Genomic DNA, 115,343 nt, shown 5'->3' with positions numbered 1-115,343 from the left:
TGAGCTAAGAATTACAAATAACTTTTGTAATGAATTGTGGTAGATTTTTAATAATTAAGCTTTTGATAATATTTTCGTATACCATTACCTGATTAAAAAATAATTAAAATCTCTAAGGTAAAATTGAATGAATAAGATAGCCGGAATTTTGATAGTTGCTCTTCTTTTTTGTATTTTTGCTAACTGTGAAAGTTTCAAATTATTAAAATTTGATCAAAACACAAGTGCTAAAATTAACAAAACTCTTCCTAAAAACTAATCCATCTAAGGGTAGTTTTTTTATATCTTGAACCTTTAAATTTTATTTTTAATAATAAAGGGTAATTTCACGAGAACAACATTAATTGGAGCTTTATTCTTAACATTTGGAGCCTCAGTAAGTGCCGCATCAAAAATTGAAAAAGAGGAAACAAAAAACTTTTCAACAATGAAGCAGTGCATTGAGTGGTTAGATTCTAAATATCCAAATAGTAAATGGCATGACAACAAAGGTACTTCTTGGAAATTAGAAAATAATAATTCAAATTTTTTATCTGGGTTTACTCATATTCCTAGTGAGGAAAATCAAAAACTTATACATTCGATTGCCATTTATTGCAAATTAAAAGAAACAAGCACCGAAGGCCTATTCTATGAAGGAAAGTATATCGTTATAGAAGCTATTTAAACTCAAATTTTGATTAACTTAACCCACTCATCAAGTGGGTTTCTTATTACCTACAATAAAGGTTGAAACTACGCGAAACTTGCGTATATATAGCTGCTCAAAGCTTTTAGTTATTTAAGCACCTTATATTAGTTAACTCAGCAATTACTTCAGTAAATTTTCCCAACAAAACTCATCTGTGTTATTAGCAAAGTATAGAGCCATTCCAACTACATGGAAAAACAAATAACCTAGCCAAATTGCTTGAGGAGCAACTTTTAAGCCTTCTAATAAAATAGTTGTTGAATAGATTGCTAACAAAAAGGTAAAGAGGATGATGTATGTAGCACTCGCTACAAATTTATATTTTGGTGCTGATTGAGGGATTTTATAACCAATCAAAATTTGCATACCGCAATTTATGATCAATGAAAGTATAGCTACAAGGACTTGTGGCATATTTAGATATGTTAAAGAGAGTTGCGTAATTATGAAAATAATTTGCCACAGTATAAACATCCCCAAAGGATATATTATAAATTTAATCCATATCATGTTTTGTTTTCTTATCAATATCTTACATTGTTATTCTATTGAATAATTTAAATTAAATAAATGCTATTTTTAAAAAATTTAAAGCACTGGCAGGTGGTTTTTAACTTTCTGAGCTGTTAAATTTTACACATTATTAAAATGGATAATTTCATGAAAAAGATTATTTTTTTAGGATTAGTTCTTGGTTTATTTGGGTGTTCAACAGCTCCAGTTGTTTCGAATACAGCGAAACCAATACCTAATGAGAGAGTGTACAATCAGGAATACTTAAAGAAACAGACTCCTGAACAAGCAAAAGTTACATTCTTAAGAGATAAAGGTTTTCTAGGGTCTGGCTGTACTCATGATATTTATGTAAATAACGAAAAAGCATTCTCAATTTGCTCAAACGAAATAGCTACCATTTATCTTGAGCCTAAATATTATATCTTTAGATTAGAAACTGGTGGCGGAATGTGTCCAAATATTGCAACTTCCCAAGAAACAGAAGTCAAATCAGGGGCAGAGATAGAATATCGCATTTTACTTCCATCCGACTTTAATTTAAGACTAACTCGAATGAAATAAGAAAGTAAGATCTTTTATCTAAAGCAAACAAACAATATTAGATTTTAATTAAACCCACTCGTCATTAAGTGGGTTTTTCTTACTTACTAATAGACATTAATCTAAGCCAAGAAAATATTTATCAAATTATTTTAAAAAATATATTATTTAATTATATTTATTAAATAATATGTTGGGTATCAATTTAATTTACTCAACAATTAATAAGTTTTATAAAATAATAATAGCTTTTAAATAATAAAATTTTACCAATAAACCAACTTAAATATTTGTATTATATGTATATTTTAAAATTTAAATAAATTACATTGTTTTTAAATATTTTAGTGATATTTTATTTTTAAGCTCATTTACCTATTACCACACATGGATATTGTGATTTTTATCATTATAGGTTTGGGATAACCTAAATATCTTTTGGTAATTTTATTGAACCTAATATCTATTCTTTAGGGAGAAGGAATATATGTGGGAATTATTTGTAATTCTACTTTCGCTTGGGCTGTTGATGTATACAGCTTACAAGGGTTTTTCAGTCATTCTCATGGCACCAATTTGTGCCTTACTCGCTGTTTTACTCATTAACCCAGCCAATGTCTTACCATTTTATTCGGGTGTATTTATGCCCAAAATGGTGAACTTTATTAAAGATTACTTTCTTGTATTTTTACTCGGGGCAATTTTCGGTAAAGTTGTTGAAATGTCAGGAATTGCTGAGTCTATTGCACGAACCATTGTGAGATGGATTGGAGCAAAAAAAGCAATTTTAACCGTTGTATTGTTAGGTGCAATTTTAACATATAGCGGTGTAAGTTTATTTGTTGCTGTATTTGCCATTTATCCTTTTGCAAATCAGCTTTTTAGACAAGCGAATATTCCAAAACGTTTAATTCCAGGAACCATCGCGCTCGGTGCATTTACATTTACCATGGATGCATTACCGGGTACGCCACAAATTCAAAACGTAATTCCAACTACATTCTTTGGCACCAATATTTATGCTGCACCATTTCTAGGAATTATCGGTGCTATCTTTGTTCTATGCATGGGTTTGGCTTACTTAGAATGGCGCCGCCGTGCAGCTGCAAAAGCTGGTGAGGGATACTCTGGTTTTGGTGTAGACAATACGCAGCCTCAACAAGAAATTGAAGCCGATATGAACTTAAAAAATAACGGAAGTACGGCGCGTCAGTTTTTAGCGTTTGTACCCCTTATTCTTGTTGCCGTAATGAACAAATATTTGTCTAAAGCAATCAAAGAGTGGTATCCAAATGGTTTTGATTTTGCCGCTGTCGGTCTAGCGGATTACACCGTAGATGTTGCAAAAACTGGTGCGATCTGGGCGGTTGGTCTTGCGCTGATTGTAGGGATTATTACTGCAATTTTATTTGATTATCAACGTGTAGTGACGAATTTCAAAGAGGGCATTAATGCCAGTATTGGCGGCTCACTTTTAGCAGTGATGAATACGGCTTCTGAGTATGGTTTCGGTGCAATTATTGCGTCATTACCGGGCTTTGCACTGATTAGCCATGCAATGAGTAGTACCTTCACAAATCCATTAGTCAATGGGGCTGTGACCACAACCGTTTTAGCGGGTATTACCGGTTCAGCTTCTGGTGGTATGAGTATCGCTTTAAGTGCGATGGCTGAACAATATAACGCCGCGATTTTAGCTGCGGGTATTCCACCAGAAGTCATGCACCGTGTGGTTGCGATGGCATCGGGTGGTATGGATACACTTCCGCATAATGGTGCTGTTATTACTTTACTCGCTGTTACTGGGTTAACTCATAAACAGTCGTATAAAGATATTTTTGCAGTCACGATAATTAAAACGTTAGCGGTATTTGTGGTGATTACAGTCTTTACCGTAACGGGTATTGTTTAAATCAGCGCGTTATAAGTATTAAGGAGTAAATAAATGACTAAACTTTTAGACGATAAAGTCGCTTTTATTACAGGTTCTGCAAGTGGTATCGGTCTAGAGATTGCTAAGAAATTTGCTCAAGATGGTGCCAAAGTTGTCATTTCTGATATGAATGCCGAAAAGTGCCAAGAAACAGCGAACTCACTTAAAGAGCAAGGTTTTGATGCATTATCTGCACCATGCGATGTAACTGATGAAGATGCTTATAAACAAGCCATTGAGCTCACTCAAAAGACGTTTGGTACGGTTGATATCTTAATTAATAATGCTGGTTTTCAACATGTTGCACCTATTGAAGAGTTTCCAATTGCTGTTTTTCAAAAGTTAGTTCAGGTCATGTTAACTGGGGCATTTATTGGTATTAAACATGTTCTTCCAATTATGAAAGCTCAAAAATATGGCCGTATCATTAATATGGCCTCTATTAATGGCTTGATTGGTTTCGCTGGAAAGGCAGGTTATAACAGTGCTAAACATGGCGTAATTGGTCTAACAAAAGTTGCGGCATTAGAATGTGCGCGTGATGGCATTACGGTAAATGCTTTATGTCCGGGTTATGTAGATACACCATTGGTTCGTGGTCAAATTGCAGATTTGGCTAAAACCCGTAATGTAAGTTTAGACAGCGCACTTGAAGATGTAATTTTGGCAATGGTTCCTCAAAAGCGTTTGCTCTCTGTTGAAGAAATTGCTGACTATGCGATTTTCCTTGCGAGTAGCAAAGCAGGTGGAGTAACAGGCCAAGCTGTTGTTATGGATGGTGGTTACACCGCTCAATAATTTAAGTATTTTATAAAAGCCGCTTATTTAAAATAGGCGGTTTTTTTTATTCGTTAAAAATTTATGATAGTCTGCTGTTCAAAATAATGATTTATCTCTACTCTATTTGCTTATAAAAAATCTAATAAAATAAGTTTATTAAAGTATGAAATTATACTTTAAAGGTATTTAACTTATTTCCATTTTTAAAATCTAATAGAGTATGAGAAAGTAATCTTTACTCTCTTTCTTGATTCGGTATTTTCAGGAAAATTCGTCAATTAAAGGATATTAATTGGCATACAAGTTGCTTTTTAAGCAATAAGTTATTTAGCTAGGTGAAAAGGATATGATATCACTCAGCCAACAGACGGAACTCAATCATTATTCACGCAAGGCTGAATTTGCGCAGAATCTGATGTCCACAATTTGTGGTGAACACCGTTTAGATACAATTTACAAAGACACTCTCGATTTTCACTATGACGGAATGCGTTTGCCTAATAAAAAAATGGCAATCGGTACAATCAGTTATGGTGCAAACGTTGCCATTAACATCTCAAATTTAAAAGCGTATAGCATTAGTTTGCCGATACAAGGTCGACAAGCTCTCAACATTCGTGGTGCTCATTATCAATCTGATAAAAACAGGGGCCTTATTGTTTCAAATAACGATCAGCAAGATTTGATTATCGATAAAGATTGCAGAAAATTTCAGGTGGTTATTCCTGAGCGAAGTATGCAGATTGTCCTTGCGGACCTACTGAATAAGCCCATAGAGACGCCTATCATTTTTAACCCTGAAATGCATCTGGACTCGGAGCAACTGATTGGTGCATGGTGGAAGAATATTCAAAATTTTTTACAGCTAAAATCGCAATATAGCAATTTTTATGGTTTGCAGATGTTGTCTGAAGACTATGAAAATTTTGTAATTAAAGCCTTACTATTATCTCAAGAAAACAACTACTCTGAAGCCTTAAAGTCACTGTCACATCAAGATGAGCCAGCTTATATCCGTAAGGTTCGTAATTTTATTATTGAACATGCTCATGAAGAAATCTGTGCAGAAGATTTACAGCGTCTGGCTGGGGTTTCAAAATCAAAATTGTATGATGAATTTCAACAATACTATGGCACCAGCCCGATGTCGTATTTAAAAAAATATCGCCTCCAACAAATTTATAAAATCTTGAGCACTACAGGAGCAGATAGAAAGGTTTCTATTTCAAAGCTTGCCTATGACTGGGGCTTCAACCATTTAAGTCGTTTTTCTCAAGAATATCGCGAAGAATTTGGCGAAAATCCAAGTGAGACTAAAGGCAAAATTTTCTAATATTGAATTTTTCCAAATAAAAAAACTGATTTAGTTGCCTAAATCAGTTTTTTTATTTATCGCTTAATATTTATAAACTTTCTTCGAGCTTTAACACTTGTTTGTTTTTAGATTTCTCATAAATCACTTTCAAACTAAGTGCAATAAATGAGATGAAGGTTGGTAATGCAAGAATAAAGAAAATACCGCTTAAGCTTAGGTTAAAAGTGAAAATGAGCGAGCCAAAGAAAGCACCTAAAATTGCGCCGATACGACCAATACCATGCATCCATGAAACACCAACCGCGCGACACACTGCTGGATAGAACATAGCTGCAAGTGGCAGTAATGAAGACTGTGCACCAGCGAGTAAAGCACCAATTAAGAAGATAGTCAGGCCTAATAAGAAAATATTTGAGCTTACTAGACCTGCGACAATGAATAGGGCGAAGGCAATTAGATATGAATATTTAATGACTGTGGTTGGGTTCAGTTTATCCATGTACCATCCCATAATGGTTGCACCAATTACACCACCAAAAGGGAAAATCGCAGCAATTAAACTAAACTGTTGAGTACTAAAACCTGCTGTTTTTAAAATCGTTGGCATCCAGCTTGTTAAAAGATAAAACACCAACAGACTGGTAAAGCAGCAGAGCCAAAGCATGCTTGAACCCCACAGGTATTTTCCTAAAACCAATTTAACCGGATTTTCATCTGAAGCATTTTCTGCTTGAGCTAAAACAAGTTTTACTGGCTCTTGGAAGGAATGTCCTTGAATATTTTCTAAAATACGCTGAGCTTTGTCTTGTTGATGACGTGTAATTAAGTATTGAGTTGATTCAGGTAATTTAAGCAATAAAGCAACCACTAAAATTAGGGGAATGCTTCCGCCAATAATAATCACTTTTGCCCAGCCATAGCTTTCTAATAGATAAGCTGACAACACACCGCCACAAGAAATACCCAGCATAAAACCACAGCCAGCAAGACCTGTAAGGAATGCTTTACGTTTTACAGGCATATATTCAGAGACAATGGTACTGATGTTTGGCATGGCTGCGCCTAAACCAACACCTGTAATAAAGCGATAAATCATTAAGTCTTGAGTTGAATTAGCAAAGCCACACAAAATCGTAAATATGGAAAACAAAAGGCTGGTAAAAACAATAACGCCTTTACGGCCAAATTTATCGGCTAAGGGCCCCGAAATGATTGCACCAATTGACATGCCGACTAAAGCTGCACTTAAAACTGGGGCAAGCTGAGGCTTGGTAATTCCCCAATCATCTAATAATGCTGGGGCAATAAAACCGATAATTCCTGTGTCTAGACCATCACAGAAGAAGACAAAAAAGCCTAGGATAAAAACCATCCATTGTAATGGAGACAGTTTTTCGCGATTGATAATCGTGTTTGCATCTATCGTTTTCATACGTATTCCTTATTCATTAAAATTTTTTGCTGTAATTGACGAAGAAACGGTTTTCAGAGAAATCGTTTCCATGTTTAATGTCGTAATTGATGAAGATGTATTGAAGAGCTAAACCTTTGAGGAGTGGCTGTTGAAGGGCATAATTGACAATAATGTTTGCTTCACTTTCTTTATTTTTTAAGCCATCTGCTGTCTTAAAGTGATCGCCATATACATATTTGAAAGTAGTATTTAAACCAGGCACATAATCTTTAAAGTCATAGCCATAGATGAAGTGATAAGATTTTTCATCTTGTTTGAAGAAACCAGTCGTGTTCCAGTTAATGAAATAAGTTTCAGGCAAGAAACCATCTGGTAATGGGTAAGCAGACTCACCAATAATTTGCTGATAACCCACACCAAAGCTGTGATTTTTTACTTTAAGCGTTTCTAATAACCCTACGTTTTGTGCATCAATGTCAAATAGATTTCCATTATCTTTAGCATTGAAATATTTGAATTTTGAATTAACTGAAAAATTAGCGTTTTTCCATATGTGGTCCATTCCCACATAATGTTTGTTATATAAATCCTCCATATTTCCAAAGTAATATTCACCCTTCAGCGTAGGCGTAAATTGATAGCGAAGATCTATATAGTTAAGGCCGTCGGAGTAACCAGTCACACCTTTTGAAGTAAAAGAAAATCGATGAAAGTCTTCTTCATTTCGCGGTGATACTTTTTCAATACGGCCAATTTCTGCAAAAAGCTTATCGTTTAGCTGACTTTTAAGATTAGTTCCCCAATAAGACGTTAGAAGTTGTCGGCTTGCATCTACAGTGGTTACGGGTAAATCCAGCCATAATTCACCAATGCTGAGTAGTGTCTTGTTATAGCCTAACTTTAAGGTTGCGCCATATTTTAGATAATCAGGTGCTTGGGACTGCGTCGCTTTATCAAAAGGTAATACCGTATCTGCAACATGTTTATCTTGGCTTAAACGAACTGCATATTGTGCTGAAGCATTTGCGCCAATTTGAACCGGGGTTCCACCAATTTCTAACGGCGTATCATGCATATTTGAGTTGTAAAATAGAGAAACTGATTGCGACCAGCTACCTGTATCTTTTACATCCGGATTGTCATAGTTTCTGTCTATATATGCATTTTTTAATGTATATTTCCATTCTTCATCCGCTGAATAAACCTGAGTAGAAAATGCACTACAACATAAAATATTGATGAGCATTAACGTTTTTTGTTGTCCATAAATTGGCCATGGTCGATGCATAAATAAACGCCTTAATTTAGAAAATGACTGGGCTTTTTTTATGTAATCAAACGAATTACATGACTTGATTGAACTATTTTTAGCCAATCGTCACTATCCAATAAGTCCTAATCTTCATCCATTTTTTCCAAATTAGATAAAAAGCATTCATTTCCATTTTTAATTTAAAGTTTTGAAATATAGGTGTTTCTTTGTTTTTAATTTTTTATCCAGTTTGATTGATTTTGATAATTGCGCAGAGATTGGATAGTGCTTGCAGCTTTTGGACAGTCTAAAAAAAAATTCAGATAGAAGATAAAGCCATAACAATGTCAGGAGTTGACACTATGGCTGGTCAAACCATTCAAATTAAAACTGCATCTGGAAAGCAGTTCAGTGCATATCTAGCGACACCAGAAACAGGAAAAGGACCTGGGGTGGTCCTTTGTCAGGAAATCTTTGGGGTGAATGCAGCCATGCGAGAAAAAGCAGAATTTCTTGCAGAAGAAGGCTATACCGTTTTAGTTCCTGATCTATTTTGGCGTGTAGCACCTAATATAGAACTGGGTTATACACCAGATGACTTTCAAAATGCTTTTGAACTTTATCAGCAATATGATGAAAACCTCGGTGTTGAAGATATTCAAGACAGCTTAGCTTTTTTAAAGACACGACCAGAATGTGATACCTCTACAGGTCTCGGCGTAGTGGGCTATTGTTTAGGAGGAAAGCTTGCATATCTTGCAGGCTGTCGACTTTCTGAAGTGGCATGTGCCGTAGGTTATTACGGCGTAGGCATTGAAAAAGCCTTAGATGAGTTAGCCAACGTAAAGGGGCGTTTGGTTTTACATATTGCAGAACTGGACCAATTTACACCGCCAGATGCGAGGCAAGCGATTGTCAATGCAGCCAACCAATATTCAAATGTGCAAGCGTATGTTTATGAAAGTGTTGATCATGCTTTTGCACGCCCAAAAAGCAATCATTATCACAAACCTTCAGCGCGCTTTGCCCACGAGCGTACAGTAACAGCTCTGCATGAAACGATTGGGCCGAAATATGACCTAGTTGCACTATGGGAAGAGCATATTCGGCATGAGTTCGATACGCGTGATGTCCCAGCAACCTTGGCAACGATGGTCGCAGAACCTTATGTCAACCATATTCCAACTTTAACTGGTGGTGTGGGTCAAAGCCAGCTTGCTCGTTTTTATCAATATCACTTTGTTCATCAAAACCCGAAAGATATGAAGATCACTTCGATCTCTCGTACGGTTGGCTCAACGCAAGTGGTAGACGAGTTCATTATGAGCTTTACCCACGACGCTGAAATTGACTGGTTATTACCTGGTGTAAAACCGACTGGTAAATACGTCGAAATTCCAATGTTAGGTGTAATTCAGTTTAGAGGGTCAAAGTTGTGCCATGAGCATATTTACTGGGACCAAGCATCGGTGCTCGTTCAAATTGGTTTATTAGACCCAACAGGCTTGCCAGTTACAGGTGTCGAGACAGCACGAAAACTTCTTGATGAAGATCTTCCTTCCAATACTTTGATGCCATCTTGGTCAAGTAGTGAAGGCAAGCCAGTCAATTAAGGAGTATTGCAATGCATATAGATTTAAAAGGAAAAGTCGCTGTGGTGAGTGGTGGTGCAACACTCATTGGTAAAGCTGTTGTGCAAGCTTTGGTGAGTGCGGGTGCTCATGTTGCTATTTTAGATATTGATGCCAAAGGCAAGGCGATTGCAGAAAGCTTTAACCATGATGTGATGTTTATTCAAACCGATTTAACCAGTGATGTGGCTATTCAACAAGCTGTGGCAGATATTCACCAACATTTAGGTGACGTGAGTTACTTGGTGAATTTGGCATGTACCTACTTAGATGATGGTTTTAAATCTTCACGTCAGGACTGGTTACAAGCACTCGATATTAATTTGGTCTCTACAGTTGAGCTGAGCCGTGCTTTATACCATGACCTAAAAAAGCAGCAAGGTTCAATCGTTAATTTTACTTCCATTTCGGCCAAAGTGGCACAAACAGGGCGCTGGCTATATCCGGTTTCTAAAGCCGCGATACGTCAACTCACACAAAGCATGGCAATGGATTTTGCTGGCGATGGTATTCGCGTCAACTCAGTTTCACCAGGTTGGACATGGTCTCGTGTCATTGCAGAAGTCAGCGGTAATAACCGTGAAAAAGCCGATAGCGTGGCAGCCGATTATCACTTACTAGGCCGATTGGGTCATCCCGAAGAAGTTGCCAATGTTGTTTTGTTTTTATTGTCACCTGCTGCGAGCTTTGTTACCGGAGCAGATTATGCGGTCGATGGTGGCTATTCAGTGATGGGCCCTGAAGGATCACAGGCCGCTATTCCACGTTTAGCCGAATAGCACATCATTTTAAAAACACATTTAGAAAATTATGGAGAATATTATGCGCCGTATTGCAATTGTTGGAGCAGGACAGTCTGGTTTACAGCTTGGTTTAGGCTTATTAGATACAGGCTATGACGTGACAATGATCACCAACCGAACTGCCGATGAAATCCGCCAAGGTAAAGTCATGTCAAGCCAGTGTATGTTTCATACCGCTTTACAAACTGAACGTGACTTGGGACTAAATTTTTGGGAAGAACAATGTCCAGCGGTAGAAGGTATTGGGCTAGCTTTAGTCAATCCTGAAAATGGTGGTAAAGCATTTGAATGGAGTGCTCGTCTTGAGCGTTACGCTCAATCGGTCGATCAACGCGTCAAAATGCCATATTGGATGGAAGAATTTGAACGCCGCGGCGGTCGATTAGTGATTCAAGATGTGGGTATAGAAGAGTTAGAACAACTCGCAAACGACTACGAGCTTGTATTACTCGCGGCTGGTAAAGGTGAAGTCGTTAAACAGTTTGAGCGTGATGATGTACGAAGTATTTTTGATAAGCCTCAACGCGCTTTGGCTTTGACCTACGTCAAAAACATGAAGCCAATTTCACCTTATTCACGTGTGACTTTTAACATTATTCCTGAAGTCGGCGAATACTTTTCATTTCCAGCACTTACCGTTAATGGTCCTTGCGACATCATGGTGTTTGAAGGTATTCCAAACGGTCCAATGGACTGCTGGCAAGATGTCAAAACACCCGAACAGCATCTGCAATGCAGTTTGAATTTACTCAAGAAATTTGTGCCTTGGGAATATGAACGTTGCACAAATGTTGAATTGACCGATGCTGGTGGATATTTAGCAGGGCGTTTCCCGCCGACCGTACGCAAACCCGTTTTAACCTTAGCGTCTGGCAAGAAGATTTTTGGCATGGCAGATGCCTTAGTGGTCAATGATCCGATTACCGGTCAAGGCTCAAACAATGCGGCTAAGTGTAGCAAGATCTATTTCGATGCCATTTTAGCCAATGATAATCAAAGCTTTAGCGAACAATGGATGGTTCAAACTTTTGAACGCTATTGGGCTTATGCAGAAAAAGTCGTGGCTTGGACCAATAGCTTGTTGTTACCACCAGAGCCTCATGTTGTTGATCTATTAGCAGCTGCAAGCCAAAACCAGAGCATTGCTTCAATTATGGCCAATAACTTTGATGACCCGCGCGCTTTTGCTCCTTGGTGGTTTGATGCAGATCAAGCTCAAGCATTCTTGGCTTCAAAAACTGCAGCAAAAGTAGCCTAGGTCATAGTCAAAGGGAGATATGAAAAATGGACACAATTGAAACTTTAGCTTTACAAGCGATTAATGCTGAAAACCCAAGAGAAATCCGTAATTTACTTGGACAGTTTGCAACTGGCGTTACCGTGATTACAACTTGTGGTAAAGATGGTCGGAAAATAGGAATGACAGCCAATTCATTTTCATCACTGTCTTTAGATCCGCCATTAATTTTGTGGAGTCTTTCAAAGACGGCGCCAAGTTTGCCTGATTTTGTAGAAGCTGAATATTTTGCCATTCACATGTTGGCACAGGAGCATCATCAACTTTCTGGACATTTTGCTCGGGGTGCTGAAGATAAATTTGCAGGTATTGCCCATCAACAATGCGATGCAGGCGTTCCAATTTTATCCGATGCACTCGCAACCTTGGTTTGCCGTAATGTAAATCAGTATGAGGGTGGAGATCACCTGATTTTTATTGGTCAGATTGAACAATACCAACAACGCCAAGGTGAACCATTGGTATTCCACGCAGGAAAGTATTGGATTGCCGCTGAGCATCCAGAATTAACACATTAATTCACCACAATCACGATCAATCCGGTCGTGATTTTTTTATAGGAAATAAGAAGATGAAAAGCACTTTAATTAAACATGGCTTTTTAGCTGGGACATTGTTGGGTTTGCCATTAGTTTCTCATGCCTATGATTTACCGACCGTAAATTTAGGTATGACCAGCTTTCTCGATGGCGGTTTACCCGCAGGGCCTGGCTGGTATGCTCAAACTTACTTTCAAAATTACGATAGTAATAAACTGGTCGATGCCAATGGACAAAAATTAGGTTTACCTAAAACAGATTTAAATTATCAGGTACTGGTTGAACAGATTAGTTATTTATCGAATGTCCGAGTAAAAGATAAAGCCAGTCTAGGCATGAATTTTTTAATTCCTTTTGTCAGTAAAATGGACATGGATGATGGCTTGAATAATGCTGCTATTAAAGCCCAAAGCGGCTTTGGAGACATTATGATCGGACCTTTTATTCAGTTCGATCCAGTCATGGGCGCGCAAGGGCCGAAGTTTGTACATCGTTTTGAGTTTCAGGTGAATTTACCTACTGGCGAATACGATCGGCAAAAAGATATTAACCCCAGTAATAACGCTGTTTCATTTGACCCTTATTGGGCTGCAACGTATTGGTTTAATCCTAAATGGACTGCATCCACACGTATCCATTATCTCTATAACTTTAAGAATAATGACCCAAGCTATGCTTTTGTTGGAGCAAATGATATGCAGGCAGGGCAAGCAATTCATGCAAACTTTGCAACGGACTATGCCATTACTGAACAGTTTCGCTTAGGACTCAATGGCTATTGGCTAAAACAAGTCACTGATACCGAAGTCGATGGTGAAAAAGTCAAAGGTAGACGTGAGCAAGTCTGGGCGATTGGTCCGGGTGCGATGTATAGTTTTTCTAAAAATGATCACTTGGTTGCAAATGCATATTTTGAGCAAGATGCTGAAAACCGTCCAGAGGGAACACGACTACAAGTTCGTTATGTCCATCATTTTTAAATTATAAGAAAAGCCTTTTATATCAATCAATATAAAAGGCTTTTGTCTATTTTAAGCTTAAGAAAAAATTGAAGTAATTAAGCCTTCACTATGACCAGAGCGGCGAGTAGAAGAAGGTAACTCGCCATAACGGCGTTTGTACTCTTGTGAAAAACGGCCTAAGTGAGTAAATCCCCATTTAAATGCAACGTCAGTGACAGATAGATTTTCATTGTGCATCAGCTCTAAATGGGCTTGCTCAAAGCGTAACTCTTTTAAATAAGACATTGGGGTTGTCCCCAAATAATTTTTAAAACCGGTAAATAGCGTTCTCACACTCACGCCTGCATGTTCAGCCAAAATTTCGACATTAAGCGGCTCATGTAAATGTTCTTTAATATAGGCTTCTGTGCGCTTTACGAAATAAGGAGAGACTGTTTTTTCTTTATGCTGGTCTATTTTATGCAACGCATTATTGGGTTGACCATAAATAAGTGCATTAAACAAATTTGACTCAAATTGTTTAAAGGCTAAAGGATGATGGAGTGGATGTTGCTCACATGCTAAAGCATCCATTAATGTTCTAACGAGCTGTAAAAAGTAGGCTCCACTTTGTGTAGAAAAGTCTAATTTTGGATCAAAAACGAGTAAGTTGTTTTCTGAATCGGCAATGTGCTGACGGCAATGGTAAGTAAAATCATTCTTTGACACTTTTAGAATGAGCTGCGGTGAGTTCGCATGCCAGCGCATACGTAAAGATTGCTGAGGTGAAATAAGAGATGCAACTTGAGAATAAGAAATAAACTTTTGTGAACCAAACTCGATTTCTGCGTAGCCTTGAGTTGGAATTTGAATTAAGTAAAAGTTATCCAGATGATCTGGTTCAATAATGACATCCGCGCCATATTCCAAGCGACTAATAGACAATGCGCCTGTTTTAACATGGTGCATGGTTGCACTGAAATCTCGCTTCTGATGAGAGATTTTAAGATCATGCGGTTTAAAAATTTGCCCCACATTTCGGCAGGTTTCACTTAAATCTTGGTGATCAAACACCAAATTATGATCAGTAAAGATAGACTCATTTTGAAAATGACGTCCACTGAGTTCGGGGGAGTTGGCTTGGTTCATATTTATCCCTTTTGGCTCACTCCTGTATTTACTTGCGTTATAAAAGCTTTAAAAATTCGATGCACAGCAAGTAAATACGGCACTTAAAAAATTAAGTTACTCGCAAATTACAATGAGATATAAGCAAAATACAGACCAATTTATCCGTTAATTAATGTGATTTTCTCAAATTTTTAAGTCGGATTTTATCCTTCAATTTAATACATTCGAGAAATAGAATAAGGGGATATAAAAGGTGCTATAAGTTAATCTCATCATGACCTTATTCCTTAAGATCTATCAAAATTTATAGCAAATCCGAGTGAGCTGGTCAATTTATTTTGTCGGAATTAATTATTTTATATTATTGATATATAAAAGCTTTTAATTTAAATGCAAAAATTCAATATACCCCTTGCAGAGTATATTGAATCATTTCAGGTTTAGTAGTTTTTAAGCTATTTATACTTTTAACGTGAGGTATTGCTTTGTAAAAACTTCTCGCTGTAAATACGATAATTTTGCAGAGCTTGCTCATCTAACCAATTTTTAACGGCTTCAATCATTGGTGGTGGGCCACATAAATACATATCAAAAGCTTGTTCAGCCAGTTGATCTTTATTTAAGTGCTCATGAATATAGCCTGCTTTGCCTTGCCAAGTTTCGGTTGCTTTAGTCACAATCGGGTGATAACTAAAGTTTGGTAGTTGTTCCGCATAGGCATGTAAACGCTGTTGTTCACACAAGTCAGTTTCATTATTTACGCCGTAATACAACTGAACTGAAGGTGAGTTCGGTTGCTCGACCAAGTTATCAAGCATTCCCAAGAAAGCTGATAATCCTGTTCCACCAGCTACAAAAACCAGTGGTCGCTGTACTTCACGTAAATAGAAACTACCAAGCGGCGCTTCAATGAGTAGGGTTTGTCCGACCTGACAACGATCACGCAAGTAATTACTCATCACACCGTCTGGCAAGAGACGAATTAAAAATTGCAATTGATTGGTTGCATTTGGTCTATTTGCAAAAGAATAAGAACGCCAATCTTCAGTATCTGGAATTTGCAAACGAGCATATTGACCCGGTAAAAACTGAAGTTGTTCAGTATGACTGCTTGCATCAAGATATAAGATTGCTGTCGTTTCAGAAACCAGCTCAACCGCAGTCACTTGGGTTTCAATTTTTAAAGTATCACCAGCATTGCAAATAGCAGAATCATGATCGAAATAAAAAGCTGCATCAGATTTCACACGAGTCTGGCAAGCTAACATTTTACGCTCAGCCAAATCACGTTCACTTAATGCATCTTCATCAACATATTCTTGTTCATAAATACCAGTTTCACACTGACCCTGACAGGTACCACAAACACCTTCGCGGCAGTCTAACGGCAGGTTAATTCCTTGGCGAACTGCTGCATCAAGCAATAATTCGTCGTTATTTACCGAAATGAAAAAGGTTTTGCCATCGGCAAAGTTAAGTGCAACTGAATGTCCCATTTTCATTCCCCTTAAACGTGATAGAAGTCTAAAACGGAATCAATTTTGTCATTCAGCAAAATGCTGTGCTGACGACGAATACGGAAACTATCTGCTGTTTGGCGTAAAAGATAAGTAGCGTGTCCGTAAAAACAGCCTTCTAAACCTTGACGGTTATAAAGCGTTTGCCATGCAACTTTTGCTTCAATTAATCCATCATCCAGTGTTTTAACTCGGATGTTGTTTATGCTGTGCAAAGTACGTGGTAACGGAGTTGCAGATGCTGCTTTTCCGGTACGAATACGGAATACACGGTCTTCAAGTCCTGTACGGTCTGCATAATAGATATAAGACAAACCCTGATTTGGATCTTGAACATAGTTATGGTCATCAATCCACTGTGGAATATGATATTCACTATCTTCATCGTAAAGTTCTAGGTAGGCATCCCAGTCATAAGCATCACAAAGTTCTGCTTTTTTGTACAAAAACTGAGATACAGCAAAATGTAGTTCTTGTGACATGGTTACACCTCATCCATTAGGGCATTGTTTTCAAAAGTAATATCCTGCATTTTTAATGCTTTCTTGTTTAATCCGTCGAGCATTAGACGTTGCCAGTGCCCATGCTGGTTTACATAGAGTCCTTCATGGGTAAACTCACGGCCAGTAATGACGGGTTGGATGCCTAAATCTTGTGAGTTTTTGGTTGCACCATATTCCCAAGACTGACAGCCACGAGAAATATCGCTCCAACGTTCAAGTCGTGCCTGAAAACCTTTTTGCTGTTCACGGAATTCAACTAAATCGTCGGGTGTACCAAGACCTGATACGTTAAAGAAATCTTCAAACTGGCGAATACGGTTACGGCGTGCTTCTGCAGATTCACCTTTAACGCCAATACATTGGCTGATGACTTCAGTTTTATTCCATGCCACAGGGCGAACAATACGAAGCTGAGAGCTAATTTGATCCATAAAAAATAGGCTAGGGTACAAGTTTAAGTTTCTTAAACGATGCATTGCCCATTCAGCATATTTTTCGCCATATTTTTCGACCATATACGGCATAACTGTGCTGTAGCCCGGACGAACTGTCGGATTTGGCATGTCACTGAATAAAACACTGTGGCCATTCTTAAAACTAAACCAGCCATCGTCAGTTTCTGAGTCACCCGCACCCAACTTGCTATAGTCAAGTGTGTCGAGTTCAGCACCTTTTGATGCATTGACTTGCTGGCGGTGTTGAACTGTAGAGACATAGTTATAGTGAACAGTGCTGACATGGTAGCCATCTAGACCATTTTCATTTTGTAGCTTCCAGTTACCTGCAAAGGTATAAGATGACTTGCCTTGTAATACTTCGAGTTCACCTGTTGGCGACTGATTAACCATTAAATCAAGGAACAGTTTTGCATCGCCCAAAAAGTCTTCTAGTGAATCTGTTGCTTTAGTATCAAGACTTACAAATACGAAACCACGGTAGCTGGCAATACGGCCTTGTTTTAAGCCTCGGCTTGATTTATCAAAATCTTCACAATATTCACCAGGTGCTTTTACTTTAACTAAACGGCCATCTGACTTATAGCACCAAGCATGGAACGGACAAGTAAATGTAGATTGGTTGCCTTTTGCAACACGTGTTAAGGTCGCACCGCGGTGTTCACAAGCATTGACCATGGCATGTAGTTCGCCTTTACCATCACGGCTCACAATAATCGGCTGACGGCCAATTTGAACGGTTAGGAAATCATGATTGTTTGGAATCTCACTTTCGTGACATGCATAAATCCAAACCTTTTCAAAAATAAGTTCCATTTCCAAGTCAAATAGTTCAGGCTCAGTAAACATATTGCGTGCAATACGAAACACGCCATCATTAGGACGGAAGTCGATACATCCATCTATAAAATCATTCCATTGTTTTAAATTAGATGAGGTCATTGCTCAATCCTCCAATCAATCAGCTTTTAACTGATTGAACCGCGATTAAGCCTTTGCCTCTATCCGTTTTTTCCAGATCTTTATCCACTTTGTGCAGTTTTGATTTTTTGATCGAACTCTTTTTAGGAAAGAGTATAGATTTAAAAATTCTATGTGTTTTAACCTATCAAAGTTCCTTATAATGTTAAGGAGCATAAAATGAAATTTTGTGAACTAAGTCTATGAAAGAACAAAACTTAAAATTACAAATTAGAATTCTTTTAGAGCAGAATATTGCATTTGGTCCGGGTAAGGCAGACTTACTTGAAGCGATTGAGAAAACTGGTTCGATCTCACAAGCCGCAAAATCTATGAATATGAGCTACCGCCGTGCATGGCAATTGGTCGATACGATGAACCAGTGCTTTGAAACAGCTTTAGTGGAAACTCAAACGGGCGGAACACATGGTGGTGGGGCAGCCGTTACAGCTTTGGGCCAGAAAGTCTTAGAGCATTACCGCCAAATGGAAATCAATGCCCGACAAGCTTTAGAGCGTGATTATCAAATCATGAGTAGCTATTTAAAAGGTTAAGATAAAAGATTGCTTAGGGATGAAATCTTTTAATTTGGTATAGCTTTTGCTTAATCCAAAGTACATGCTAAAAAGCGCTGCTGCATTCCAGTCATCTATATTTAACGAATTATGCTTTTCATAATCTTCGTGTAGCGCTATATTCTTAGATATATATCGCTGTAAAACGATAAAAAGGTAAAAATAATGGTAAGTGATACGAAGATAAAAAAATTGGCTTTAGCCTGTTCAGTCCTCAGCATAGGATTTGTCTTTAATATCTCAGCCAAGGCTGAATCAGTTACTGTTTATGCAGCAGCGAGCTTAACGAATGCAATTAACGATTTAGAAAAAATTTACGAAAAACAGAATAAAGTAGAAGTTAAAACTTCATATGCGGGTTCATCAACCTTAGCGAAACAAATTGAAGCTGGGGCACCCGCAGATATTTTTATTTCAGCAGATACCCAGTGGATGGATTATCTGCAAAACAAAAAACGAGTTGCCGCAAATGACCGCATAAATTTACTAGGCAATCGTTTGGTGCTAATTACCCCTAAAGGGCAGTCACTAAATGTAAAACTAGATAAAACCACCGATCCAAATAAACTGTTTAAAGGCAAGATTTGTACAGGTGATACCAAAAGTGTGCCTGTAGGCAAATATGCTAAACAAGCTTTTACCAATTTAGGCTGGTGGAGCCGTATTGAGCCAAAGTTAGTTGAAACAGAAGATGTTCGAGCTGCATTAAATTTTGTTGTGCGTGGTGAATGTCAGGTAGGGATTGTCTATGCAACTGATGCAGCGATTAGTAAAGACGTAAAAGTAGTTAGTGTATTTCCAGAAAATACACATTCGCCAATTATTTATCCAGTAGGGATGATTAAAAAAAGTCCGAATTCAGCAAAGTTCTATCAATTTCTACAAAGCAATCAAGCCAAAGCAGTCTTTAAAAAATATGGCTTTAGTGTGTTGGCTTCAGTTAAACCATGATGCTTTCTTTAACCCCAGAAGAGCTCAGCGTTCTGCAACTTTCTTGTAAGGTGGCAGCAAGTTGTCTTGTGGTCAGTATTATTCCTGCAATTTGTGTGGGATGGTTTCTGGCACGTAAAGAGTTCTGGGGTAAGTCGTTTATTGAAACATTGATGTTTTTACCTTTAGTGTTACCGCCAGTGGTTCCTGGTTATTTACTTTTACAAGTTTTTGGCAGTCGCGGCATTATTGGACAATATTTGGCACCGCTCGGAATTGATTTTGCATTTAACTGGAAAGGCGCCGTTCTTGCTTCGGCAGTGATGGGTTTTCCGCTTTTGGTGCAATCTATTCGACTAGCAATTGAATTGGTCGATCAGCGTTTAGAAATGGCAGCAAAGACATTAGGAGCTTCATCTTTAGGGGCATTTTTTCATGTCACTTTACCTCTTGCCAGCAGTGGCATTTTAGTTGGTGCTATTTTATGTTTTTGCCGTAGTTTAGGTGAGTTTGGTGCGACCATTACCTTCGTGGGTAATATTTCAAATGAAACACGGACTTTGCCTTTAGCTATGTATAGCTTAATGCAACAACCAGATACAGAGGCCGCTATTCAACGGCTTATTGTTTTATCGTTAAGCGTGGCTTTTTTAGCGCTATGGTTTGCGCAGTGGTTTCATCGTTATCAAAAGAAGCGTTTAGGGCGGTAAAATTATGTTGATTGATTGCCGTTTCCAGCTACAAATGGGTCAATTTCATATTGAACCTAGTTTCCAGTCAGATGCTTCTGTTATTGGCTTATTCGGTGCATCGGGTTCAGGTAAAACATCGATTTTACATGCCATTGCTGGCCTGAACACTCCGCGTAGTGGGCTCATTAAAATACAGGACCAAACATGGTTTGATTCAGATCAAAAAATTAACTTGAGTACCCAAAAGCGGCATGTTGGGTTGGTTTTTCAAGATGCTCAGCTTTTTCCGCATAAAACGGTAAAGCAAAACTTATTATTTGGTCTTAAGCATCTTTCCCAACAAGAACGTCACTTTGACGCAGATTACATTATTGAATTATTAAAGCTAGGGCATTTATTACAACGTATGCCTATCAAACTTTCAGGTGGGGAAAAGCAGCGCGTGGCACTAGGTCGAGCATTGTTATATTCACCTAAGCTGTTACTGCTTGATGAGCCTTTATCAGCATTAGATGCGAATCATAAAGCTGAAATTATTCCTTTTTTTCAGAAAGTAAAAGAGGAAATAAAAATTCCAATGATTTATGTGAGTCATGATATTCAAGAGATTGAACAACTGACCGAAACTATGTGGATTTTATAATTTTTCATTTTTTATACGCATTTCCAAACTTACGAGAGTCGGAGTTATAGAGAACTCATTCTTAGCCTGCTGGAGATTGAACCCTAAAAAGTTACTAGGTTTGATAAACCATAAACCTGATTTTAGCCGAATAAATCAAAACCTGCTTTATTGAAAATGATTATTAACAATAAAATATTTCTGACCTTCTAATTTAATAAAACTAATATAAAACAACAATTTAATTTAAAATTTTAAGCTAAAGCTCATTTACCTGAGATCATAAATTAATCTTTTATCTTAATTTGCTCTTGATAAGAATGATAATTATTTGCAATTATATTTATAGATTTCTTTATAATATAAATTGGAGTATCCACATGCGCTCTACCATCGTGGTCACAGGTGCTGCAAGAGGGATAGGAGCGGCTATTGCCAAGCAACTACTAGATCAGGGCTATCACGTTATTGGTATTGACCGACAAGAAAATCCTAAACAATGGGATATCAGCAAAACAATAACGCCAGATCAAACTTCACAATGGCAAGGCATCTCACAAGACATTACCCATCAACAAGAAACACAAACTTTAATTTCAGAGCTTTTAGAAAGATACGAAATTACGGGGTTAGTAAATGCAGCAGGCGTATTAATTATGCGCTCCATGCTTGAAGCCAAAACGGAAGATTGGGAAACACTTTTTGCGGTCAATGTCATGGCGCCTATCGCGATCAGCCAACAAGTAGCTAAACATTTTTGTGCAAAAAAGCAGGGCAGTATTGTCACTATTAGTTCAAATAGTGCACGAATGCCGCGTATGCAACTTGGTATGTATGCCACCACTAAGGCTGCACTGAGTCATTTTTGTCGCAATCTGGCACTTGAAATCGCGCCTTATCAAGTCAGGCTGAATATTGTTTCACCAGGATCTACTCTCACTCAAATGCAGCAACAACTTTGGACTGATAATGCACCTCCACCTGCAGTAATTGATGGTGATTTGAGCCAGTACCGAACAGGTATTCCCTTAAGAAAACTCGCGCAACCAGATGATATTGCCAATACCGTGAGCTTTTTACTTTCGGACCGAGCGGCCCAAATTACGATGCAAGAAATAGTGGTAGATGGGGGAGCGACACTTGGGGTCTAAAGATTACTTCAGCACAACAACCATCTGAAATTAAAAATATTTTGAAAGATAGAAAAGGAAAATACTAATGAGTATTCCAAAGATTGCAAGTTACAGTATGCCCCAAGCCCATGAATTTACTCCCAACAAAACAAATTGGTTATTGAATACCAATCGAGCTGTTTTATTGGTTCATGATATGCAGCAATACTTTTTAGATTTCTATGACTTAACTCAAGAACCTATTCCAGAACTCATTAAAAACACCAAAGCATTAATTGACGCCGCTCATCAATCTAATATTCCCGTTGTTTATACAGCACAACCCGGCAATCAATCACCTGAACATCGACAATTATTAACTGATTTTTGGGGACCTGGTTTAAAGAACGAGCCGAGCTTTACGCAGATTTTGCCAAAAATTTCACCTCAAAAAAATGATACGGTTCTTACCAAGTGGAGATATAGTGTTTTTAAATTTTCACCTCTCGAACAACTCATGCGGGAGTCTGGTCGCGATCAACTCATTATCTGTGGTGTATATGCACATATTGGTTGTTTAATGAGTGCTGCGGAAGCATTTATGCTAAACATACAGCCATTCTTATGTGGTGATGCACTAGCTGACTTTAGCCGAGAAGAGCACGATATGGCGTTAAAATATGCTAGTACACGATGCGCTCAAGTCATGACAACACAACAAGTGATTCATGCATGGATGCAAGAACAAGATGCACTATCCTTAGCATAATAGTCATTTAACTTATTCTATTTAAAATATAAAAAGCAGATCATCGATCTGCTTTTTATATGGCTGGAAATGAATACTTATAATAGAGAATGAAGGCAACTCATCATCATTTAATCAGTAATGTATAATGTTTATCATTATGTATTTGATAATTACTTAATATTGAATATTAAAACTTATATGTATATGATACACCGCTAAACACAAATGATAATATTTATCATGTGTTAATCATTATATAGAATAAGCTCGAAAAATGACTTAACGAAGAGGGTCGCAATATGGTTCAGCTCAAGAATGCTTTTATTCGCCAAGGGCGTACATGTAGATAGTGAGGTAGGAATAATATTAAATTATTCAGAATCTTATAATCAGATCAAAGCTTATTTATAGGGTAATAAGCTCTGTATACATCAAATCATTTCCATAATTTTCAAGTAAGTATAGACAAAATAATTTTAAAAAATTTCTATTTTTTTTCAACATTAAGGTTAATTAATCATGACAGCAACTTCAAAATCATTATTAAATGGACTACCCATAAAAAAATCGAGAATACAGGTTTTTGAAATTTTAAATCAAAATCCACAAGGCTTAAGTGCTGTGAGTATTTATACGCAAATTAAAAATGAACATAAAATAACGCTAGGAACGATTTATCGAATCTTGTCGGAATTTGAAAACCGTAAACTCATCAAAAGGGTGTTTTTAGGAAAAAGCAAAAGTATTTATAAGCTTAGAAAAGACAAGATGAGTTGTAACCTCATTTCGCTCAAAACCTCTGAAGCCTTGAACTTTGAACATGACAAAGTTAAAGAATTACTTCATGAGGTTACTGATATTATTTTTGCAAATACCGGAGTCGATATCAGTAGTGTTGAGCTCAATCTATATACCGAATAAAAATCTTTTAAACTGCCATAAAAATAAAGGACAGCATCATACTGTCCTTTATTGTCATTAAATCAGTTACTTGATAACTTTAATTCGAGTCGTAGCTGGAATAGTTAAAGGTGAATCTTTAGAGTTTTCAGCAACATAGTTTTCAAGCGCATCAATATCTTGACCACCACCGACACGGTTTTGGCCTTCTTTTAATACCGTAAAGTTGTCACCACCATCTGCCAAGAAGCTATTTACCGTCACGCGATACACTTTAGTGTCAACCAACGGCGAACCTGCAATCATAATATTACTTACTCGTGGTGAAACAGATGTATTTGCTGCATATTGGTAACTCAACTCTTTAGATGGCTGTAAAATTCTAGGTGAATTTGCATTTGCACCAGACCATTGCTGTTCAAGCACATCTCTAATCTGTTTGCCAGTTAAGCTCAACGTCACAATAGAGTTACCAAATGGTTGAACTGCAAAAACATCGCCAAAGGTAATCTGGTTACTACTATTAATGAGTAGATCCGCACGCACACCACCTGGATTCATTAACGTAAAGTCTGAGCCTTGATTACTTGCTTTTAAGGCAGCCGCTTGTTGAGCATCGGCAATCATAATACCTAGCGGACTTTCACCACTTTCGACTTGAGTACGGCTCACAACGGCAGTAGATGTACCAACCACACGACTTGAAATGGTGGTCACAGCTTGGCGGTATTTATCTAAGATTGCTTCAATGCTTGGGGTTTTACTAAATTTTTGATAGAGATCGGTAAGGCTTACCGTGGTTGTACCGGATGTATATGCTTCACTTTGTACAGGAACCTGTTTCGCATCTTTTTTAATGACATCACCAGTTTTACCATCTAATTCAATCTTGATGTCAGTAATGAGCGTGCCATATTGTCCAGCTGAAGTAAGTAAGAATGGTTTTGCCGGGTTTTTTGTAGAATAGTCACAAATATAAGATTGATGTGTGTGACCTGAAACAACAATATCAACTGCTGGATTAAGCTTATCCAAAATTCCTAAAATCGGACCACTCAAACCATCACATGTTTTTTGATTGAGCTTCGTACTTGGCGCCGCACCTTCATGGACAACGACTACAATCGCTTCAATTCCTTGTTTTTTTAATTCAGGAATTAACGCATTTACCGTATCTGCTTCATCACGGAACTCAACATCTTTAATACCTGCCGCAGAAACAATACTTGGCGTCGCTTTAAGAGTTAAACCAATAAATGCGACTGGAATTCCGCCATAAGTTTTGACTTTATAGGCTGGGAAGATCGTTTTACTGGTGTCATTTTTCATTGCGACGTTAGCAGCAAGGAAATCAAATTTTGCACCACTAAAATTTTTATTAATTTGACAAGGTGCAGTGCTGGTATATTGCTGACATCCACCATTTTTTAAACGGCGTAATTCGTCTGTACCCCGATCAAATTCATGGTTACCCACAGCATTAAAGTCAATTTGAATATCATTCATGACTTCAATGGTTGGTTCATCTAAAAATAAAGAAGAGGTGAGAGGAGAGGCGCTAATTAAATCGCCTGCCGAAACCACAGCATTATTTGGATTTTCTGCTTTAAGTTTTTTAATTGCATCGGCAAAGTAACTCACTCCTCCCACAGGAATACGAACAGATTGAGCAGCATCATTTGGATTTGGTGCCTCGACATAACGCTTAGGTGGCTCAAGATTTCCATGAAAGTCATTAAAAGCTAAAATATTTACGGTTTGATTGCTTCTTTGGGCAGGTGGTGCTGTCTCATTATCATCATCGTCATTACATCCCGCCAATAATGCTAAAGCCAGAGAAAGTGTTGTTACTTTAAAAAGTATTGTTAAATTTTTCATTTTTTTATCATTTGATCAATTAAGACGGATAAAAAAATACGCTTTTAGTATGAATGTTTGATGAAACACTCAATAAGCAAATATGTTCGAAATATTAAAATTTGGACAAAAAACACAATTATCGAACAATATCTTAGCTAGGGGTGGTCTACAAACCCAATTTTTTTATTTAGAATAAATTTTTAATTGCCTTATAAATCTTAATCAAGTGATTCATTTCATAAGATTAATATGAACCGGAGATAATTTATGCAATGGACTAAACCAGCTTTTACTGATTTACGCATTGGTTTTGAAGTTACAATGTACTTTGAAGCACGTTAATCAGTTTCATCAAATATGTCATAAGCCCTAGTCTTGTTCTAGGGCTTATCTCTTTCTAATAAGATATTAATTTTATGTATATTTATGTTTTAGGTTCAGCTGCCGGAGGCGGGTTTCCGCAGTGGAATTGTAATTGCCCGAATTGTCATGGTGTGCGCACAGGTACAATCCAAGCCAAAGCCCGTACTCAATCATCGATTGCTGTTTCTGAAAATGGAACAGACTGGGTTTTATTAAACGCGTCACCTGATATCCGCCAGCAACTCTTCGAATTTAAAGCAGCGCAACCAGCGCGTAAATTGCGTGATACAGGAATAACAAGCGTTATTTTAATGGACAGTCAGTTAGACCATACCACTGGGCTTTTAACCTTACGTGAAGGTTGTCCAATGAATGTATGGTGTACAGAAATGGTCCATCAAGATTTAACTAGCGGCTTTCCAGTTTTTAATATGCTCAAACACTGGAATGGCGGTCTTCAATATCATGAGATTAACCCTAAACAAGCTTTTAAAATTAATGATTTCGAAAATTTAGAATTTTTACCCTTAATTATTAAAAGTGCAGCTCCACCATATTCTCCGCATCGAAATGACCCACATGATGGCGATAATATTGCTTTAATTATCAAAGATCATAAGACACAAAAACAGTTGTTCTATGCGCCGGGTCTTGGAAAAATTGACGATCAAATCATGCAGATTATGCAGGGTTCAGACTGCGTCATGATTGATGGTACGCTTTGGACAGACGATGAAATGCAACAAACAGGGGTTGGAACTAAAACTGGCCGTGAAATGGGGCATTTATATATTAGTGGCGAAGGTGGGTCACTGTCTTATTTAAACCAGCTGAGTACACCTAAAAAAGTGCTGATTCATATTAACAATACCAATCCAATTTTAAATGAAAACTCTAGTCAGTTTGCTGAGCTTAAAGCAAATGGTGTAGAAGTTGCCTATGATGGCATGCAGATTGAACTCTAAGGTGAAACATGACTCAAACACCTGAAGCTTTAACGACTGAACAATTCAAACAAGCCATTATCGATAAAGGCCAGTATTATCATATCTATCATCCATTTCACGTGATGATGTATGAAGGTAAAGCCACCCAGCAACAAATTCAGGCTTGGGTTGCAAACCGATATTACTATCAAATTAATATTCCGCTTAAAGATGCGGCGATTATGGCAAATTGCCCTGATCAAAGAGTCCGTCAAGAATGGATTCAACGCATGATCGATCAAGATGGTGAATATCCAGATGGCGGTGGCCGAGAAGCATGGTTACGGTTAGCTGAAGCTGTGGGCTTGAGTCGTGAACAAGTTATTTCGGAAGAATTAGTTTTGCCGGGTGTACGTTTCGCAGTAGATGCATATGTGAACTTTGCACGTCGTGCTTCATGGCGTGAAGCAGCAAGCAGCTCTTTAACTGAACTTTTTGCTCCACAAATTCATCAGTCACGACTTGATTCATGGCCGCAGCATTATCCATGGATTGATGATAAAGGCTATGAGTATTTTCGTTCTCGTTTGAGTCAGGCACGCCGTGACGTTGAACATGGTCTAACGATTACGCTTGATTCATTTACAACTTTTGAGCAACAAGAACGAATGCTTGAAATATTGCAGTTTAAGCTAGATATTTTATGGAGCATTTTAGATGCTTTAACACTTGCACATGTTCACAATGAAGCACCGTATCACAGCGTGACAAGCAAACGAGTTTGGCACAAAGGACTATTTAAATGAATAAAGAGCAGTTTGATTTAAACCTTGTGCCAACATGGCGACAAGGTTACCGTTTTCAGTTCGAGCCAGCTCAAAATGGTTTTGTGATTTTATATCCTGAAGGCATGATCAAATTAAATGAAAGTGCAGGGGCAATTGGACAATATATTGATGGGCAGCAAAATGTTTCTGCAATTATTGCTCAGTTAAAGCAAAAATTTGGTGATATTGCTGAGATAGATCAAGATGTAGTGGATTACATGCTGGTCGCACAGCAGCAACACTGGATTGATTTAGTATGACAGAAGGTGTTGGCCTGCCTTTATGGTTATTAGCGGAGTTAACTTATCGTTGTCCGCTACAATGCCCATATTGCTCAAACCCATTAGACTACGCTCAGCATAAAAATGAGCTAACCACCCAAGAGTGGTCTGACGTTTTTGATCAGGCACGTCAAATGGGTGCTGTTCAACTCGGCTTTTCTGGCGGTGAACCACTGGTACGTCAAGATTTAGAACAACTCGTTGCACATGCTCATCAGCGAGGGTTTTATACCAACCTCATTACCTCAGGCATGGGTCTTACCGAACAACGTATTGCTGATCTAAAACAAGCGGGTTTAGACCACATTCAAGTGAGCTTCCAAGCTAGCGATCCTGTGGTAAACGATGCCTTGGCAGGTTCAAAGCATGCTTTTGAACAAAAGTATGAAATGTGCCGATTGGTTAAGAAATACGATTATCCGATGGTCCTTAACTTTGTTATTCATCGACATAACATTGACCAGATTGAACAAATCATTGAACTTTGCCTTGAACTCAATGCAGATACAGTCGAGTTGGCAATTTGTCAGTTTTATGGCTGGGCTTTTTTAAACCGCCAAGGTTTATTACCAACACAAGAGCAACTGACACGTGCAGAACGGATTACCAATGAATATCGAGAAAAATTAAAAGCGCAAAATCACCCTTGCAAACTCATTTTTGTAGTGCCTGATTATTATGAAGAACGACCAAAAGCCTGTATGAATGGCTGGGGTAAAATCTTCTTTACGGTTGCTCCAGATGGTATGGCGCTACCTTGCCATGCAGCACGACAACTGCCCATTTCGTTTCCAAACGTCCGCGAACATAAATTGTCAGATATTTGGTACAAATCAACTGGATTTAATCATTTCCGTGGCGATGCATGGATGCCAGAAGGGTGCCGTAGCTGTCCCGATAAAGATCGTGACTATGGCGGATGTCGTTGTCAGGCCTATATGTTGACTGGAGATGCGGCTAATGCCGATCCTGTATGTGGGAAATCGCCGTATCATCAAATGATTGAACAAGCGCGAGCAGAAAGTCAATTGACTGCACCTTTGCAAAATTTAGTATTCCGTAATAGTAGAAACTCTAAATCCTTAAGCACCACACAAAATATTCCAGTCCACACAATTACAGACATATAGCAATTAACAGGAATACTCATGAAGCCTTGCCATATTCCAGTTTTTGATGGACATAATGATGCATTAACACGCTTATGGCTAAGTGATCATCCAGATCCTGTACATGCTTTTATTCATGAATGCCTATCAGGCCATCTTGATTTAAAACGCTGTCAAGAAGCTGATTTTATTGGTGGAATGTTTGCGATTTTTTTACCGCCATATAGCTATGTGCAACAGCATCATTCCAATAAATTATTTGATCCGAATGCTTCTGATTTTACGCAACAGCAAATTGAACAAATTTGCTTGGAACAACTCGATTTAGCTCACCAACTTGCTCAGTATTCTAAAATTATTAAAATCTGCACCTCGGCTCAAAATATTCAGGATTGTTTAGCAAAGAAAAAGCTAGCAATTGTATTGCATATGGAAGGTGCTGAAGCTTTACAACAAAATCCTGATTTACTCGATGTATTTTATGAAAGAGGCTTGCGTAGTATTGGCCCCCTGTGGAATAGACCTAGCCGCTTTGGACATGGTTTAAATGCTAAGTTTCCGCACTCACCTGACACGGGAGCAGGTCTCACGAGTGATGGCAAACATTTTATAAGACGCTGTGCAAATAAAAAAATGGTGATTGATGTTTCACACATGAATGAGAAAGCTTTTTGGAATACTGTAGATATATTGCAGCAGCCAATTGTAGCAACACACTCTAATTCACATGCTTTATGCCCTCAAGCTCGCAACTTAACTGACCCACAGCTTAAAGCAATACGGGAAAGTAAAGGGATGGTGGGGGTAAATTTCGATGTCGCTTTTTTACGGTCGGATGGACAACGAAATGCAGATACATCGATTGATGTAATTTTGGAACATTTAGAATATTTAATGGATCATTTGGGCGAAGAATATGTGGGCTTTGGTTCGGACTTCGATGGTGCACTTATAGGTACTGAACTTGAAGATGTGACAGGCCTACATCGCTTAATTGAACGTATGCAACAGCGTGGTTATTCTAAAACACTGATTGAAAATATATGTCTTAATAATTGGGTGAGGGTGCTTTATAGAATTTTTGGTCAATAATGAATGACTAAACAGAGTTAATCTACAGAATCATAACTATTTTTTTATTGGCCGAAATGACTAAAAAAAATACAAATAGTTTAATTGTCAACCATTCGGTATATTCACTACACTCAACCTTACTGAATGTAAGAACATTTGGTATTTCAGGTCTTTTGTGGTTTTCACATCACCCATTTCTTTATGAGAAGTAGAAATGGGTTTTTTCTTATCCTAATTATATAAACGTGACAGTCATCACAATAATCGCTAATTATTGGTAAAAACCCTCAATCCCATCTTGACTAAAAGTTCAGCATTAAATACATTTGTAATGTATTTTTAAAGATAATAAGATTGCATAAAGCGATTCATAATACTGCTTAATCCTGAAATACAGTGAAAAGCCTATTCTTTTTTAGAATAGGCTTTTTGCTTTGTATCAAAATTTATTTTTCGGGATTATTTTACTCTTCAATTAACATAAAAAATAAACACCTTACAAAAGCGGAGCAAATGAAAGCCGTTAAATAACAAATTTTATGCTATTAATTTAAGCTAATTTCTCAAAAGTTACTCCGTTAATCGAAGAGGTGCAAAATGTTAAAGTCAATTATAGTATTGGGAACAGGTATCGCGATTGGGATGTGTATGTACAAGAAAAAGCAAAAAAATAGCAAAAGCTTTACCACAGATAGTGATACAGACTCATTGATTAGTAAAGACACTGCTAAAAATAAAGATGATGGTTCGCTGGATAACGCAGTACAAGTTTAGAATTAAATAAAAAGGGTTCAGTTAATGAACCCTTTAATTTTGATTAAAAGTAAATTTTTTAATAAGTAATATTTACATTGAATAGATTAACTTAAAAATAATATTTAAATTAAATAATCACTCAACTATTCATTTAATTATTGCAAAAATATGATTAAAACAAAGAAAACACTTTCATTATTAAAATTTACATATTGTATCAGTGGAGTCTTTATTATTGTCGATGCGGATAATAAAAAAATGGAGACTAGTATGTCAAAACGCCATATCTTAAAAGAAGTGAATGCTAAAAGTATGTGTGGTATGGAAATCGTTGTCGAACAAATTTATGAAAATATCAATGAAAAAAACTTTATAGACGTTGAACTGGAACAGAGCTGGTTACCACTTTCTAAAATTGTGATTTCGGATAAAGTCATCAATTTAGATCCAGATAATAGCTTTGCTCATCCTAGAACAGGTAAAGTCTTTAAAGTCCTTAATTCTTAATCGTTTTTCTGTAAGTACATTTTTCATATTTCTAAGTCATTGAGGCGAAACATAGATACGTTTCGCCTCAATGTATTTAACTAAGAATTAATTTTCTTTTTGGAAAATAGTTTCTCTGCGGCTCCCAACACAAAAATAAAGAACACGGGAACAAAAAAGATGGCCAAGATGGTGGCAGATATCATGCCTCCAAATACTCCTGTACCTAATGCATGCTGAGTTTCCGAACTTGCTCCAGTTGCAATGACCAATGGGATAACACCACAAGTAAAGGCAAGGGAAGTCATCAAAATTGGGCGTAGGCGTAACTTTGCTGCTGCAACGGCTGCTTCAATTAAAGTCATGCCTTCTTCTTTGAGCATCTTTGCGAACTCAACAATTAAAATCGCATTTTTGGCAGATAAACCAATAATAGTGATAAGACCAATTTTGAAGAAAATATCGTTTGGCATTCCTCTTAACATAATGGCCATTACCGCACCAAAGATGCCTAAAGGAACAACAAGCATGACAGATAACGGAATTGACCAACTTTCATAAAGTGCAGCTAAAACTAAAAACACGACTAACATTGATAAAGCAATAAGGAATATCATTTGAGATTCAGATTGCTTTTCTTGCAGTGAAATACCTGTCCACTCATAACCAATACCTTGAGGAAGTTTGGCAATCAGCTTTTCCATTTCTCGCATCGCATCACCTGAAGATACCCCTATGTTAGGCACTCCAGCGATACTTAATGATGGTCGGCCATTGTAGCGATTATATTGCTGCGGCAACTTATTCCACTGAGGAATCACGACCTCAGATAAAGACACCAGTTGTCCGTTTGCGCCTGCAACCTTCAAACTCAAGATATCTTTTAAATGCATTCGTGATTTTGCATTGGCTTGAACAATAACTTGCTGCATTCTGCCTTGATTTGGAAAATCATTGATATACATCGATCCCATTGAGGTCGAAATAATATCTGAAACAGAAGCAAAGCTTACTCCTAGAGTGTTTAGTTTTTCGCGGTCGATCTTCAAGCTAATATTGTCACCTTGAGGTAGACCTTCTGGGTAAACCATGTAAAATTTTTTGTTTTGGGCCGCCATTTCCATAAGCTTTTCTTGCGCCGAAATTAAAGCAGGCATTCCTAAGTTTGCTTTGTCTTGTAAACGTAAACTAAAGCCTGAAGATGTACCCAATTCATCAATTGCTGGAGGAAGTACAGACATAGTTGTACCTTCTTTACTGTTTGCCATTTCAGCATTTATGAAGTTGGTATAGTCAGTAGTAGATTTATCACGCTCACCAAAATCTTTTAAGGTTGTAAAAGCGAGTGCAACGTTTTGGCCAGCGCCACTAAATCCCCAACCCATAATTGAAATATTGCTTTTAACATCCGACTGCTCATTTAAATGGCCTTCAAAATCTTTCACAATTTTTGTTGTACGTTCAGCAGTCGCATCTGAAGGTAATTGGAACGACGTTAAAAACCAGCCTTGATCTTCCTCTGGCATAAAAGCAGTTGGCCAATATTTCATGCCTGCAAAAGTTAAACCTGTAATCACCACAAAAATAATTAGAGTCGGAATAGTATGTTTAACGACTTTAAGTAAAATCGCTTCATATTTTTTTGTGACTTTATCAAAGCTACGATCAAACCATGCATAAAAACCTTTCTTTTGATGATTTGCATCAACTGGTTTTAATAAGGTTGCACAAAGTGCAGGGGTGAGCGTTAAAGCTAAAAATGCCGAGAATAAAATTGAGACTGACATCGTAATGGTAAATTGGCGGTAAATAATACCGACTGAGCCACTTGCTAAAGCCATTGGTAAAAATACGGCTGCTAGTACCAAAGTAATACCAATAATCGGGCTGGTAATCTCTGTCATGGCTTTGGAAGTCGCTTCTTTAGGCGATAGACCTTCGGTTGCCATAATTCGTTCTACATTCTCAACAACTACAATAGCATCATCGACAATAATCCCGATCGCAAGCACCATACCGAACATAGTTAACACATTAATTGAGTAACCAGTTAAAAGCATGATGGTAAAGGTGCCAAGCAGGGCAATTGGAGCGACAATCGCAGGAATTAAGGTATAGCGAACATTATGAAGAAATATATACATCACAATAAAGACCAAAACCATGGCTTCAATTAATGTATGAACTACCTTTTCTATCGAAATTTTAACAAAAGGCGCAGTATCGTAAGGAATGCTAAATTGCATGCCTTCAGGTAAATTGACTTTTAGCTCTTCGAGTTTCTGTTTTACCGCATCTGCTGTTTTTACTGCATTTGCACCAGGGCTCAACTGAATAGCTGCAGCTGTTGCAGGTTTACCATTTTCTAAAATCGCAAAATTATATGACTGAGCACCCATTTCTACATCGGCTACATCCGACAACTTAATAGTGGCACCACTAATATTGCTCTTTAGACTAATATTTTTGAACTGCTCTACATTTTCAAGCTGTCCTTGAGCGGATAAAGGTATGGTAATTAATTGACCATTAACTAGAGGGCGATCACCAAGTCGTCCTGGTGCAATATCGATATTATTGTTACGAATCGCATTATTTACATCACTAATCGATAGACCATAAGAAACTAATTTATTTGGATCTACCCAAATTCGCATCGCTTTTTCGGCACCAAAAGACTGAATTTTTCCGACACCTTCAACACGTTTAAGCTCTTCGACCACATTACGAACCAGATAATCGCTCAAATCAACTTCTGAATAACGATGGTTGGGTGAATTTAACCCCACAAGCATTAAAAAACCTGAGGAAGATGCCTCTACAGCTAAGCCTTGTTGGCGGACGACTTGGGGTAAGCGTGCTTCAACCGCTTTAATTTTGTTTTGTACGTCGACTTGTGCCATATCCACATCGGTACCGGGTTTAAACGTCGCGGTAATTTCAGCGGTTCCTGACGAATCCGTTGTAGCACTATAGTAGAGTAAGTTTTTTACTCCTGACATTTCCCGTTCAATGAGAGTAATCACACTATCATTAATCGTTTTGGGAGTAGCGCCAGGATAACTTGCTGTAATGTTCACTTCGGGTGGAGCGACACTCGGAAAGCGTGCAATGGGTAACTTTGGAATACTCAGTACACCAAATAGAATAATAAAAATTGCAATTACCCATGCAAAAACAGGACGGCGAATAAAGAATTGAGACATCATTTAGCATCTCCTTGCTTCACCGTATTTTCTGTTGAGGCCGCTTTCCATGCTGAAATTGCTAGTTTTTGGTTGGGCTGGATACGCTCTATACCTTCAACGACAACTTTTTCGCCTGCTTTCAGCCCTCTATTGATGAGATAAAACTGCTCATATTGTTGCCCTAATTCTACTGAGCGAACATCTGCGCCACCTTTGGCATTCACTACATAAACTTGAGGATCGCCATTCATATTGCGCTGAATAGCTTGTTCTGGCACGAGTAAGGCCTGAGGAACCGAAGCACGCTCAATATTAACGCGGACATACATACCCGGCAGTAATTTTCTTTCAGGATTGGTCACTTCAATACGGATGGTGACATCCCCAGTTTCAGGGTCTACATTAATATCTTCAAACAGCATTTTTGCTGTAACGTTATAGGGCTGTCCCAAACTATTCAAAATCTGTACAGCTTTTTGATTGTTGGCAGATAACTCACCACTTTGAAGGGCCGCCTGTAGGCGCTCATATTCTCCAATAGACTGCTTTACATCGACATAAACGCGGTCAATTTGTTGAATGGTCGCCATAGTATTGCTATCAGCCTGACTAACCAAAGCGCCTTCGGTTATGAATGATTTACCAATACGCCCGGAAATCGGTGCTCGCACTGTCGCATACTGTAAATTAAGATTTTGACGAGCCAATAACGCTTTCATTTGAGCAACATCTGCAATCGCTTGTCGATATTGCGCTTCGACATTACTTACTTCTTGCTTACTAATCGCATTACTTGGTAAAAGTTGCTGGTAGCGCTCCAGTTGTATTTTTAGGCGGTTTACTTCTGCTTCAGCTTTATTTAAACCCGCTCGATTACTATTTACATCAGCCTCAAATGTTTCTGAGTTTATTTTGTATAGAGGTTGTCCAGCTTTAACTTCACTACCTTGAGCGAATAAAACTTTTTCGATAATACCGCCAACTTGAGGACGAATTTCGGCAGTTCTGAAAGCTTGAACACGCGCCGGTAGATTTTCACTAAAGTTAATAGACTGCGGTTGAATTGAAATAACGGTAACCTTAGCCGTAGATACTTGTGTTTGATCACTTACTTGTTCATTGCCACAGCCATGTAATACAAGACCGAAAGATAAAACGAATGGAACTAAAAAATGCTTTTGCACTTTTATAACACCTAATGGACTTCTAGATGCTGGCATTATTTTTGATGTGTGTGTAACCAAAATCACGAATATGTGGAAAAAGTGTGGAGATCTATCAAAAAATACGCGTATGATAAATCAAATTTTTCCCGCGTCTTATTGCTATGTTCGAGTCAACCTTTACGTTTAATTGTCAGGATAAGCTTATTCTTGTGGTAGAAGATGAGTATGATATTGGCGATATTATTGAACATTATCTTAAGCGTGAAGGTATGCGTGTTGTACGGGCCATGAATGGTAAGCAGGCAATTGAAATACACGCAGCACAACCTATTGATCTGATGATTCTCGATATAAAAATGCCGGAACTGAGCGGGTGGGAAGTACTGAATAAAATTCGGCAAAAAGCAGCGACACCAGTCATTATGCTTACGGCTTTAGATCAAGAAATTGATAAAGTCATGGCTTTAAGAATTGGAGCAGACGACTTTGTCGTAAAACCCTTTAACCCAAATGAAGTGGTCGCACGTGTACAAGCAGTACTAAGACGTACTCAACAAAACCAGCAAACTCCTAACCGAAATCTGATTTATAAAAATATTGAGGTGAATACCGAAATTCATACTGCTTACATCCATTCGGGCGATCAAAAACAAACACTCAATTTAACTCTAACTGAGTACAAAATTTTATTACTGATGTTACCGCATCCTCATAAAGTCTTTACTCGTTCAGAGCTCATGAATCAGTGTCTACCAGATCGAGATGCATTAGAACGTACGGTCGATAGTCATGTCAGTAAGCTACGAAAGAAAATAGAAGATCTGGGTTTACGAAATATGCTCATCAATGTTCGTGGTGTAGGCTACAGGTTGGATCATCCACATGAAAAATAAAACGGGCATTAGTAAACAACTAATTATTGCACTGAGTTTTACCAGCCTAAGTGTTACGCTGAGTTCGCTAATTTTAGGTTATGGCACCTACTATGTTGCAATTGAAGTAGGGCTTATATCTCTCGAAAAGCTGAAAGAAAGTGATGAGTTCTTCCACTATCTAGATGGTATATGGTTATTCGCCGTGCTTCTATTTGGCACAGCATTATCAATTATTTTAGGCATTAAGCTTGCTCAACGTTTTATTGTGCCTATTAATCTATTAGCCGATGCAGCTAAGAAAATTAGTCATGGGGATTTAAGCGCACGAGTTGAAAAACCGACGCATCATTCTTCTGAAATTGGTGAGCTTATGGATAATTTTAATGATATGGCTCAAAAACTAGAGACCTCAGTTGAAAATGCTCATGTCTGGAATGCCGCAATTGCACATGAGTTAAGAACGCCAGTCACCATTTTGCAAGGTAGGTTGCAGGGAATTATTGATGGTGTTTTTGAAGCTGACCCTATTTTATTTAAAAACTTACTGAATCAAGTAGAAGGTCTTTCAAACCTAGTCGAAGATTTACGTACATTGAGTCTTTTTGAAAACCAACAGCTTAGACTTAACCTCGAAACGATTTGTTTTAATGAAACTGCTCACAAAGTCGTGCACATGTTTGAAGAAAAATTAGAAAAAGCTCAGCTTAAAGTCATTTTCGATATTGAAGCGCCAAAAGTTGAGTGTGATCAACGGCGAATCGAACAGATTTTAATTGCTTTACTAGATAACGCTACACGTTATGCAAATCCGGGAAAGCTAATTGTTTCAACGAGACAAGAACAAACTAACTGGATTCTTGAAATAGAAGATGAAGGACCTGGCATTTCAGCTGAGCATCGCAAAGATTTATTTAACCCTTTTTTCAGGTTAGAACAATCAAGAAATAAAGAGTTAGGTGGCACTGGGTTAGGTCTTTCGGTTGTACAAGCTCTTGTCATTGCCCATAAAGGTCAAGTCGATTATTTAAATCAATATTCACATAGTATTTTTAAAATAAGCATTCCTCAATAATGATCGCTTCTGTACAACCTTTAACGCTTTAATTAAGAGAAATTGCATTTCATGACTCGTGATTAACTCAAAAATAGGTTAATTTGTTTATAAAATTTTTAAGTAAATACTGATTTTTTATGATAATTGAGATAGAAACTCATCCACTTGAGCCATTTTTACCTGAGAATGCCCGTTTATTAATGTTAGGCAGTTTTCCACCGCCACGTAATAAATGGAAGATGGATTTTTACTATCCTAATTTCCAAAATGATATGTGGCGTATTTTCGGTTTAATTTTTTTCCAAGACAAAACTTATTTTTTAAGTGAAAGCCAAAAAAATTTTAATGAAGAACGTATTCGAAACTTCTTGATTGACACTGGTATTGCAATCTTTGATACCGCTTATCAAATTAAGCGGTTGAAAGGGAATGCCGCAGATAAATTTCTTGAAATAGTAACACCAACAGATCTTGCAGTTTTACTTCAGCAGATTCCTCTATGTCAAACCATTATGACCACAGGCGATAAAGCGACTGATACTTTAATTTCAGTTTTACCAGAGCACACCGAAAAACCGCTTATAGGAATGTCTACCTCGACTTACTTTGCTGGACGAAATATTAATTTATATCGTCTACCATCTTCTTCTAGAGCATATCCATTAGCGCTAGAGAAGAAAGCAGAGGCTTATCAAAAATTCTTTAAAGAGATAGGCATTTTATAAGTAAACTTGAAATGCTGTTACATCATCCATTCAACTGGTAAATATGAAACAGCTTTAATCATGGTACGTTGGAAAAGGCTCGTATCTGGGTCTTTTTCATATTCAACAATCTTTCCATCCGACTGATAATCTAACCAAACAATTTTGCCTTCACTATTTAACTTAAGCTGGTAAGCAACTTGAGGTAAGTGCTGATCGAGCATGACCGAAATTTGCGCTTGTAATTGACTCGACTCAATAACCAGACCGACCTCAGTATTTAAGTAAGTCGAACGAGGATCAAAGTTAAACGAACCAATAAATACTTTACCGTCTACATCAAAAAACTTGGCATGTAAGCTCGATTTATTTTTACCTTTAGCAGGGATCACACTTCCAGTCACCACTTCATACCAAGTTCTGCGTCTGCGTTCTAAAAAGGGCTTAAACTCAAATAGTTCTACACCACTTTTGAGCATCTCAACTCGATATTGACTATAAAAGGCATGCACAATTGCTACGTCATTTGCAGCAAATGAGTTGGTTAAAACCCTGACTTTAACACCTTGTACCTTGAGTTGTTTTAAATAGTAAGTGCCTTGTTGGGTAGGAACAAAATAAGCAGAAGCTAATTCAATATGCTGCTTTGGTTCACCCATAATCTTTAGGACTTGCCCATAAAGCATTTCTTCTTTAGCGGCCAGTCCTAAGATTTTTTTAGGTGAATCAGCAACAAAATATGCTTTTGACCACTGGATTGGATAGTGCTCTAAAAGTTCTTTTAAATAGCTTTGAGCATCGTAAAGCTTATCTTCGGTTTGAGTATGATTTTCACTTTCATGAATTAAATCATGGTAGTGCTGCCTTAGTGTTTGCAAATGGTGAACAGCACATGTTCCCACCAGCTCAGTAGCATTTTGACTTAAATCACTTTGCCAAAAATCATTAAAGACAGACTGTGCATGTTGTACGGTATGTCCATAAAATAAAATATCTAGATCTGTAAACTGAAATTTACTACTTGCATCAAAATACTCACTACTAATATTTCGACCGCCTGTTACCGCAATCACGCCATCTGCAATAATTAACTTATTATGCATGCGATGGTTTACTTTTTTGAACCGAAAAATATAGTCTAAAATTCTTAAATATCTAAACTTATATGGATTAAACAATCGAATTTCAAAATTGGGGTGGTGGAGAAGGCTTCTAAGAACTCCATCCAGCTTTATTCCATTTTGATCATCAATAAGTAAGCGGATTTTTACACCACGATCTGCCGCCGTTAGTAACTCGTGCAGCATTAAGTTTCCAACAAAATCATTTGTCCAAATATAATATTGTAAATCGATTTTTTCTTTTGCATTTCTAATCAGATACATACGAGAAGCGATACTGATAAAGGCATCATCTAATGCCACAAAAGCAGTCAGTCCTTGTTCTGTTTTTTTTGTAGCTTGCTCATCATTCAACCAATTAAAGCTATTCGTCACTATATCATTCTCATCAGGGTCGTATGTACCGTTATACGAAGGTGTATGTGTAAAGCCCCAAGCATTTAATGCCATACTACTATACTGCTGATAAATTTGATTAATCATGTAAGCTTTTAAAGTCGCATCCAAGATAAGCACATCACAGCATTTTTATATTCAATTTATATGTCAAAATTCATATTAAACGTTATAAATACATTCTGCCAAGCCTCAACGCTAGCAATTCCTTATATTTATTGGCACTTCTTAGAAAACATATCCATTAAAAAATATAAAGTAAAATTTAACCCTTTTATGCCTAATGCTATATTCAATATTATTTTTAAGGATGCTTGAGATGAGTCACGTGGGTTCTTGTCTATGCAATGAAGTCAAATTTTCAGTTACTAATGAAATAAACACGGTCTATCATTGCCACTGTAGTCTCTGCCGTAAACAAACTGGAACGGGAGCAAATGCAGCAACATTAGTAAATAAGGATAAATTTGAGTGGTTATCAGGTTTAGAACTTGTCCGTACCTATAAAAAAGAAACAGGTTTCACATCTTCATTTTGCAATCAATGTGGGTCACCAGTACCTAACTTAGTAGGCACTACTGATTTTATGTGGATTCCATTAGGTTTATTAGACAAAGATATTGTTGTGCTAAAAAAGCTTAATTTTTGTATCGTTTCAAAGTCAAATTGGGTAAACACAGTAGATGCAGATGAATCTTACGATGAACTTCCAACTTTAAATGAACTAAACATATTGTTTGATTAAAGAATTTTTTAAAAATGGGACTTAGTCTGCATTAAATTTAATTTTTTTCGGATGATCATGCTTGCAGGTTTCACAAAAACACATTAATTACAATTGGCAGTACAACAATTACATTAGAAAACATGATATCTATCATACTTCTTTAAAGGGCTGAGTGAGTAGCTTAATAATAAAAGGGAGAAAATAGAGATGCCACAATATTTAATCATCGCTGAGAATGTATATAAAAAGATTGAGGACAAAAATTTATTTTCAGAAAGCTCGGCAGAACACTTAAATCAATTAGTTGGTGTAATTCGTAATGAAATTAAAGGCACCAAATTTAAACTTAAATACAATTTTATAGATTTTGAGGAATGCCTAACTAAGCCCTTAGAGGAGTGTGCCATTAAGTTAGACATGAGCCTTATGCCTAACTATAAAAATAAAGATGAATATATACTCTGGCTTGCAGGTTTTATTGAAAGAATTACAACAGGAGGTGAGGCAAAGCTTCCACCAATCTCAAAATTTATTCCTCCAGACTATAAGTTTAATTATGAGGAACCACCCAAAGTATCATCTTCTACACAAGATGGTGGAGAGATGATCATTAATTATTTCAAATCAGATGCCTTTAATAAAATTATAAGCCAAGAAAAATAAGTACATAAAAAATATAGAAGTGATCGTCCACTACACTTCTATAACTCGCTGTAAATTCAGCAACCGCCTACTGGGGCGGTTTTTTAATTTTATCCACCTTATTCATAAAAAATATATTGTTATAACTTTTCACAAAAGTTTGCATAACGCACAGAATCAGTCTCATTGGCCTAAAAACAGATACAACCTTCAATGTTAATTTTAAATTTACTTAATTATCGTTTGGAGATAAGTATGTTCAAGGCTATGTTTTTCTTTAGTGCTGGTGCTGTTTTCGGATACTGCTGTAAACACAAGGAGGATAAAGCTAAAGAGGAAAACTCATCAAAATAAGCGAAGTGCATTCATAAAGAACTTACTAATGAGTTGGTTTTTTATAAGGAGGTGTCTATGCTCCACAACCTTAGACAAGTTTTTTGTATTCATGTCTGGGAATATGACTTTGATATTACTCATGACGAAATTAAAGAATGCAGAAAATGTGGGAAAATTCATAAAATCAAGAGTTTCCCCAAATTGACTTAAGATATAAATTTTTACTTTTAGTCTTAAGTGAATATTAAAAATTAAATAGGCTCAAAATTTTAAATATTGAGCCTATTTAATATAAAACTTAATTAATTACCCTCAAATAAGATTAAAGAATACCTACCAATTTAATCAGAAAAAAATCCCAAATAAATCACATTTTAAATCAATAAAACAGTTATATTACACACAACTTATCAATTAAAATTAAAAATACAGAAACAATTTAATAAAAATTAAAAACTTATTTTTATAGCTTTCAACTTATACTTATATTTTACAAATAATTAATAAGGAGATAGAAATGCCAAAATACTTACTATTAGCAGAAAAAATTAATAAAAATATTAAAAGTTCTTATTCAAATAATCATTTTATAAATTTAAATAATCTTATTGTAGAAATAAAAAAAGCTATTGCAGGCACTGAACTAAAGTTTTTATATAACTTTGTGAACTTCGAAGGTGTTGTTGTTAGTGTAAAAAATGAACTCCCTATTAAGCTAGATATGAGTTTGATTCCAAAGCATAAAAGCGAAGATGATTTTATTTTATGGTTGGCAGATTTCATTGATCGAATCACTATCGATACAAGCAAAAATCTCCCTTAAAAAGAAGCAATTGCAAACGCTCATCTTTAGAAAAATTTTTACACCAAACTACAATGGCTAAAGTATTTAAGGTTCTTGTCTAGGAGCTGAATTCATATCATGTCGAACTCTGCTGATGTTTTCATAAATGACTTTACGCATTCGGTTTACTGCGCCTAATGGTTTATGCTCAGGTAGGGCATGCCACGGTGTAAAAGACAGATTCTCACAAAACTTATTTTGCTCGGGTGTGTCAAAGTCCTGCTTGGGAATATGAATAGTTGCTACTTGATAGAAAGGAGCTGCTTTTTCATCCCATTCTGTCATTGAGTCCTCTACCAACATTTGATTTGAAGTTCGTGGTTGAATAAGAAATTCCATACAAGCATCTGTACTTTGCAAAGTTTTCTTTAAAGCTTCTCTTAAAAAATCATGACTAGGATTCTTGGGTAGATTGTTTGGCTGCATTGAACAAGCACGTACTGAATATTTAACTGCTTGTCGATCATTGCCAAGTCCTAACTGATAGGGAACCATAGACCAATAACGTGCGTATAATGGATTTGCAATTTGTGAATTACGTGCTCCAAGAGCATTCATTGTTCCCTTAAAACCTAACGCAAATGGAATGTGAAGTTTTCTGACCATATTATGGCTATTCACGTCATTCATAAAAGAAAGATACCGTTTAGCATCATTCGCAAAAAAGACTGGATGATTAATCATAATAAAATCTTGAGTAGTTGCTTGCTTTTCACTTTCTAAAATTTTCTGTCCAGACACACCTAAAATTTTTATTGCTATGCCACGTGCATCTTTTTTAATGTCGGCATTAGAAGCATCATTTGAAGCATTAGAAAAACGAATCCATGCTTGATAACTTCGATCTGGAATAAACATTCCTTTAGCAAACTGGGCAGGTATATTTTTTGAGACATGAAAATCGGCATGAACACAACCATGCGCCTTAGGATGTGCATCACGTAAAGCATTTCCAGCCGTATACTGTTCCCGAATTGACTTTTCAATGACTTGAGCTATGTTTTGAGCGAGCAACTCTTCGTTAGGCTGTAACTTTTCTCCTAATACTGTGTCGATCTCTGGATAAGCGTTACTTTCCGAAGATATCTTTGTGGTCGACGTTGTGTTGGAATATAAAGTTTCAGTACAACCTAATAATGCAAATAGAAGAGGAGTAAATAAAAACAAACCCTTAAAATTTATAGGCTGTATAAAAGTTTCCATTTATTAATTCCTCAGTGTAAAAATATTTTAGAATAATAATAAGATTTCATGTTTAATTTTATTTTGAACTTTATGAAAAATATAAACTGTAAATAATTTAAACGTCATTGTTACTTATCTGAACAATAAAATAGGAATTATTATTTAATATAAAACCTCTTAATACATTAAGAGAATGTAGACATGATAACCAACTCACAAAATGTACAAAATAATACTAATACATCACCTCGCCCAATCACTCAGAATACACTTATTGATCGGTTTAGCCCTATTTATTGGAGAATAGACGGCCCGCAAACGATGTCTTTCGCCATTACTAACTATGGAAATGGTTTTGAAGCATCTTTTAGATCACGTATGACAAATGATTTGGTAGGAATTACTTGGGATTCTTATGACACTAAAGATCATAAATTTTTAGCGTATCAAACCAAATATAGCTATGCAGGGGTGGTTTGGGATTTTGATATTGAATTATCGGCTTCTATGCCAGTGCTGAATAATCCAAGTTTAACGCCCACTTTAACGGTGTACTATAATGAAAATGGCGTAAATAAAATTGCATATATTGTTCTATTTAATTACGCAAATAATCCTTCCTCGCGAACGGCGCATATTCGTATTAATTGGGATACAGTAAAAGCAGGCTTCTCTGCTACAGATAGCTTTCCGGTAACCAATATTCAGCGAATCTCATTTTCGGGCTTTACCAGTGACTATAATGGTCAAACCGCTATACCTCTAAGTCAACCAAAAGATGGCTACATTCGCCTCACTAACTCCGTTGTAACTGGAACAAATGCAAAGTTAAATTTGAGCCGTGTAGTTGTGCCACAGCACAATTATGGTATCTGCACCAGCTATGACGACCATTATGACTTAAACCCGCAGCGCCTAGTCAACAATATGGTCGCTTTGGGATACCAGGGTTTCGTTAACCACTATTGTGGAATGTCGCATTATCCGGAAATGACATGGAAAAGCGATATTAATAAATGGCAGATACCTGATACGTTGGTGACAGGCGAGGCGGTCGTTAATTCCTGTACCCGTAAATGGCATGAGAAATATGCCCAGGCTTTACATAACGCCAGTTTGCAACCCATCTTTGGGGTCAGCTTTGAAATGTATTCCTTGGGGGCCAATGAATATTGGGCACAGCGTGACTGGAACAGTAATTTAGGTAAAACAGGCTACCAACCACCGAGCTATTTTTTTAGTTTAAGTCATCAGAATGCTTTGGCATATCTACATAAAGTCTTTATTGAGTTTGCAGATACAATGGTAGTGGGTGGATGCGATGTAAATATGCAGATTGGTGAACCTTGGTGGTGGTATAACACTGACACCAATCTACCTTGTGTGTATGACTACCCAACAAAATTGGCTTTTAATGCAGATACAGGATTATATGCACCAGATTTAGGTACTATTTATGAGGCAATGAATAAAACAGGAACGCCATATGATGAGTTTAAAACATGGCTTAGAAATAAATTAGGTCAAACCTGTCAAAATATTCGTACCGTGATCAAAGCAAAATATTCCAGTGCCAAAGTTAGCCCGCTCATTTTCTTTCCTTCCATTCAATCTCCAATTCAGACTTTAGCCACTTATATTAACTATCCAAGCCAACACTACTCATATCCTAATTTTGATTACATGATGACAGAAGCTTATGACTGGTTGCTAGAAGCTCGCTTAGACTTGGCACATCAGGCAGTTTCCCAAATATCTATACAAGGGTTAGGCTATCCTGCCAATAAAGTCATTTATTTATCTGGTTTTGTTCCCGATGCCTCTATTGCTTATATCTATGGTTTTGATAAAAGCAAGCCATATCGAACACCTATTTGGCAACGAATTTTTGGTGACATGAAAAACAATGTTTCTTTAGGGTTAATGAAGCAATTTATCTGGGCATATCCACAAGTTATGTATGATTCAATTACGATTGATACCACTCAAGCCCCAAATGGCTTCTTTGTTGAAAATACACTTTACTCACCAATTAGTGATAACACACCATATCCACCAGATATTTACCTCTAAGTAAAAACAAGCTGCTTATAAGCTAATGATTTGATAAGAAACCTCTTCAACTAAGAGGTTTTCTTCTTTTTTAAATGTAGGCTTGCTTAGATGTATTTGACTGGCTATGCTGTGATGGATTGTCATGAAAGCCAATTTTAATTTAAGCAAAATTAAGCTCTTGTATTATCAATATATAATCTATTTTGCTCGACTATAAATACCGAATGATTTAAAGGAAACCCAAAGATGAAATCTCGTGCAGCTGTCGCCTTTGCCCCAGGAAGACCTTTAGAAATTGTTGAAGTTGATGTTGCACCACCTCAAGCGGGTGAAGTTTTAATAAAAATTACCCATACAGGGGTATGTCATACCGATGCTTTTACATTATCTGGCGATGACCCAGAGGGTGTTTTTCCTGCCATCTTAGGTCATGAAGGAGCAGGTGTTGTGGTTGAAGTGGGTGAGGGCGTAACAAGCGTTCAACCAGGTGATCACGTGATTCCACTTTATACAGCTGAATGTAAAGAATGCTTATTCTGTAAATCTGGAAAAACTAACTTATGTGTTGCGGTACGTGCTACTCAAGGTAAAGGTGTAATGCCGGATGGAACCACACGTTTTTCATATAACGGCGAACCAATTTATCACTATATGGGTTGTTCAACCTTTAGTGAATATACGGTAGTTGCAGAGGTATCATTAGCAAAAATCAATCCTGAAGCGAATCACGAACAAGTTTGTTTACTGGGATGTGGAGTGACTACTGGTATTGGCGCCGTGCATAACACAGCAAAAGTACAAGAAGGTGATTCGGTTGCCGTATTTGGTTTAGGCGGTATTGGTTTAGCTGTTGTACAAGGTGCGCGTCAAGCGAAAGCTGGACGCATCATTGTCGTAGATACAAACCCAGATAAATTTGAACTTGCTAAGCAGTTTGGTGCTACCGATTTCTTAAATCCAAAAGATTATGACCAACCTATTCAGCAAGTGATTGTAGAAATGACAGGCTGGGGTGTAGATCATTCATTTGAATGTATTGGTAACGTCAATGTTATGCGCTCAGCTTTAGAGTGTGCACATCGTGGGTGGGGACAATCCGTTATTATTGGTGTTGCTGGTGCAGGTCAAGAAATCTCGACTCGTCCATTCCAGTTAGTTACAGGCCGTAAATGGTTAGGTACTGCTTTTGGTGGGGTAAAAGGTCGTACACAACTTCCTAAAATGGTCGAAGATGCTATGAAAGGTGAGATTCAACTTGAACCTTTTGTAACGCATACAATGCCTCTACAAGACATTAATACCGCTTTTGATTTAATGCACGAAGGTAAATCAATTCGCACAGTCATTCATTTCTAAATGAAATAAAAAAAGGGCTGTGATTCAGCCCTTTTTTACGACTTATAGTTTTATATCTTAAATGGCATTACCGCACATGTCTGTTGTGCCCTGAGGGTAACTAAACTGTAGCGCATTACGGTCAGTAATCAGTTCGTTCGACAACTCTTGTCCAAATAATTGTTCGGCATCTATTGATATATCACTTGAAACAAAAAAGCGTATATTCTCAAGTGGCGCAGGCAAAGTAGATTTATATCCTTGATCAACACCATTTATAATAAAGCCAACTTGCTTAGTGTTCTGATTAATATAAATACCTAATCTTTGGTATCCATTTGCATTATTTGTCATGTTTTGACCTTTAGAATATCGACTGTCAGGGCCAGTCTCATCACTAAGTCGGTAAGCTACAGAATAGCTTAATCTAGCAGGATTCTCACCAAAATCTGGATCATAAGTACCCATATTAAACCTAAAATTGGATCTGACTGTATAGCCATTATTTGTTACACCATTAAAACCAATGCCAGAGGAGTAATAAGCAGAATTACCAAGTGATGAGCTCCCAAGAGCTGAGGTTGGGATCTTAAGCTCTATTTCAAATGCAATAATACCTGTATGAGGTATTATTAAATCACCAATGTCATTAGTTGAATTAAGACTAGCTTTACTTCTAGCTACATACTCTACAGTACCATACTCATTTTCTGGCATAGGCTCTACTTTAAGACTAAATTTTTGGCCAATTATTAATGGGAATATTTTAATTGGCCAATAGTCAGTATGTTCGTTGTTCCAGAGATCATAATCTTCTTGAGTCGCATCAAAATTATATTTACAAACTGGGGCAGAGGAATTAAGGGAGGTAGTTTGAGCCAAGAGAGTTTGAGACGCTAACTTTTCATTCTTTGTAGTGGATGAAATGCTTTTAGATGTGACTTTTTGGCTAGATTCGTTACGTGGTGCTGTATTCGTATTATCAGAAGATACCTCATACATAGCCCAACATAATGTCACTGCACTAACAGCAACTATACCTATTTTTTTCATAAATATTCCTATCGAGTTAAGTGTTAAATTTTTAGAAAGTAGTGTTAAAGTAAAATTTATTATTAATATTTATGTATTTGAAATTATTGTGTTTATAAACTATTGAATATGATTAATCATATTCAATAGTTACAGTAGCCATTGCACGAACTTTACCAGCAGTCACATTTGTTGCTGTTTGATAGTAGCGGGCAGTCATCGGTACGTTATATTGAAGTATCTGATTAGAAGACAATGAACCTAAAGCTAATTTATCGCCTTTTTTGATGACTTGATTTTTATTTTGATAATTCCAGAGTAACTGCACACCGACACCATTGGCTTTTTCAGACGTAGCAGCCGTATTTGCCAATACCTGGCTATTTGTGCCGTCTTGGGTAAAGTCATAACTTAAACTAATAGTGTTTTTCTGTTCATAACCCGCAGGGCTTGTACCACCATTACATAAGAGGTTCATATCAAAGGTTTGTTCACCTTGAGTAGAACCAACGCCTTTGAAACCAGCCTTTGTAACGGTCGGGAGCTGTACAACTTTATTAATATTACCTTGAATTTCACATGAAGAAGAAGCAATCGTAATTGCATTAGCATTAACAGTACTTGTTAAGAAGGGTTTATCTGGATAGCCACGGATATAATAACTACTATATCTGCCTGGCACTAAAGTCCCAGAACCTGTTTGTGGAGCAATTTTAATGATTTCCACAACAAAGTAACCTGGTGCTAAAAAACGTCTACCGGATATTCCACCACGTACATAAGGATAATAACCAGAAAAATTAGTGTTATTTTCTGCTTCACGATATAGGCGAATACCAATGCCGGGAATATTAGTAGTATAAATGCTATTGCCTAAAGAGCTTAAAGGGTAAGCTTGAGTTAATTCAGCAATCGCCCTATCATAACTATCACAAGATATCGCTAGAGTGCCTTTATCACTAATAGGAAAAGTTGCTTTTCTTAATATTGTACCCACTGGATCAGTGGGTCTTACAACTACACGCCCCACACTCATAAGGACATCATTTGCTTGATAATTAGTTATAATGCACGAAGCATTAGCTCCGCCATATATACCAAGACCAGCCGTAAATAAGAAACCTGTTAATAATATTCTTTTCATTTGCAGACAGCCTCAGTCATTACCATGCTTTGTTGCTTATTTTGCAACTGATTACTAATGTTGTACTCAACTGAACAACGTTCATTGCTTTCGTCACCCCATTTCACATAGAGACGATCTTGAGCAAGTGGGGTACGTAAGTAAATCATACTACCTTGAGCAACAATACCTACAGCTTCATCTTTCTGATTAAAGACTTGAGCAGCAAACGGTAAACTGTTGCCATCAGCAGTTTTACTATTAATGTAAACTGCATAACCTGTTTTGGTCGCAAAATCTACTTTAGCAATTGCACCAGCAAAAGGCGCAATACGTTGACTAGTTTCTTCTAGCTCTACTTGGCTCGACATTTCTTGTGGGTCAAGGGTAATGTCATTAAGACGGTACGGAGTAACATAAGGAACTACTGCATAACCCGCCTTATTTACGCTTAAACCAACAGCATTATTAACTTTTGCTCCAGCGGCTTCTGGTGCATGCACAAGTACCATTGTTTGACCTTGTTCAGGTCCAAATAAAACACCTTCTGAATGTGCAACTACACTACCAGTTAAGCTAACCATCGCTTGTTGGTAAGAATCAGCCACACTATATGATCCGCCAACAGTTGTATAGTTAGTACGATAACGTCCATTTACGTTAAATGATGGATTTGAATAGTCTTGATGTGACATTGAAGCGCCGTAGCTAAAGCGATCTCCAACCATGCCACTTGCACCAACAGTACGACTGTCTTCAGAAGCAGTAACGTTAACGTTGACTGAATTCTTCTTGAAATCAATCGGGAACGATAATGTCATTAAATATTCAGTATCGTGTGTTTGATTGGTTGAGCCATATTCAACTTTACGGTTAATTGCAGATAAACCATAAGTTAAACCATGGAAGTTATTACTGTACCCAACCTGATATTGTTTAGTACTTTCACTACGGTTCCAATAATCTACCCACGAACCTACTACATAAAAGTTACCCCAGCCTTCAGGTAATCCTTGGTTTAAGGTAATTTGGAATTCACTACGTTGACGACCAGCAGAGTAGGTATTAATGCCTTTTTCTTCAAAATCACGAATCTGTAGAGCATCACGTAATTTATAGAAGTTTTCTGTTGAGTAACGATAAGCTGCTAGTGTTAAGTTTGTGTTGGTTGGAGTAATTAACTTGCTATAACTTAAACGGAAACTTTGTCCTGACTGTGAAGACTGTTTTTCAAATTCAGCTTCAGAGTGGGTAATATCTAATGCCACGGCACCAATTGGTGTAGCAAAAGCGGCACCCAACAGTATAGCGGCATAATTTTCAGTTGCTTGTATGCCTGTATAACCTGTTAGGTAATTATTAATCCCTTGTTGATATTTACCTTGAACAACCCAAGGATCAATATCAATATCTGAATCACGGAACTGACCAATAGTTAAAGCATAACGGTTCATGCCAGGGCGTAGCATCTGCACAACAGATGCATAAGGCACAGCAAATTTCTGTATTTCCCCATTCGCTTCGATAACAGAAACTTCAATTTCTCCACCAAAACCAGTAGGGTAAAGGTCATTAATTTCAAAGTTACCTGGTGCTACTGTTGTTTGATAGATAAGTTGACCTTGTTGGCGAACTTCAACCTTTGCATTGGTTTTAGCATTACCACGAATACGTGGAGCATAACCCACCATACTATTTGGCAACATTCGATCATCACTTGAAAAATCAATACCGCGATAACCATATGAATCAAATATTTCGCCATTTGTAAAACTATCACCTAGTGTTAAGACACCGCGATATTTAGGGAAAGCTCTTTGTAAATATGTACTCGTTTCTTCGTAGCTTGATTTAGATTGATTTTCGGGAGGGGTATCTTGCCATTGCCACTGGCCATTATGACGTAATTGCCATCCAGCTAAATTTAGCCCAGCAGTCACTCCCATAAACGCATTTGAAGTTTCGCGTATATCGCCAGATTGATTAAAAGTCTTATATGCACTACCGTTATAAGATAAAAATCCAGCATTAATACCACGATCCCATACACTTGGGTCGACATAGCCTTGCGCATTTTTTTGCAAAGCAACTTGTGGAATGGAAATATCTACACGTAAACGAGAGGTATCAAACTCATAAAATGCATTTTCAACCCATTCTTCAATTTTATAACAACTACTATTTTCTTTTTGGAGGGTAGTGTGCTGCGATAGAACTTCTTGTTTTACACCATATTCAAGAAGATTATTTCCAGTAAAACACGTTACAGCATTTTTATTTGGATCTAATGCTTTAAAAAACATGCGACGTTTGCCAAACCATTGGCCATTTACATAAACGTCAACGTTATATTCGCCCGGTAAAACAGGATTACCATATTTAAACCGAGAAATATCAACTTTTTGTGCATCACCAATTAAAAAAGCAGAATCAAATTCAGCTTCCACTGGTGCACTCGCGGCTGTTTCTTCAGCATGCACGAATACAGGCATTGTCATTGTGACAACACCAGAAGCCAAGTAATAACAAATATGGCGTTTTAATAATTTATAAGATTCTTGCCTTTTTTTTGGCATAACTAAGTCCGCCTACTCACATAATAGGTGCTTAAATTTATTAAAAAGATAAATCTGATTACTGAAGTTTTATTTGGTGTTCGACTCGACCACCGTAGTCATTGACATTCATAAAACTCATATCTTGAAGATTGCCATTCTTAAGCTGAACAGACTCTTCAGAAAAAGGTTTAATCATTAACCCTTGAGGTAACAAATCAACTTTTTTATCACCAACCTTCTGATAAACAGAAGTCATTGTGATATGAAAAGGCGTTGGATTTTTTACCTTTAAATTTTGACCAGATTTAACCCATTGAAGCTTATCAGCTGCTAAATTCGCATCTTCTTTAATTGAAGCTGGGCGATAGAAGAATTTAATTCGTGAACGAATTGCTAATTGCAGAAAATTATCAGGAGTCGCATTTTCGCCTTTTGATGTTGGTCTTGGAGGAATATCCAAAACATTCAACCACAAAACTGTTTCTTGCTTTTGATTTAGCTGAGAAGCCGTTGGCAAAGCAGTAATACGAAGCGTCTGACTTTTTGTTGCTTCAACACGAGAAATAGGAGGAGCAATCATAAAAGGAACTTTTGATTGATCCGGTGTGCTTTTTGAGTCGCCTTCATCAAGCCATGCCTGGACAAGTGCTGGTTTTGAACCGTTATTACTAACTTGTAGTGTAACTTCGCGAGCATCCGAAGGATAAATCACACGAGTACCATGAATTACAATTTCTGCTTGAGTAGCAGGTGCAACAACTGCTGAAGCAAATGCCAGACCTAACAAAAAATTATAACTGTTCAATTTCATTTCAGAATTCACAACCAAGAAAGATTCGGGAAAGCGCCACAAAACAAGGGCTTCTATGCGAACACAGAAACCCCACCATCAATTAATTATTGATAGATAATTGTGTATTGAACAGAAGTATTTACTTTACCAGCAGTAGAAGCGCCAGTTGCATAGTATTCAGCATAGTAGTTAAGGTCTGCGCTACCAGCTGCAGCTACGTCAACCCATTGAGAGTTAGCTTGAGCACCGTTTGCACCAGCAGCAAGAACTGGGATGAAGTTGTTGTTGCTACCTAAAAGTTGAACGTTAACGTTTTTAGCACCAGTAGCATCTTTGTTAAGTAAACGACCAGTATTAAAGTCAACGTTAGCACCTGGTTCGAAGTAAGTAGCTACTTTACCTTCAGAACAGTTAGCTAATTTAATTTGGAAAGGAGTACGACCAGCAACATCACCAGCAACAGCTAAAGTTTGTTTAGAAACAGTTGGAAGAGTAACTGTGAAGTCTTTACCAGCAGGGGTAACGATGTCACAAGTTTTATCTGTAACTAAACCATTAATTGTAATTGTACCATCAGCAGCTTGAGCATTCGCAATCCCTACAACCGAAAGAGCAGCGATTAAAGCAAGTTTTTTCATAGTGTTTCTCAAAAGTCTGGATATAAAGTTTAATTCCTTACTTTTCCAGTGTGTGACATCTTGAAAAGTAATGTAACAATGCTAACACTTTCCAAACAAAATGCAAACTAGATCACATTATTTTTTCATAATTTTAATTGAATCACATGATTTAATTGGATTATATGAGGTCCTACAAATGGCCATATTATTGTTTATAAAAGTTTTTTTGTTTTATAGAAAGGCTTTGTGACTGTTATAGGCAATTTACATAAGAACACAATGTAAATAGAAAAAGAATTAAAAAAATTAAGTGAAAAATAATCTTAAATTCTTAGAATACAATTATATAGAATAAATTCTGTATATGTATATAGGAAAAACATATAAATAGTCATTTTTTATGAAAAAAGAGTGGCTCATCAATCAATTCATCAAAACATGCGATGAATTCGACAAATCACTCTTTCATCAAACTTATTACAGAAATAAGTTGGGATATTAATGGTAGTTAATAAGCACGACTTTGTGATTAGAACTTATGCTCTCAATACTTGTGTCCATTTTCTCAGTATGTTGAGCTAATTTAAAAAGACTATCTTTATTTAAATATTCACTATCAAGCTTAATATTTAAATTATTTACCTCAACACATTCTATCTCACTATGTTCTCTTGAACATGTATCTTCAACAACATTTCCTCTTATCATTATCGTGTTACTTGCATAACAAAATAGTGGGGAAGTGGAAAGCACCATCAAAACAAGAAGCTTAAATATATTATTTTTCATTTTATATATACCTATTTATTAAATAGTTAATATAAGAGATACAATATTTTTTATTTAAAAACAATATAAAGATTTACTTTAATAATAAATAAATAAATAACATGTGACCTGTATCTCACTAATTATTTCATTTATATAAATAGTTATTGCTTTACAGGTCTTTAATTAAAAATGATAATTAAATCACACTTTTATACCAATAATGAATCTTGGTTGATATAAAATTAAATTACTGATAATAAATACATTAATTGAAATATCTTTAATTTTTAAAAAACAATTAGGAAGGTTGCAATAATTTAACAATTAATATTATTTAATATAACAATATATGATTGTTAAAAGTTAATTATATAATTACAATTCCAGCATCAATATTTATGATAATTATATAAATTAAAATAAAAGGCTTTAATTAATTAAAACAACTTTGAATGCATTTTAAACAACAAATAAAAATATTTAGCATTATTAAATAAATTGTCATCATATAGTGTTAAGCTATAATACTGCCTGAAGTCACAATTTGATTCTTAAATAAGTAACTTAAGTGAAATTAAGACCTGATTAGTGCAATGATACTCAAAAAAATAAAGATTATTCAGTTGTCAATAATTTTTTTATTTAATTGTGTTATAGTAAAACTCTATACACTTTACAAGAACTTATAAATGAAACGAATAATAATTAGCTTGATTGGTCTATCATTATTTAACTTGGCTCAAGCGCAGGATTATCCAAATTATGAGGATGAAAAGAAATATCTGCAAATGTTAGAAAAAGTTTATCCATGATTATCTGTGATCGTACATGGAAAACTGATACTAAATAGTGTAGAAAACGACATAAAAAGCCTTTCAGAAAAAGACAAAAAATATGTTTGTGATATGGCAAATGCAGCTATAACTATTGATAGAATAGTTATGAATACGCCAGTTCATGAATATTATTTTGAATCAACAAACTATCTGCAAAATTTCATTACAACTGATTCAGCAAAAATTCTTAAAGCAGAATTACAACTAACGGGATATAACTGTGTTTAAATTAAAATCATTGCATGATTAGATGTAAATCTAATCATGCAATGATTTTACATGGTTACTTCAGGGCAAAGGCGTTAAATACATTGTTGTAGATGTAAAGCCACCGCAACCAAACAAAATTGTTTAAATAAAAAAGCTTTGCGTATGTTTAACTCAACTTATTACTTTTTAGTCTTATAAAATTCAATAGCTTAACTTTATGAGGTAATAAGTACAGTTAAACGTACGGCAACAGAATCAAGGACTTAATAATGAATTATATAACTGTTCGTATAATGTATATTATGTTAAATAGAATATCTAAAGACTGTAGCCTACACAACACTGTATGTAGCTACAGCTCAGCAACGTGAATCCCTATGATCATAATTCACGTTGCTGAGTATCCTAAGTAACATAAGATAAGTTATGCGCAAATCCGACCACTACTCGATTTGCGTGCAAGCAAGCTTACACAAATCTGCGTGGCTTATTTACCAACTTTTTAACTTTAAAAATTCCCTTCCGATTGATTTGCCTATTCGAAATATGATCTCGATTTAATCTTTTAACAAAAACTGACTTACCATCTGGAGTTATACTCAAAAGCATGTCCTTCTCAACATAAAGTACAGTTTCAGTAAGCGCTGTTTTAACAAATGCTTCTCTCAGTATATAACCTGCAATTTTTGCAATATCACGCTCATTTGACATATCTAAAATCTCAAATTAATTTCAATGTAATAGAGCTTTGATTAGCGATAAGACGCCTCAGAACGCTTCACCTTTACATCCTTTAACCCCATTGTACTCATAGCAAGTACAACTCCCATGGGATGAGCATTGTTTTTAGGTCCAAGTATTACTTCTTTAATTGGGTTAATCTCATTGTGGAAAAAATCAAAGTCTATATAGGCTGTAGGTACACTTGTATTCATTCTATAATTAATACAATAAGTAACTGGTTCTCCATCTACAAAGCCATTATCAAACCTATACTTAGGATTATTTTCATCAGAAATATCTAACAAAGCAACGTGAACTAATCTAGTTTCAAGTTCTTCTTTGAAAGCAGGATTTTTAAAACGTGCCAAGTTTACTGACAATTCATGACTTAATTCAGTAAATGCTTCATTTTCCTTTTTGTCGGTTGATTTAAACAATTTATTAAGAGTCAAAAGAATTGTTGAAAGATTCTCATTTTGTTTCTCTAAATCATAAATAACATCCAAGATTCTAATCGGCATTTTGAGTAAATCTTTTGCAGAGAAGCCTAAGCAATAACCAGTTGCATCATTTGTATATGCTCGCCATTGGCTCAATACATCACCATCTTTAGATAAACAACATATTAGTTTTAGATATTGGAAACTTGAAAAATGTAATATTTCATCAAGTCGTTCTAAAAATTCTATTGAGATCTTTTCTTCGGAGATTAGTTTATTTCCAACTTGAATAAGTAAATCATATCCCCAACTCCCTTCTAAAGAATCATTCATACTATTCATGTCTGAAAATCTTAATTTTTTTCCAGTGCAAATCGCTAAAAATGTGTCTGAAGAACAGTAGTGATAAAAAATCAAATCATCTGGGCAGTTATCAATAACTCCCATTAATTCACTATAAGTTGAACTATGCATATGAACTCTTTTTAAATATAACGATTTTAATTAAACATAATAAAATTATTTCTTTACAACCTTTCTAGCTTAATAATTACACTTGTACCAACCAGATTTGTTGTCCCATATCACACGGCCAGACTCAAGTGGTGTCTGCTTGTAAAGAACATTATTTCCTGAGCCGATTCCACCGTTATCACTCAACCAACCTTTGATATTAATTTTAATATTCTGATTTTCATTTCCTAAACTTTCTAAACTTGCGATAACCTTTGCCCCAGGAACTGGTCTAAATTGTGGTCGACCATAAACGAGCATACCAGTATATTCAGAAACATCAGTATCTTTACAAATTGTAGCTCCAATATCCTTCGATGTTGGAGCTTTAGCAAGTATATTCTTTTGATATTCAATAGCTTTTTGTTTTTCTTTTATAATCTGTTGAGACTTATAATTTTCTAATCTTTGAAGTTCTTGATCACGAATTCTTTTTTGTTGATTAACGAAGCTTTGATCTACCTGCATAGTTTTAATATAGACATCATTTCTAATGGCTCTAACTTTTTGAATATTAACGAACCAACTTTTATTATTATTGCTAAATGAGCAACCGTATGTACCATAGATAGAATACGCATCTATTTTATAAAAACTACCTTGTTGTGATTTACATAGTGAACTCATATATGTATATGGTATTTGTTCCTGATTCAATGAAATTTGATATATACCCCCTTCTCCATTTTCTCCATTGAGCTTTTTAGCATTAATAAGCTCAACTGGTGTTTTATAGTTTTTAACATAGTCGGGTGTAATTGATCTGGCTAATGGCATGCCAAGAATCATTGTATCTATAGTTGTACATCCAGAAATTAAGCAACAAAAAATCGTTGTAAAAGACAATGTATGTTTCATAAATGAACTCATAATTTATAATGTAAGTCCAGAATATAAGAAATACTGAATAAAAAATAAAGTTAAATTAGTAGAAAGTATTAATCAATAAAAGGCTAATATTTACCAATATTTATAAACAGAAAAATCTCTCCTTACTGGCACAGATAAATGATGTTGTATTTTCTGTATCATCAACTTTATTTCATTAATTTCTTCATTTGTTGAACTAGCATTTGACTGAATGCAATTTAAATGTTGTTCAAGTAAGCAAATAATATATTCATAATCTTGCTCACGTAATTTACCGATTGATCGTGAATAACGCATATTTTTTCCAAAAAAAAGTGCATCACGAAGATGCACTTACCTACCAATTAACTCTTCCTTTTTAAGGAATCACTAATGTAGCGACCTCATTGAGGTCGCTGTTGAAATGGTGGTTTCAACAATAAAATAATACCAGAAAATCATAATAAATATATAGAATTTTTTAATAAAAAACATTAAATAATTTTATATAAAACAATTAATTAATACTTTTTAGCTTTTGTAAACCCTTCTAAATATTTGTACTATTTATTATACCTACTTCTCGATTTTCAACTTGATTAAGAGGTTGATTATCTAATAGATGTGGTTTCTTTATCTTCGAAAATTGTATGCGAACATTCTTTGTAGATAATTTTCTACACTCATCAACTGAGATATCAATAAACTCACCATTCGAATTTTTCGCATAGCAATCATTCGATGATTCAATAATCATTGCAATACGTTGCTGTTCTTCTTGCTCTACGCTTATTAATTGTTTCGTAGTTTCATTTTTTTCATCGTTAATTAATGTTTTTTTAGTCGGCGTGGGAGTTGATTGAATTAAATGAGCTTCTTCTTTTTTTGAACTACCAAATAATGAAAAAGAAGAATTATTTTCTCTTATAACTAAGAAATAAACAGAGAAACAAATTGCAGCAACAATTAAAAATGAAAAAGAAAGTAATTGCTTAGGAATTCTTGGTTTATGTGTATTGATACTTGTTGACTTATATAGTTTAAAAATTCGAGCCTGCGGTTTAAAACGAAATGAAGTTTCACAATTCAATTTGTTTACAAGAGTATTTGGATAAGCTCGGCAAGAACCAAATTGATATATTTTTGTTTTTCCACCATACGGTTTTGTTAAATGTCGATGACAGCCGATCAACTCTTTCACAGTCGGATGTAACAAGCTTGGGGCTTGTGTAATGAAATAAAAGTCAAAACCGCGATGTCGATGAATCGTCAGATGCTGAACAATTTCATGTTTCAGCTTTAAATCTGAGTAAGGTTCTACAAGTTGAACTTCATCAATTACAACAATCGAACCATCAGGGCAATCACGCCAGTCGTATGTTAATGCACGTACATAGTCAATTTTTAAAGATTTGATGTTTGTATAAATTGTTCTAACGGGTTCAAATATTTTAAAATCTTGTTCTCCATCCCGCTCATGAATACGTTCAATAATTTCGTTATAACGCGTTGAACGTAGAAAATAAAAGTCAGGTCTAAGATCATCATAATCTTCATTAAGAAAATCAAAATAATCATCTGAAAGTAATTCTAGATCTGTTTTTAACTCATGCCCAGATCCACTCTCAACTTCAAAATAACTAAAATCATTACGATACTTTTCAAAAATTGGGCGATTGTGTAGATAAATTGACTTATTTTTCTGTAAGTTGAGTTTGTTTTCTCGTTCAACTTTATCAAGCTGGGTTACTACATAGGCTGTTTTACAAGTACCAGGTACTCCAGTGATCAAATTAAGCATATTTAACCATTCCTAATTTCTTGATAGCACTCTCTTCCCTCCTTCGTCTGGATTCTCAGTCGGTAGAGAGTGCTATCAAGAACCTAATTTTTTAAGAGTCAATTTAGATGATGTTTGTACGTAACGCGTAACGATAGCGCCTAGAATGATTGAAAATGAATAATCAAAACCTGCGAGACCTGCCAAATTTAAAATCGTGGTTGGTACTGCGCCAAGTGAAGTTTTAAATGCGGTTACAGCGGTATCTAATACGATTAGAACAGTTGCAGATGAAGCGAGCGTAAGACCCGCGCCTTGCAAAACATTTTTTAAAAATCCTTTTTGCAAACTTGCAAAAATTGTTGCCAAACTACTCATTTGTACGGACTCCAGAAACAATCAAAACAGCAGCAAAAGAAGAAATGGCAATCACAATAGGTTTCATAATGTCGCTGAGCATTGAACAAAAAGGAGAAAAATCAGTTATGCCAAATTTTTGTGATTGGCCGCCATAATTAAAGTCATATGTGAGTGGTGCTGGACACTGACCATTAAATTTAATATCTGTATCAATAGTGATTGGTGGTGAGGTTTCAATATTTACGTTTGTTTGATCAGTTGGCTGCTCATTAAAATAATTTGAAGCCGCATCAACTTTACTTTTCATATAATCAAAAAAATCACAGGCAGGTTTTGCTACAGTACAAAATGCAGGATATGTCCCCGCTATACCGCTTGAATCAGAACCAGTTGAATTTGTTGAATCATTAAGATCAGGATATGTAGAAATATCTTCTTGTGTTGCTGAATCTGGGTAAGTTACATCACTTGGAATTGTCTTTCCACTTGCCGTTGTTGAAACGGGATAAGCTGAATCAACACTTCTTTGAATTGATATTGAATTACAGCTAGTCAAATAACAAAGTGTAGCTGTATCAGCTACTTGTTGATCAGTAGACGGTGTCTCAACATCTTTCGCAATATCCTTTTGTGTAACTATGGGGCGTACTTCAGTATCCGAATTTGGAATAACTGGAGCAGCAGTTTTATAGAAGATAAATTCTATGTTATTCGTTGAAGTAACTTGTCCGTTGCAAACAGCACCGCCTGTTTTTGAAATGCACGTTCTTTGAACACCGAATTTGCCATTTGTCGATGTCGTATTTAAAAAATCTACTGAAGAAAGTGAATAAGTATAAGAATAATCAGCTGTGCCAAGACTCAATTGTGAAGTAATTTGACCAACAGAGTCAGCACATAAATTAATTCGACAGAAAGTTACACCATCGAATTTTGAATCAAGATAATTTGCTGATGCAGTTGTATCAACACATTCACCATTTTTACATGAATATTTGTTTGAAAGATTTTGAAATTGTTGACCAAGCCATCCTCCTGCTTTTTGACCAGTTGCATACATCTCGGCAATGCCAGTTTTAATTGATTCAATTGATGAGTCAAACTCGCCATTTTGATAACGCGTAACTACTTCATCACCAACATATGCAACTGTTGTTGCCAAAATAAGCCCATGAACACTTGATTTAAATTTGGGATTTTTAATAACAGTACGAACTGTTTTATACGCATTACCAACTTTTACTTTTGTATCGTAGCTTGTCCAGGTGCCATCAGCGACAGATGCATAAGCTGAATTAAACATTGCAATATGAAATACATATGCAATGAATATTAAAAATATTTTATGACGAGTGCGCATGCAGCAAGAATGATAAAAATGGGTATCCAATTCAAAATGCTCGCTTCTTCCATTTAGACCTCAGAAGCCCCTAACAAGGGGCTGTATAGTTAAATTTAAGCTGAATTTGCACCGCGTTTTAAATAACGCCAGCCAGCGAAAACGCCCAAAACAATAAGTGCAACACCGAAAAGACCGAGGACGGTATCCTTGGCGCCTTCAATCTCGCCAGTGAGGCCGGTCGCATCAATTGAACTCGCAGCGCTAGCATGTAAAGCAAGAGCTGATCCAGCAGCAATAATTAATGATTGTTTAAAACGAGTCGAAAAGGTAGGTTTAAGCGATAATTCGCAAGCACCATTTTTTTCAATTACAGTTACTTTTTGCATGTGATATGCTCCAGTTGTTAAAGTTGATTTACTGCTTTTGCGATCACTGCAAAAGCAATGAAGCAAGCAGCGACAGCAATGAGTGAGGCACCAATTTGCACCATTTGAACTTTTGTTATCGCAAGCGATTGAAAAAGATCAATAAATTCAAAAGTTGTCCACTCTGAACACGTTTGTAAGCCGTTTTCGATTGGCGTTGAGAGTGTCTTGCAAACGTGCATTTCTTAAATTCCGCTTCGTTTTGGGAAGAAGATTAAACAAGTTATAAAACCCAAAAAAAATGAAATAACTAAATGCATTTCAGTAAAAAATTGAGGTATATAGTGAATCGAAGCTGCATCTATCATTTTCAATCTCCACATGTTTTTTTGTGTTTTAAATACACATTTTCATAAAAGAAAAAACATCCACAATTTTCACAACAATAAGTTAAATAGCTCATTTTCATTACTTTTTTAAATGATTAATATCTTTTAAATCACCAAGGTAAACGACATCTACAACACTTTTTTTCTGCTTCAGTTGCTCAATTAAAAAATCAATTTTCTGAATATTTAATTTGAGATCACGTGCAACTGATTGCTCACAATTTCTAGAAACTTCAAATAAATTTGAACGAATAGATGCTAGTTCAGCAATTTCATTATTTACATTAATTCCCATTTTGATTACTCGTTCACTGAGAATTGATCAGAATCAAGTGCGTAACCAGAAAATTTGTCATTAAAGACACGTTCACGAACCGCAACGATGATTTCTTTGCCAATATATTTTTTTAACTCAGCAGATAACCAACTAAATTTTTGCGGAATTGAAATCGAAACGACATCTTCAATTTCACGATTTAACTTGCTTGAAAACTTCTTCTGTGTCGTTACAAGTGAATGATAAACAATGTTTTTTTGTTCATCTTTATAATCACTGACATTTTCTAGTAAAAAAGTTGCATGTAATCTCATAATGATCTCTCTAAAAATTAAGAAGCTTTTGAAAAATTTGGAATTAAATGTTTGTAAATATGAGAATGAGGAGAAGTTGGCTCAACATAATCAGAAGGCAATTGATTTGAAAAATCGATTTCGATCAATTTTAAAAAAGGCACAATATTTTTCTCATCAATACTTTTCAGATTCTGAAGCTCAAATTTCGAGCAAAAATCACAATCAAGAATATCTTTCAAATTCTCGTAAAATTTAGAATTTGAAGTAATTTCTTTCACTTTGTCATAACCGAGACTTCTAATTGAAATGTAAAAGTTAAATAAATTGATTGATTTAACTTTTGACAAACGCCCAGTTCGAGTAATTTTGTCGTGAACAATACTGATCTTGTTTAGAATTTCATCATCGTTATAAATTTTCATACTCATATTTTCAAATCCTTCAAAAAGAGGAGAAAAAGCTTTTTGCCACAGTTCAATGCCCAAATTTGGGTTATCTCTTTCGAACGCAAAAAAATGCCACAAATTCAATGGAATACCGTTTTCATATAGCCACTGTTTTTTCAAGCGTGCTTCAAAACGGAGAAGATATTTAGAAAACTCGATGACAGATTCACAGTCTAAAAATTTTAATGAATCAATTGCTTGTAGATCGCCACGGCCAGCTTTCTTCTTTAAATCATTAATCTCATTCAGTAATTCTTCATGTTTGTCATAACACTTACGATTTAGACGTATTGAATTGTCTGAACCCCAATAAATTGTGGAATCAAAACTAGCTGATTTATTTGATTTTCTTAGCGATTTATTTGCTACGTTACGGAGAAAATTTTGCACTTGTTTCAGCTCTGTTTTACTTTTCATACGAGCTGATGCTGTGTAATCAATAGCAAGAATTTCAGCATTTGAAATATCTAAATATTGAATTAGTTTCGGATAGAGAAGATGAAGACTTGTGAGCACATCACAAACTGCGTGAAAGCCTGATTTTGGACCAAAAACATTATGTTTCTGCAGAATTTTTGATGGCGAAAATTTTATCTCTATCCGAGGTTTAAATTTGCAATTATTAAATACTTTGAGAGAAAAGCCGCTCAGATTTGATGCTACCGATTCGAACGGATGAAATAACTCTGTATGTTGTAAACAATCATTCTCATCAGCATAAACAACTCGTGCTGCTGTTTTAATACCGATAGCAACAAGATTAATATTTACAATGTGATATTCATTATCACTTGAAGATATTATTACGTGATCATAGAAATTAATTAATATATGTAACCAATCGTTTTGAATATGCATGATTCCACCAAATCAAACTTATCTAATGCGACAATAATTAAACATAACCAATAAAAAGTAAATAAAATAAAAAATCGCTCAATTTAATATTAATTTAAACAACACAAAAATAAAAACAAATTAAAAAACATATATTTAGAAAAACCATATACCGCAAATATAATATAAAAAACAGTAACTTATAAAAATTCATTTTGTAATTTTTTGTAAAATTAAATTGATTTAATTCATAATAAACCATATACCACAGTATTATATTTTTGCGGTATATGGTTAATATGACCTTCACCTATTAAATATTATTTTAAAATTTGCGGTATATACTCTATTAATTAAAATATATATAAACAGTTAATTTAAAAATCAGCAGATCAAAAAATGATCTAAAAATCCGAATATTCGGACTTAAGTTGCCATTAAAAGAAGGCAACTTTGCACGTTAAAATATTTTAAATTAATATTTATAATAATTTTGAAAATAAAATTTCATTTTCAAAATGTTCAAAAAAGCTAAAATTAGGAAACACGATGGCTACAAGAGAAGAAATCGGAAAAAGAATTCAACAAGCTCGAAAAGCAAAAAACTACACTCAAAAAAAACTATCAGAACTAACGAGAATTAATAAAACAACAATTTCCAAAATGGAAAACGGATGGTTTACAGGCTCTTTTGATATATTTGAGCGCATACTGAACGAAGTTGATCTACAATTTGAGATAGTACCTAGGAAGCATAAACTGCCTGATTGGGATGAAATTGAAGAGATGTTTCGAGATGACTAACACTAGTATGATGAATAAAATAAAAAAACATCTTCAAATAATTGATTTAGAATTTGAAGATGATCGTTTAACTAATTTTTTGAATAAAAATGAAATAAACATTAGCGAATTAAAAAAATTTATTTATGAAATAAAAACATCAACAATGCTTTCTGAAGAATATATGTCTATTGAATTCACTGATTCAGTAAATAGACTTTATGAAATTTTAAACAATCAAGCTGAATGAATTAAGATTAAAAAATAACGTAAATATCTGATTTCGCATAACTTTTTATTATGTTAAATAAGATACGTAGAAACCTACCTATATATGATGCTGGCTACTCTGCATTGCTACTAAGCCGTTTATTCTTTACTACGGTAAATTCGCCATCTGTTACTCAGGCAACTTATAGCCCTTAGCGCGCTTAACCACTTAAACTAACTAACCCTATTTCTATTTTTAGCCAGATTAATTCTCTAGGCAGCCTTCTACAAAGTGTAATTACATTTTTAATTTGCCCTAGCGAGCTGAGCGATTCACTATATTCTAAATTGACGATCTGTATTCTGGTTACTAGCTACCATAAAAATTTCTTTTGCTAGATCGCCTTTTGGTTCCTAAAGTTGTTAATTTGCTTAGGCTAAATTGCAATACATAGAATATTTTCTATCATATTGAAATTTATATAAATATTTTTAAAACCTTCTTTACATGCTCTAAAAAACTGATATAGTACGTGTATGTAGCTGTTCTTTAAATTTAGCTCACTGGTAGATCTCAAATTATTTAAACAATAGCTAAATCACAAAAAAATAAAATCCAACTCAAAGCTATCTTTTGACTTTTTTTCTTTAAATTTTAGCCAAAGATTACGCACTTGAAGCTAAAAACTGGGGTGCTGATCTATCTTTAAAAGCATATGTAGATAAACGCATTGCGGCTGAAGATTTAAAAGTCGGTAAGTGTGATGGCGCTATTATTAGTGGTTTACGTGGCCGTCAGTTTAATAAGTATACAGGATCTTTAGATGCGGTCGGCGCATTAACAAATATGAAAACGGCAATTAATGCCTATAAGCTGTTGTCTTCACCAATGGCCGCAAAAAACATGGTGGTCGGTCCTTATGAAATTGCAGGTTTAGGCACAATTGGTCCTGCATATTTATTTGTAAATGATAGAAGTATAAATACTCTCGCGAAGGCTGCCGGTAAAAAAATTGGGGTATTTAAATATGATGAAGCCCAACCAAAGCTTGTGCAACATGTCGGAGGTCAGGCTGTATCGGTAGACGTCACCAATGCCGGTGCGAAGTTTAATAATCATGAAATTGATATTGTGCCCGCTCCTATTGTGGCATTTAAACCTTTTGAACTACACAAAGGTTTAGGTGAGAAAGGAGCAATCGTTCGTTTTCCTTTAACTCAAATTTCAGCAAACTTCATTATTCGTAAAGACCAGTTTCCAGCAGGTTTTGGGCAAAAGTCGCGGACTTGGGTAGCCAGCCAACTCAATAGAACATTTGGCATTATTGCTAAATATGAAAGTGATATTCCATCAAAGTATTGGATGGATATTCCTAAAAATGAACAAGTAAATTATATGAAAATGATGCGTGAGGCTCGTATACAGCTAACCAAGGCAGGTATCTACGACCCTAAAATGATGAATTTTCTTAAAAAAGTAAGATGTAAAGAAAACCCAAGTAATTTTGAATGTGCATTAAACGATGAATGAACACTCAAAACATCTGCTTATCTTTTTAAAGCATTTGTATAGAGCTAAAAGGTAGAATCTATAGTATAAAAGTTCTACCTTAACTCATTCATTTCTTCTCTAGCTTGTTGTGGCGTTTTACCCGACCACTCTTTATAAGCCCGTGTAAATGGGCTGTGCTCGGCATAACCTAACAGTAAAGCTATTTCTACAATTTGTAGTCTTGGATCTTTTAAATACGATTTTGCCAATTCGTAACGGACAATATTTAATTCTTTCCGAAAATTCGTACCTGCCTCGGTTAAACGGCGTTGTAAGGTTCTACGTGAATAATTTAATCCCTCTGCAAGCTGTTCAATAGTGGGTTCGCCTTGATGAAGTAAGTAAGCAATCTGTTTACGAACTAGATCTGTAATTTCATCAATATGTGGCAGACTTGCCAGTAACTTGTCGGCATGTTTTTCTAGTATGGCAACTAAGACGGCGTCGGAGTTTTTAAGCGGTAGACTTAAGACTTCCTTATCAAAACGCATAAGTGCCACGGGTTGCTCAAAAAGTACAGGACAGCCGAAATATTCTTCATAAGGCTTAATATTTTCAGGCTGCTCATGAATAAAATGTATTTCTTTGAGTCTTACTTTTCCTCTAATGAGGCTACGGCAAAACTGAACTATAACAGTACGGCCAGTTTCATCCGATAAAGGGCCGACTTGCTCACCTTTTGTATCCCATGAAAGTTCTACATATTCAGTATAAATGTGAACAGTAGCAGGATAAACATCATAGACAAGCCTCTGATATCGTTCAAACCTATCTAAAACTGCCCCTAGATTTTCACAGGCAAGAAATACAGATCCTAAAACACCTAAATGCTGAGCTGTAATGGTTTGACCCACATGTAAACCAATGAAAGGGTCATTTAAATAATCTTTGGCAATAATGAGAAGATTTTCCCAATGGTTGATATCTACGCCTTCTAAATGATTTGAATCTGCTTTAGGCCACGGTTCACCCAGCACCTTTTCTGGGTCATGACCTAGTTTTTCGAGATATTCAAATAATAACTGAACATAGATTTCAGAAATCCTTCTTCTATACAACGGTTTATTCAATCCATTCATTCCGTATAGTTCTAATTTGGCGCCAATTATCAATTAGTGTACTTAAAGCTTTTAAACAAAAGCAAATGACTAAAAATACCTGCTCAATCCAAATTTTGGCGCAAAGTGTCAAGCAATATGGCAGCTTTCATCAAGCCCTATCTCATTATTTTTTAGAAGATAGCGTTATAGCCAATATTGAGAAAAATACGATGGGTAAAAGTCTAAATAATGTGACCCAAGCGCCACTGGATGTTCAGTTTAATTCAAATGGCATGAAATGCAGTGCCTATTTATATCATCCGGTGACTGAGGCCACCACACCAATTATTGTGATGGCGCACGGTCTGGGTGGTACTCGAAGAATGCGTTTAACAGCTTTTGCAGAACGTTTTGTGGCAGAGGGTTATGCTTGTTTAGTGTTTGATTATCGCTATTTTGGTGATAGCGAAGGACAACCTCGACAATTACTAGATATAAAAAGTCAGCTTGAAGACTGGAAAGCCGCTATTGCCTATGCACGTAGCCTAGAAGAAATTGACCCAAACCGCGTAGTTATATGGGGGACTTCTTTCGGTGGAGGCCATGTATTGGCAACAGCTGCTAGTGATAATCGGCTTGCTGCTGTTATATCACAATGCCCCTTCACTGATGGTTTCTCATCTAGCATGGCAATGAACCCAATAACGACCCTTAAGCTCACGGGACTCGCATTAAAAGACAAGATTGGATCAATGCTCGGCAAAAAGCCAGTCATGGTGCCTCTTGCAGCGCCATCAGGACATACAGCCTTAATGAATGCACCTGACGCTTATTCAGGCTATCTCGCACTTATGCCTTCTGGATCAAATATTCCAAACTATGTCGCTGCACGTTTTGTACTCGACATCATACGCTATTACCCGGGCCGTAAGACATCACGTATTCAAGCGCCCGTGTTGTTTTGTGTCTGTGATACCGACTCGGTGGCGCCCTCAAAAACAACATTGCGTCATGCAAGCCATACACCCAATCATGAAATTAAGCACTACGCCGATGGTCATTTTGAAATTTACGTTGGAGAGGCTTTTGAGCGTGTTGTTCGTGATCAGATTGACTTTCTTAAACGCATCGTTCCAATCAACTAACAGTAAATTTAAAACATTTGGAGAAAGACCATGAAATATGACCTTAACAAAAAAGTTGTTTTAATTACAGGAGCCGCTGGAGGAATTGGTGCAGCAACAGCCCGTGAATTTTATGCATTAGGTGCAAACTTGGTACTCACCGATATGCAACAAGAAGCTGTAGATAAACTTGCATCTGAATTTGAGGCATCTCGGGTTTTACCATTAGCGCTAGACGTTACTGATGCAGTAGCCACAAAAGAGGTAGTCCAGAAAACAATAAAACACTTTGGACACCTAGATATAGCTTTCGCCAATGCAGGTATCTCATGGCGTGATGGTGCTTCGACAATTGCTAGCTGTGATGAAGCTGAGTTCGATAAGATTGTTGAGGTTGATTTACTTGGAGTCTGGCGCACAGTCCGTGCTGCCTTACCAGAGGTGACTCGCAACAAAGGACAAATCCTCATAACCTCTTCTGTTTATTGCTTTGTCAATGGAATGGCAAACGCTCCATATGCAGCTTCAAAGGCGGCAGTAGAAATGCTTGGACGCTGTCTCCGTACAGAGATTGCATATACCGGTGCAACAGCTAGTGTTGTCTATCCGGGCTGGACAGCAACACCGATCGCCAAGGTTGCCTTTGGGGGTAACCCTACTGTAACGAAGATGATTGAAGCAGCATTTCCGGCATGGTTACGCAAGCCTATTTCTCCGGAATATATGGCGCAAACAATTGTAAAAGGTGTGCAGCGTCGCCAGCCACGCATTTTTGCTCCAGTGCGCTGGGTTCCGTTCTCGATATTACGCGGACTGTTTAATGCAGCTAGTGATGCAATGGTTGTACGCCATAAGAAATTGCAGGGATTACTTCAACAACTTGAAAGTGAATCTAAACCTATCCAGAAATAATCCATTGTCTTAAAGCCCATTTATAAAAATGTCTGGAAATCTGATATGTCTAAATACAAATTAAAAGATAAAGTTGTGGTCATCACAGGTTCAACAGGTGGTCTTGGTCTTGCGATTGCTCAGGCATTACAAGCCAAAGGTGCAAAACTAGCACTCCTAGATTTAGACCTTAACAAAGTTGAAAGTCAGGCAAAACAGCTAGGTGGGCAAAGCATTGCCGCAGGTTGGGTAGCCAATGTCCGCTCTTTGGAAAGCCTAGAAACGGCTATGACAAATGCAGCTCAACACTTCGGTAAAATTGATGTGGTAATTGCAAATGCTGGCATAGCTTCAACCGAAGCACTAGAACATATGGCCCCTGAAACCTTTGAGCGAACCATCGATATTAATCTTACAGGGGTATTTCGTACTTTCCGCGCAGCTATACCCTATGTAAAACAAACTCAGGGATATTTACTTGCAGTGTCTTCAATGGCGGCTTTCGTCCACTCCCCGTTAAACACGCACTACACTTCGAGTAAAGCAGGCGTCTGGGCTTTATGCGATAGCCTTCGCTTAGAATTAAAATATTTAAATATAGATGTTGGTAGCCTTCATCCGACCTTCTTTAAAACACCATTAATGGACACTATTCAAAATGACCCAGCAGGTAAAGCTGTATGGAAAGGTAACTCGGGTATTTGGAAATATATCTCTATTGAAGAAGTTGTCTCGGGTGTAGTTGAAAGCATAGAACGGCGTAAAGATATGACCGTCGTACCTAAAATAAATACTCCGATTGCCAAAGCACCCGCATTGTTTAGAAATGTGATTGAGTTTCTAGGTTTTAACCGTAAACAGCTTAAACAGACCATGCTATTGGCAGAGAAAAACCATAATTCATTTTAGGTCTTTTCGGACACGGATGTTTTGAGATATCCGTGTTTATTTAAGTAGTAGCAAAATTCTAATCATTGACTCAGACCATAATCTTATGCGCAGCTATTTTTATTAAAATTTTCTTTTTCAGATGCAAAAAATGTTCACCAACAACTTCTAATAATTCAGCAACAGCAGTCATAGCTTCTTTTTGAAGACATAATTCTTTCTTGTTAGGTCATTCTGAAGTCGAATAACTTCATTGTATGTTAAACACAATATCTATCTATTGTGATATATCTCTACAACAATAATTGCTCACCTGTAGATCCATTGAATGAAAGAACTCATAACTCTTTTGCTAAAATATGATGAAAAGTGTTGTGCTCTTAATACCTAATTTCTAATAGAGAAAGCGTTTTATGAATGTTTCGCCAATCATTGTACTTGATTTCGAGACCACAGGAGTCAGCCCTGAGGCTGGCGATCGCATTACAGAGGTCGCGGCTTTACGTATTGTAGAAGGTGAAATCACAGAGCGTTTTGTTTCATTAATAAACTGTGGTGTAAAGGTTCCATACTACATCACAAAGTTGACAGGTATTACTCAAGATATGGTTAATCATGCTCCTTTAGTGGAAGAAGTCATTCCTTCTCTATTGGACTTTATTGGAACAGATCCTTTACTTGCTCATAATGCAGGATTTGATGAGAAATTCCTAAAAGCAGAAAGTATTCGACAGGAGTTAAATCCATTACACAATGGACTCATTTGTTCTTTAAAACTTGCTCGCCGTATTTTACCTCATCAACCCAGTTATCGACTTGGCGCAATGGCAGACTTATTTAATATTAAGTTTAATGGCACAGCTCATCGCGCAGAAGCAGATGCTGAAGTTACGGCTCAATTATTCCACTATCTTTGTACGAATATTTGTCACACATATGGCTTCAATAGCATTGATCAAGATTTATTGTTAGCCATTAATAAACATTGATTTTAAATTTCAATAGTTAGAGAATCACGCATACTTATAAATAACTACAATAGAGTTTTATATGCTTCCGAAGAAGAAAAAGAATATAGCCCTTTCCTACATTCTTCCTTTAATTTTAGTTATTGGCTTCTATGCCCTTTTTCGTGTATCGATTCTTCCTTATATTTATATCAAACAAGCACAGCATCAACTTTTAACAGCAAATAATCAAACAACTGAGATTTATTGGAAAGATCCAGACCTCTTAGCCGATAAAAAGTATCCAGCAATTATCTTCTTACATGGTATTCAGAAAGACAAACAAGGTGCTAAAGCCTTTGTACGGTCAGGCTTGTTAAATGAATATAGTAAAAAGAACTTTTTCAGTTTTGCTGTATCTATGAGTGGATATGGTGAGTCCTCTGGAAAATCAGATTTTTGTGGTAAAGCTTCACAAAATAATCTTGTTCAAGCCATTAATTTTGCTCGATCACAACCTCATATTGATCCAAACAAAGTTGCAGTAGTTGGTATTAGTTGTGGTGCTTCCATAGCAAATGTTGTGGCAAATTCTGGAAAGATAAACGCTTTGATTTTGGTATCTGGATTTTATGACTTTAAAGGTATGTATGCCGAGTGGAGTTCTCACACTAGAACACTACCGTTAAATGTTATGAATGAGATAAATGAATCGATTGCTGCTGAAAAGAATATGGAAAAGGCGTCTGCTGCTAGATCATCGCTACCGATTTCGTCTCAATATCCACCTACTCTTATATTGGTTAGCGCCAAAGACCCTATTGTTGACCCAAAGCAAAGTAGTCAGCTACATCAATTACTTGATAGTAAAGGTATTCCAAACACCTTAGAACTTATACAAGATGCCAAACATCCTGTGCCTGCTAATGTGTGGAAAACTAAAAGTGATTCATTTTTGGAAAAGACTTTGAATATGAAAATTAAGCAATAAATGAGATACATTTTTTAATCTACTCATCTAATGCATCTTAAACATTTAATTAATGAGAATTTGTATATATCATAATCCCTTCAATAATTTGGTCCGAATATTCTTCTGAATAAGCGGTCCTATAATTTGTTGATATTTCTGCAGGAATAATTTCACCAAACATATCACTATCTTGTTTATATTCTAAATAGTGCGCATCACATGAAAAATAGAAATTAAAATTATCTTTAACTAAATCTAACCGATCACCTATCCCTAAAAGACCTAATAGTTTTCCGTTATATCCTTTACCAAGAAAAATTCGTATTAATTTCTTTGAATTTCCATCAAATGTTAACGTAACGATACTTTCCCATGAACAATAAATTTCGTTAATCCACTCCTGCCACGGCAATAATTCATATCTATGAAGAACTAACCAAATATTTTTCTCTTGAGCAGATTCGTATTCCTCCATTCTCACATCTCGAAATAGTGCCAAATTTCGGAACTCATCAAAATCCATTCCTAAAGAAATTCCTGCTGCTTCTTTTGACGGAAATATATCTTTATTCAAATCAGGCACTAATTGATTCATTCTTTTCTCAATTTATAATGAACTTATATTTTATATCTACATTATTATCTATTAAAACAAGTTTGATTTAAGAAATAATATTTCTTTAAAATTTCTACTGATCTTTATACAGCTATCCTTAAACTAATAAATTCACTAAAATATAATTAACTCAAATATTTATCTAAAACAATGAACGAAAAAGCAATTAGCCAATATTTAAGCTTTATCCTTAGACACAAACCAGAAGAAATTGGTCTGACATTAGATCTCGAAGGTTGGGCAAATATTGAAGAGTTAATTTCAAAATCACAACCAGTCAAGAATGTAGCTTTAGATGAAGAGATCATTAAAACCATCGTAAGCAATAGCGATAAAAAACGCTTCCAAATTTCTGATGATGGAAAACTTATTCGTGCTGTACAGGGTCATTCAACTACAAGTGTAGATATCACTCTTAACAAACTTAAACCGCCAACTTATCTTTATCATGGTACGGCTCAAAGGTTTATAGATTCCATAAAAGAGCAAGGTTTAATTTCGAAAGATCGTCAATATGTCCATCTAACTGAAAATAGAGATACGGCTCTAACCGTTGGTGCTCGCTACGGTAAGCCTGAAATTCTTGTTATTGATGCCTTAAAAATGCACGATAGTGGATTCGAATTTTTCCAAGCTGAAAATGGTGTTTGGTTGAGTAAACATGTACCAATAGAATTTATTGCTTTTCAATAGTAAGAAAACTCACTTATTTTCTATTCAATCTTTTGCCAAGTGCATATGCGGGGCAAAAATAAAGTGTCTAGGTTCTTGGTATTGCATAATTAATGAACGCAATTCGGTAATGAATGCCTCTGCTTCTTCTTTGTTAAGATTAATACCAAATGAACAACCATCTTCATATCCAATTAAGTGAATAGTACCTTGGCTACAATCTGGTAAAAACGGCGGATTTGAGTTACCACCCCAAGGTCTGTAGACAATTTCAATAATCTTTTGAGTATTAATATCCTTTGTTAACAATGTTTCCCCAAGACATTCTTTGGAAATGTGAAGATTGTTTTTAGAAATAAAAAATATTTCCTCTGCATTTTTAGCCCATCGTTTATTTTTTCTATATTCATAATGTAAGTAGAAAATAAATGGTAATACTAGAAATATTAAAACAAGTGTTAGGACACCATCATTTTCTGCATACACTTCATAAACACCATATACAAATACAATGTCAAACAAAGTTATCGCTATACAGTCCAAAGCTATTAGATTTTCTATAAGCTCACCATTCATTTTTAAATGAATAGTAGTTCCCGAATCTGAAGTATGCGTTTCAAGTTGATTTGGCATCCAATACTCAATTTTCTATGTTTATTATTTAATAAAACCACTGTACTTATTGAATCTTACTTATTAGTACGGCGCTTAAAATTCGTTATTGCTGTGTATTATAAAATTACCTAACTAAATTTTATAGCGGTTTAAGACGACATATCTGCATATTAAGAACTTTCCTATCTTTCACCCCATCCCCCCAAAAAAACCTCCAACACTCTCTCATCAACCTCACCCAAACTTAAACGCTGAATAATTGTGCCTTCGATCATATATAAAAAGAGTTTGGCATCGGTAAAAGAAACATCGGCGTTAAGCGCTCTAAGCAGGCTATATATTTCGTTGGTGAGCCATGTTCTATATCGCACGGCAGTTATGTAAGCTTTTGGATGGGTCAGTTTTGTTTCAAAAATGGCTTTAAATAATAAGTAATACAGTCCGTCTAGATCTGCATGTAAAAGATAGAGCTTTTTGAGTTTATCTATTGCGTTTGTGTCGCGGTCATATTCAACCATTGAAACCACTTTCTCTTTTAAACGCTCTTTTTGCACAATCAGGCAGATTTCTATCAACCGTTCTTTAGAGTGAAAGTAGTTATAAAAAGTCGCTTTGGTCACTTCACACTCTTTCACAAGTCTGTCGATGCCGACCAGATGAAACCCGTTGTAGTGAAATAACTCAATTGATTTATTTACGACTTGTACTGCACGTGTTGGGAGAACTATTTTTGGCATATTTTTACCGTTATAAAATTATAGTTGTATATAAATGAGATATAAAAACCGCTGCCTTTTGGGAGAAAAAAGGCATAGCAAAGCCGTAAAGACTGTGCGCAGCACATCTCAAGGTTTAATTGTCTAAGTAAGTTTTAAGTAGTAACGAGCTAAAGCCTGAAAAAGCCTTATGGCGATCAAGCTGCTTTAATGATTTTAAGCTGTGTCGTTATAGCTTTTGGCAATGGCTGCCAAGAAATAATGGATGTGCAAAGCCAACTCCTTATATATGGAGTTCTGCCAAGACATTAGAATTATGGTGGCAGAACGAAAGAGGGTTCGCAGACTGGTTTGGACTCCAGCACACCCGAGGGTGTCCCTCTCCCGTCCTACCGCTACGGGAGGGAACGAGATTTACATGCAAAACTATTCCTCAGAAGAAATAGCTCTGATGTAGTCCAAAAAAACGGTCTGCGAGAACCGACTGGCAATGTAGGCCAGCCCGCAAATGGTAATCTCCAATATTTGAAGTGTCAATGTAAAATTGGCTAGAAAATATTTAATTAGTTATTGTTTTTCATTTAATTACATAATTAAGGAAACTCTTAAGTAATATTTACAATCAAGTTTTATATCATTAAGTTAAAGTTTAAAATTTCAAAAACTTAAGGGCTGGATTGGTCGATATCAACTAAGAATGAATAAATAAAATGAGTAATTACTCTTATGCCTAATTTGAATATTCAGTATAAACTTGTTATTTAAGCGACCCATCTCACAAATTAGGCCGTGTCATATACTTAAAGTGATAAGAGCAAAAAATGACTCAAAATGAAGTTGAATTAGCAGAGAAATTGTCAAAAGAATCTCATCAAGGTCAAAAGTATGGTCCTCATGATTACTTTGAGTACCATATTAAAGGTGTGGTCAATTCATTAATTGAGCATCGATTTTCAGAAGTCTATATTATTACAGCCCTTCTCCACGATAGTGTTGAAGACACACCTCTTACCCTAGCCAAAATCGAAAGTTTATTTGGAAAAAAAGTCCGTGATGCCGTTGATGCATTAACTAAACGGGAAAGTGAAACACGCGAAGAATATTTAATTCGTTGTAGTTCGAATCCGATCGCTCGAGTTGTGAAACTTCATGATGCAGCCTTTAATGCACATAACTCACATAAGGACAATAATCACTCACGTGTAGATTATTACCTTCAAACCATGTTAATTGTTTCAACGGCGCAAGATAGGTTGGAATGAAAAGACAACGAAATGCATCCGTTGCCTTTTATTTTTAAGATTGTGCAAATGCCCAAATATCTTTTGAGGCAACTGTGTCAGATACGAGTCTAAAACTCATAGGTTCTAAATCTTCATCTACCACAACATAGCCTTTCGAGTTATTTTTTAGCGCATTACACTTGTTATCGGTCAGTTGATAGCTTGCTGTATTGGCTAATGCACTTTCAGTAATAACACCTGTAAACACACAATTTAGATCTTTCGAGACAATCTTACCTTGTGCATTCACCTCGGCATTGACCGTTGTTCCATCTGGAAAAGATAAATCGTAGGTACCGACCAATTGATTCAGCGTAATTTTCTGATCATCAATTTTTTCATAATGCGCCAATTCAACGGTCATCGCTTGATTAGACTGGTTGCTCTGCCAAGCTTTGGTTTTTGCGTCATAGCTCATCACAATTTTGGCACGGTTTTCGTCATCATCTAAAACCAATAATTTAGAACCATCTGCGCCAGAATAGTATTTACCCGCCATTGGTAACTCTTCATTAGTTTCAGTACTAATAATATAAGTACCGACGTCTAAGCTCGGAGCTAAGGCAGGTTTTTCAGTCGAGACTTGGTCATCATGATCATTGTCATTACAAGCCGCCAAGCCAAGCCCAAGGAGTAAAACCAACAAACAACGTTTCATGGTCTTTCTCCTTACTTGTTAAATAGGCTTTTTAAACGAATTTTGAGCCATTCTTGAGCTGCTGGTCGTTGGTCATAAGCAACTTGCATGGCAGTCACAGCAATTTTGCTTTGCATGACGGCGCTTTCATCCGACATTTGCGCAGCGGTTGGAGCCGATGGTGCCGCATCAATTCCTAAGCCAAACTGGTTATTGCCTTTATTGTCTTTGGTCACTTGGAACTTCAATTTATATAAGTCATACGTCCCAATTTTTGAAAAAGCAAAAGGTGTGCTGGTTGTTAAATTTTTAGGAAAATTAACATTAAGCGTGATGCCTTTTGGCAACAATTGGCCCTTACCTGCCTTAGCTTGTAATTCTTTTAATAAAACTACGGTTTGTTTTGCCACAATCGCAGAGTTAGGGTTGTTTAAAGTCTTATCATCTACCGTGTTGGTATCGGCGCTTAAGGCAATAGACGGAATCCCGCGTCCTGCCGAAAACTGTACATTGCCAATCGTGCCAGAGTGTACAACGACTTTTCCGACATTTTGTCCTTCATTCGGGCCAGATAAAACTAAGTCTGGCGCTTTACCCCAGCGTTTTGGTGCAACCACGTCTAGTCCATAAATTGTTGCCATGACTGGTGTGCCATGTGTGTAGTTCCAGTCGCCATTGGTATAACCCGCTTTGGTAAAGGTTCCAGCAGCAGGTGCGCCAATGGGTGCTGCACCATTGTGACAACCGTTTTCAGCCGCAATTTGCTTATCATTATCTGCGGTAATCGTCGTTGAGCTGTACATCACGATTGCGCCACCACGACCACTTTGTGGTGAGCAAGGCACAGACACAAGCACATTATGACCATTTGCTTTTAATTCATCATAGAGTGCTTTGACATTGCTGGTTAGACCGTCATCGTTAACCAATAAAATATTTAATGCAAAAGCTGGAGTTGTACACAAAGACAGAATAAGGCCGCCCAATAAACTTTTTTTCATCACTTAACTACCATGTTCTTAAATTTCGATTTGTATAGTAGTTGCGCTATATGTACGTTTAGTGACTACGCATCAATAAAAATTAAAATACTTTTCCATTAAAAATTAAATAATTATATTATAAATTCTTGCTAAGTTTTCTTTTATAAACTGATCTTCAACTTACACATTCAAATTCAAAATGACAAAACCCACATTCGTGGGCTTGATTCAAAGGATCACTTCAACCTTTAAATTAAATACGCCCAACTTCTAAATATGGAATCAAGTTTTTATCAAAATGTGGGCGTGGGTCGCCTTCATAACTAATAAAACCATGCATTCCAGTTAAGCGTTCACCTTTATAAAACTGGTTTAACTGATAGCGCGGGTCTTTATGTGAAAGCGTAAAGCTCACCACCCCCACGCCCTGCTGTTTTGATTTGTTATAGGCATCTTCGAGCATTTTATGATGCAAAGCCAAATCTTCTGGATGGCACATAAGCGTATGTAGCACATGGTACTTGATAGAGTCGCCAAGTTTAGGCAAACGCATACCTTTGGTAATTGGAGTCAGCAAGTTATAAACGGGTCTAAAAATTCCAATGACTGAACTGTAATGCAAAATTTTGGTTTGTTTAATACTGTGCTGATCCCACAAGCCAAACATGCCCACCAGCTTTTCACCCTTAAAATAAAGTGAAAAGTCCGAGAGTTTTATCCCTGAAAAATACTGATGACCTTGGGCAAGTTCTTCAAAGTTATAGGCTGGAATAAAGTTATAAAACTCTGCCATGTTGGCAATAAATTGGTTCATGGCTTCCACGTGCTTAGCTTCGGCGACACAACTACGGATCTCTTGAATGTCACTCTGCGGAGAAGTCTGCTTTAAAAAAGACGTGATTTTTCGTTTTGCGCCAGTATCGGTCAGACTTAATGTCTCAATAAGCCCTTCATCATAATAATCAGGCATTCCTGTTTTGCCCGTTTGGATGGCAGCGCGTGCGGCATGGTTATCATCAAAAATAATCATTTGGCTATAGTTCGGTTCATGCATGGTTTGTTTTACATGCTTTGCCAAAACCTTCACCAGTGATTTACCCCGATAGTTATGATCTACCCGTAAATCACCCGCGTACCGTAAGTTTTGAATGTTACGATCAACATAACATGGGCGGTAACCGTTGCTATAACAAGCGACATTCTTTTGGCTTTCGGTATCTTCAATCACAACATGCAGTTTATGACGATAGACAATGTCAGAAGCCCTAAAATAACTCGGTTCACGCTGAAAGCTAATTTGTATTCCTTTGGTGGTCATGGGTACGGCGATTAAGTCTCGTAAAGCTTCGTCATCTGCCAAAGTTGCTTCACGGGTAATAAGAGTACTGTCAGCAAGTGGTGGATTTGTTTTATTCATTATTCACCTTTTGTGCGGTCTGTGCAGGAACCAAACTGTTTAAACGTCCCATTTGGTCGAGTAGCTGATAGACAAACACCACTTCGTCTTGGTCATTCACGGTTTTTTGGGTTTCTGCATCGAGTAACTTTTGCTCAGTATTGAGCAAATCAAATGTGGTTTTGGTTCCGACATCAAACTCTTTACGTGTGTAGACAAAGGCGATAGACGCTGCCTCTATGGCATTTGCCAGGGCTTCTTTATTTTGTCGAATAGTTTGAAGCTGTGCATAGGTGGTACGGGTGCGCTTGTTCAAGTCCAGTTCAATACTTCGCGTTTTTTGGTTAGCCAAATCGATATCGGCCTGTGCTTTTTTAACGTTGGCACGATTTAAGCCATCGTCATAGAGCGGTACATTAAGCTGCACCCCAACCATATAGTTATTACTTTCCGAACCAATATAGCTTGCCTCATCTTGCTTTCCGGCACGGCTGGTGAGCATGACCGTTGGCCATAGTTCCCGTTTGGTTAGAGCATATTGTTTCTCTGCGGCTTGCTTTTCGTATTTACTACGCATTAAAGCTGGATGGTTTTTGGTTTGCGCCAAAATTTCATCTAAGTTAGCCGGAATAACTGGCAGTTGTTTAATGGCGACAAGGTTTTCAGGCGTTACACCTGTCACTTGGTAAAACTGTGCTTCGCTTACGGTTAGGTTAGATTGGGCCTGTGTAATATCGGCTTGGCCTTGTGCAACTTGTGCCAAAACCTGAGCCAAGTCTGCACGGGTAATCATACCCACATCAAAACGGCGCTTTGACTCATATAAAGACCGTTGCAGATTTGCCATGGTCTTTTGTCTAAGCTCTAAAATGGCTTTCTTCTTTAATACATCGGTATAGACCATCACGGTATTTAAAATGGTTTCCGATCTTTGATCTGACAAACCTTGGTTTTGGGCAGAAAGCTGACTTTCAGCAACATCAATTCCTAAACGATGTCGACCAGAGGTATAAATCGGATAATCTGCCTGCAATTGCAAACTTCGGCCTTTACGGTTTCCTTCGGTTGGAAACAGTACGTGTGAAGGCGTATCTATTCTTTCATAGTCCAGTTGTCCAACTAAATTGACTTTGAGTCCATCACGCTGTTTGGCTTGCTCGAGCATAGCGGTGGACTGGTTCACGCTTAAACGGCTGACCTCAAGCTGACTTTCATGTCTTAAACTGGCTGACAAAGCGTCATCTAAAGTCATGGCTTGTACATTCGACACAACCAACACGCCTAGATACAAGGCGTGTCGAAGTGTTAAAAACCGAGTATTAAATGGCTTCATCCCTTTCATAGTTGTTCCAAACTATTCAGGGTGACTTTTTTGAGTGGCTCAGGCTTGATATTGCCTTCGATAATGCCATCAAACATGACCAATTTTTTGTAGGCATTCCAGCCATTATTGGCTTGGCGAATTTGAGGCTGGTCGAGCTGTCCTAAGTTTCGAGCAAGTTCGTAATGGAAATTTTGACGCAAAATACTGTCGATATATTCATTGCTAATGCTGTGATGGATGTCACCCTCAAAAAGCACGCAATAAAATGGTTTAACCTGTTGCTGGGTATCAATCGCCAGTAAAGAAATCGCTTTCGATTCGGTTTCATTTAACTGCGACAATAACTGATGAGCTGTTTCAGGCGCGAGTTTTTCACCGACCAGATCTACCCCAAAACGACGACCTTGGAACTCAAAACACGGAATTTGCTCTATAAAGCCTGTTACCCGTAAGCAATCATCCAGACAATAACGAAGTAAACCATTACCCGAGGTAATCAGCGGACTCACCACATCACCTTGTTTAAGTTGCCACGACGGAATGATTTGTCCTTGTTTATCGCCTTCTAAATATTCAAATTCGTAGAAGTGACTTTGGTAGGCCAATGGGTATTGGTCGTTGTAGGGAATAGTCACTACACCTTCCGTCGCCCATAAACCTTTTCCTTCAAACTGAACACTGGGTAATTTCTCTTGTAATTTTTCAGCCCAAGCTTTTGAACCTGCGGTATCCCAACTCGACACTAAACTTAACTTTGGCCAGAGCTTTTTAAAGTCAATCTGTTTGCCGTTTGAACTTGCAATTAAGGCTTCAGCACTTTCAGGGCTATGCGGTGCAGTGACTTCTTTTAATGAAGCCTGACGGTTGCCCCATGAACCACTTTGTAAAACCTCAATCACATCTTGTTGCAGCAACTCCAAACGTTCAAGCAATTGCAGCGCAAAAGTTGGACTCCACACCGAGATCATCGCTAAGTTACGGTTTGCCACCAAATAGCAAATCGTGGCAAACAGTGCATCATCGGCATTGGCGGCAAAGGCAACATTGCTTGGAACCGCTTGAGTAAACTTCGACAAAATTCGCTTACCTACACCAAGTAGCGCACTATCATCATTTAGATTTTTATCTTTTAAAACTTCACGCTGGCTTTCAGGCAACCACGACACTGACCAATAATGTGTACCCGAACTAAGCTGTGGACATTTGCGATATAAACTCGCCATCCACGGCGCAATCGCATGGTCAAGTTCATCTAAAAAAAGTTTGGTATATGGAATAAACTTGATTTGCTCACTCGAACCACTGGTTGGCTGAAAACGAACTAGCTTACTGCTCGACAGTGAAAGCTTTTGTTCACGGTAACGTTGAATGTCTTCTCGCCATGCGCCATAACGTGTCGCAGGAAATGCTTTTACAAACTGCTCATAGTTTTGAACTTTTTTATCTTTCGCAAATGTAGAGGTCTGTAAAATCGAATGCAAGATTTGACGTTGTGTCGCTTCTAAAGCTTTAAACTGTTTTTGGAAATTACGGTCAGAAGCATCACACCATTTTTTTAAAACTAGATGCGAACCCAAAGTTAGCCATTCATTAGATTTCATTGGATGGCCTCTCTACGTTTTGTTTTAGACGTTACACAAGCTTCAAATTTTCCCTTGCTTGTAGGCTTAGTGATGAGCTTCACTGGGAACCGAGCAATATCTTTCCAGCCTAATCGACCAATACATGGTAGTTCTGTGCCTGCTTTCCATGTCGGATTCAACTGCTCAAAGAAATGAATATTTGGGTTCTTTTCTCTCATTTCGGCAGTAATTGGTGCGACCTCACCTTTTAATGGTTGATAGTCATCTCCAAAATTTAACAGGCCTGCATCTTTGTCATAATATTCGCCAAAGAATTTTTCACAGTAGTGCTCAACCACTTCCGAGAGATGCTGGTTTTCATCTTTAATATTTGGGTAATACACATAGTAGTTATTGGCAAGTAGCAGGTAAGTTTTATAGCCTTTAGAAATGAGTAACCAATAGAGTTCGTTAAATGGATATTTGATTCGAAGCTTGATCATGAGTTTAAGCATGGTACTTTGTAGACTACGCGTACCCCAAAACTTCCTCAAAATGACCGTATCACCACTAAATAATACGGTGTAGTCCTTACCATTTAAGTAGAAATGCTGCACCACAACGGTAGAGAAGCCCACAATCTCATCTGTTCCCGAGTCAAAAATTAAGATCGCACCACTTTTATTTTGGAAATCATCTACGAAAATAGAAAATCTCGTATTTTCATAATACTGTTCGTAAATGGAATACATCACTTTTAATCGCTCAGTATCGATTTGCTCTTTTTCAAAATATTGACCATAAGTCGTGTTTTTCAGGTTCAATTTTGAAATTAGTTTATACGTTGTATTAATCATAATCCTTTAACCTTCCACCTCTAATTTGCGAGTTCCCCGATCTCATCAACCGATTTTAGAAAACTCAGATCAATGTTCTTTTTCTATGAAGGGATACGTTTTGATATGCCCTATTGTTTTTCATTCTTTGAAAGCTGCCTTTATTTTTTAATATCTACATATTCATTTTCTTCCCCCGATCCATAAAGATGGTTAAAAATGCGGTCACAAACATAATGATTGCGAGCATGCGTAATAAATCGTTAAAGCTAGAGGTCAGTGCTTGAAAATGAATGTCGCGATAAATCACACTGAGTGCGATTTGCTGAGCATTTGCACCGACTTCTTGATATTGCGCCGTGAGTTGATCGAGTCTTTCTGTGAAAATCCAGTTTTGCGGTGTCATCGACTGATTAATCTGGGTGACATGAAGCGTAGTTAACCAATCTAAGGATGAGTTAATCAGTGCCAGTCCAACCGCGCCGCCAATATTACGCATCAGGTTATAAATACCGCTGGCATCGGCCACTTTACTCAGCGGCAAAGTGCTCATGGCTAAATGCGACACCACAATCAGGCAGATCATGAGACCAATACCACGGTAAATTTGCGGCCAAAACATAAAGTCGTAATCACTATGAATGCTGAGGTGCGAATTGAGCCAAACACCAAAGCCAGCCAAAATCATTCCGACAAATACAGTTTTTCGGGTATCAAAATTGGGAATAAGCCACGCAAGAAATGGCGCAAAGCAGAACATGACAATGCCTGTCACCATCATGACGTGACCAATTTGGCTACTGTTCATTTCACGGACTTGCCCAAGAAACACAGGAATCATGTAACCCAAGCCATAGAGCGCCATGCCAATCACAAAAGTCGTGATGGCACTTAAGGTAAAGTTTTTGTTTTTAAATACGGACAAATCGAGCAAAGGCTTAGGCTGGGTAAAACTTCTAGAGAAGAAAATCATGCCGCCCACAATGCAGATCATAAACGCAATACGAACGCCTGTGTCTGCAAGCCAGTCATGTCGGGCGCCTTCATCAAGGAAATATTCAAGGCCACCCAAAAACATCGCCATACCAACGAGGCTGAACCAGTCCATACTTTTGATGAGTGAATAGTTCGCACGGTCGATATTTGGACTCGAGTAAATGACCGTAGCAATGATAATGCCCGGAATAATATTAATCAGGAACATCCAGTGCCATGAGAAGTTATTGGTTAACCAGCCGCCAATGGTTGGGCCAATGGCTGGACCTAAAGTACTGATCATTCCAAACATGACTAACGGCAATGAGCGTTTTGCTTCAGGGAAAAGTAAGTACAATGCGGTCATGGAGGTCGGAATCATGCCGCCGCCCATAAAACCTTGAATACCACGAAAAACCAATAAACTTTCTAAGTTCCATGCCAAGGCACAAAGTAACGAACTGATCGTAAAACCAATTGCACAGATGGTGTAATACACTCGTGTTGAAAGCACCCGCGACACAATACTCGACATTGGAATTGCAATAATCTCGGCAATTAAATAAACCGTTTGCACCCAAGTGACTTCGTAACGACTTGCACTCATTCCAGCTTGAACTTCGTTTAAAGAACTCGCCACAATCTGAATATCAAGAATCGCCATAAAGTTGCCAAAAATCATGGCAGCAAAAATTGCCCATGCCGTCTTTGCGGGAAACATCCTCTCGGCGTCAACGTGCTTATTCATGTCTTATTACCTAAAATTTTATTATTAAGTTCTTAGGTCAACGGTGGCACTGACCGACATACCAGGTTTTATCAAATCGATATGCGGGCTTGAATCTATGGCAATACGTACAGGAATACGCTGAACAACTTTGTTAAAGTTTCCTGTGGCATTGTCTGGTGGCATGAGTGAGAAAGTTGCGCCTGAAGCTGGTGAAAAACTCTCAATTTTCCCGCTATAGGTTAGGCTTGGATAGGCATCAAGTTTGAGTTCAACTTTCTGACCAATATGCATTTTTTCAATTTGGGTTTCTTTGAAATTCGCTTGTACATACAAACTGTTTTCAGGAATGATCGCCATTAAGCGAGTTTGCGGAGAAACACGTGAGCCTTTTTGAATTGCAAGACTACCGATTTTGCCGTCTACTGGACTGACCACTTTTGATGAAGCCAGATCGACCTGATATAAATTTAAGTTTGCATGAGCACTTTGAATATCTGCTAAAAGCTGCGCTCGACTGGCTTGTAAACTCCCCAACTGAGCTTCTGCTGCATTTACTGCTGCTTGAGCCTTGCTGAGTTGCGCTTGGGCTGTTAAATATTGAGACTGAACCCCTTCAAAGTTTTGACGAGTAATCACGCCATCTTTTAGTAAATCTTGATAACGTTCAAAATCTTTTCTTAAACGAGTTAAGTCTGCTTGCGCTGCCACTACACCACTATTTGCTTCGGTAATTGACGACTTAGCAGACTTTTCATTTTGTTGTTGTACACCAAGCGCAGCTTCTTTTAAGCTGACGACAGAACTCGCCTGATCATAACGAGCTTGGTAATCGCGGTGGTCTAATACCGCCAAAGTTTCCCCTTTCTTTACAAACTGATTATCGTTAATTAATAACTCAATCACTTCGCCTGAAATCTTTGGCATGACCCAAGTAACATCTGCCTGAACATAAGCATTATCAGTAGATTGATAAAATCGGTATACAAAAAAATAATATATAATGCCTGCGACTAAAAATAACAGCAGGACACTAAAAACACCCCAAGTTATTTTCTTTCGACTTTGGAAATTAGTGTCAGTTTCTAGCTGAGCTACGTTATCCATATTCATTCCGTTTATTTGTAATATTCGATTTTTTATTTACACCAATAAACTATTAGCGTCTTTTTTACGTAACTTTTCACTTGGTTTATTCAATGAATCGTGACAGCGTAAAATTTGGTGCAAATTATGGTTCTTAAATCGATTAAATATCATTGACCGTTTTGACATATATTTTTTCTATTTACGCCAATACACGGCATGCTATAAAAAATATGTTTAAAAATTATGTAATTTTATATTTTTTAAAAAATGCAATTATAAAACCTTTCTTTGAAAATTAATTTAAACAAATAAAATCAGCAACTTGTAAATATAATTATTTATGTAAAAGTGATTAATTGGTAGAAAAATTTATTGCATTAATATTAAAAATTAGCTTTTACTTTGTATAACTTATGTTGATTTACTTAGGGCAATATGTAATTTAAATAAATTCTTCGAGAATTTTTATAATATTTATAGAAGCATAGTAAAGCACAGCTTATTAAAGATGTATTTATGATTAACAATATTAAATAAAATAATATAAAAACTTTCCGACCAAATCCAACTTATTTTTAAGAAGCCGAGCATTATTCAAAAACAAAATTAATCTAAAAAAGAGTTACTTTTAACTCTTTTTTATTTAAAAAATAGAGAATTATCGGTTTATTTTTTTACTTATTTAAAACCTTAAATATTTCTTCTAAAGTCATCCCAATCGCAAGTATTTCACTATCCTGATGAGGTAAACCATCAATTTCTAATCCAACGGGTAGTTTCGATTTCACTCCCTTTCCAATGGGTAAACTCAGCCCTGGTAATCCGATATTACTGCCGGGGTCCGTATTTCGAATGAGTGTCTGGAAATTTTCAATTGAATTGGATTGTTCATTTGCGAGTGGTGCAACAATCGGTGAGGTCGGCAATAATAAAGCATGTAAGTTATGCGCTTTAAATGTGTTTTGGTAGAGTTCAAGCAATTGAGGACGCGCTTCACTAATAGCCTTTTCATAGAAAGGTAAAACAGGAACAAGTTGCCCCGTGTGATCTTGAATTAATTGGGGAAGAATATTCTGTTTAAAAATTGCCTGTACATCTGGGCTTGAGATTTGATCAATTACATCCTCTAAAGTCAGATTTACATGATGATGTTTTAGATATTGAATAAGGTCATATTTGCCTTCATAGACGACTATAGGAAAAGAAATAGCGTGATTAAGTTGTTCTAAATTCGGCATATCGACATTAATAATTTCGACTCCTGCCTCTTTTAAAAGCCCAAGTGCAATATGCGCCTGCTCATGAACATCTTCATCTAAATGATTCCAAAAGTATGAATTGATACCGAGCCTAATTTGATGAGGTTGTAATGGTTCTTTTTTTGGCTCTTGGGTAATAAGCTGATCAATTAAAATAATGTCAGATACTGTGTGTGCAATCGGGCCAGCGGTATCTCGAGTATGTGAAATTGGGGTAATACTGTCTTGTGAGTATCTTCCTACCGTTGGACGAAAGCCGACACAACCATTTAATGCACTTGGCAAACGAATCGAAGCACCCGTATCTGTACCAATCGCAATTGGAACCATGCCCGCTGCAACAGCCACAGCACTACCAGAAGAAGACCCACCAGCGATATGCAATGGGTTTACAGCATTTCGTGTACCCACGACACCTTCAATGTGCATGGCAGTATTATAGCCTGTGACTCCAAAGGCCAATTCATGCATATTGGTTTTACCAACAATGATCGCGCCTTGATCAATAAGTTTTTGAATAATCGGTGCAGAGCTTTGAGGTTTAAAATCAGCTAAAGCTGGTGTGCCTGCACTATTAGGGAAACCTACAACATGAATATTATCTTTAACCGCAATTAAAATACCCATTAAAGCTGGACATGGTTTTCCACTCAGTAAGTATTTATCCCAATATTGAGCTTGTTGAATTGCTGAAGCTTTATCTGTGCTAATAAAAGCATTTAAAGACTGTTGTTTTTCAATAGCGGCAAAGTAGTGATGCACGAGTTCTTCACAAGATACTTTTCTCTCATGAATGAGTTTAGTAATGATATCTACTGAAGCGTTTGATAAACCCTGTGATTCAATCCAATTATTTTTTTTAACTGCATTTGACATGATGACTTAAAATCCATTTAAGTTGTGATCTTAAGAACTTAGTACAACTTGCTCATTCATTCGCATCCTCAAAATTGAGGATTGTTTTTGTTTTAATGTTGAATGAGTAAAACCATTTCAGTGCGATTATTACAGCCTATTTTTCTCATAGAGTTATTCAGATGGGTTCTTAAAGTGGTAAAACCAATACCAAGTAAACTTGCCACTTCTTTATCACTTAAACCTTTAGAGACTAAATGAACCACTTCTTGTTCTCTTGGAGTCAGACCATATTGTGTTGACAAATCTAGTGGTAAGGCTTGAGTAAAATAAGGTTCAAGTAGATTTAATATTCTTTTTTCACGTTCACCAAACATGTCAGCATCTTTCGCACGCCAAATACGTAAATCACCAATATCCATACCATTTCGGACAAAATAAATATTTATGCCGTGATACAAACCATAGGTTCTCAAAAACTCATTGTAATAGCTGGTTTTTTTAAGATCTGCGAGAGGCATGACTTCATTTACAAATGTTGGTTTTTGACATTTACGAAGCTGTGCCGTAATGGGATCATTAAATTGCCAAATGCTTTCATAGTCCTCCATCGCTTTGGGATCGATTTTCCATATCACACCTTCTTTCGATAAGTTATGCGTTGAATCCCAAATATAAGACTCGGCAAAATCAGCCCGCAACAAGATGGCAATATCTGCAATGATATTTTCACGTAAGTTGTATTGCCCTTTCCCTGAACCAAGTTTCCATAATATTTCAGAAAACAATCTAAACTCAGAGGGGCTGAAATCCCTTTCTAAAAGTGCGGTCATCTTCTACCTATATAACGAAATCTATCGAATTTTGAGAGGATCGGCTAAGTGCTTCCTTTGAACTTAATACCCATCCTTTTCTATAACATATCTATTTTTTGATTTGGTAAGTATGAGATAATGACGCTTGTTTAAGGTCGTTATCAGCCTTGTAGATCATATTTAAATTAGAAGCGCTCAGAGTTATCCTAGCTTTTAATATGTTTTTATCTAATGACTTTACTTATAAAGTCATACCATTTTTGACATAAATAGTATTATTGAAATACTTAATTCTGTTCAATAACACATGGCCACCAGTATCTTCGCAGAATATTCCAGAACCATCTCTATCAAGTTTTATTGTTGATAATCCAAGACCGAATGAGGGCTTTAATAACCTGAGCAAGCTAAATAGTGTTTAGCAGTGAATTCATTCACCTGATCTTTTTTAATTGATGGAGCAGTATAAGTTGGCTGGGCATAAGCATCTCTTACTATATCTTTTATTAGGTCTTTATCCTCTTTTTCTTTAAATGCTTTATCAACAATTTCCAGTGCTTCAAGAATTGGGGCTCCATTTTGTCTCGTTGTCATGAAAAGCTGAGCCAATTGGGCAATTTGGATGCATTTTTTTTCATGCTCTTCCTCAGTTATTCTTGGAACTGTTCCAGCAAATACGGATTTTGTCATTCCAATTATTAATAGAAATATAGTTACTTTATTCATTTAATTGCCCATCATTATTAATGAGTAAAATTTACCAGTTCAGAAGGTTAAAAACCACCTTAGAAGTAGTAATTTTTATTAATAAAGACTATTAGTTAACTCATTTGAAAGCATGAAATGTACTATTTGCATTTTTCATTATTCAATAAAATAAGCTTTTCTTTTTGCCCAAGTTTATTTATATAAAATAGTTCATATTGATGATTATTCACTTTCATATATTTAGGATAAAATACTTTATCGCACCAAATCTGAATACCTTCATCAGTTTTAATAAAAATAAAGAATGTAAATAAAAATGAAACCCACTCATTGAGTGGGCTTTTTTATTACTAACCGTTTTGCCTGAGGTGATCTTGGAACTCTTGGTCGTGTATTTTGTTGTAATTAACAGGGTCGTAAACGCATCCAGTTAAAACAACAATTACAGTAAGTACAGCAACCAACTTTTTCATTGAGACAGCCTTTCCTTTAACGCAAAAGATTTGCTTTAAGTATACTCCTCGATAGCCATTTTGATTGGACATAATTAAGGCAAACAATTGTTATTTTTAAATTATCGCCGTGCCTTAGCATATCATTTGATTTTTTTAGCAAGACAAATCAACGGTTAATATAAAACTTAAGCCTCAGTCGCTAAATACCAATTTTTCCAAGAACTGGTTCCTCTCGTTTCAAGTGGTACCGTTGGAATCAGTTTTTCTTTTAATATTTCGGTTTGTTCAACAGCTTTAGCAAGTCTTGCTTTGACTGAGTGAATGCATTCACGGTCACCAAATTCACAGCGGTCTAAAGTTGTACCGCCACAAGGCCCGTTGGCTAAACCTTTTGGACACGTTTCAGGGCAAATATATAAAGTATCGCTTAGGCGACACTGACCACAGCTTTCACAGCCCACTAAGCTATGTTTACTGAGCACTTCGGTTTTAATTAATACCTTAGCGACTAAAGCATTTTCCCAAAAAGATGCTTTAAAAATAAAGCGTCCAAGCCCCTTGGCAATTTTTGATCCAAACATTGCTTCATGCATAACATGTAGCTGACGATATTTAATTAATTGTTTAGATGTTGGCTGACGTGAAAAATGTGTAATTTCAGGTGAAAACTCTTTGCCTGACGTGACTTGCCAAAGTGAATTCCAAAGCTCTTCTAAAACTTTAAGCTCCAGATGTCTGTATTGCTCAATGTAGCTTTCAAGCAGCATTTGCTCTTCTGGCTTATGGCAAGCAGATAAATGAATTCCTGCAAATCCTAAGTGTTTACACATCAAAATCTGTAAAGCACAGCGTAAATAAACGCGGTCTGTATGTCCTGCCTGTTTTTCCTCTGCCAAAACTTTTAGCATATGCGGAGTAATTACAATACCAGCGACTTTATGCTTCACCATAAAATTGGCACGGCCCAAAGTCAGTGGCATGACACAAGCCAGTATTTGCTGCGAATAATTGTTCTTAGTTAAAAATGATTTGGCTTGTTTTAAGGCTTCAATGTCATAACCCAATTGGGTAATGATAAAGTCAGCACCTGCTTTAATCTTCTTATGCAGTTTTAAATACTGTGCATCACGCTCAGCTTCGACATATTTAAACGGATTAAAAGCAACGCCAATACAAAAACCACCATGTTGCTTAGCTGCCATTACGGCGTTTACCGACTCTAGGTATCGGCTACGAGGCTGTCCATCTCGACCATTATGGTGTTCTTTGAGTTTATCGCCTGTAAGCAATAACAAGTTTTGAATATTGGCTGCTTGAGCTTGTTCTAAAAAGTGCTCAAAGTCTTGTATGTCTCGGGCCTTACCTGAAAAGTGTAAGACTTTATCAATTGAGTCAGGATAACTTTTGCTGGCTTCAAGTGGCGCAATATCATGATCTGAATGTACGCGATCTGCCAATGTCATTGCAGCCGGATACCCTGCAAACTCATGTCTTACAGGATAAATTTCATGCAGTGAAGTGAGATATTCCACCAACACAAAAAACTGGTTTTGCTGGAAGCAGGGAGAAACGTGTGACATAGGCAAAGTGCTTATCAAAACATGACATCAATCATAAGCGCGGCATTATAAATCAAAAGCGCATAAATATGCGCTAGTCAGAAAGCTCATTGTTTTGCTTATCTTCACCCTCTTTATTTCTGGGTAATTCGAGTGAGCGAGGAAATATAAAATCGAAGGAATCGAGTGCATAACGGTAAAGCTGAGCTGGTCGTTTACCCACAATTTTACTGTGGTTGGTTTCTTCAACTGCGCCTGCTTCTATCATACGGCGCCTGAATGCTTTTTTATCTAAGGATTGCCCAAGAATAATTTCATAAATAGTCTGCAGCTCGGTCAGTGTAAATAACTCGGGCATTAGACTAGCTGGCAATGCGGTATAGCGAGTTTTACTAGTTAAACGCTCTAAAGCCAAGCTGAGCAATTCATTATGATCAAACGCCAATGCTAAATCTTTTGCTTTTGCTACAGGCACCCATTCACTGTATTCAGCCAATGCTTGGTGTTGATAGGCATTAAAATCGATTAATGCAAAATACAAAATCGTCACAGCCCAGCCACGCGGGTCACGTTTGGCATTGCCGACAGAGGCAACTTGTTCCAAATAAGGTGAAGCAATTCCTGTTTTTTCGACTAGCTTACGATAAGCCGTTGCCATCAAGTCTTGATCATGGGTTAAATCGGCGAAACCGCCGGGTAAAGCCCATTGGTTTTTAGCTGGAAAGTTGGGTCGCTTAATGAGTAGTACCTGCAACTGACCATTAAATACCGAGAAAATAGCCATATCGACCGTGAGTAAAGGTGCGTCATAATCTCGGCGATCATAACTGGCAAGGAATTCTTGTTCAGTTTGAATAGTCACGTTCAGCCTCTCAATAAAAATGATGAGCCGATACTCATGCAACGGCTCATCTAAACTCAGTTATGCGATGGATAAACGCTCACGAATTTGATCCAAAGTACACTCATATTGAAGTTTACCATTTTCAAAGACGGTTTTTAGTGCTCCGCCTTGTTCTTGCTCGGCTGTTTGCTCATCAAACAAGGTAAAGCCATTTTCACTTTCTTCGATGCGTAATAGACCTTTCGCAGATTTTTTCACACCTGAGTCTGTAATTGGGTCTTTAAACAACTCACGGCCTACACCATTCACTTGTCCCCAAGTCGCTTTCACAGCAAATCCAAAAGTATCGCGAGTTAAGTAGTTATAGGTAAAGCTGCCGATCCCAAACACCAAGTTGTTTGAAGCAAAGCCTTTAGCTTCAAGGCCTTCTAAAATACGCTGTGCACGGTCTAGGGTAATCGAGTCACCGTAAATTAAACCGACACGTTCATTGAGTACTTTATAGCCTTGGTCAGTTGTTGTACCGCCAAACACGTCCCATAAACATTCAACTGCACCTTTGTAAGCTGGGTTGCCGACTTCGGCATCTGGGTCACCACAAATAATTTTAACTGGGTCACCAGAGTCTGGTCGGAAAACCAATTTAGCCAAGCCTAAAGCATTGGGTTGTCTTGCCAAAATTTCAGGTTTTAAAGCCACCGTAAATTCTGTAATGACTCGCCAAAAATCCCATGTATCAGACACAATACTGACAACACCCGACGGATAAAGTTCGCAAATTAAACGCTTAAATGTTTCTAGCTCACTGTTTTCCGTACCCATACACATCACACTGTGTTCGGTCGCTGGTACAGATACCCCAATCACCCCTGTAGCATTGTAATATTCTTCTGCGTAGTCAATTGAAGCAACCGAGTCTGTTCCAATAAAACTAGTTAAGTGTCCCACACCAGACTGAGCAGCATCATAAACTCCACTCATGCCACGGCTACTAAAATCGTGTCCTTGCACAGGCACAAAATCGAGTGGTGCACCAGTTTTTACGGCGTATTGAGTTAATAAACGTTTGTACTCATAAGCAATAGTGGCGGTTGTACAGCTTTTCCAAAGCTCAGCACTTAACACGGTTTCAATATAGTTAGTTAACCAAAAGAAACGCGGGTCAGTGTTAATCACGGTGAGCACAGGTACACGCATATTGACGCGGCTACCTTCTGGCAATGCTTTAATGCGTAATGGTAAATAGCCCAAGTCGTGTAACGCTTCAATGTGATCAACTGGCACAGCACCTTCACCTAATGAACTATCCATACGGCGTTTATAAGCAGCCACTACTTTTTGTTTAGGTTGTTTAAAAAAGCCTTCATTCCATGTATCGATTAAAAAGTGTTTGATAAAACCCTGAAGTCCAAAGAACACAACTTTATCGTCGAAGTCAGGTAACATCTTGGCGAGTCGAGATGAACGCGGTGTAAAGTTTGCGTACACGTACTCTGTACATGCTGGATACTGACGTCTGTGATCCGCTTTATAAAAATCGATAGCGTTTAATGGATTAAGTTTAATCGTCATCTTTGTTCTCTTTATTTTGCTGCAAAAGCAATTACTGAAATTTTGTCTGATGGTTGTTGTGGAAAGCTGTCTGAGGTGAATAGTTGATCTAACAGTCCATCAAAAACCTCTATTCCTTTACTGAAAATACCGTGGGTCACATATAGAACGACCTTATGGCAATTGAGGCGACGCAGTTCTTTGGCAATACCAATAAAGGTTGCACCGCCGTCGCAAATGTCATCGGTAATGACCGCTGTGAGGCCTGATAAATCAGTTGCATGTACATGTGTACCCAAAATTTTGCCAGACACTGGGTCACGTTTTTTATCACACTGAACAATAGTGATTGGCTGTTTGCGCTCGCCATTAAAAGCACTTGCAACCATTTGTGTACGTGCTTTTGCCCCTTTGTCTGGGCAAATCAGTACTGTTTTTTCATCTTTTAACAATGTGCTTAGCGCTTCACTCTTTTCGATGATGTCGACTGAACTCACATTCACAACTTCACTAAAAGAAGTATTGGCAGCAAGCAAGGCTGTTGTTACTTCACTATGACAGTCCCAAACAGTGATTTTGCCTTGTTTGCCCGCTTTTTTGTCGGCATTGATGTTAAGTAACTTGGTCATCACATCAAGTGAAAATGCTTGGCCTACTGCACAAATACGATCCTGACGTGCATATGGAAAATACGGAATTTCTAGGTCAACGGTTAAGCCTTGAGTCAGCAATATATTTTCAAGTAGTAAATAGTCCATCACATCGTGACTTGAGGCCATCTTTGCACGGACCAATACCTTGCCAGATAGTGAACCTAAGGTTGTCTCATCAATTTGAACATGACGCTCGCCACCAGAAAACTGCGTAAATTTCACTGGAATTTCATTTCTTGCCGCATCTAAAAGCTGGATAGCCATATCATCCTCTTTTTGTCTGATGACCTTCGATGAATATATAGTGGCATAAAGCCACTATATATTTCAAGTCTATTTTTCAAACTTTTTTTAAAGCCATTTAAGACATAAAATTTACAGTTTTAGAGCATTTAGAGATTTGTTATTTAAGAAAAATTATTCTTCAAACAATTGAAATAAAAAATTAATTTACTAAAAGCATGACAAGTAGAACTATTATTAAAAGTAGCGGATACAACTTTGCCCGCCATAAATCAGGTAGTTTTGAAATAAATTTTTCTGAAAAATATAGCCCAATCCATGTTCCAGCAACCAAGAATAAAGTAGCTTCAAACCAGATTAGACCGATAAATCCGTTGGGTGTAGATTGCCAAATTGACAATACACAATAGGTCAGCGTTGCAGTTAAAGACAAAGGCAGCGTGAGAATGTTTGCAATAGCCGCGGCCTCTGCCATAGAACTACCCCGACGCCGTAATAAAGGAACTGTCATTACGCTTCCTCCAACCCCTAAAAGTGCTGCAACCCAGCCAATAACTCCGCCTTTAATAAGTTCGCTGTTTTGACCATCATGTTGCCTTTGCACTGATGTCACCATAAACCCTGGTCGGTAATAACAATCAATAATGGTTATGAACACATAACCCATAAATATCCAGCGAAGCCAATTTCCATTAAACAATGAGGCCATTAACGCACCGACAATTCCACCAAGTGCGATACCACCGCCTAAAAAGCGGATCTTTTGCCAATCTATATGTCCAGACCGATGGTGCCGAAAGGTTGCAAAACTTGCCGAGCAGAGCATGACAAAAGCTGATGTAGCTACGGCAATTTGCATGGCATGTATGCTGACACTGCTTTCATTGCCCCACTTTTGAAGAATGACTGTATAAAGCAAAGGCACAGCAACAAAACCGCCCCCAAAGCCAAATAACCAAGTGGTTATGCCTGAAAGTAGTCCAAATAAAAATAGCTCATATAGCATGATTATCTTCCTCATATTTATAGAGGCATGATATAAAATAGCCTTATGGCAAACTAACGTAGAAAAGCCATATTTTTATTTATTTCAGCCAAAAATATATGCGTAATATTCCAATTAATGATGTAGACCATCTACCGCAAGCGGTTCTAGCGTTAGGGTCAGATTATCCTGCTGATACTTTGTTACATACGCATAGCCATCGCCGTGCTCAGTTCTTATATGCACCCGAAGGACTCATGAAAGTTGAAACTGAAGATGGACAATGGCTTGTGTTGCCTTATAGCGGTGTATGGATACCCGCAGGCAAACCACATCAGGTATGGCTATCTAAGGTCAGTACTTATAGTTTGTATATAGAAGCAGACCATGCACCAAGACAGGCATCATATTGCGAGGTTATACAAGTCTCACCTTTGCTACATCAGCTACTCATTCAGGCAAATCAGCTACCTGTTGACTACCAACGTGCAGGCCGTGACGGCGCTCTTATCGATTTGTTGTTATATGAGTTAGAAGCTGCACCAGCCCTACCTCTGTTTATTCCTCTGCCTCACAACACATTATTATCTAAACAGTGTGCTGAGTTTATGCAGCATCCCGATATTCATAGCAGCCCTAAGGATTGGGCACATGACCACAATAAAAGTGAGCGGACTTTTTACCGCTGGTTTAAGTCAGAAACGGGCATGTCCTTTCAGACTTGGCGTAATCGGGTCTGCATCATCTATGCTTTAAATGCCTTAAAAGCGAATATCTCAATTACTGAAATTGCTTTTAGCTTGGGCTATGAACACTCGGCAGCTTTTACTGCAATGTTCAGTAAAATTATGGGTTATCCGCCTACCCATTTTCAAAAAAGATTTCATGCGCATGATAAAGCGCTATAAAGATTTACTCATGTGAATGGTGTCATACGTATCAATCCATTCTCGTTTAATAACGTCAAAGCCTTGGAGCCGCCAAAACTTTTCAGCCGCTGGCAAAAATGGATGAGTATGCAAATAGAAACTAGTAATAGCATGGTTTTTGGCATGGCTAAACAACATTTTACATAGCATGGTTGCGATACCCTTACGGCGGTATTCAGGCAATACAAACAACTTAACGACTTCTACCGTATTAGACGGCAAATTTAAATCAAAACGATGGTCATAAGCTCGATATGCAATGGTGCCAATAATGCGGTTTTGATCTTTTACCGTAATAAAGCAGCCCAATGGATCATGAACATAATATTGCTCAAAATTTTGTAAATCTTTGGGAACTTGCCCATGATAAATTTCTGGGAATAAAAGCTGTCTAGTATAAAGCACAAACTCTACCGCTGACTCATAATCAGTTTTTCCCACTAGCTGATAATTCAACATATTCATAGCCAAGAATGATCAGGTATCACAATCGTTTTGTCTTGAATCATGGCTTCATGGAACTCAACATCGTAGACACTTTTTAAAAACTTCGGATCGGTGATTCGTGTTTTAGACTCAGGCTTAACGACTTCGTGTTGGCGCATAAAAAACAAATGATCGGCAAATAAAAAAGCTAAATTGGGATCATGCATAATCGCAATCACCGTAAAATTTTGCCGCGACAACTGACGCAATTTTTTCATTAAATAAGACTGATAATAAACATCGAGATGGTTGGTTGGTTCATCAAGCAAAATGACTTTCGGGGCTTGCACTAAAATACGGGCAATCATGACCAATTGTCTTTCGCCACCCGATAGCTCGGTATAAGGTCGGTCACGTAAATGCTCAATGTCTAAATCAAGCAAAGCTTGGTCTACACGTTCCCAGTCTGATTTTGAAGGACGATATCGGCTAAAAGCAGCACGTCCGGTAATCACTACATCTTTAACCAAAAATGGGAATACAGTTTTATGAAACTGCGGTAAAAAGCCGAGCAATGCAGCCCGATCTTTCCCTTTAAAGTCCGATAGTAGTTTTCCAGAGTAACGAATCAAGCCATCTTTTACAGGTTCTAGGCCAGCCATCAATTTAAAAAGTGTCGATTTTCCGCAACCATTACGCCCTAAAATGACGGAAAACTGATTTTCAGGAAACTCCAGATGAATGTTTTTGAGAACCTGTTTGTGCCCATAGGCATAATTTAACTGATCAATTTGAATCATGCCCAATGAGTCCTCTGTGTTTTCATTAATAATAAGAAAAATGGTGCGCCAAGTAGCATGGTAAAAATACCAATCGGTATTTCAAACGTCAGTAAAACCCGAGAAAAGTTATCAATCATGAGTAGGAAACTACCGCCCAACACCATATTGGCAGGAATGCTGTAGCGATGATCTGGCCCAACCAACATTCTCACAATATGCGGCATAAACAGCCCATATAGACTAATAATACCTGCCGCAGCCACAGAAGTTGAGGTACATACAGTCACTAGCGCAATTAAAAGAAGTTGTTCCCACCTTGGGTTAACACCCACGGCCTGCGCTTCTTCAGCACCGAGTGCCATTAGGTTTAGGCGCCAACGCATCGCAAATAATCCAGCAAGACCAATACAAATAGGCAGCACGGCATATTGAACCTTTTGCCAAGAAGCTTGATGTAAATTGCCCATGGTCCATTGCACAATCGCTTGTAATTTAAATGGATCACTTAAATATTGAATAATCGTGAGACCTGCTAAAAACAGCCCCGAAACAATCATGCCCGATAAAATTACCATGACTAAAGACGTCTGGCTTTCATGTTTTTGATGTGCAAATAAATATGTTAAGGCAACAGCACACACACCAAAAATAAAGGCTGATAGATTTGGCGAAAGCCAACTTAAAGAAAGTGCTAAAGCTGCACCAAACGCCGCACCAGATGAAATACCGAGTACATATGAGTCAACTAAAGGATTACGAAACAATGCCTGTAAACCATTTCCCGCAGTTGCTAACGCAGCTCCCACCATAAAGGTCAGTAAAATTCTGGGTAATCTCACATTTACGAGAATGTTTTGCATCAGTCTAAATTGCTCAGCATCAAAATATGGCGTACCAAAAACCGCTTGCACACCCCACCGCAAATAATCCCATGCACTCAATGTTTGAGTTGGCCCAATAAGCAGCGAGATAAAAATCATGAGGAAAGGTAAAGGGTAAAACCAATAATATTTCATTTTTTCCATTTTTATTGCACCAACGCTTTGGCAAGGTGCTCACCATACAACTTGGTTAAAATACGCTGTTGTAAAGCACTTACAGGTAAATCGGACTGTTCGGGATAAATACTGTGATTCAAATAAATCGCCGTAATAATAATTTTGATGGTGTGTGGGTTATATATAAATGCAGGACTCAAATTAAATACCTTTCGGTTTTGCACAGCACTTAAACCCTGTAATTCTTTTCGTTCATAAATCAATTTTGGGTTGGTATTCCAAAGCACAATATTGTCAGGGTTCCATTCAATGAGGGTTTCGGGGTTTACGTTGGGTTGGTTAGCAGCGGTCTGAACAATATTGCAAGCACCTGCGAGTTCAATAAAGTCATTGGTAATCGACTGACGTCCCGAGGTAGAAAAAATTCGGCCACCAGACCAAGCATAGTAAATCGATTGTTTATTTGGCTGACGAGCCGTTTTGGCTGCGACTTCTGCCACAATTTCATCAGAGAAATTTAAAATTTCCTGAGCTCGCTTTTGGGCTCCGCTCAGAATAGCAATTCCAGAAAGTTCTTCTTTCACTTGTTTGTAGGTGCCTGACTCCATGACATATACGGCAATGCCAAACTGCCGTAACAGTTCAATTGTTTGGGTCTGCCCGCTTCCTACAATTACCAGGTCAGGTTTTAACAGCACCAGACTTTCAATATTGGTTGCATTTGCCCCTTGTGAAGGCGTAGCAAGCTGTTTATTGGCAATACGTTGATCTATTTTTGAGTAGGCATTAAATAATAAAGGTTGGATGTATACTTCGGCTGGTATGCCAATCACTTTATGACCTTGCCCTAGCATATATAAGCCATCTAAACCTGACTCAAACAGAGAAACAATTCTTTGAGCGGGTTTGGCTACACAGACTTTTGTATTTGTACTATCAAAGACACATATCGAATGGGCCGCTAACTTTTCTTGCGCTTTACCACTTTGTTCAGATGAAGAACATCCATATAAGATGAATAAAGTGAGTAATGAAGCTAATAACTTCATTACGGCATGCCTTGCACAAATACAGTGCAAAATAAAAAGACGTGCCTATTTGGTGCATTTTTCATATGAAAAAAACACCATAAGTGAGCAAGACGGTTTGAATCATCATTTATAAGTTAGTAAATCAAATGTTGTACTAAAGATAAGAGTAATTAAGCAATAAAAATGCCAAAATTACAAAATAAACTTAATAATCATGTAATTGTAATTTTTATTTTAAAACTCAAAATATAGATAGCCCTATACAAAACCTTTAGAGCATGCATGCTAACCATTCAAATAAAATAATTTTTAATATTTAACTTGAATCAAAAAGTTTCATATCTAACATTTCATTTAACAATGAGGCTTCAAACCCATAAATTTAAAAAAAACAAAATACATTAAGAAAAAATATAATTATTTTTATTTTAAAAATCTTTTAATTATTAATAAAAGCACATTAAAAACAATATACTAAATAATTAAGTTTTTCTAAAAAATTACAGGATTTAAAATTAAATTTTTTCATTATTAATATTAAATATAAACCTTTAATAAAAACTTCTTTATATGCTAGATTAGATTAAGAATTACCCAAACCAAGGGTAAATTCATACATTACTAATAATCACATATAAGAATATTAAACATGACAAGGATTTAAAATCATGAAGAGAAATTATTATATTTTAGGAACTCTATTGTGTGGTATGAGCTTAACGACTCATGCTGACTCACTACGAATAAGTGCCACGGAGTTTGCAAAAGATCCAGCCAAAGTAAGCTCATTACAAAAGGGTCTGGAAAAAATGCGAGCAAATAATAATGCTCCCCCTTTATCACCGGAGTTTCGTACAAGCTTTAATTACTGGGCCAATACACATGGCTATTTTGGTACAGGTAAACATGCAACAGACAAAGATTATTATGTTAATCAATACCGTATGCCACAGTGTTTAGAGATATATAGTAAAGCAGTATGTGACAGTTACTATAAGCATATTCAAAATTCACCAGTCCCAAATGATGGTTTTACCGATGACGTTTGGGGTACATGCCAACATGGCAATCTAAATTTCTTACCTTGGCACCGTATGATGCTTTATTTTTATGAGCGAACAGTACGTAAATATGTTGGGCAAGATTACTCTCTTCCTTATTGGGATTATTACCAAGAAAAAGCTGCTAATGGTAAAGGCTTAGCACTCCCTCAATTGGTCCGAGGTAAACAAGCAGGTACCTTATATGATCAGTTCCGTACACCGGGTTTAAATGCAAATATCAGCGCCATAGATCCAGATAATGCCAGCGCTGCTCAAGCATTTAAATGGGATAACTTCACAGACTTCTCTAACCAATTACAGTCTCAACCCCATGGTGTAATGCACTGTGCAGTCGGTAAAAACTGTGTGCTACCAGATATGGGATTTGTACCTATTGCAGGCTTAGACCCTGTATTTTATATGCACCATGCAAATATCGACCGCTTATGGCAATGCTGGTTAAATAAAAAAGCAAATGGGCAACCAATTACGCTTGAATGGGCCAAGAAAAATTTAGGTATGCCAGATAGTTGGTATGACACCCGATATACCTTTGCAGATGAAAACGGCAACAAAGTCACCATGACCATTGCTGATGTATTCACCCCCGGTAAAATCCCAGTGCGATATACCAATGAAAATGCTTGTAAAGTTGAAGCTACTGTCATGAGTAGTAAAGGTGCTGAAAAAGCAAACCTATTTAAAATGAATCATAAACCAGTTAGCAGTAATAAAAGCATTAAGCTTATGGGGGTAACTCAAAAAGTAGCTTTAGCCCCTCAAACTGCAAGTTTCCTAGAGAACTCAAGTCAACTTACTCAAACAAAGCTCTCATCAGGACAAACCTATTTAATATTAGATAATGTCCAAATGATTGGTAATCCAAATCTGACCTATAAGATCTATCTATCTCCCAAAAACAAACCTGACCAAAAAATTTACGTTGCCACAATTAACTACTTCGGTGTGTTAGATCATGACCACGGCGGACATCCGGGTCATATTGGTCAATTGGTGTATCAAGTCAGTGATCAAGTTAAGCAATTAGGCCTGGCGGCTGAAGACTTAGAAGTTCAGTTTGTTGCTACTGATTTAACGCTTGATCAAGTGAAGGAAAAAGTAAGCTCTCAAGGCTTGAGTATTTCTCAGGTTCGCTTAGAAACTACAAAATAATAATTAAGGGAGAGGCCTGATTTTTTCAGGCCTATATTCATTATGAAAATAGCCCATTTAATATTATGCACGCCTCTAACTTTAGTAAGTTGGTGTGTATCAGCAAATGATTCTTCTGAACGTGTATTAGAAGACCCACCCGATATGACTGTTGCACGTAAACATGTTGCATTACTTGCTGCACCCAACCCGACAGTGTCATCAACAAATACGCCGCAAATGCAATCTTCAAATGAAGCATTATTTACATGGGAGGTTAAAAAAACGAGGAACAAACTATGGAACCCAGCGACAAATCGTTATGACGAAGTTGTTTTACGTAGTTATCAAGGTACAGATACACAGCCCAATACACCTTATATTGCTCCGACGATTGAAGTATTTCCGGGAGAAACTGTACGAGCAAACTTAGATAATCAACTTGATATAGACCCGATTACTCACAAAAAATTTCCTAAAGACCCAAGTTGTACTGGCGATCATTTTGATGTGAATAAACCCCATTGTTTTGATGGCACTAACATGCACACTCACGGTTTATGGATTAACCCAGCAGGAAATAGTGATAACGTTTTAATTTCGATTAATCCAGGTGTTAATTTCCAATATGAATACAACATTCCACCCGATCATCCAGCAGGAACATTTTGGTATCACCCACATCGACATGGTTCAACCGCTATTCAAGTTGCAAGTGGTATGGCGGGAGCTTTAATTATTCGTGGATATCGTCAGCCTACCCCAAATAAGACAGGTGATTTAGATTTACTCACTTATGGTTTCAAAGAAAGAACGTTAGTTTTTCAGCAAATCCAATATGCTTGCTATGATGCTAACGGAAATATCGAAACCGATAGTAATGGCAACTATATTTGCCAAAACAATCAAATTGGTGAAATTAGAGATTATCAGGGGTTTGGCCCTGGTGATTGGGGGAAATCAGGCCGATATACGAGTATTAATGGCGAAATACAACCTTTCATTACTCAAGCGGTTGCAGGACAAGTTGAGCGTTGGCGAATGGTACATGCAGGTGTCCGCGACAGTATCAACTTAAGCGTTCGTCAAATGCAAAATATTCCTTCCAAACTCGATTTGACCCCAATGGGTGAAAAGAAATTATTAAGTGAGAGCTGTACAGGGCCTATTGTAAACCAACACCTGATTGCAGCAGATGGTCTAACCTTTAAACAGGTTATGGATAAAACAGTTACCGTTTTTCAACCGGGTTACCGTTATGATGCATTAATGCAATTTCCTGAAGAAGGCCGTTATTGTTTAGTTAATGAAGCGGCGTCAGCTTCGGCTAACGTAGACCGTACATTTTCACAAAGACGCTTGCTGGGTATCATTCAAGTTAATAAAGCCACTTCAACACCTCAGTCTTTAACAACGGCGTTAAGCAATAATGCAGTACGCAATATTGCCCCAGATATGCGTCCTGCTGTGCTTCAAGATTTACAACAAAATCTAAAGCTTAGTCATTTTGTTCCTCATCAGGACTTACCAGCAACAGCAAATAAACAATTTTTAGAATTTAATATTGATACAAATGCTGATCCAGTTCAGTTTCAGGTGAATGGAAAACCGTATCAACCAGATCGAATTGACCGTACGCTCGAGTTAGGCAAAACCGATGAATGGATACTCACCTCTAAATTAGCCAGCCACCCTTTTCATATTCATGTAAACCCATTTCAAGTCGTGGCAGTGTATGACCCTAACGGTAAAGATGTCAGTGATATAAATGCCGTGGATGACTATGACAAAACGGCTGCCCCTGATCCACAATATCGCGGTCTAAAAGGGACATGGAAAGATACAATCTGGGTTAAAAACGTACAAGGAGCCAGTTATAAAGTCATTGTTAGAACCAAGTACGAACGCTACATCGGTGACTTTGTATTGCACTGCCATATTTTAGATCATGAAGATCAAGGCATGATGCAAAATATTCGAATTAGTCTTTCAGATGGAAATGGTGGTATTTCCCAAGGCCATCATTAATTTGGGACTGTATACAATTTTATTCTAATAAAACCGCTTATCCTAAAATAAGCGGTTTTTAACATTTTAATTCTGATATTTATGTCATCTGTTCTTATAGCGAAAGGTATGCTAAAGAATCAAGATTATTTTAAATAATAAGTTGTTTCATTATTAAATATGTCATGTAAATAAGATGTTAAGGCGTAAGTAAAAAATATATAATTTACCAAGTAATAAAAACCATTTAATTATCAAACCAGACAATATGCCTAAGAGCTACTCAAATAATTTAATACTGGTTACAGCTCAATCAGCATCAAGATAAATAAGTCGTTATAATCCGTCCAACACCTGACAAACATTCTCTTCTGATGCTGACCCAATCATCCTTCTGGCATAGTCTTTACCGTTTAATTCATATTTATGCTGGTATTTTTATTGCGCCATTTATCTTGTTCGCAGCAATCACTGGTTTACTCTATGCAATTACGCCTCAAATAGAGCAAGCGATTTATAAAGATGTTCTATATGTTGAGCCACTGAAGCAACCGCCACATATGCTGAGCCAGCAAATTGAAGCCGCAAAGCAAGTAATGCCTAAGTCTGCACAGGTGATTGAAGTTAGACCAGCCCCAAGTGCTGACCAAACAACTCGTGTAATTTTCTCAGATCCTATACATGATTTTACGAGTGAAGCCGTTTTTATTGATCCTTTTACGCTTCAAGCCAAAGGCCATCTAGCGGTTTATGGTACCAGTGGGGTTCTGCCGTTTCGGACTACACTCGACCAACTACATAGCAATTTATTACTAGGAAAATGGGGTCGCTTTTATAGTGAACTGGCAGCAAGCTGGTTAGCTATTTTGACTTTAACTGGACTATATAATTGGTTGAAACGTCGTCAAAATCTTAAAATTAGACAAACAGAAAAAAATAGATTACTGAAATGGCATAGCACGTTGGGTTTAGCGTTATTCCCTCTCTTATTAATAATCGCCATTACGGGTCTTACATGGTCCGAGTGGGCTGGAGATAATATTCGAGTTGCTCGTCAATGGCTCAGCTGGCAAACCCCAACATTGGCAACTTCGCTTCAAGAAGATAATTTACCTACAGTGATGCACCCTGAGCATCACGACATGCCGCACAGTGAAAACCTTAACCTAAATATTATTCCAAGTGAATATGATGCTGCTCTTGAAATCGCCAGAGTACATGGCATTGACGCAGCACAAATACAAATCAAACCACCTACCAGTGGTAATCAAGCTTGGGAAGTCGCCGAAATTCAGCGTAAATGGCCAACTCAAGCAGACAGTATCGCAATTGATATGGAACACCATAAAGTCATCGATCAACTTGCTTTTAAAGACTATTCACTGGTGGCAAAGCTCACTCGTTGGGGAGTTGATGCGCATATTGGGGTTTTATTTGGCTGGATAAATCAATTGGTACTGGCAATTTATGCTTTCGCACTCTGTATTATGATTATTTACGGATATAAAGCTGCGTTTAAAAACTCAAATCTAAAACTCATGACAACTCACTTTGTTGGTCAAAGCTTATCAGTTTGGAACCGTGCAACTGGCTCACAAAAAACAGGGTTAATCTTGGTGGGACTGGTGTTAGGGCTAAGCTTACCTATTTTTGGTTTTAGTATTTTATTTACGCTGTTTATCTTTACTATGCGTAAATATATTCCGTCTAAATCGTAAATCTTGCTAAAAAGGAGTTCGTTTTCAATTCAACTCCTTTTTTAACTAAAAATTTCAAAGCAACGATTTTACTAAGCTTTAAATCACTCGAGAATAAAATAATTTTAAAGTATTCATTTTTAAATCATTTAATAAAGAAACTAACTCTGACAATACTTAATATTTTTTAAAAATAAATCAATAGCGTATTCAACCCAAGTACTAATTTCATTCTCTGATATTAAATAATCAGGATGTGTCAAACATTTTAGATGAGCATCACTTCTTAATAACGATAAAAATATATTCGCAGCAACTTCTGAAGAAGAGCTTAATTCAATTTCGCCCTGTCTAACGGATTTTTCTAGATATCCTGCAATGATATTTGCCAGACGCTTTGGACCCAATTCAAAGAATTTTTCAGATAACTCAGGGAATCTTACAGCTTCTGCAATACAAACCCTAAAAAAAGCCAAACCTGAATGCGATAATATAAAACACAGATAGGTCTTCCCAATTTCAGTTAGAGCTGAGCGTAAATTGTCAGCTTTTGTCTCAACTAAAATAATTTGTTTTTGCATGTTGGTACATTGACGTTCAATCACCGCTGCAAACATCGCTTCTTTATTCTTATAGCAACCATACATTGTTGCTTTTGAAACCCCCGCTTCCTTTTGAATCATGTCTGTCGTTGTGCCACTAAAGCCGTGGATCAAAAAAAACTTTGTTGCTGCATCCAGAATTTTTTGATCTTTTTCATTGGTTTTAGTTGTAACAGACATATTAACCTTATAAAAATTTTAGCGATTTCATTCTAAGTGTAACTCATCGAAAACGTCAAAATCGAGAATTGACGGAAATTTAATTAAAGAGTAGAGTACCGATCGGTACAGTTCAGTAAATATCTGCTCCGTGCAATGAATGGATGTTTAAGATTTAAGGTAAAAAATGAATACAAAACCACTCATCGGTTTAGCAGGTGCAATATTTGCTGCAATGACTGTTGAATTTAATAACCGAATTACCAGCATTACTTTAGTCGACATTCGAGGTGCTATGGGCATTAGTGTCGACTCGGGTTATTGGGTTAACAGTATTTACGCAAGTGCGATGATTATTGGCATGATCCTGTCTACGAGTTGGGCAGTCATTTTTTCTATGCGCAGAGTTCTTCTTTTTGCTATAGGACTTTGCCTTTTTTCTAGCGTTTTAATTCCTTTTAGTCCAAATATCGAAATCTTTTATCTATTACGTGGTTTACAAGGGCTCGCCAATGGTTTAACGATTCCTTTGCTCATGGCCTGTGCGCTTAGATTTTTAGGACCTGATATTCGACTATGGGGATTAGCCTGCTATGCATTAACTGCGACATTCTTTCCCAACTTAAGTGCTGCACTCTCAGCTTTTTATTTAGATGTAATTGGATGGAAAATGATATTTTTCCAAACCATTCCTTTTTGTGCGCTAAGCGCTGCGCTGGTGTATTTTGGTATTCCCCAAGATCCTCTTAATTATTCAAGAATAAAAAATTACGATTGGATGGGTGCCATTTTAGCGATTATTAGCTTAGCGAGCCTGAGCACAATGTTGTTGCATGGCAATCATTTAGATTGGTTCCATTCCCAATTAATTTGTGTATTAGCCTTAATTAGTGCGATTACTTTACCTTGGTTTTTCATACATGAGTGGCGTTATCCGTCACCACTCATTAAACCGCAAATGCTCGAAATCAGAAATTTTGCTTATGCTGTTTTCGCACTCTTTTGCTTTGTCATTATTGGTATGTCCACCAGCACATTACCACTCAATTACTTAAGTGCAGTGCATGGCTATAAACCCACTCAGACCATGTGGATTGGCTTACAAATTGCGGCATTGCAATTTATCTATATTCCTATTGTTGTGAAGCTTTTAAATCAAGCTTGGGTGGATAGCCGATATGTACACGGGTTTGGTTTACTTCTGGTCATTGCGGGTTGCCTAGGTGCAAGTCAACTTGATACCACATGGAATCAAGACCAATTTTATTTTTGGCATGCAATCTCATGTCTGGGGCAAACCTGTGTCGTGCTCTCGCTCTTAATGATGGGGACAAACAGTGTTCACCCAACTATGGCAATTTATGCATCCCCTATGATTAATACCCCGCGTGCGATTAGCGGTGTACTGGGTGTCTGTATTTTGGATTGGATCAATAGAGTGCGCGGTGAATACCATTCAACACGGCTGATTGAAAATACCGCCCAACATGTTTTCCAAAATATTCAAGGCCCTCTCATTAATCCACTTACTCCCCCTGTACTCACTGCAAATGGTGCAGATCGTGTTTCAGGTGGTTTATCTGCTCTCAACTCTGCGATTCAAGCGCAACAATCAGTTTTAGTTATTAGCGATCAATATCTCATCTTAGCTGGCCTTACCGCTATTTTGTTCATCGTGATGTTGATTTTGCCAGTTCGAACTTATCCGCCACGTATTGCTCTCATTAAGTTAATGAATAGTCATAACTCAGGAAAATCTTTATGAGTACTCTCGAAGCCCAAGACCCCCCCCATACCGAACCGCCCAAGTTAACCAAGGTGCAATTTCTCAAAAAGCATTGGGTTATGGCTATTGCGTTTATTATTGTCTTAGCATCTATTCTGTGGGTTTTAAAAGTTATATTTTTACCTTCTTCCGTTGTTAAAACTGACGATGCACGGGTAGATGTAGAGTACTCAACGATTGCCCCTAAGGTATCTGGCAATATTGAGGAAATTTACATTAAAGATCACCAGACCGTAAAAAAAGGCCAACTTTTAGCAAGAATTGATGCACGTGACTATCAAGCTGCTTTAGCTGAAGCTGAATCTAATTATGCAAAAGCACAAGCTGACGTGAGTGAAGCGATGCTGGCTGTTGAGAGACAACCGACTGTTATTCGAGAAACAGAAGCACAGCTAAGAAAAGTAGAAGCTGGAATTAAACTCACAAAAGACAATACGGCGCGTTATGAGCAACTACAGGCACTTGGGGCCGAGTCTAGATTAATTACACAGCAATCTAAAACTACTTTGACTGAACAATATGCTGACTTAGACAGTAGTAAAGAAAAAGTGATTGATGCACAGTATCAGCTCAACCAATACAAGATTCAGGTACAAGCCAAACAAGCTGCTCTTAAACAAGCACAAGCCGCACTTGATAAAGCAAAACTGAATTTGAGCTATACAGAGGTTCGTGCGCCTATTGATGGCATGATTGGTCAAAAGTCAGCTAACGTAGGTAACTTTGTGAGTGCTGGTAATCCATTAATGGTCGTTGTGCCTTTAGACCAAGTCTATGTAGAAGCAAACTTCCGTGAAATTGAGTTAAAAAAAATCAAGATCGGACAACCTGTTAATGTCTATGTAGATGCTTATAACGTTGAGCTAAAAGGTGTGGTAGACAGCTTCTCTCCTTCTACTGGCGCATTTTTCTCTCCGATCTCTGCAACCAATGCGACTGGTAACTTTACCAAGATCGTTCAACGCCTTCCTGTACGCATCAAGCTCATTGAAAATCAAAAAGATGTTAAATTATTACGTCCTGGTTTATCTGTTTTAGTATCAATAGATACGACTAAATAGTTAGTCTAAATCTTGGAACATGAGAGAAAAAAGAGACCTTTTATGGTCTCTTTTTTAATTAATCTAAATTCATGGCAACCGCTCTGGTTGCTTTACGCTTTCGCGTGACGAACAACCCACAACCCACCACAAGCGAAGTTACCCCTAAAGATAAAGTGGTTTCATAACTATATGCTGGCGATAAGAACATATAAGCCAACACACTTAAAATAATGATGATGACAAACCAAGTCAGCCATGGGAATAACCACATTTTAAATGGTATTTCCGCTCCAGCTGCTTCTAACTTATGTCTTAAACGCAATTGGGAGAAAGCAATAACCAAGTACACCAGTAAAGCAATTGACCCTGTGCTTGAAAGCAATAAGCCAAATACTTTTCCAGGGAATACATAGTTAATGACACAACACACTAAACCAATAAAAGTTGAAGAAAACACAGCTATTGCAGGTACACCCGCATAATTGATTTTAGTTACGGCTTGTGGCGCTTCACTACGAGTGCCCAAACGGAATAACATACGAGAAGACGTATAAATTGCCGCATTCATACAGCTCGCTACGGCAATAAACACGACCGTATCAATGATGAGTTTAGTGCCCGGTACGTTTAAGCTCATTAAAACGTATTGGAATGTCCCGTACTTTTGTAAGTCCGGTGAACGCCAATCGACAAGTGAAACAGCAATAAACATTGAGACCACAAAGAAAAGAATAATACGGTACAGCACCAAATTGGTGGCACGTCTAATTTTCTGTTTAGGGTTAGATGACTCGGCTGCGGCAATCGAGACAATTTCTACTCCAAAGAATGAAAATGCCGTAATTAAAATAGCAGATAAAATTCCGCCCATACCGTGCGGCATAAACCCAGCGTTGTTATATAAATTGGCAACTCCACTAACATTTTTAGCTAAAGGCCAAATACCTGAAATTGCCAAAATACCAATAATAATGAAACCAATAATGGCCACTACTTTGACTAGAGAAAACCAGAACTCAAACTCACCAAAACTTTTAGTACTAAAAAAGTTGGCCAAGCTTAAAAACACAATAAAACAGAACGCATAGATAGAAACTGAAACGTTCGGAAACCACGAATGTAAAATTTCAGCGCCTGCAATGGCTTCAACCGGAATCGCAAGCACCCAAAACCACCAATATAACCAACCAATGGTAAAGCCTGCCCAAGGACCAATCGCTTTACGGGCATATGTAGAAAATGAACCAGTGTCCGGCTCTAAAACGGCCATTTCACCTAACATTCGCATCACCAGAAATACCATAATGCTGGTAATGAGGTATGCAAGAATTACTGCTGGGCCCGCCTTGGCAATTGCAGAGGATGAACCGACAAATAAACCTGCACCAATAACACCGCCAATACTAATCATTGTGATATGGCGATTTGAAAGTCCTTCGCCTAATTTTTTTGTTGTATCATTATTCATATTTCAATCCTTAAAAATATATTTATAAAAACAATCTATTACATGTTTAAAATCCTACGATAATGAAAAAGGGAAAACTTATTGTTTTCCCCTTGTTGCAATAATTAATTTAAAGTTGGCATTGAAAATTGTTTTGCTTCACGGACCTGAGCAGATGGCCAACGTTGCGTAATGGTTTTACGGCGTGTGTAAAAACGGACACCATCTGGACCATAAGCATGTAAATCACCGAATAATGAACGCTTCCAACCACCAAAGCTATGGTAAGCAACAGGTACCGGTAAAGGCACATTAATACCAACCATACCAACTTGAATATGACTGCTAAAATAACGTGCTGCTTCCCCATCACGGGTATAGATACAAGTACCGTTGCCATATTCATGGTCGTTAATGAGTTGCATGGCTTCTTGCATAGTATTCACACGCATAACTTGCAACACAGGACCAAAAATTTCTTGTTGGTAGCTGGTCATGTTCGGCGTGACTTGATCAATTAAAGTTGGTCCAACAAAGAAACCTTTTTCGTAACCTGTCGGTTTTGCATCACGACCATCTACCACAATTTTTGCGCCTTGTTGTTCTGCACTTTGAATATAGGCTTGTACCTTGTCTTTATGTGCTTGGGTAATAAGTGGCCCAAAGTCGTTGCTTGTATCTGCATAGTTGCCGAACTTCAATTTTTTCATTTCTTGAGTCAGCTTATCAATGACTACATCGGCAACTTCATCACCAATGGCTACTGCTACCGAGAGTGCCATACAACGTTCACCTGAAGAACCAAAAGCTGCGCCTAACAATGAAGTTACTACGTTATCAATATCGGCATCAGGCATGATAATCGCGTGGTTTTTTGCCCCACCTAATGCTTGGCAACGTTTGCCCGTGGATGTTGCAGTACGGTAAATATATTCGGCAATTGGTGTTGAACCCACAAAGCTAACCGCCTGAATACGAGGATGATGCAATAAGGCATCTACCGCTTCTTTGTCACCATTCACCACATTAAACACGCCGTCAGGTAAACCCGCCTGCTTTAATAATTCTGCAAGGTATAAAACCACAGAAGGCGCTTTTTCCGAAGGTTTTAAAATAAAACAATTACCGCAAACCAGCGCCATTGGGAACATCCACAAAGCCACCATAGCTGGGAAGTTAAACGGTGTGATCCCAGCGACAACACCTAACGGTTGGAACTCGCTCCATGAGTCGATATCTGGACCGACATTTTTTGAATATTCCCCTTTTAAAAGCTCTGGTGCGCCGCAAGCATATTCAACATTTTCAATACCACGTTGTAATTCGCCTTGAGCATCATGGGAAATTTTACCGTGCTCTTGCCCAATCAAAGCACAAATCTTTTCGGCATTTTGCTCTAATAATTGTTTGAACTTAAACATGACACGTGCACGTTTAATGACTGGTGTATCTCGCCATGCAGGAAATGCTTGTTCGGCTACCTGAACTGCTTCATTTACCGTTTGAGCATCTGCAATTTCGACTTCTTTACTAATTTCACCCGTCGCAGGATTGTAAACTGGCTGTTTTCTTGCCGTTTTAGATACAATTCTTCCTTGAATGAAATGCCCTAGCACTTTTTTGGCTTGTTCACTATGCGTACTATTTTCAGTTGAAACTTCTTCATAGCTAAAATTTTCTAGGCCATTTGTCATTATTGTTACTCCTTACTACAATTAGTTTTCAGATCAAACTGTATTTTTCATTTAGTTTTTAAAGAGCATCTATAGACTTTACCGATGCTCTTAAAATGTTTATAAGCCTTAATTCACTTGATAAAGTGCATCGCCAACAGCATTCAATAAGCGGTCAATATCTGCTTCTGTACTGTTAAACATTGGACCGAACTGAAGCGTGTCTCCTCCAAAGCGGACATAGAACCCTTCTTTCCAGAGTTTCATACCAAGCTCGAAGCCTCGGATTGTGGCATCGCCATCACGTGGTGCTAACTGCAAAGCACCAATCAAACCACAATTACGAATATCTAAAATGTGCGGTGCGCCTTTTAAGCCATGCAACTTTTTTTCAAAGGTTGGTGCTAACGCCGCAGATTGAGCTAACAAGTTTTTCTTCTCTAAAACTTCAAGCGCAGCTAAAGCAGCCGCACAAGCAACCGGATGTGCCGAATAGGTATAGCCATGGGTAAATTCAATGGCATGCTCTGGTAAGTCTTGTTGCATAAAGGCTGAGTAAATTTCATGGCTTGCCACCACACCACCTAAAGGAATGGCACCATTGGTCACTTGTTTCGCAAAATTCAAAATATCTGGTGTAACCCCAAAATATTCTGCTCCCGTCCATGTTCCTAAGCGGCCAAAACCTGTAATCACCTCATCAAAAATTAACAAGATGTCATGCTGATCACAGATCTCTCTTAAACGTTGTAAATAACCCGTTGGCGGTACAATACAACCCGCCGAACCGGAAATAGGTTCAACAATTACGGCTGCAATATTTGAAGCGTCATGTAATTCAATTAACTTAAGCATTTCATTGGCAAGTTCTATCCCACCTGTTTCTGCACAGCCTTTGGTAAAAGTTAAATTCGGCTGCAAGGTATGCGGTAAATGGTCTACATCCATAAGCTGACCAAACATTTTACGGTTGCCACCAATACCGCCTAAGCTTGTTCCAGCAACGTTTACACCATGATAGCCACGGGCACGACCAATCAATTTTGTTTTGCTCGGTTTACCTTTAATACGCCAATATGCACGCGCCATTTTAATAGCGGTATCTGCCGACTCTGAACCTGAGTTGGTAAAGAAAACATGTTGTAATTTTTCAGGCATATGCTGAACAATTTTATCTGCCAACTTAAAAGACAACGGATGACCAAACTGAAAAGCTGGCGAGTAGTCGAGCTGACCTAATTGAGCACTCACCGCTTGTTGAATTTCAGGAAGCGTATGACCAGCACCACAAGTCCATAAGCCTGAAAGTGAGTCATAAATTTCACGGCCCGAATCATCAATTAAGTACGACCCTTTTGCACCCACAATCATACGCGGATCTTTAGCAAAGTTTCGATTTGCAGAGAAAGGCATCCAGTGTGCTTGATAATTTATATGCATATTGTTATTAGTTTGAACCGCATCCAAAGTATGCTCTGAGTCGCTGAATTTATCCGTATCAAACATAACCATTCCTGTTTATTTTCAAATTATGGTTTGAGTGTACATAGCGTGATAAGTTTGATAAATTCAAATTATCTTGAGTTTAGATTTAAAAAAACAAAACTAAATGAAACCTAAAAAATTAAATCAAGTCACTGATTTTGATATTAAATTACTTAAAATATTTAAAACGGTTTGCGACTGTCACAGCTTTACATCTGCCGAAAGTATTTTAGGTATTAGTCGTTCTGCAATTAGTTTGCATATGAGTGATTTAGAAAATCGTTTAGGCATTCGACTATGTCAGCGAGGCCGTGCTGGGTTTGCCTTGACCGATGAAGGACGGGAAATTTTAGAATATATCGAAGTACTCACAGCGGCGATTGAAGACTTTCGTTCTAAAGTCAATCAAATGCATAACCGCCTTAAGGGTGAGTTTAATATCGGGATTATTAACAATCTTGTGACTATGCCTAGAGGCTATATCACCAATACGTTGACCCAACTTGCAGAGGAACATGCCGAGGTTATTATTAACATTAGTATGAGTACTTTGTCAGATATTGAATGCCGTGTACTCGATAACCGTTTGCACGCAGGCGTTATTCCACTTGTTACACCTTTGTCTGGTCTAGACTATTTCGACTTATATAGTGAAAGTTCATTTTTGTACTGTGGCAAAAACCATCCGTTGTTTAGCCAGTGCAGCAATATGAATCTAGATGAGTTAAAAACATGGCAAGCGGTCCTTCCTAATTATGCGATCACACCAGAAGCAGCAAGGTTGCATCAGCTTTTAGACTGTAAGGCGACAGCAAGTGACCGTGAAGGCATCGCATTTCTGATTTTAACTGGAAAATTCTTGGGTTTTTTACCCGACCACTATGCAAAAAAATGGGTTGAAGATGGTTTTATGCAAGCTGTTTCAAAGGAGAAAATGCATTACAGCACACCCATTTGTTTAATTACTCACAAGGGCAAAAACCACAATATTATTTTAAAAACTTTTATGGAGATGCTTGAGAAGCGGATCGTTGGGAGTTAAAAAAAAGAGACCATTAACTGGTCTCTTTTTTAGTCTATTATTAAACAACTTAGTGAATAAAGGTATTTGAAGCTATTAAGTTCTCTAAAGTATCATGCTTACCAGTAAGCAAAATTAGTTCTTGCGAATGATACGTAGATTGACTAGACCCATCTCTATCAACTGAAATAATTAGCCCCACCTCAGTATCTTTTACAGAAATATAATCTTGAAGATTTCCATTTTCATTTATAAGCAATTGAGACAAATCAATTTTATCATTCTCTACGAGATTAAAATCCGTCCACTCACTCTTAGCATTTCCGCCTAAATTATCTGTATTATCAAGAACATTAAAAATTAACGTGTCTGTGCCCGCATTTAAAGTATATGAATAAGTTTGATCTGCTGTAATTGCCTCAAATACATCATTACCAGTTGTACCCAGTACAGTTTTGGCAATATGTTGCTCAATTTGTGCCTTATCCCAGACTGTTCCATCATCAAATACAATAGATGATAATTGTCCCTCACCAAAATGAATGGTGGCAGTTGAATCATTGAACGTAATAACTCTATCCGCGCTAGCCTGTTTTAAAATAATTTCATCAGCTGAAACTGATTTT

Annotated in this window: 111 protein-coding genes and 2 pseudogenes; 52 read left to right on the top strand and 61 right to left on the bottom strand. The window is 37.1% G+C overall.

Going from position 1 to position 115,343, the window contains the following annotated elements:
• The first annotated feature begins 427 nt into the window (after positions 1–427).
• Entirely contained in the window at positions 428–667 is a 240-nt protein-coding gene (locus AW165_RS09445; RefSeq protein ID WP_228138748.1) for a hypothetical protein, read from the top strand.
• A 144-nt stretch (positions 668–811) separates the two neighbouring features.
• Here AW165_RS09445 and AW165_RS19935 read toward each other — a convergent pair whose 3' ends face one another.
• Positions 812–1,201 carry a hypothetical protein gene (locus AW165_RS19935; protein WP_060465662.1) on the bottom strand — a complete coding sequence of 130 codons (390 nt, stop codon included), beginning with the start codon at positions 1,199–1,201 and terminating at the stop codon, positions 812–814.
• 150 nt (positions 1,202–1,351) lie between these two features.
• Here AW165_RS19935 and AW165_RS09435 point away from each other — a divergent pair, with 150 nt between their 5' ends.
• From AW165_RS09435 to AW165_RS09420, 4 genes are all read left to right on the top strand, one after another.
• Positions 1,352–1,768 (top strand): hypothetical protein, encoded by a 417-nt coding sequence (locus AW165_RS09435; protein WP_060465661.1) that lies wholly within the window; start codon positions 1,352–1,354, stop codon positions 1,766–1,768.
• A 466-nt stretch (positions 1,769–2,234) separates the two neighbouring features.
• Entirely contained in the window at positions 2,235–3,659 is a 1,425-nt protein-coding gene (locus tag AW165_RS09430) for a GntP family permease (protein ID WP_060465660.1), read from the top strand.
• Between the two features lie 33 nt (positions 3,660–3,692).
• Positions 3,693–4,478: a 3-hydroxybutyrate dehydrogenase gene (locus tag AW165_RS09425; protein WP_060465659.1), complete on the top strand. Its 786-nt coding sequence runs from the start codon at positions 3,693–3,695 to the stop codon at positions 4,476–4,478.
• 328 nt (positions 4,479–4,806) lie between these two features.
• Positions 4,807–5,793 (top strand): AraC family transcriptional regulator, encoded by a 987-nt coding sequence (locus tag AW165_RS09420; protein ID WP_060465658.1) that lies wholly within the window; start codon positions 4,807–4,809, stop codon positions 5,791–5,793.
• Positions 5,794–5,863: 70 nt separating this feature from the next.
• Here the strand turns inward: AW165_RS09420 and AW165_RS09415 are convergent, their stop codons facing one another.
• Both AW165_RS09415 and AW165_RS09410 read right to left on the bottom strand, forming a co-directional pair.
• Positions 5,864–7,207 carry an MFS transporter gene (locus AW165_RS09415; protein WP_060465657.1) on the bottom strand — a complete coding sequence of 448 codons (1,344 nt, stop codon included), beginning with the start codon at positions 7,205–7,207 and terminating at the stop codon, positions 5,864–5,866.
• Between the two features lie 16 nt (positions 7,208–7,223).
• Positions 7,224–8,435, bottom strand: a complete 1,212-nt coding sequence (locus tag AW165_RS09410; protein ID WP_416202407.1) for an OprD family outer membrane porin — start codon at positions 8,433–8,435, stop codon at positions 7,224–7,226.
• Between the two features lie 368 nt (positions 8,436–8,803).
• Between AW165_RS09410 and AW165_RS09405 the strand changes: the two genes are divergently transcribed.
• The 5 genes from AW165_RS09405 to AW165_RS09385 are packed head-to-tail and all read left to right on the top strand — an operon-like array spanning position 8,804 to position 13,691.
• Positions 8,804–10,054 carry a dienelactone hydrolase family protein gene (locus tag AW165_RS09405; protein WP_060465655.1) on the top strand — a complete coding sequence of 417 codons (1,251 nt, stop codon included), beginning with the start codon at positions 8,804–8,806 and terminating at the stop codon, positions 10,052–10,054.
• Positions 10,055–10,065: 11 nt separating this feature from the next.
• Positions 10,066–10,851, top strand: coding sequence for an SDR family oxidoreductase (locus tag AW165_RS09400; protein WP_060465654.1), 786 nt, complete (start codon positions 10,066–10,068; stop codon positions 10,849–10,851).
• A gap of 43 nt (positions 10,852–10,894) precedes the next feature.
• Complete coding sequence (locus AW165_RS09395; protein ID WP_060465653.1) at positions 10,895–12,133, top strand: styrene monooxygenase/indole monooxygenase family protein; 1,239 nt, start codon at positions 10,895–10,897, stop codon at positions 12,131–12,133.
• A gap of 26 nt (positions 12,134–12,159) precedes the next feature.
• Positions 12,160–12,690, top strand: a complete 531-nt coding sequence (locus AW165_RS09390) for a flavin reductase family protein (protein WP_060465652.1) — start codon at positions 12,160–12,162, stop codon at positions 12,688–12,690.
• A gap of 53 nt (positions 12,691–12,743) precedes the next feature.
• Complete coding sequence (locus AW165_RS09385; protein ID WP_060465651.1) at positions 12,744–13,691, top strand: SphA family protein; 948 nt, start codon at positions 12,744–12,746, stop codon at positions 13,689–13,691.
• Between the two features lie 57 nt (positions 13,692–13,748).
• Here the strand turns inward: AW165_RS09385 and AW165_RS09380 are convergent, their stop codons facing one another.
• The 4 genes from AW165_RS09380 to antA form a co-directional block, all read right to left on the bottom strand.
• The gene (locus tag AW165_RS09380) at positions 13,749–14,801 is read right to left on the bottom strand and encodes an AraC family transcriptional regulator (RefSeq protein WP_060465650.1); all 1,053 of its coding nucleotides are present in this window, start codon (positions 14,799–14,801) and stop codon (positions 13,749–13,751) included.
• A gap of 449 nt (positions 14,802–15,250) precedes the next feature.
• Positions 15,251–16,285: an anthranilate 1,2-dioxygenase electron transfer component AntC gene (antC, locus tag AW165_RS09375; protein ID WP_081410597.1), complete on the bottom strand. Its 1,035-nt coding sequence runs from the start codon at positions 16,283–16,285 to the stop codon at positions 15,251–15,253.
• Between the two features lie 5 nt (positions 16,286–16,290).
• Complete coding sequence (gene antB, locus AW165_RS09370; protein ID WP_000076811.1) at positions 16,291–16,782, bottom strand: anthranilate 1,2-dioxygenase small subunit; 492 nt, start codon at positions 16,780–16,782, stop codon at positions 16,291–16,293.
• 2 nt (positions 16,783–16,784) lie between these two features.
• Positions 16,785–18,200 (bottom strand): anthranilate 1,2-dioxygenase large subunit, encoded by a 1,416-nt coding sequence (gene antA / locus AW165_RS09365; protein WP_060465648.1) that lies wholly within the window; start codon positions 18,198–18,200, stop codon positions 16,785–16,787.
• Between the two features lie 221 nt (positions 18,201–18,421).
• On the opposite strand from antA, the gene AW165_RS09360 reads away from it, so the two are divergent.
• The 7 genes from AW165_RS09360 to AW165_RS09330 all read left to right on the top strand — a co-directional run bounded on the left by AW165_RS09360 (position 18,422) and on the right by AW165_RS09330 (position 23,821).
• Complete coding sequence (locus AW165_RS09360) at positions 18,422–18,772, top strand: winged helix-turn-helix domain-containing protein (protein ID WP_060465647.1); 351 nt, start codon at positions 18,422–18,424, stop codon at positions 18,770–18,772.
• Between the two features lie 186 nt (positions 18,773–18,958).
• Positions 18,959–19,744: a molybdate ABC transporter substrate-binding protein gene (gene modA, locus AW165_RS09355; protein WP_060465646.1), complete on the top strand. Its 786-nt coding sequence runs from the start codon at positions 18,959–18,961 to the stop codon at positions 19,742–19,744.
• Positions 19,741–20,433 (top strand): molybdate ABC transporter permease subunit, encoded by a 693-nt coding sequence (modB, locus tag AW165_RS09350; RefSeq protein WP_025468404.1) that lies wholly within the window; start codon positions 19,741–19,743, stop codon positions 20,431–20,433. Before modA ends, modB begins: the two co-directional genes overlap by 4 nt.
• A gap of 4 nt (positions 20,434–20,437) precedes the next feature.
• Positions 20,438–21,058: an ATP-binding cassette domain-containing protein gene (locus AW165_RS09345; RefSeq protein ID WP_060465645.1), complete on the top strand. Its 621-nt coding sequence runs from the start codon at positions 20,438–20,440 to the stop codon at positions 21,056–21,058.
• 359 nt (positions 21,059–21,417) lie between these two features.
• Positions 21,418–22,188, top strand: a complete 771-nt coding sequence (locus AW165_RS09340; protein WP_060465644.1) for an SDR family oxidoreductase — start codon at positions 21,418–21,420, stop codon at positions 22,186–22,188.
• Positions 22,189–22,255: 67 nt separating this feature from the next.
• The gene (locus tag AW165_RS09335; protein ID WP_017481154.1) at positions 22,256–22,918 is read left to right on the top strand and encodes an isochorismatase family protein; all 663 of its coding nucleotides are present in this window, start codon (positions 22,256–22,258) and stop codon (positions 22,916–22,918) included.
• Positions 22,919–23,419: 501 nt separating this feature from the next.
• Positions 23,420–23,821, top strand: a complete 402-nt coding sequence (locus AW165_RS09330) for a transcriptional repressor (protein WP_005069251.1) — start codon at positions 23,420–23,422, stop codon at positions 23,819–23,821.
• Positions 23,822–23,887: 66 nt separating this feature from the next.
• Here the strand turns inward: AW165_RS09330 and AW165_RS09325 are convergent, their stop codons facing one another.
• A complete protein-coding gene (locus AW165_RS09325) occupies positions 23,888–25,678 on the bottom strand; it encodes a bifunctional metallophosphatase/5'-nucleotidase (protein ID WP_060465643.1) in 1,791 nt (596 codons plus the stop codon).
• Positions 25,679–25,927: 249 nt separating this feature from the next.
• Here AW165_RS09325 and pqqA point away from each other — a divergent pair, with 249 nt between their 5' ends.
• The 8 genes from pqqA (at position 25,928) to AW165_RS09295 (ending at position 31,503) form a co-directional block, all read left to right on the top strand.
• The gene (gene pqqA, locus AW165_RS19175; RefSeq protein ID WP_001982218.1) at positions 25,928–26,002 is read left to right on the top strand and encodes a pyrroloquinoline quinone precursor peptide PqqA; all 75 of its coding nucleotides are present in this window, start codon (positions 25,928–25,930) and stop codon (positions 26,000–26,002) included.
• Between the two features lie 74 nt (positions 26,003–26,076).
• The gene (pqqB, locus tag AW165_RS09320; protein ID WP_060465642.1) at positions 26,077–26,988 is read left to right on the top strand and encodes a pyrroloquinoline quinone biosynthesis protein PqqB; all 912 of its coding nucleotides are present in this window, start codon (positions 26,077–26,079) and stop codon (positions 26,986–26,988) included.
• 8 nt (positions 26,989–26,996) lie between these two features.
• Entirely contained in the window at positions 26,997–27,755 is a 759-nt protein-coding gene (pqqC, locus tag AW165_RS09315; protein WP_060465641.1) for a pyrroloquinoline-quinone synthase PqqC, read from the top strand.
• Positions 27,752–28,036 carry a pyrroloquinoline quinone biosynthesis peptide chaperone PqqD gene (gene pqqD / locus AW165_RS09310; protein WP_005069244.1) on the top strand — a complete coding sequence of 95 codons (285 nt, stop codon included), beginning with the start codon at positions 27,752–27,754 and terminating at the stop codon, positions 28,034–28,036. The genes pqqC and pqqD overlap by 4 nt, the downstream gene beginning before the upstream one ends.
• The gene (pqqE, locus tag AW165_RS09305) at positions 28,033–29,187 is read left to right on the top strand and encodes a pyrroloquinoline quinone biosynthesis protein PqqE (RefSeq protein ID WP_060465640.1); all 1,155 of its coding nucleotides are present in this window, start codon (positions 28,033–28,035) and stop codon (positions 29,185–29,187) included. The genes pqqD and pqqE overlap by 4 nt, the downstream gene beginning before the upstream one ends.
• Before the next feature lie 18 nt (positions 29,188–29,205).
• Complete coding sequence (locus tag AW165_RS09300) at positions 29,206–30,258, top strand: dipeptidase (RefSeq protein WP_060465639.1); 1,053 nt, start codon at positions 29,206–29,208, stop codon at positions 30,256–30,258.
• 579 nt (positions 30,259–30,837) lie between these two features.
• Positions 30,838–31,014, top strand: a complete 177-nt coding sequence (locus AW165_RS19170) for a hypothetical protein (protein WP_002113575.1) — start codon at positions 30,838–30,840, stop codon at positions 31,012–31,014.
• Between the two features lie 252 nt (positions 31,015–31,266).
• Positions 31,267–31,503, top strand: a complete 237-nt coding sequence (locus AW165_RS09295; protein WP_016806236.1) for a hypothetical protein — start codon at positions 31,267–31,269, stop codon at positions 31,501–31,503.
• An 80-nt stretch (positions 31,504–31,583) separates the two neighbouring features.
• On the opposite strand, the gene AW165_RS09290 is transcribed toward AW165_RS09295, so the two are convergent.
• Together AW165_RS09290 and AW165_RS09285 are read right to left on the bottom strand one after the other, a co-directional pair.
• A complete protein-coding gene (locus tag AW165_RS09290) occupies positions 31,584–34,691 on the bottom strand; it encodes an efflux RND transporter permease subunit (protein WP_060465638.1) in 3,108 nt (1,035 codons plus the stop codon).
• Positions 34,688–35,854 carry an efflux RND transporter periplasmic adaptor subunit gene (locus AW165_RS09285; protein WP_060465795.1) on the bottom strand — a complete coding sequence of 389 codons (1,167 nt, stop codon included), beginning with the start codon at positions 35,852–35,854 and terminating at the stop codon, positions 34,688–34,690. Before AW165_RS09285 ends, AW165_RS09290 begins: the two co-directional genes overlap by 4 nt.
• A 143-nt stretch (positions 35,855–35,997) precedes the next feature.
• Here AW165_RS09285 and adeR point away from each other — a divergent pair, with 143 nt between their 5' ends.
• From adeR to AW165_RS09270, 3 genes are all read left to right on the top strand, one after another.
• Entirely contained in the window at positions 35,998–36,729 is a 732-nt protein-coding gene (gene adeR, locus AW165_RS09280) for an efflux system response regulator transcription factor AdeR (protein WP_060465637.1), read from the top strand.
• On the top strand, positions 36,719–37,783 hold the full coding sequence (adeS, locus tag AW165_RS09275) for a two-component sensor histidine kinase AdeS (protein ID WP_060465636.1): 1,065 nt from the start codon (positions 36,719–36,721) through the stop codon (positions 37,781–37,783). The genes adeR and adeS overlap by 11 nt, the downstream gene beginning before the upstream one ends.
• Positions 37,784–37,902: 119 nt before the next feature.
• Positions 37,903–38,490, top strand: coding sequence for a uracil-DNA glycosylase family protein (locus tag AW165_RS09270; RefSeq protein ID WP_060465635.1), 588 nt, complete (start codon positions 37,903–37,905; stop codon positions 38,488–38,490).
• A gap of 17 nt (positions 38,491–38,507) precedes the next feature.
• On the opposite strand, the gene AW165_RS09265 is transcribed toward AW165_RS09270, so the two are convergent.
• Positions 38,508–40,097, bottom strand: coding sequence for a phospholipase D family protein (locus tag AW165_RS09265; RefSeq protein ID WP_081410596.1), 1,590 nt, complete (start codon positions 40,095–40,097; stop codon positions 38,508–38,510).
• 199 nt (positions 40,098–40,296) lie between these two features.
• Here AW165_RS09265 and AW165_RS09260 point away from each other — a divergent pair, with 199 nt between their 5' ends.
• From AW165_RS09260 to AW165_RS09250, 3 genes are all read left to right on the top strand, one after another.
• Positions 40,297–40,731: a GFA family protein gene (locus tag AW165_RS09260; protein WP_081410595.1), complete on the top strand. Its 435-nt coding sequence runs from the start codon at positions 40,297–40,299 to the stop codon at positions 40,729–40,731.
• A 189-nt stretch (positions 40,732–40,920) separates the two neighbouring features.
• Positions 40,921–41,376, top strand: coding sequence for a hypothetical protein (locus tag AW165_RS09255; RefSeq protein WP_032063031.1), 456 nt, complete (start codon positions 40,921–40,923; stop codon positions 41,374–41,376).
• An 832-nt stretch (positions 41,377–42,208) separates the two neighbouring features.
• Positions 42,209–42,514 (top strand): hypothetical protein, encoded by a 306-nt coding sequence (locus AW165_RS09250; protein WP_060465633.1) that lies wholly within the window; start codon positions 42,209–42,211, stop codon positions 42,512–42,514.
• Between the two features lie 66 nt (positions 42,515–42,580).
• Here AW165_RS09250 and AW165_RS09245 read toward each other — a convergent pair whose 3' ends face one another.
• On the bottom strand, positions 42,581–43,738 hold the full coding sequence (locus tag AW165_RS09245) for a catalase family protein (protein ID WP_060465632.1): 1,158 nt from the start codon (positions 43,736–43,738) through the stop codon (positions 42,581–42,583).
• Between the two features lie 183 nt (positions 43,739–43,921).
• Here AW165_RS09245 and AW165_RS09240 point away from each other — a divergent pair, with 183 nt between their 5' ends.
• On the top strand, positions 43,922–45,793 hold the full coding sequence (locus AW165_RS09240) for a hypothetical protein (RefSeq protein ID WP_060465631.1): 1,872 nt from the start codon (positions 43,922–43,924) through the stop codon (positions 45,791–45,793).
• A 228-nt stretch (positions 45,794–46,021) separates the two neighbouring features.
• Positions 46,022–47,131, top strand: coding sequence for an S-(hydroxymethyl)glutathione dehydrogenase/class III alcohol dehydrogenase (locus AW165_RS09235; RefSeq protein WP_060465630.1), 1,110 nt, complete (start codon positions 46,022–46,024; stop codon positions 47,129–47,131).
• 57 nt (positions 47,132–47,188) lie between these two features.
• Here the strand turns inward: AW165_RS09235 and AW165_RS09230 are convergent, their stop codons facing one another.
• The 6 genes from AW165_RS09230 to AW165_RS09205 form a co-directional block, all read right to left on the bottom strand.
• Complete coding sequence (locus AW165_RS09230; protein WP_060465629.1) at positions 47,189–48,163, bottom strand: DUF4882 family protein; 975 nt, start codon at positions 48,161–48,163, stop codon at positions 47,189–47,191.
• Positions 48,164–48,275: 112 nt separating this feature from the next.
• Positions 48,276–49,286 (bottom strand): fimbrial protein, encoded by a 1,011-nt coding sequence (locus AW165_RS09225; RefSeq protein WP_060465628.1) that lies wholly within the window; start codon positions 49,284–49,286, stop codon positions 48,276–48,278.
• Positions 49,283–51,841 carry a fimbria/pilus outer membrane usher protein gene (locus tag AW165_RS09220; protein ID WP_060465627.1) on the bottom strand — a complete coding sequence of 853 codons (2,559 nt, stop codon included), beginning with the start codon at positions 51,839–51,841 and terminating at the stop codon, positions 49,283–49,285. Before AW165_RS09220 ends, AW165_RS09225 begins: the two co-directional genes overlap by 4 nt.
• A gap of 58 nt (positions 51,842–51,899) precedes the next feature.
• Positions 51,900–52,634, bottom strand: coding sequence for a molecular chaperone (locus tag AW165_RS09215; RefSeq protein ID WP_000774083.1), 735 nt, complete (start codon positions 52,632–52,634; stop codon positions 51,900–51,902).
• An 86-nt stretch (positions 52,635–52,720) separates the two neighbouring features.
• On the bottom strand, positions 52,721–53,254 hold the full coding sequence (locus AW165_RS09210) for a fimbrial protein (RefSeq protein WP_000731817.1): 534 nt from the start codon (positions 53,252–53,254) through the stop codon (positions 52,721–52,723).
• A 480-nt stretch (positions 53,255–53,734) separates the two neighbouring features.
• The gene (locus AW165_RS09205; RefSeq protein ID WP_060465626.1) at positions 53,735–54,025 is read right to left on the bottom strand and encodes a hypothetical protein; all 291 of its coding nucleotides are present in this window, start codon (positions 54,023–54,025) and stop codon (positions 53,735–53,737) included.
• Between the two features lie 671 nt (positions 54,026–54,696).
• On the opposite strand from AW165_RS09205, the gene AW165_RS20230 reads away from it, so the two are divergent.
• On the top strand, positions 54,697–54,819 hold the full coding sequence (locus AW165_RS20230; protein ID WP_265733003.1) for a hypothetical protein: 123 nt from the start codon (positions 54,697–54,699) through the stop codon (positions 54,817–54,819).
• A gap of 6 nt (positions 54,820–54,825) precedes the next feature.
• Positions 54,826–55,071, top strand: coding sequence for a hypothetical protein (locus AW165_RS09200; protein ID WP_228138747.1), 246 nt, complete (start codon positions 54,826–54,828; stop codon positions 55,069–55,071).
• 450 nt (positions 55,072–55,521) lie between these two features.
• On the opposite strand, the gene AW165_RS09195 is transcribed toward AW165_RS09200, so the two are convergent.
• From AW165_RS09195 to AW165_RS09140, 12 genes are all read right to left on the bottom strand, one after another.
• Positions 55,522–55,764 (bottom strand): hypothetical protein, encoded by a 243-nt coding sequence (locus tag AW165_RS09195; protein ID WP_060465625.1) that lies wholly within the window; start codon positions 55,762–55,764, stop codon positions 55,522–55,524.
• 41 nt (positions 55,765–55,805) lie between these two features.
• Entirely contained in the window at positions 55,806–56,690 is an 885-nt protein-coding gene (locus AW165_RS09190; RefSeq protein WP_081410593.1) for a DUF2971 domain-containing protein, read from the bottom strand.
• 69 nt (positions 56,691–56,759) lie between these two features.
• Positions 56,760–57,587, bottom strand: coding sequence for a hypothetical protein (locus AW165_RS09185; protein ID WP_155859638.1), 828 nt, complete (start codon positions 57,585–57,587; stop codon positions 56,760–56,762).
• A gap of 102 nt (positions 57,588–57,689) precedes the next feature.
• Positions 57,690–57,932 (bottom strand): hypothetical protein, encoded by a 243-nt coding sequence (locus AW165_RS09180; RefSeq protein ID WP_060465622.1) that lies wholly within the window; start codon positions 57,930–57,932, stop codon positions 57,690–57,692.
• A gap of 196 nt (positions 57,933–58,128) precedes the next feature.
• Entirely contained in the window at positions 58,129–59,379 is a 1,251-nt protein-coding gene (locus AW165_RS09175) for a zonular occludens toxin domain-containing protein (protein ID WP_060465621.1), read from the bottom strand.
• A gap of 75 nt (positions 59,380–59,454) precedes the next feature.
• Positions 59,455–59,736, bottom strand: a complete 282-nt coding sequence (locus tag AW165_RS09170; protein ID WP_060465620.1) for a DUF2523 family protein — start codon at positions 59,734–59,736, stop codon at positions 59,455–59,457.
• Positions 59,729–61,078, bottom strand: coding sequence for a virulence factor TspB C-terminal domain-related protein (locus tag AW165_RS09165; RefSeq protein ID WP_060465619.1), 1,350 nt, complete (start codon positions 61,076–61,078; stop codon positions 59,729–59,731). The genes AW165_RS09170 and AW165_RS09165 overlap by 8 nt, the downstream gene beginning before the upstream one ends.
• A gap of 95 nt (positions 61,079–61,173) precedes the next feature.
• Positions 61,174–61,446: a major capsid protein gene (locus tag AW165_RS09160; RefSeq protein ID WP_060465618.1), complete on the bottom strand. Its 273-nt coding sequence runs from the start codon at positions 61,444–61,446 to the stop codon at positions 61,174–61,176.
• 17 nt (positions 61,447–61,463) lie between these two features.
• Positions 61,464–61,667 carry a hypothetical protein gene (locus AW165_RS09155; protein WP_060465617.1) on the bottom strand — a complete coding sequence of 68 codons (204 nt, stop codon included), beginning with the start codon at positions 61,665–61,667 and terminating at the stop codon, positions 61,464–61,466.
• A gap of 226 nt (positions 61,668–61,893) precedes the next feature.
• Positions 61,894–62,109 (bottom strand): hypothetical protein, encoded by a 216-nt coding sequence (locus AW165_RS09150; RefSeq protein ID WP_060465616.1) that lies wholly within the window; start codon positions 62,107–62,109, stop codon positions 61,894–61,896.
• A 5-nt stretch (positions 62,110–62,114) separates the two neighbouring features.
• Positions 62,115–62,405, bottom strand: coding sequence for a hypothetical protein (locus tag AW165_RS09145; protein ID WP_060465615.1), 291 nt, complete (start codon positions 62,403–62,405; stop codon positions 62,115–62,117).
• Positions 62,406–62,422: 17 nt separating this feature from the next.
• The gene (locus AW165_RS09140; RefSeq protein WP_060465614.1) at positions 62,423–63,691 is read right to left on the bottom strand and encodes a phage/plasmid replication protein, II/X family; all 1,269 of its coding nucleotides are present in this window, start codon (positions 63,689–63,691) and stop codon (positions 62,423–62,425) included.
• A 528-nt stretch (positions 63,692–64,219) separates the two neighbouring features.
• On the opposite strand from AW165_RS09140, the gene AW165_RS09135 reads away from it, so the two are divergent.
• The 3 genes and pseudogenes from AW165_RS09135 to adeT1 form a co-directional block, all read left to right on the top strand.
• Positions 64,220–64,474, top strand: coding sequence for a helix-turn-helix domain-containing protein (locus AW165_RS09135; RefSeq protein ID WP_060465613.1), 255 nt, complete (start codon positions 64,220–64,222; stop codon positions 64,472–64,474).
• The gene (locus tag AW165_RS09130) at positions 64,467–64,703 is read left to right on the top strand and encodes a hypothetical protein (protein WP_060465612.1); all 237 of its coding nucleotides are present in this window, start codon (positions 64,467–64,469) and stop codon (positions 64,701–64,703) included. The genes AW165_RS09135 and AW165_RS09130 overlap by 8 nt, the downstream gene beginning before the upstream one ends.
• A 615-nt stretch (positions 64,704–65,318) precedes the next feature.
• Positions 65,319–66,194 (top strand): annotated as a pseudogene (gene adeT1, locus AW165_RS09125) (putative multidrug efflux protein AdeT1); the annotation flags it as partial.
• 74 nt (positions 66,195–66,268) lie between these two features.
• Here adeT1 and AW165_RS09120 read toward each other — a convergent pair.
• Positions 66,269–67,294, bottom strand: coding sequence for an AraC family transcriptional regulator (locus AW165_RS09120; RefSeq protein WP_060465610.1), 1,026 nt, complete (start codon positions 67,292–67,294; stop codon positions 66,269–66,271).
• Between the two features lie 191 nt (positions 67,295–67,485).
• Here AW165_RS09120 and AW165_RS09115 point away from each other — a divergent pair, with 191 nt between their 5' ends.
• The 5 genes from AW165_RS09115 to AW165_RS09095 all read left to right on the top strand — a co-directional run bounded on the left by AW165_RS09115 (position 67,486) and on the right by AW165_RS09095 (position 72,096).
• Positions 67,486–68,400, top strand: coding sequence for an alpha/beta hydrolase (locus tag AW165_RS09115; RefSeq protein ID WP_060465793.1), 915 nt, complete (start codon positions 67,486–67,488; stop codon positions 68,398–68,400).
• 30 nt (positions 68,401–68,430) lie between these two features.
• The gene (locus tag AW165_RS09110; RefSeq protein ID WP_060465609.1) at positions 68,431–69,291 is read left to right on the top strand and encodes an SDR family NAD(P)-dependent oxidoreductase; all 861 of its coding nucleotides are present in this window, start codon (positions 68,431–68,433) and stop codon (positions 69,289–69,291) included.
• Between the two features lie 45 nt (positions 69,292–69,336).
• Positions 69,337–70,179, top strand: a complete 843-nt coding sequence (locus tag AW165_RS09105) for an SDR family NAD(P)-dependent oxidoreductase (protein WP_060465608.1) — start codon at positions 69,337–69,339, stop codon at positions 70,177–70,179.
• A 392-nt stretch (positions 70,180–70,571) separates the two neighbouring features.
• A complete protein-coding gene (locus AW165_RS09100; RefSeq protein WP_060465607.1) occupies positions 70,572–71,147 on the top strand; it encodes a PolC-type DNA polymerase III in 576 nt (191 codons plus the stop codon).
• Between the two features lie 61 nt (positions 71,148–71,208).
• Positions 71,209–72,096: an alpha/beta hydrolase family protein gene (locus tag AW165_RS09095; protein WP_060465606.1), complete on the top strand. Its 888-nt coding sequence runs from the start codon at positions 71,209–71,211 to the stop codon at positions 72,094–72,096.
• A gap of 49 nt (positions 72,097–72,145) precedes the next feature.
• Here the strand turns inward: AW165_RS09095 and AW165_RS09090 are convergent, their stop codons facing one another.
• Positions 72,146–72,673: a hypothetical protein gene (locus AW165_RS09090; RefSeq protein WP_060465605.1), complete on the bottom strand. Its 528-nt coding sequence runs from the start codon at positions 72,671–72,673 to the stop codon at positions 72,146–72,148.
• 171 nt (positions 72,674–72,844) lie between these two features.
• On the opposite strand from AW165_RS09090, the gene AW165_RS09085 reads away from it, so the two are divergent.
• On the top strand, positions 72,845–73,387 hold the full coding sequence (locus tag AW165_RS09085; RefSeq protein ID WP_060465604.1) for an RNA 2'-phosphotransferase: 543 nt from the start codon (positions 72,845–72,847) through the stop codon (positions 73,385–73,387).
• Positions 73,388–73,411: 24 nt separating this feature from the next.
• Here the strand turns inward: AW165_RS09085 and AW165_RS09080 are convergent, their stop codons facing one another.
• Both AW165_RS09080 and AW165_RS09075 read right to left on the bottom strand, forming a co-directional pair.
• Positions 73,412–73,999 carry a hypothetical protein gene (locus AW165_RS09080; RefSeq protein ID WP_060465603.1) on the bottom strand — a complete coding sequence of 196 codons (588 nt, stop codon included), beginning with the start codon at positions 73,997–73,999 and terminating at the stop codon, positions 73,412–73,414.
• Positions 74,000–74,163: 164 nt separating this feature from the next.
• Complete coding sequence (locus AW165_RS09075) at positions 74,164–74,718, bottom strand: TetR/AcrR family transcriptional regulator (RefSeq protein WP_060465602.1); 555 nt, start codon at positions 74,716–74,718, stop codon at positions 74,164–74,166.
• An 800-nt stretch (positions 74,719–75,518) separates the two neighbouring features.
• Between AW165_RS09075 and AW165_RS09070 the strand changes: the two genes are divergently transcribed.
• On the top strand, positions 75,519–75,959 hold the full coding sequence (locus AW165_RS09070; RefSeq protein WP_060465601.1) for an HD domain-containing protein: 441 nt from the start codon (positions 75,519–75,521) through the stop codon (positions 75,957–75,959).
• Between the two features lie 34 nt (positions 75,960–75,993).
• Here the strand turns inward: AW165_RS09070 and AW165_RS09065 are convergent, their stop codons facing one another.
• From AW165_RS09065 to AW165_RS08985, 18 genes and pseudogenes are all read right to left on the bottom strand, one after another.
• Positions 75,994–76,638, bottom strand: a complete 645-nt coding sequence (locus AW165_RS09065) for a hypothetical protein (RefSeq protein WP_060465600.1) — start codon at positions 76,636–76,638, stop codon at positions 75,994–75,996.
• An 11-nt stretch (positions 76,639–76,649) separates the two neighbouring features.
• On the bottom strand, positions 76,650–77,621 hold the full coding sequence (surE, locus tag AW165_RS09060; protein WP_078220837.1) for a 5'/3'-nucleotidase SurE: 972 nt from the start codon (positions 77,619–77,621) through the stop codon (positions 76,650–76,652).
• Between the two features lie 232 nt (positions 77,622–77,853).
• Positions 77,854–79,017, bottom strand: coding sequence for a hypothetical protein (locus AW165_RS09055; protein WP_060465598.1), 1,164 nt, complete (start codon positions 79,015–79,017; stop codon positions 77,854–77,856).
• The gene (locus AW165_RS09050; RefSeq protein WP_060465597.1) at positions 79,010–80,338 is read right to left on the bottom strand and encodes a TolC family protein; all 1,329 of its coding nucleotides are present in this window, start codon (positions 80,336–80,338) and stop codon (positions 79,010–79,012) included. Before AW165_RS09050 ends, AW165_RS09055 begins: the two co-directional genes overlap by 8 nt.
• On the bottom strand, positions 80,335–81,921 hold the full coding sequence (locus AW165_RS09045; protein WP_060465596.1) for a GH3 family domain-containing protein: 1,587 nt from the start codon (positions 81,919–81,921) through the stop codon (positions 80,335–80,337). The genes AW165_RS09050 and AW165_RS09045 overlap by 4 nt, the downstream gene beginning before the upstream one ends.
• Positions 81,918–82,706 (bottom strand): hypothetical protein, encoded by a 789-nt coding sequence (locus AW165_RS09040; protein ID WP_171254248.1) that lies wholly within the window; start codon positions 82,704–82,706, stop codon positions 81,918–81,920. Before AW165_RS09040 ends, AW165_RS09045 begins: the two co-directional genes overlap by 4 nt.
• Positions 82,707–82,893: 187 nt before the next feature.
• Positions 82,894–84,441, bottom strand: coding sequence for a DHA2 family efflux MFS transporter permease subunit (locus AW165_RS09035; RefSeq protein WP_060465594.1), 1,548 nt, complete (start codon positions 84,439–84,441; stop codon positions 82,894–82,896).
• Between the two features lie 24 nt (positions 84,442–84,465).
• Positions 84,466–85,527 carry an HlyD family secretion protein gene (locus AW165_RS09030; RefSeq protein WP_060465593.1) on the bottom strand — a complete coding sequence of 354 codons (1,062 nt, stop codon included), beginning with the start codon at positions 85,525–85,527 and terminating at the stop codon, positions 84,466–84,468.
• A gap of 656 nt (positions 85,528–86,183) precedes the next feature.
• Entirely contained in the window at positions 86,184–87,644 is a 1,461-nt protein-coding gene (iaaH, locus tag AW165_RS09025; RefSeq protein ID WP_060465592.1) for an indoleacetamide hydrolase, read from the bottom strand.
• A gap of 92 nt (positions 87,645–87,736) precedes the next feature.
• A complete protein-coding gene (locus AW165_RS09020; RefSeq protein WP_060465591.1) occupies positions 87,737–88,456 on the bottom strand; it encodes a response regulator transcription factor in 720 nt (239 codons plus the stop codon).
• A gap of 91 nt (positions 88,457–88,547) precedes the next feature.
• Positions 88,548–88,823, bottom strand: a pseudogene (locus tag AW165_RS20095) (J517_1871 family lipoprotein); the annotation flags it as partial.
• A gap of 5 nt (positions 88,824–88,828) precedes the next feature.
• Positions 88,829–89,164 carry a hypothetical protein gene (locus AW165_RS09015; protein WP_064784206.1) on the bottom strand — a complete coding sequence of 112 codons (336 nt, stop codon included), beginning with the start codon at positions 89,162–89,164 and terminating at the stop codon, positions 88,829–88,831.
• Positions 89,165–89,496: 332 nt separating this feature from the next.
• Positions 89,497–89,619: a hypothetical protein gene (locus tag AW165_RS20225; RefSeq protein ID WP_000737387.1), complete on the bottom strand. Its 123-nt coding sequence runs from the start codon at positions 89,617–89,619 to the stop codon at positions 89,497–89,499.
• 167 nt (positions 89,620–89,786) lie between these two features.
• Positions 89,787–91,181, bottom strand: coding sequence for a methylenetetrahydrofolate reductase C-terminal domain-containing protein (locus AW165_RS09005; protein WP_060465590.1), 1,395 nt, complete (start codon positions 91,179–91,181; stop codon positions 89,787–89,789).
• A gap of 73 nt (positions 91,182–91,254) precedes the next feature.
• Positions 91,255–92,022 (bottom strand): NUDIX hydrolase, encoded by a 768-nt coding sequence (locus AW165_RS09000; RefSeq protein WP_060465589.1) that lies wholly within the window; start codon positions 92,020–92,022, stop codon positions 91,255–91,257.
• A gap of 60 nt (positions 92,023–92,082) precedes the next feature.
• Positions 92,083–93,576, bottom strand: a complete 1,494-nt coding sequence (locus tag AW165_RS08995) for a nicotinate phosphoribosyltransferase (protein ID WP_060465588.1) — start codon at positions 93,574–93,576, stop codon at positions 92,083–92,085.
• Between the two features lie 11 nt (positions 93,577–93,587).
• Positions 93,588–94,472: a phosphoribosyltransferase family protein gene (locus tag AW165_RS08990; protein ID WP_014206822.1), complete on the bottom strand. Its 885-nt coding sequence runs from the start codon at positions 94,470–94,472 to the stop codon at positions 93,588–93,590.
• Positions 94,473–94,653: 181 nt separating this feature from the next.
• The gene (locus tag AW165_RS08985) at positions 94,654–95,457 is read right to left on the bottom strand and encodes a sulfite exporter TauE/SafE family protein (RefSeq protein ID WP_060465587.1); all 804 of its coding nucleotides are present in this window, start codon (positions 95,455–95,457) and stop codon (positions 94,654–94,656) included.
• Positions 95,458–95,555: 98 nt separating this feature from the next.
• Here AW165_RS08985 and AW165_RS08980 point away from each other — a divergent pair, with 98 nt between their 5' ends.
• Positions 95,556–96,344 carry an AraC family transcriptional regulator gene (locus AW165_RS08980; protein WP_060465586.1) on the top strand — a complete coding sequence of 263 codons (789 nt, stop codon included), beginning with the start codon at positions 95,556–95,558 and terminating at the stop codon, positions 96,342–96,344.
• Here AW165_RS08980 and AW165_RS08975 read toward each other — a convergent pair.
• From AW165_RS08975 to AW165_RS08960, 4 genes are read right to left on the bottom strand one after another with little or no spacing between them, the layout of a single operon-like run.
• The gene (locus tag AW165_RS08975; protein ID WP_060465585.1) at positions 96,339–96,830 is read right to left on the bottom strand and encodes a GNAT family N-acetyltransferase; all 492 of its coding nucleotides are present in this window, start codon (positions 96,828–96,830) and stop codon (positions 96,339–96,341) included. The genes AW165_RS08980 and AW165_RS08975 overlap by 6 nt on opposite strands.
• Positions 96,827–97,591: an ABC transporter ATP-binding protein gene (locus tag AW165_RS08970; RefSeq protein ID WP_017481100.1), complete on the bottom strand. Its 765-nt coding sequence runs from the start codon at positions 97,589–97,591 to the stop codon at positions 96,827–96,829. Before AW165_RS08970 ends, AW165_RS08975 begins: the two co-directional genes overlap by 4 nt.
• Positions 97,588–98,598: a FecCD family ABC transporter permease gene (locus tag AW165_RS08965; RefSeq protein ID WP_081410591.1), complete on the bottom strand. Its 1,011-nt coding sequence runs from the start codon at positions 98,596–98,598 to the stop codon at positions 97,588–97,590. Before AW165_RS08965 ends, AW165_RS08970 begins: the two co-directional genes overlap by 4 nt.
• A 2-nt stretch (positions 98,599–98,600) precedes the next feature.
• On the bottom strand, positions 98,601–99,620 hold the full coding sequence (locus tag AW165_RS08960) for an ABC transporter substrate-binding protein (protein ID WP_060465583.1): 1,020 nt from the start codon (positions 99,618–99,620) through the stop codon (positions 98,601–98,603).
• A gap of 650 nt (positions 99,621–100,270) precedes the next feature.
• Here AW165_RS08960 and AW165_RS08955 point away from each other — a divergent pair.
• The 3 genes from AW165_RS08955 to AW165_RS08945 all read left to right on the top strand — a co-directional run bounded on the left by AW165_RS08955 (position 100,271) and on the right by AW165_RS08945 (position 105,522).
• A complete protein-coding gene (locus tag AW165_RS08955; RefSeq protein WP_060465582.1) occupies positions 100,271–101,818 on the top strand; it encodes a tyrosinase family protein in 1,548 nt (515 codons plus the stop codon).
• 42 nt (positions 101,819–101,860) lie between these two features.
• Positions 101,861–103,825, top strand: a complete 1,965-nt coding sequence (locus AW165_RS08950) for a multicopper oxidase family protein (protein ID WP_060465581.1) — start codon at positions 101,861–101,863, stop codon at positions 103,823–103,825.
• Between the two features lie 353 nt (positions 103,826–104,178).
• Positions 104,179–105,522: a PepSY-associated TM helix domain-containing protein gene (locus tag AW165_RS08945; protein WP_060465580.1), complete on the top strand. Its 1,344-nt coding sequence runs from the start codon at positions 104,179–104,181 to the stop codon at positions 105,520–105,522.
• A gap of 140 nt (positions 105,523–105,662) precedes the next feature.
• Here the strand turns inward: AW165_RS08945 and AW165_RS08940 are convergent, their stop codons facing one another.
• Positions 105,663–106,283, bottom strand: a complete 621-nt coding sequence (locus AW165_RS08940) for a TetR/AcrR family transcriptional regulator (protein WP_060465579.1) — start codon at positions 106,281–106,283, stop codon at positions 105,663–105,665.
• 166 nt (positions 106,284–106,449) lie between these two features.
• On the opposite strand from AW165_RS08940, the gene AW165_RS08935 reads away from it, so the two are divergent.
• Both AW165_RS08935 and AW165_RS08930 read left to right on the top strand, forming a co-directional pair.
• Entirely contained in the window at positions 106,450–108,027 is a 1,578-nt protein-coding gene (locus tag AW165_RS08935; RefSeq protein ID WP_060465578.1) for an MFS transporter, read from the top strand.
• On the top strand, positions 108,024–109,109 hold the full coding sequence (locus AW165_RS08930) for an HlyD family secretion protein (protein ID WP_060465577.1): 1,086 nt from the start codon (positions 108,024–108,026) through the stop codon (positions 109,107–109,109). The genes AW165_RS08935 and AW165_RS08930 overlap by 4 nt, the downstream gene beginning before the upstream one ends.
• Positions 109,110–109,167: 58 nt before the next feature.
• Here the strand turns inward: AW165_RS08930 and AW165_RS08925 are convergent, their stop codons facing one another.
• From AW165_RS08925 to AW165_RS08915, 3 genes are all read right to left on the bottom strand, one after another.
• Complete coding sequence (locus AW165_RS08925; protein ID WP_060465576.1) at positions 109,168–110,559, bottom strand: amino acid permease; 1,392 nt, start codon at positions 110,557–110,559, stop codon at positions 109,168–109,170.
• Between the two features lie 104 nt (positions 110,560–110,663).
• Positions 110,664–112,232 carry a CoA-acylating methylmalonate-semialdehyde dehydrogenase gene (locus tag AW165_RS08920; RefSeq protein WP_060465575.1) on the bottom strand — a complete coding sequence of 523 codons (1,569 nt, stop codon included), beginning with the start codon at positions 112,230–112,232 and terminating at the stop codon, positions 110,664–110,666.
• Positions 112,233–112,340: 108 nt separating this feature from the next.
• Positions 112,341–113,723: an aspartate aminotransferase family protein gene (locus AW165_RS08915; RefSeq protein WP_081410590.1), complete on the bottom strand. Its 1,383-nt coding sequence runs from the start codon at positions 113,721–113,723 to the stop codon at positions 112,341–112,343.
• A 97-nt stretch (positions 113,724–113,820) separates the two neighbouring features.
• On the opposite strand from AW165_RS08915, the gene AW165_RS08910 reads away from it, so the two are divergent.
• The gene (locus tag AW165_RS08910; RefSeq protein ID WP_060465573.1) at positions 113,821–114,738 is read left to right on the top strand and encodes a LysR family transcriptional regulator; all 918 of its coding nucleotides are present in this window, start codon (positions 113,821–113,823) and stop codon (positions 114,736–114,738) included.
• A gap of 49 nt (positions 114,739–114,787) precedes the next feature.
• Here AW165_RS08910 and AW165_RS08905 read toward each other — a convergent pair.
• The coding region (locus tag AW165_RS08905; RefSeq protein WP_155859637.1) for a type I secretion C-terminal target domain-containing protein at positions 114,788–115,343 on the bottom strand (556 nt) is incomplete at its 5' end.

The organism is Acinetobacter sp. LMB-5 (genome assembly GCF_001541635.1).
In the GTDB taxonomy this organism is placed as follows: domain Bacteria; phylum Pseudomonadota; class Gammaproteobacteria; order Pseudomonadales; family Moraxellaceae; genus Acinetobacter; species Acinetobacter pittii.
The sequence above is the reverse complement of the archived record's forward strand: the minus strand, read 5'-3'. Positions and strand labels throughout refer to the sequence as shown.

Bases quoted from the DNA above. Each gene is read 5' to 3' on its own strand.
- AW165_RS08975 (WP_060465585.1), bottom strand. From the start codon at position 96,830: ATGAATATGTTGAATTATCAGCTAGTGGGAAAAACTGATTATGAGTCA.
- AW165_RS09115 (WP_060465793.1), top strand. From the start codon at position 67,486: ATGGGTAAAAGTCTAAATAATGTGACCCAAGCGCCACTGGATGTTCAG.
- AW165_RS08965 (WP_081410591.1), bottom strand. From the start codon at position 98,598: ATGGAAAAAATGAAATATTATTGGTTTTACCCTTTACCTTTCCTCATG.
- AW165_RS09260 (WP_081410595.1), top strand. From the start codon at position 40,297: ATGCTTGAGATGAGTCACGTGGGTTCTTGTCTATGCAATGAAGTCAAA.
- modA (WP_060465646.1), top strand. From the start codon at position 18,959: ATGGTAAGTGATACGAAGATAAAAAAATTGGCTTTAGCCTGTTCAGTC.
- AW165_RS08985 (WP_060465587.1), bottom strand. From the start codon at position 95,457: ATGCTATATGAGCTATTTTTATTTGGACTACTTTCAGGCATAACCACT.
- AW165_RS09100 (WP_060465607.1), top strand. From the start codon at position 70,572: ATGAATGTTTCGCCAATCATTGTACTTGATTTCGAGACCACAGGAGTC.
- AW165_RS09255 (WP_032063031.1), top strand. From the start codon at position 40,921: ATGCCACAATATTTAATCATCGCTGAGAATGTATATAAAAAGATTGAG.
- AW165_RS09240 (WP_060465631.1), top strand. From the start codon at position 43,922: ATGATAACCAACTCACAAAATGTACAAAATAATACTAATACATCACCT.
- AW165_RS09065 (WP_060465600.1), bottom strand. From the start codon at position 76,638: ATGAAACGTTGTTTGTTGGTTTTACTCCTTGGGCTTGGCTTGGCGGCT.
- AW165_RS09005 (WP_060465590.1), bottom strand. From the start codon at position 91,181: ATGTCACACGTTTCTCCCTGCTTCCAGCAAAACCAGTTTTTTGTGTTG.
- AW165_RS09425 (WP_060465659.1), top strand. From the start codon at position 3,693: ATGACTAAACTTTTAGACGATAAAGTCGCTTTTATTACAGGTTCTGCA.
- pqqB (WP_060465642.1), top strand. From the start codon at position 26,077: ATGTATATTTATGTTTTAGGTTCAGCTGCCGGAGGCGGGTTTCCGCAG.
- AW165_RS09045 (WP_060465596.1), bottom strand. From the start codon at position 81,921: ATGAAATCTAATGAATGGCTAACTTTGGGTTCGCATCTAGTTTTAAAA.
- pqqD (WP_005069244.1), top strand. From the start codon at position 27,752: ATGAATAAAGAGCAGTTTGATTTAAACCTTGTGCCAACATGGCGACAA.
- AW165_RS20230 (WP_265733003.1), top strand. From the start codon at position 54,697: ATGAAACGAATAATAATTAGCTTGATTGGTCTATCATTATTTAACTTG.
- AW165_RS09150 (WP_060465616.1), bottom strand. From the start codon at position 62,109: ATGGGAATTAATGTAAATAATGAAATTGCTGAACTAGCATCTATTCGT.
- AW165_RS09135 (WP_060465613.1), top strand. From the start codon at position 64,220: ATGGCTACAAGAGAAGAAATCGGAAAAAGAATTCAACAAGCTCGAAAA.
- AW165_RS09140 (WP_060465614.1), bottom strand. From the start codon at position 63,691: ATGCATATTCAAAACGATTGGTTACATATATTAATTAATTTCTATGAT.
- AW165_RS09190 (WP_081410593.1), bottom strand. From the start codon at position 56,690: ATGCATAGTTCAACTTATAGTGAATTAATGGGAGTTATTGATAACTGC.
- AW165_RS09295 (WP_016806236.1), top strand. From the start codon at position 31,267: ATGTCAAAACGCCATATCTTAAAAGAAGTGAATGCTAAAAGTATGTGT.
- antC (WP_081410597.1), bottom strand. From the start codon at position 16,285: ATGAAAATGGGACATTCAGTTGCACTTAACTTTGCCGATGGCAAAACC.
- AW165_RS08995 (WP_060465588.1), bottom strand. From the start codon at position 93,576: ATGACGATTAAACTTAATCCATTAAACGCTATCGATTTTTATAAAGCG.
- AW165_RS09430 (WP_060465660.1), top strand. From the start codon at position 2,235: ATGTGGGAATTATTTGTAATTCTACTTTCGCTTGGGCTGTTGATGTAT.
- AW165_RS08915 (WP_081410590.1), bottom strand. From the start codon at position 113,723: ATGGTTATGTTTGATACGGATAAATTCAGCGACTCAGAGCATACTTTG.
- adeS (WP_060465636.1), top strand. From the start codon at position 36,719: ATGAAAAATAAAACGGGCATTAGTAAACAACTAATTATTGCACTGAGT.
- AW165_RS20225 (WP_000737387.1), bottom strand. From the start codon at position 89,619: ATGAAAAAGTTGGTTGCTGTACTTACTGTAATTGTTGTTTTAACTGGA.
- AW165_RS09360 (WP_060465647.1), top strand. From the start codon at position 18,422: ATGAAAGAACAAAACTTAAAATTACAAATTAGAATTCTTTTAGAGCAG.
- AW165_RS09385 (WP_060465651.1), top strand. From the start codon at position 12,744: ATGAAAAGCACTTTAATTAAACATGGCTTTTTAGCTGGGACATTGTTG.
- AW165_RS09070 (WP_060465601.1), top strand. From the start codon at position 75,519: ATGACTCAAAATGAAGTTGAATTAGCAGAGAAATTGTCAAAAGAATCT.
- modB (WP_025468404.1), top strand. From the start codon at position 19,741: ATGATGCTTTCTTTAACCCCAGAAGAGCTCAGCGTTCTGCAACTTTCT.
- pqqE (WP_060465640.1), top strand. From the start codon at position 28,033: ATGACAGAAGGTGTTGGCCTGCCTTTATGGTTATTAGCGGAGTTAACT.
- AW165_RS08980 (WP_060465586.1), top strand. From the start codon at position 95,556: ATGCGTAATATTCCAATTAATGATGTAGACCATCTACCGCAAGCGGTT.
- antB (WP_000076811.1), bottom strand. From the start codon at position 16,782: ATGTCACAAGAACTACATTTTGCTGTATCTCAGTTTTTGTACAAAAAA.
- AW165_RS09090 (WP_060465605.1), bottom strand. From the start codon at position 72,673: ATGAATCAATTAGTGCCTGATTTGAATAAAGATATATTTCCGTCAAAA.
- AW165_RS19935 (WP_060465662.1), bottom strand. From the start codon at position 1,201: ATGATATGGATTAAATTTATAATATATCCTTTGGGGATGTTTATACTG.
- AW165_RS09300 (WP_060465639.1), top strand. From the start codon at position 29,206: ATGAAGCCTTGCCATATTCCAGTTTTTGATGGACATAATGATGCATTA.
- AW165_RS09050 (WP_060465597.1), bottom strand. From the start codon at position 80,338: ATGAAAGGGATGAAGCCATTTAATACTCGGTTTTTAACACTTCGACAC.
- AW165_RS08955 (WP_060465582.1), top strand. From the start codon at position 100,271: ATGAAGAGAAATTATTATATTTTAGGAACTCTATTGTGTGGTATGAGC.
- AW165_RS09435 (WP_060465661.1), top strand. From the start codon at position 1,352: ATGAAAAAGATTATTTTTTTAGGATTAGTTCTTGGTTTATTTGGGTGT.
- iaaH (WP_060465592.1), bottom strand. From the start codon at position 87,644: ATGTCAAATGCAGTTAAAAAAAATAATTGGATTGAATCACAGGGTTTA.
- AW165_RS09035 (WP_060465594.1), bottom strand. From the start codon at position 84,441: ATGAATAAGCACGTTGACGCCGAGAGGATGTTTCCCGCAAAGACGGCA.
- AW165_RS09095 (WP_060465606.1), top strand. From the start codon at position 71,209: ATGCTTCCGAAGAAGAAAAAGAATATAGCCCTTTCCTACATTCTTCCT.
- AW165_RS09215 (WP_000774083.1), bottom strand. From the start codon at position 52,634: ATGAAATTGAACAGTTATAATTTTTTGTTAGGTCTGGCATTTGCTTCA.
- AW165_RS08970 (WP_017481100.1), bottom strand. From the start codon at position 97,591: ATGATTCAAATTGATCAGTTAAATTATGCCTATGGGCACAAACAGGTT.
- AW165_RS08935 (WP_060465578.1), top strand. From the start codon at position 106,450: ATGAATACAAAACCACTCATCGGTTTAGCAGGTGCAATATTTGCTGCA.
- AW165_RS09245 (WP_060465632.1), bottom strand. From the start codon at position 43,738: ATGGAAACTTTTATACAGCCTATAAATTTTAAGGGTTTGTTTTTATTT.
- AW165_RS08940 (WP_060465579.1), bottom strand. From the start codon at position 106,283: ATGTCTGTTACAACTAAAACCAATGAAAAAGATCAAAAAATTCTGGAT.
- AW165_RS09270 (WP_060465635.1), top strand. From the start codon at position 37,903: ATGATAATTGAGATAGAAACTCATCCACTTGAGCCATTTTTACCTGAG.
- AW165_RS08945 (WP_060465580.1), top strand. From the start codon at position 104,179: ATGCTGACCCAATCATCCTTCTGGCATAGTCTTTACCGTTTAATTCAT.
- AW165_RS09415 (WP_060465657.1), bottom strand. From the start codon at position 7,207: ATGAAAACGATAGATGCAAACACGATTATCAATCGCGAAAAACTGTCT.
- AW165_RS09405 (WP_060465655.1), top strand. From the start codon at position 8,804: ATGGCTGGTCAAACCATTCAAATTAAAACTGCATCTGGAAAGCAGTTC.
- AW165_RS09410 (WP_416202407.1), bottom strand. From the start codon at position 8,435: ATGCTCATCAATATTTTATGTTGTAGTGCATTTTCTACTCAGGTTTAT.
- AW165_RS09170 (WP_060465620.1), bottom strand. From the start codon at position 59,736: ATGAGTAGTTTGGCAACAATTTTTGCAAGTTTGCAAAAAGGATTTTTA.
- AW165_RS09230 (WP_060465629.1), bottom strand. From the start codon at position 48,163: ATGAAAAAAATAGGTATAGTTGCTGTTAGTGCAGTGACATTATGTTGG.
- AW165_RS09175 (WP_060465621.1), bottom strand. From the start codon at position 59,379: ATGCTTAATTTGATCACTGGAGTACCTGGTACTTGTAAAACAGCCTAT.
- AW165_RS08960 (WP_060465583.1), bottom strand. From the start codon at position 99,620: ATGAAGTTATTAGCTTCATTACTCACTTTATTCATCTTATATGGATGT.
- AW165_RS09155 (WP_060465617.1), bottom strand. From the start codon at position 61,667: ATGCACGTTTGCAAGACACTCTCAACGCCAATCGAAAACGGCTTACAA.
- AW165_RS09075 (WP_060465602.1), bottom strand. From the start codon at position 74,718: ATGCCAAAAATAGTTCTCCCAACACGTGCAGTACAAGTCGTAAATAAA.
- AW165_RS09420 (WP_060465658.1), top strand. From the start codon at position 4,807: ATGATATCACTCAGCCAACAGACGGAACTCAATCATTATTCACGCAAG.
- AW165_RS09020 (WP_060465591.1), bottom strand. From the start codon at position 88,456: ATGACCGCACTTTTAGAAAGGGATTTCAGCCCCTCTGAGTTTAGATTG.
- AW165_RS09400 (WP_060465654.1), top strand. From the start codon at position 10,066: ATGCATATAGATTTAAAAGGAAAAGTCGCTGTGGTGAGTGGTGGTGCA.
- AW165_RS09380 (WP_060465650.1), bottom strand. From the start codon at position 14,801: ATGAACCAAGCCAACTCCCCCGAACTCAGTGGACGTCATTTTCAAAAT.
- AW165_RS09250 (WP_060465633.1), top strand. From the start codon at position 42,209: ATGCCAAAATACTTACTATTAGCAGAAAAAATTAATAAAAATATTAAA.
- AW165_RS08910 (WP_060465573.1), top strand. From the start codon at position 113,821: ATGAAACCTAAAAAATTAAATCAAGTCACTGATTTTGATATTAAATTA.
- AW165_RS09220 (WP_060465627.1), bottom strand. From the start codon at position 51,841: ATGCCAAAAAAAAGGCAAGAATCTTATAAATTATTAAAACGCCATATT.
- AW165_RS09055 (WP_060465598.1), bottom strand. From the start codon at position 79,017: ATGAATAAAACAAATCCACCACTTGCTGACAGTACTCTTATTACCCGT.
- AW165_RS09345 (WP_060465645.1), top strand. From the start codon at position 20,438: ATGTTGATTGATTGCCGTTTCCAGCTACAAATGGGTCAATTTCATATT.
- AW165_RS09235 (WP_060465630.1), top strand. From the start codon at position 46,022: ATGAAATCTCGTGCAGCTGTCGCCTTTGCCCCAGGAAGACCTTTAGAA.
- AW165_RS09015 (WP_064784206.1), bottom strand. From the start codon at position 89,164: ATGAATAAAGTAACTATATTTCTATTAATAATTGGAATGACAAAATCC.
- AW165_RS09195 (WP_060465625.1), bottom strand. From the start codon at position 55,764: ATGTCAAATGAGCGTGATATTGCAAAAATTGCAGGTTATATACTGAGA.
- antA (WP_060465648.1), bottom strand. From the start codon at position 18,200: ATGACCTCATCTAATTTAAAACAATGGAATGATTTTATAGATGGATGT.
- AW165_RS09145 (WP_060465615.1), bottom strand. From the start codon at position 62,405: ATGAGATTACATGCAACTTTTTTACTAGAAAATGTCAGTGATTATAAA.
- AW165_RS08930 (WP_060465577.1), top strand. From the start codon at position 108,024: ATGAGTACTCTCGAAGCCCAAGACCCCCCCCATACCGAACCGCCCAAG.
- AW165_RS08990 (WP_014206822.1), bottom strand. From the start codon at position 94,472: ATGGCTATCCAGCTTTTAGATGCGGCAAGAAATGAAATTCCAGTGAAA.
- AW165_RS09080 (WP_060465603.1), bottom strand. From the start codon at position 73,999: ATGCCAAATCAACTTGAAACGCATACTTCAGATTCGGGAACTACTATT.
- AW165_RS09165 (WP_060465619.1), bottom strand. From the start codon at position 61,078: ATGCGCACTCGTCATAAAATATTTTTAATATTCATTGCATATGTATTT.
- AW165_RS19170 (WP_002113575.1), top strand. From the start codon at position 30,838: ATGTTAAAGTCAATTATAGTATTGGGAACAGGTATCGCGATTGGGATG.
- pqqC (WP_060465641.1), top strand. From the start codon at position 26,997: ATGACTCAAACACCTGAAGCTTTAACGACTGAACAATTCAAACAAGCC.
- AW165_RS08925 (WP_060465576.1), bottom strand. From the start codon at position 110,559: ATGAATAATGATACAACAAAAAAATTAGGCGAAGGACTTTCAAATCGC.
- AW165_RS08920 (WP_060465575.1), bottom strand. From the start codon at position 112,232: ATGACAAATGGCCTAGAAAATTTTAGCTATGAAGAAGTTTCAACTGAA.
- AW165_RS09210 (WP_000731817.1), bottom strand. From the start codon at position 53,254: ATGAAAAAACTTGCTTTAATCGCTGCTCTTTCGGTTGTAGGGATTGCG.
- AW165_RS09340 (WP_060465644.1), top strand. From the start codon at position 21,418: ATGCGCTCTACCATCGTGGTCACAGGTGCTGCAAGAGGGATAGGAGCG.
- AW165_RS09205 (WP_060465626.1), bottom strand. From the start codon at position 54,025: ATGAAAAATAATATATTTAAGCTTCTTGTTTTGATGGTGCTTTCCACT.
- AW165_RS09030 (WP_060465593.1), bottom strand. From the start codon at position 85,527: ATGGATAACGTAGCTCAGCTAGAAACTGACACTAATTTCCAAAGTCGA.
- AW165_RS09225 (WP_060465628.1), bottom strand. From the start codon at position 49,286: ATGAAAAGAATATTATTAACAGGTTTCTTATTTACGGCTGGTCTTGGT.
- AW165_RS09105 (WP_060465608.1), top strand. From the start codon at position 69,337: ATGTCTAAATACAAATTAAAAGATAAAGTTGTGGTCATCACAGGTTCA.
- AW165_RS08950 (WP_060465581.1), top strand. From the start codon at position 101,861: ATGAAAATAGCCCATTTAATATTATGCACGCCTCTAACTTTAGTAAGT.
- AW165_RS09085 (WP_060465604.1), top strand. From the start codon at position 72,845: ATGAACGAAAAAGCAATTAGCCAATATTTAAGCTTTATCCTTAGACAC.
- AW165_RS09395 (WP_060465653.1), top strand. From the start codon at position 10,895: ATGCGCCGTATTGCAATTGTTGGAGCAGGACAGTCTGGTTTACAGCTT.
- AW165_RS09445 (WP_228138748.1), top strand. From the start codon at position 428: ATGAAGCAGTGCATTGAGTGGTTAGATTCTAAATATCCAAATAGTAAA.
- adeR (WP_060465637.1), top strand. From the start codon at position 35,998: ATGTTCGAGTCAACCTTTACGTTTAATTGTCAGGATAAGCTTATTCTT.
- AW165_RS09110 (WP_060465609.1), top strand. From the start codon at position 68,431: ATGAAATATGACCTTAACAAAAAAGTTGTTTTAATTACAGGAGCCGCT.
- AW165_RS09160 (WP_060465618.1), bottom strand. From the start codon at position 61,446: ATGCAAAAAGTAACTGTAATTGAAAAAAATGGTGCTTGCGAATTATCG.
- AW165_RS09130 (WP_060465612.1), top strand. From the start codon at position 64,467: ATGACTAACACTAGTATGATGAATAAAATAAAAAAACATCTTCAAATA.
- AW165_RS09335 (WP_017481154.1), top strand. From the start codon at position 22,256: ATGAGTATTCCAAAGATTGCAAGTTACAGTATGCCCCAAGCCCATGAA.
- AW165_RS09330 (WP_005069251.1), top strand. From the start codon at position 23,420: ATGACAGCAACTTCAAAATCATTATTAAATGGACTACCCATAAAAAAA.
- AW165_RS09390 (WP_060465652.1), top strand. From the start codon at position 12,160: ATGGACACAATTGAAACTTTAGCTTTACAAGCGATTAATGCTGAAAAC.
- AW165_RS09120 (WP_060465610.1), bottom strand. From the start codon at position 67,294: ATGAATGGATTGAATAAACCGTTGTATAGAAGAAGGATTTCTGAAATC.
- AW165_RS09325 (WP_060465643.1), bottom strand. From the start codon at position 25,678: ATGAAAAATTTAACAATACTTTTTAAAGTAACAACACTTTCTCTGGCT.
- AW165_RS09185 (WP_155859638.1), bottom strand. From the start codon at position 57,587: ATGAAACATACATTGTCTTTTACAACGATTTTTTGTTGCTTAATTTCT.
- AW165_RS09290 (WP_060465638.1), bottom strand. From the start codon at position 34,691: ATGATGTCTCAATTCTTTATTCGCCGTCCTGTTTTTGCATGGGTAATT.